Source organism: Acidithiobacillus sp. IBUN Pt1247-S3, assembly GCF_041146875.1.
Lineage (GTDB): Bacteria > Pseudomonadota > Gammaproteobacteria > Acidithiobacillales > Acidithiobacillaceae > Igneacidithiobacillus.
In genome coordinates, this window is sequence record NZ_JBFRXP010000010.1 from 1 (window position 1) to 84476 (window position 84476).

Sequence of the window (84476 nt, forward strand, 5' to 3'; positions counted from 1 at the left end):
ACTTCTTGCATGAGTTTCAGCAACGACCGGGCAAGATCCTCTGTGCCGTTACTCTGCGAAACGGCTGAAATGAGCTGATCCAAGATATCGCTAATGTGCATATAGTTCAAAAATATAGAGATAACGGCATGGTTAGTCAAAAGATGCCAAGCCGGTTATGCGCAGAAATGGGAGCAAAACCAGAAATACATAGAATATAATCTATTGTTTAATTTTAAATAAAATATTATTATCTATTTTTTGTGTCGAGTATCCTCTGCCTGTACCCAAATTGGGGTACAGGCAGGAGATTCCCATGAGCACCAACCTTTTGACGACGATTACTGGCAGCATCCTATGCACGCTGCCGATCTTGTATATCGCCGCCGCCTTACCCAAGGCCCTGCCTGGGGTGGTCTCGGCACAGGGCTACCGCGCGCGCATACAGCTTATATCCATCATTGGCTTTTTGCTCGCGTTGCTCGCGGTCGTGGGCTTTGCCCTGGGAGCGCGTGGTGATTTTGTCTTATACGCCTTGCCCCTGCCAGCAACTTCCGCGCATCTGGATGTATCAGTGCAGTTGAACGCTATGACCATGCTCCTGGCGCCTCTGGTCTCTTTTGTCTTGATGATACTCGCGCGCTACAGCGTCGAGTATCTCGATGGCGATCGGGCACAGGCGCGCTTCTTCCAGCTTCTGGCGCTCACCGGCGGTTTCTTTCTACTGGTGACTATTTCGGGGAACCTTGGACTTTTCACCCTGGCCATAATCGCTACGGGTTTCAGTCTGCATCGCCTGCTTGATTTCTATGACGATCGGCGTAAAGCGATCATGGCAGCGCACAAGAAATCCCTCTTCAGTCGTGCTGCTGACCTTTGTCTTGTCATCACCAGCGGTCTGGTAGCGAGTGGCGCTGGCACCTTGGAGTTCAGCAAGATATCGGTTTTGGCCCAGGCAGGACCTTTTCCCTGGCAGCTACAGCTCGCCGCCTGGTTCCTGGTATTTGCCGTGATTCTCAAAAGTGCGCAGTTTCCCTTTCATGGCTGGCTGATTCAGGTTATGGAGGCACCCACTCCAGTATCGGCACTGATGCACGCCGGTGTGGTATACAGCGGTGCGATCGTTGCGATGCGTATGAGCCCTTTGCTCTTGCGACAAGAGTCTGCACTCCTCTTCCTGGGCGCAGTCGGCTTGATGACCCTGGTGCTTGCTTCCTTGACCATGATCACGCAAACCGCAATCAAGTCGTCTCTGGCCTGGTCAACAGTCGCACAGCTCGGCTTCATGCTGCTGGAATTGGGATTAGGTTTGTTTTACCTCGCTCTTTTGCACTTGCTCGGGCACTCCCTGTACAAGGCACATGCCTTCCTCAGTTCGAGTAGTGGCGTGGACCATCTGCGGCAGTTGAAGCCAACGGCATCGGCGGGCAATTTTGCGAGCTGGTTGTTGGGTACGGTTTTGGGCTTGGCCGCCTCCTTGGGCCTATCCTTCGCCCTTGGGCTGCAACCCCTGAATCAGCCGGTTACCCTTGCGCTGGCGGTGATTGTTGGTATTGCCATGTCGCAAATTTTCATCAAGGGAAGTCTGTTTGCCAGTTGGACCAGTCGCAGCACGGCGGCTGTACTGGCAGTGCTGATGATGGCGGTGTATTACCTACTGCATATTCTGTTTCACGGCGTCTTTGCCGCGGATTTCGCACACGGTGCGAGCACTTCCCCGGCCTATCAGATCTTCGCGGCCTTTGTGATGCTGAGCTTTCTCTTCCTTTCCTGGATTCAGGGGCCCGGAAGAACGCAATTGCCCATTTCCTGGCAACGGTCCATGTATGTAGCCCTGTATAACGGTTTGTACGTAGACCTGTGGATCGAGCGCATTGCCTACCGCTTATGGCCAGAGAAGTTTGCGGTGCAAAAGCAGGGTCCGAGCATGGAATTCGATAGCCTGGATTCTTCGGAAAGTTATGAGACTGTAGCGCGAGGTGGACGATGAGCAAGACAATGCAAATGCAGCAGGAAGAGATAGTTACGCAGGTCTGTGCCAAGATTGCGCCCCTATGGCCCTTGGATTCCTTTGTGGCCGTAAACCCTTACTGGGGCTTCATGGATCAGGATTTTGCGCAGACCGCGGTATACCTGAGCAGCCTCTGCGGCGAAAAGCTCTTTCTCGATCGCTCCTGGTTTCGCCAGCAGTGGGAGGCTGGCAAGATCAGCGTCGAGGACATACAGGCAGCGGCAGCGGATCTCGGCCAATCTCTGCCTGCCAACGAGATGCTCCGCTTCCTGAAAAAGGATCAGGCGCCAGAGCTCAAGCCTTTGCTTCTGCTCAGTAACGTCTTGCACCGGGCAAATGCACCGGCGATCGACGATTTCCTTCTCGATCAGATCGGGCAGTTCCTCGCTGCCTACTATGATCGCGGCCAGGCAAGCTGGATGCGTCCGCAGACCGAGGATGAGCAGGGACTCTTCGACGCCTGGCGACAATATGCCTTGCGCAATCGCAGCGCCAAGGTCATTGGCATTGGCGACATCCGCAAAATTCTCATGCAGGTTCCCCGCAATGCCGTAGCGGCGCAGGAATGGGCTTTAGACATCTTGGATGTCCCTGGGACACTACTGGCAGACTATCTTCTTGCGTTGCTCAAATCGATTGGCGGCTGGGCGAGTTGGTGCCGATATCAGGTTTGGCAGGCAGAGTTGCAGGGTGGCACCAGCAGTGAGCTCCCAGAGCTGCTGACGATTCGTCTGATGTGGGAGGCCATGCTGTACTCTCTTGCCGATATCGAGAAACGCGAGCTTTGGCAAAAGAAGCTGCGCCGCTGGCAGCATGTGGATGCAAAAGATCTCGAGCGGGAGATGCGTGTGCGCGAGGCTTGTGTACGCGCCCTGGAGAAAAATTTTCGCCAGGGCATCACGCGCCAATTCCACCGCAACAGGGAGCAGGCGATGCTCGTTTCCAATGCACGTCCAAGTTTGCAGGCGGCCTTCTGCATCGACGTGCGCTCGGAGGTCTTTCGTCGCCATTTGGAGGCGGTGATGGAAGATGTTCAGACCATTGGTTTCGCAGGCTTTTTTGGCGTTCCTCTGCAATATCGACGCGAGGGGGAGTACAGGAGCCGTGGACATCTCCCGGTTCTTTTGTCGGCAAAATTGACGGCCGAAGAGTCGCTGCCTGCCGCCGTGCAGAAAAAACGTATTGGTCGTTTGCGGCGGCGGGCGGAGTGGAAGCAGTTCAAGACTGCGGCGGCTTCTTGTTTTTCCTTCGTCGAGTCTGCCGGTATGGCTTACGGCGTGCGCATGTTAAGCGAGAGCCTGGGCTGGCAACAGCCTTCGGTCGCTCCCGATCACGCGGCGTTGACCGCGCAGGAATTGCAGCAAGTGCACCCGGTTCTGGCGGACACCGTTTTTGCTGGCGGTACCGAGGCCAAGGTGAGCCTTGCCGAGCGGGTGTTACGTGGTCTTGGTCTGACGGAAAACTTTGCCCCAATCGTGCTCCTGCTCGGCCACGGCAGTACGACTACCAACAATGCCCACCGTGCCGGTTTGGATTGTGGTGCCTGTGCCGGACAGACTGGCGAGGTGAGTGCCCGAGTTACCGCTGATCTCCTCAACGATACGACGCTGCGTGCGGGTTTACGGGAACGGGGCATCGACATACCGGCGGATACCCATTTTCTCGCCGGCATGCACGATACCAGCAACGATCAGGTCACCCTGTATGAGCCAAAGAGTCGATTTGCAAAAAGTAGCGAGTTGCACGAGGTGAAAGAGGCACTACGGCAAGCTGGGGACCTGACCCGACTCGAGCGCATCAGCAAGTTGATGCCTGGTATCAGCGACCCTCAGCAGGCAGAAAAACTCCTGAACTGGCGCGGAAAAGACTGGTCGCAGGTACGGCCGGAATGGGCCCTGGCGGGCAATGCCGCGTTCATCGCGGCGCCGCGCTGGCGTACCGCCGGCGCCAACCTGGCGGGGCGCGCTTTCCTGCACGACTACGAGGCGGCGCAAGACCCGGACTTTTCCGTGTTGACCCTGATCATGACCGCCCCCTTGGTGGTGGCAAGCTGGATCAACCTGCAATATTACGGCTCCACTGTCGATAACCTGCGCCAAGGCAGCGGCAACAAGGTCTTGCACAATGTGGTCGGCGGACTGATTGGCGTGCTGGAGGGCAACGGTGGCGATTTGCGGGTAGGTCTCGCGGTTCAGTCTCTCCTCGATGGCTATGAGCTACGCCACGAGCCATTGCGTTTATCGGTGTTTATTGAGGCGCCACAGCAGGCTATGGATGGCATCATCGCTGCCCATCCTTTGCTCCGCAACATGATCTGCAATCGCTGGATGACACTCTTCCAGATTGCCGAAGATGGAAGCCCGCACGAGCGGCAACCAGACGGGGGATGGCAGTTACGTCCTCTGTAAAACGTCTCGTTTTTCGATTATGTCCCCTCGCCACCCTAGGCGAGGGATTTTTTCATGGCTGGCCAGCCATGCAGTAACTGTTCACTGATTTCATTCTCCTTTTTGCGGGCAAAATCGAGAAATGCTTGGGCTGCCAGGGAAAGCGGTCGTTCTTTGGGATAGACTAGGTACCACTGGCGCAGGATGGGGAAGCCTTCAACATCGAGCACGCGAATGGGGCCATCCGCTCCTTCCAAGGCCAGGGAATGCAGCGACAGGACAGCAATGCCCAGATGTCCAACAATGGCATGCTTGATCGCCTCGTTGCTGCCAAGCTCCATGCGGATATGCGGATGAAAATGCTTCTGCTCAAACACGCGCATGGTGGCCTTGCGCGTACCAGAGCCCGGTTCACGAAACAAAAAGGGCTGCTGCGCCAGATCCGCCAGCGGAATCCTTCCCTTATCCAGTAGCGGGTGATTGGCGGCGACCATGACGACAATGGGGTTCAGGGCAAAAGCCACGGATACGATGGAGAGATCCTCTTGCGGAGGCTCTCCCATGATATAGATGTCATCCTCCGCATTCTGGATACGTTCGAGGATGCGATCGCGATTGTTCACCTGCAAGGAAAGGTCGATTCCCGGATAGCTTTCCCCGAAAGCACCGAGCAGTTCTGGGGCGATGTACTTGGCGGTGGTGACCACGGCAAGGCGCAAGTGCCCCCGCGCCAGACCGTGACGTTCAGATATAGCGGTTTCCAGATCATCCAGACTGCGAAAGATACTCCGACAGCAAGTATACAAGTCTTGGCCAACGGCTGTTGGACGCAGGCTGCGGCCAGCTTTTTCAAAAATCGGCTCGCCCAGGGTTTCGGCCAGGGTTTTCAGCTGGATGGAGATGGTCGGCTGGGAGACGAAAAGCTCTTCCGCGGCCTTGCCCACGCCGCCAAGGCGAACCACTGCCTCAAAGATTTGTAGCTGGCGCAGGCTCAGATTACGGAGCAGATTGATGGACATCAGCAGATATCTCCACGGCGCTTGAAGAGAGGGCGCATCATACCCTGTACCTTGCTAGTCAGGCACGGCTAGCCGCTGCAGGAGCTTTCAGGTGCTCAGCATGGCGGCGAGCCACACCCAGCCCGCGTTTGCCTACATCTTCGTCGCGCGGCGAATCAGGGGAAAATACCAACGGTAGGGTAGGCAGCGCAGAAGGCTGAAGCGGCGCGTGAAAGCGGGCGGAAATTCGATGGCAAAGCGTTTGCTCTGCATGCCGCGCAGCAATGCCTGTGCAGCCTCGCTTGGCTGCAACAGATGCGGCATGGAAAACTCGTTTTGCGCCGTGAGTGGCGTGGCAACGAAGCCGGGATGCACCACCTGCACGTGAAAGCCGCGCGGCTCGAGATCGATGCGCAAAACCTCAGCCAGGTGCGTGAGCGCCGCCTTACTGGGTCCATAGTAGAGCGACTGAGGCAGCCCCCGAAGAGCAGCAATACTGGAAACGAGTACGATCTGCCCGGCACCGCGCTGCTCCCAGCCAGGCAATGCTGTAGCCAGGGCGCGCAGGGCACCGCGGTAATTCACATCGAGGATGTCTTCTGCCGTTTGGAGATTCAAATCCCAGCTACGCGCAGGCGTGTAAGCACCGGCCAAATAGACAAGCAGATCGAGGCCTTGCCATTGCTGCAGGATCTGCGCGTGCGCCTGCATCAGGCTTTCACCATCCTGCACATCGGCAGGGAGCAGCAAAGTGCGCTGGTCTGCGGGCAGGACCGCCGCAAGTTTTTCGCTGTGGCGCGCGCTCAACGCCACCCGTGCACCAGCAGCATGAAGCGCCTGTGCAGTTGCAGCACCAATACCCGAGCTCGCACCAATCAACCAGCAACGTTTGTCACGCCAAAAATCTCTGTTCATTGGTATTCTCCGGGCTGCGGGTAGCTGCGCACCCGCTCCGCCATTTCTGCTGGCAGGCGGTGAATCTCGATGATTGCCTCGCCCACGAAAATCCCCCAAAAATGCATACGGCTGTGGTTGGCGACGTGATTATCGTCCAGAAGAAACATGCGATCGTCAGTACGTAAGTTGTACTGTTTGTCGCCAACCGGCTGGCGTACGGTATACCGCCAGTGCATGGCGTAGCCCTCAGACGCCCCTTCCGCGAGACCAACTAAATCTCCCGCGCTGCCCTTGGCCGTTCCCCGAAAATTCTTGTGGTCCAACATTTCCAGTTTCCAAACACGCTCGGCATGGGTGCAAGTGCCCTGATCATCGAGAAAAGTAAATCGTTCTTCCAAGGTACCCTGATCGCCCTGCCATGCGCCGAACAGATGCATAAAGAAACGATTACGCACCCGCCGATTACGGTCACAAAAGATTCCACTGGCCGCCATGGGTCCGGAGAAGAACTGATCCAAAAGAAATTCGGGGGTGCTCCTGGCGTAGGTTTTGGTACTGGTGATAGTCATGTGTGGCGACCTCCCTTTCTTATTACTACGTAAAAATCTCGTACAACGATGCATAAAAAAAGGGAGCGCGAACGCTCCCCAATAGGCCACCAGAAGTCAATCCTTGCGTACTGGAATTTTGATCGGAATCCGCTCCGCCTGCCGCTGCTCCTTCGGCAGTATGGGACTCACCACATAAGCGATAGCGACTATCGCCAGGATCCCCGCACTCAGGTCCCAGAAAGGCGTGTTGGCGGAACCCTCGGCAGCGAAGAATGCCGCAATCGAGAAAAACACGAGAGCTTTCAGACCGGGATGTAGATCACGAGATTTCATCGCATCCTCCTACGCTCTCATACGTGCAAGCTGATACAGATCCATCACCGCCCGCGATCCCGCTGACTGCCCCTGGGCAATCGAGTCGTCAATGGTTTCTGGCCCCGTTGCGGCGCCACAAACATAAATACCCTTGCGCGTCGTACCCTGACTGTTGGTGTACTGCTCGGCCCTGTCGATAAAACCGTGCTTTTCCAGGCCGATACCAAAGGTCTTGGCAATCTCGGGGTTTAGCGCGTTGGGATCCATGCCAATGGCGTGCACCACCAGGTCCATGGGGATGACGATGGGGCGCTTGACTAGGGTGTCTTCCCCCTTCACCAACAGACGACCATCGGGGGACTTGGTGACCTCGGCAATACGCGCCTTGACGAACTTGGTCTTGTACTCCTCTTGGCTCTTCCAATAGAACTTGTCTTCGTAGAGGCCGAAGGTACGGATGTCCATGACACTTGCTCCTACGTTGATCGCGTAGTAGGAGCTTAGTCTGGCGCAGCCCTATTGTCAATCTTTTGTAGTATACAAAATATGGTCAAACTTTACGCATTGGTTTTTGCCAACTCTGTACGGCTTGCAAGAGATCCCGCAAGCGGCGGAAGCGCGGTTCACTGCCCGCGCCATCAATCTCCTCCGCACCACTACCGCTCAGCCACAGGCTGGTCTGCGCGGGCATTTCGCGGCGCAGCCGGGCGATGGCCTGCTGGTTGGCGGCGGTAATGGAAGCGGCAGAAATGGCAATCTGTAGTACTGGCACGGCGCAGCTCCGCAGACAGGCGAGTACGTCATCCAAGTCCGGTTCATTTCCCAGAAAGAGTACGTCCGCACCACTACTGAGCAACAGCGTGCGGATCATCTGCAACTCGACTGGCCGATTCTCTCCCGCAAGATTGGCGAGCAAAATCTGCAGGCCTTGCGGATCGGGTGTGGGAAGCATGGCGATTGCCAAACCCAACGCTTCAATTAGTTGTTGCTGGGCCAGGCGGATGACGAAACCAGGGAGAAAGTCATCAAGCTCTGCCCGTGCCAGACGCTGTTGCAGAGGGGCGGCGACCTGCGTAATGAACTGACGCGCGCCCTCCGCCGCCAAGTCCTGGCGAAGCAGTCTCCGATACGCAGGAAAATCTTGATCTTGCAGGGAATCCCATAGTGCTTCCAGCTGCACTTCACCTTGATCATCAGCAGTTGGTGCGGCGCTTTCGGGTAACTCCTGCAAAAGCCGCTCGATTTTCTCACCGTCGGCGCCAACCACAAAGCCAGGTCGATAACCAGCGGCGAGGAGTTTGTTGATGTCCTGTAAGCGTTCAATCTGTGTTCGACTGTACAAACGATTGCCGCTCGCGTCACGTTCCGGTATCGGAAAGTCATAACGTCGCTCCCACATCCGCAGCAATTCTTTGGAAATCCCGGTTTCCTGCTCTACAACGCTAATAGGGTATTGGCCATCTTCCGTTTGCATGGTTTTTTATGTACTCTATTTGTATAGGACGTAACGACTACCACTTCAAGCATATGGTAGTGCGATCATGCCACGTTCAAGCCGTATAGTACAAAGCCAGGTCAGCGCAGCGAGGGGAGAGGGTGAAAGAATTTTTTCCACAAGCATGGCGCAACCAGCTTGCGCGAATCGACAAACAGCAGATTGAGCAGTGGGGCTTCGGCGTGATTGCACTCGACACCGCCGCGCGTGTCGTCTTGTTCAACAGTGCCGAAGAACGATTGAGTGGTCTCCCCCGTGCCGAAGTGATCGGCAAGGATTTTTTCGTAGACGTGGCGCCTTGTACCGCCAGTCGCTTGTTCCGAGGACGATACCTGCGTGCGCGCGAGGAGGGGCAGCTTGATGAACACTTCTTCTACACCTTCACCTACCGCATCCGGCCGATTTCAGCGCATGTGCATATGTTGCACGACAGCAAGCAAACAGCGCTGGTCTTTCTTTTCTTGGACCGGGCGGTTCCACTATTCGAGGATTTAGGATGAGTGCGCAACCACAAGCATACTTGGAGGATGCTTTTCTTCTCGCCCTGGATGCGCTGGGGGAGCAACGTTTTTCTACTTCGGGATCGCGCGAAGAACAAGACCTGCTGCTGTATTTCTGTCTGCAAAGTCTGTGGCAGTTATTAAATAACGCCTATCAGGGGGATGGCGATCGCTTTCTGCAGCGAGAGCAAATTCAGCAACTGCAGGATATTGATGAGCGCATCGTGGAGCTCGAAGGCAAATTGCCGTCCGAACTGGTAGCGGACGCACGTCGCTGTATGTTCAGTTATGTGGCGCGGCTGGATGCGGAAGCAGAGTCGAGAGTGTGACTGCGCGGGCCGAGCTTTTGCAGCTGCTACGTGCCGGCCTGGAGTCCGGTTACTGTTTGGACTGGCGGGTAGACGGTATCAGCCACGGCTGGCCCGGCACTGCCCTACTCGCTTGGTCCTTGCGCCTGCGTCAGCGCTGGCGCCAACAACTTCCGGCAAGGGCGCGCATCGCCGTCATCCTCCCCAATAGCCCGGCTTTTCTGGCCCACTGGCTGGCGGCTTGGCAGGGGAACTGGGTATTCTGCCCGCTGCCGGAGCTAACCGCCCCAGAGCAGAACCGACGCTTGCGCCTCTTGGCCCCGCAGCTCCTGGTTTACTGGGAGGACGGGGCCATCCGCGAGCGCTGGTTGAATCCGGGGCGGCCCGTCGTGGCGGATCCCGAGGACCTCGCCAGTATCTACTGGAGTTCGGCTACCGTGGGCCAGGGTAGCGCCTACGGCTTGTCCTACGCGGCCCTGCTCTGGCAGTGGCAGCAGCATGGTCCGGCCTTGGCTTTGTCGCGCGCGAGTCTCGTGCGCAATACCCTGCCCTGGAGCCACGTCTTTGCCGGGGTGCTGGAGCTCTTGCCAGCGGTCATCGCAGGGGCCGAGCTGGTGCTGGCCCCCCTCGCGGAACTGCGCCAGGCGTCCATGACCCACCTTTGCACGGTGCCGCGCATCGCCGCGCTTCTGACCCCCGCGCAGTTAGGGGAGATCCAGGGAGGCATCGTCGGCGGCGCCCCGGTGGATGCCCCGTTGGCTGCGCACTTGGCGGGCAGCCGTCTGCGGGTGGGCTATGGGCAGACGGAGGCCGGCCCTGGGGTAAGCCTGGGCGCGCCGGGGGTGTTCTCCGAGGCGGGGGTGGGCACCCTGCTGCCCGCCCTGGAGGGCGTTGTGGATGGAACCCTGCGCTATCGCGCGTCGGGGCAGTCCCTGGGGCGTTGGACGGGAGAGGCCTGGGAGGCGGTCAGCGATGTCGGCGGCTGGATCGACAGCGGCGACTGCCTCATCCCGCTGCCCACGGGAGATTACCGCTGGCAAGGCCGCCGCGACGCTGCCTTCAAGCTGGCGGATGGTCGGGGCATTCAGCCCGAAGGCGAGGAACTGCGGCTACGGGCGCGTTACCCTGGTTTGGCCCAGTTGCTCCTCGGCGCTCCCGGCGAGCGGCGCTTGAGCGCCCTAGGCGCCGTTACCGATGGGGATTGGGCACAACTGCGGCGCCACTGGCACGAGCCCTATCCCCTCTTTGCCCTGCCGCCTGAGCAGTGGCAGGCCTGGCAAAGCGGCACCGGCAAGGTCCGCCGCCAAGCCCTGTATGCCCAGTGGCAACAGATTCTGGCGCAGGCAACACGCTTATAGGAGATCAGCATGGAGCGATGGATAGTCGTCACGGGTGCTTCGGGGGCTTTGGCCCAAGCACTCTTTGTCGCGTTACGGACGGCAGGCTGGGGCGTGGTGGCGGTCTCGCGCCAGGCCGCGCCAGCAGACACGGATGCCGGGCAGGTATGGATTCAGGGCGATGTGTCTGACCAGAGCGGAGCTGAAGCGGTGTTTGCCGAACTGGCCCAACGCAATATCGTCCCCGAGTTTCTGGCGCACCTTGCCGGTAGCTTTTTGCTGGCGGGGCTCGCCCAGACCTCAGAAGAACAGTATCGCCAATGTTTGGCGGCCAACCTCGACTCTGCCTTTTTCACCCTGCGCGCCTTTGTCTCCGCCCGCAAAAAGGCGGGTGGCGGTGGTGCTGCGGTTTTCGTCTCCTCGGTGGTTGCCGGAACCGGAGTGGCATTTCATGAGGCAGTAGCCGCGGCCAAGGGCGGTCTGGAGGCCCTGGTCCTGGCGGCGGCTGCCACCCACGCCCGCGATCATATCCGCATCAATGCGGTCCGCTCTGGGCTGATGGACAGCCCTGCGGCGAGCCACATGCTGCGTAACGAGCGCTCACGGGAAATGGCGCGCAAACAATATCCCTTGGAAGAGTTGATCTCCCCAAACGATGTGGCAGGGGCCCTTCTGTTTTTGCTCCATGCGGGGCAGGTTACCGGGCAGATATTGGCCGTGGATGGAGGCTTCAGCGCCATCCGCCCCATGGTGACCCAGTAGGGCGGAAAGATTTTCGCCCGCTTGCGGTTGTTTACTGCGCCGCGACGCGAAAGGTCTCGAAGAGGATATCCACGGCGGTATGCTGGGCACCGTGGGCAACGGCATCAAAAATGTCTTGATCGGTCCAGCCCAACTGGTGCAGTGCGGTAATTTCCTGGTCCTCCACCGCGCGTGGATTGCGCACGGCGCGCACCGCATAGTCCAGGAGCTGGTTTTCCGCATCGCTCAAGGGGCCGTGGCGCGGGTCTTTCAAGGCGTTGGCAATGGCGGAATCGCTGATGCCGGCGTTGAGCAAAAGGCCACGATTAAAGCCGATACAAAATTGGCAGTGCCCATCCTCGGACAGAATATAGCGCAGAAGGGCGAGAAAATTCGGCGAGAGGCGTGGATGTTGGCCAAAGTAGCCCAGCAACTGCATCTGAATCTGTAGCAGTTTGGGGCTGACCCCAAAGAGCTGCAGGCCTTCGGGCACGCCACCAAAGGCTTGCTGAATGTTGGCATAGAGCTCCGCTAGCTCACCTTGGGCGTCGGCGGGGGCGGTGAGGTGTAAGGTCGTCATGGCAGTATCCCTTCAGTCACAGTAGAGCAGAAAAGATACCAACTAGGCGGTATGTAATCAAGCGCGAGCCTCTCTTTGATGCTGCGACGCCTTCGGACACCGCCGACCACTAGCCAGCCGCCCCGAAGTTGGAACGATATGTCTGCTGGAAAATGGCCTCCTGGAAAAATACGTCATTTGTACTAACATTGAGGCCATTGTACATCATAGGGTGAGCTTGCCATGACCACTACTACCGCTCGTTCGGCCAGGCTAGGCCTGCGCGCAACACCTGAACAGGAAGCCGTTCTGCGTCGCGCCGCCGAGATCGCACACAAATCTTTAACGGATTTCATTCTCGATGCCGCTTACCAAGCGGCAGAAAAAACCTTGCTCGACCAGCGGTTGTTTATGGTTTCCGGCAGTCAGTACCAGGCGCTCCTGGAAATGCTGGATCGACCGGAGTCTGACAACGCCGGTTTGGCCAATTTATTCTCCCGACGCCCGGTGTGGGCGGAAAAATGAGTCTATCGGTACCACAATCACTGGATGCGAGTCATTGGCTGGAGGATTTTGACTGCGGAAAACCAGCCCTCACCGATTGGCTGCTACGACACGCACGCCAAGCGCAAGGTAGTGGTTTTGCGAAAACGTTCGTCGCCTGCGAAGGCCGTCGCGTTGCCGGGTATTTCAGCTTGACCGTTGGCCAGATTGACACGCTCGACGCTCCCGAGCGGATGCGTCGCGGGACGGGCCAATACCCGATTCCGCTGGTCATTCTGGCGAGGCTTGCGGTCGATCTCGACTACCAAAGACAGGGTCTTGGCTTCAGCCTGCTGCAAGACGCCATTCGCCGAACGGTTGCAATTGCTGAGCACGCAGGCATTCGAGCGCTGCTGACACACCCCATCGACGAAGATGCCGAGGCGTTCTATCGTCGTTTTGGCTTCGAGTCGACACCCGCACACGATCGACAACTGATGCTGCTGCTCAAGGATGCGCGGCGTTTTTGCTGAAACACCGCAATGAAGCCGAACGGGTGCCCGCTTTCGCGCCCGCTGGCCCAGGCTGGCAGCCACGCATGGATGCAGCGCTCCAAGAATGGCTGGCTACGCATCCGTCGTTGTAAAGTGCCCGGGGGGCTCTGCAGTCAGGTTAGTGGTCTGTCATCGCAAGTACAGCAGCTGGCAATCGATCGCCATACGTTGCGATCTGCGCGGCTGCTTGCCCTAGATCTTCAACTTCCGAGGCAGTCAGCGTAATGTCTGTGGCCGTAAGGTTTTCCTTCAGACGGTGCAACTTTGTCGTACCAGGGATGGGGGCAATCCAAGGCTTTTGAGCCAGTAACCAGGCCAGCGCGATCTGTGCCGGTGTTGCTCCGCGTTGCTCGGCGAAGGTTTTAATCTGTTCCACCAAAACGAGATTTGCTTCACGGACTTCGGGCGCAAAGCGCGGGACGGAATTGCGAAAATCCGTGGCGTGGAACTCTGTGTCTGCGCCGATGGCTCCGGTCAAAAACCCCGCACCCAGGGGACTAAAAGGCACGAAACCAACACCGAGTTGCTCCAACGTCGGTAAGAGCTCTGCCTCCGGCCCGCGGTACCACAGCGAATACTCGCTCTGCACGGCGGCAACCGGTTGCACTGCATGGGCGCGGCGGATGGTCTGGGTACCTGCCTCGGAGAGGCCGAAGTGCTTGACCTTTCCTTCCTGAATCAAATCTCGCACAGTGCCGGCTACCTCTTCAATAGGAACGTCGGGGTCAACGCGGTGTTGGTAAAATAAATCAATGCGATCGGTCCCCAACCTTTTAAGACTGGCGTCTGCCACAGCGCGAATATGCTCGGGGCGACTGTTTAGGCGTCCGCTGCGTTTACCGCTGGCCGGGTCGATGTCAAAGCCGAATTTGGTGGCAATTACCACCCTTTCCCGCATTGGCGCAAGTGCTTCTCCCACCAACTCCTCATTCGCGAAGGGCCCATAGGATTCTGCCGTATCAAAGAACGTGATTCCTAGGTCTACCGCCTCACGGATTAAGGTCATCATGTCTTTATGATCGGCCGGTGGTCCATATGCCGCGCTCATGCTCATGCAGCCTAAGCCTATCGCAGATACCTCCAACCCGCTGTTACCCAATAACCTGTACTTCATGGATGCCCTCCCGGTGTTGAAGAATGATACGATGCAGTCCTATTTGGCAAAAAATGTACGGAGACTAGGCTGCCCATGGCAAAAATCGCAATCACCCATGCCATTGGTCGCGGTGTGCCGTCAGCAAATATGCCGACCAGAGCCGAGCCCAAGATGCCACTGCCGTACTGTATCGCTCCCACTAACGCTGAAACTGCCCCTGCGCGTTGCGGCAGTAGGCCAAGTGCCCCAGCGATGGAATTGGCGACGATGAAGCCATTGGCGGAAATGTATAGACAAAGCGGTAGTACCAACCCAGCCAGCCCGCCCCAGCCGCTCAGTGTTGCAATGAGCAGCCAGAGCACTGAAAGCGCTGCGCCGTAGGTACCGAAACGCAGTAAGCGATCGCTGCCCATGCGTCCTACCAAACGGCCGTTGATCTGATTGGTGATCATAACGCCCAGAATTCCGACCGCGAATAGCAGACCGTAGACCTGAGGTGACACATGGTAATAGGAGATGAAAGCGAAAGGCGTTCCTGCGATATAGGCGTAGACGCCACCGTAGAAGAATCCACCAGCCCAGGCGTAAGCTAGCAGGCGACCGTTACGTAGCAGTTCAGCGTACCGGAAAAATGTTTTGTGCAGAGCTTCCCTGCTGCGATGGTGGTGGGGGAGCGTCTCCGGCAGAATGGTCAGCGTTACCAAAGTCAATAGACCAACGATAACCAGGGTCCAGAAAATTGCCCGCCAAGACGCTACATGCAGAATCAAGCCGCCCACGCTGGGCCCGACCAATGGTGCAATAGCCATTACCGTTATGAGGGTTGACAACATCTTGGCAGCACGCACCCCGTCATACAGATCGCGCACCATGGCTCGTGCAAGTACCACGCTCGCACAAGCCCCAACGGCCTGCACCACCCGCCACACAATCATCACGTTGATATTGGCAGCTAAGGCGCAGCCCGCGGAACCGATGATGAACAGCAGCAACCCCAGCGCCACTGGCAATCGCCGCCCATGACGGTCGGCAAATGGTCCCCAGAACAACTGTCCGACACTGAATCCGATGAGATAACCTGAGATCGTCAGTTCGACCGATCCAGGACTGGCGTGTAATGACTGCGCCATAGCAGGGAGGGCTGGTAGGTATAGATCAGTGGAGATGGAAGCGAATGCCATGAGTATGCTGAGGATGGCCAAAACGAGCAGTCCATGGTCCTCGGCAGGGGAGCGTTGGTCTCTGCGATCATCTGGCTCTAGACGGTTCCGCAAAGACCGGCGGACGGCCGTGCCCGATGTGCAGACCGAGCAAACGTTTTGGGTCACAGGGTGGTCCTCCCAATCAACGATCTACGCGCTGCTGAAGGTGCGGTGGATAGCGGTCGCCGACAATGGTAAGCGACCCTAGTGCGGCGTCAATGGTGCGGAGATCAGAGGCCGTCAGTTCGACAGTTGCCGCCCCAATGTTCTCCTCCAGCCGGTGCAGCTTGGTCGTCCCTGGAATCGGCACGATCCAGGGCTTTTGCGCTAGTAGCCAGGCCAGGGCGATCTGCGCCCGAGTCACGCCCTTGTCTGCTGCTAATTGCCCGAGCACTTCCACAAGTCCTGCGTTGGCTTGGCGGTTGGCTTCAGTAAAGCGGGGAACGAGGTGGCGAAAGTCAGACTTGTCGAAGGTCGTGTGGGCGTCGATTGCCCCAGTCAAGAAGCCTCTGCCGAGCGGACTAAAGGGTACAAAGCCTATCCCCAATTCTTCCAATACCGGTAGCGTGTCCTCTGGCTCGCGCCACCACAGCGAATATTCACTTTGCAATGCAGCAACCGGTTGGACTGTATGGGCGCGGCGGATGGTCTGGGTGCCCGCCTCGGAGAGGCCGAAGTGCTTGACCTTTCCTTCTTGAATCAAATCTCGCACCGTGCCGGCGACGTCCTCAATGGGCACCTGGGGGTCCACCCGGTGCTGGTAGAACAGGTCGATGCAATCGGTTTTTAGACGCCTGAGCGACGCATCGGCCACGGCACGAATCTGTTCCGGACGGCTGTCCAGGCCATTGGCGGCCACGCCCTCAGCAAAGCCAAACTTGGTCGCAATGACCACCTTATCGCGAAAGGGTGCTACGGCCTCGCCTACGAGGGATTCGTTCAGGAAAGGGCCATAGACCTCGGCGGTGTCAAAAAAGGTCACCCCGCGTTCAAAAGCGGCACGGATCAAACGAATCGCCTCCGTAGACTCCGTGGCCGGTCCGTAGCCATGACTCAGGCCCATGCAACCCAGACCGAGTGCGGAAACTTCCAGGCCGCCTTGGCCCAATGTGCGTGTGTTCATGGTAGTTCTCCTGAGGAATAGTAAAGGATGGCAAAACTATAGCCCCCCATTGGTTTATTGATAAGATACGGTAATCGTCATGCCCATATGAAGGATTCTCATAAATGATGACGGAGGACTTCAATGATTTGCTGGCTTTTGTGGCCGTTGCCCAGGCGCGGAGCTTCACAGGAGCAGCGCGACAGCTTGGGATCTCGCAGTCGGCGTTGAGCCATCGCATGCGGTCTCTAGAAAATCGTTTGGGGTTACGTTTGTTGGCACGCAGCACGCGCAGCGTTTCGCCGACGGAAGCCGGTGAACGGTTGCTACAGACCCTCGCGCCGCGTTTTGCAGATATTCATGCCGAACTCGCGGCGCTGCGCGATTTGCGGGAGCAACCAGCGGGTATTATCCGCATTACTACCGCTGAACATGCCGCCAATACCGTGCTATGGCCAAAATTGAGCCAGGTGCTACCCAAATATCCAGATCTGCAAGTTGAAATTAACATCGATTATGGCTTGACTGACATTGTCGCACAGCGTTTCGATGCAGGTGTGCGGCTAGGCGAAAACTTGGAGAAGGACATGATTGCAGTGCGCATTAGTCCGGATCAGCGGATGGCAGTGGTGGCGACTGCGGATTACTTTGCCAACCACAGCCCTCCACAAACCCCTCAGGACCTAACGGAGCACGATTGTATCAACCTGCGTCTACCACACGGTGGGATCCTGGCCTGGGAATTTGAGCGCGACGGGCGCTGTATCAATGCTCACGTGCAAGGGCAATGGGTTTTCAACAGTAGTAGTCCTGTCTTGCGCGCGACCCTGGCGGGTGCGGGCCTGGGTTACGTCCCAGAGGACGTCGCCTTGGAGCATATTGCCGTTGGGCGTTTGCAGCGCGTGCTGGACGAGTGGTGCCCAAGTTATGCGGGCTACCATCTATATTACGCGAGCCGGAGACAGTCCTCACGTGCCCTGGCGGTCATCGTAGAGGCGCTTCGCTACCGTCCATGATGGCTGATGCTGATGCTGATGCTGAGCCGACGAGCTGCCCTATTTGCAGCCCTTTGGCGACGTCAATAAACGGACTTTGTGCTTGGCGGCAAACCTGCCCTTGACTCGCGCCAATTTATGCCCGCTGACCTTTCTCGACGTCCCCGAATCCGCCTATAGCCGAGCCATTCTGGGCGTATATGAAACGACGCGGGTTGCCTTATTGTGCGACCTTTACGTCTGGGCCTATGAACGCTCCACCCAGGAATACCTGGCTATCAAGCGCGATTTGAGCTAGCCAGACCCGCTGCGCTTGGCTTGGCGCGAAGTAATCAAGCAGGCTGTCCGTGAAGTTGTCCTGCATCCTGAACGCGCACCCCTAGATGCCATTGCAAAATGCCTGTCTACAGACGACTTGGGCGCCGACAAAGAAAATGTTGAGGCATTGGTCATGGAAGAGCTGCGCCGGCTCCATGAAGGGGTACTGGCCCGTTACGGACTACGGCCCTCGGAGTTTGCGGAATGGCGATCCCGCCAGCGTTAGCACTACGCTTGCCGCATATTCCGTTGTTTCCAAGGCCGATATGACTCTTCTCACTCAGTGCTAGCGTGTCAGTGCTAGCGTTGGTAATACCGCGGTGATACCCTGAAGCAATGAAAGTCGCCATTTCCGTTCCCGATCAAATCTTCAGCGCCGCTGAGCAATTGGCGGAGCAGTTGCACGTGTCCCGCAGTCATCTCTACGCAGAGGCATTGTCTGCGTATCTTGGTACCCGTGGCGATGCCGCTGTCACCGCCAAGCTAGATGTGGTTTACGGGGTGGAGTCTTGCGGCGTCGAGCCGGGTCTCGCTAAGGCACAGTTGCAGTCTATCAGCCATGAGGCGTGGTGAGATCTGGTGGGCATCCCTGCCGGCGCCAGCAGGCTCCGGACCTGGCATGCGCCGCCCTGTCGTGGTAGTTCAATCGAACCCGTTCAATGACAGCCGTATTGCCACGGTGATTGTGGCGGTCATCACGTCGAACCTAGGCTTAGCTGAAGCGCCCGGTAACGTGCGGCTGAGCAAGTCAGCGTCTGGCCTTGCCAAGCCATCCATCATCAACGTATCCCAAGTGCTGACGGTTGATCGTGCACTGCTCACCGAGCGCGTCAGCGCTCTGTCTGGACAAGTCTTGCGCCGTGTCGAAGAGGGCTTGCGACTAGTCCTCGGCCTTTGAGTCCAGCTCAGCGCCGATTCAAGCCCTGTTCTTCCAGAAAGGCGCGCATGTGGGGCCGGGCTTCTCGGCCGACCAAGGCCGCCACCTCCTGACTCCAGGAATTGTTTTTGGCATTGCTGCTGCGCTGGGCGTAGTAGGCGTGCATCGTCGCATCGTAGGCGGCAATGCCCTCGGCGTCGGCGCTTTCGTCGTAGCCCTCACGTTTGAGGACGACGGACAGGGGCAGGCGCGGTTTCACTTCCGGGTCTTGGGCAGGGTGGCCCAGGCAGAGGCCAAAGACGGGGTAGCTCTGGGTGGGTAGATGCAGAAGATCGCTGATTTCGCGAGGGTGATTGCGCACTGCGCCAATGTAGCAGGTGCCCAGTCCGATGGACTCGGCGGCGATGACACAGTTCTGGGCGAAGAGGGCGGCATCGATGCTGGCAATGAGAAAATGCTCGGTCATCCCGGCCACAAAGGGCGTCTCGGCGCGGGTGCAGATGGCCTCGGCGCGGTGCAGATCGGCGCAAAACACCAGGAAGGCAGCGGCGCTACGGACCTGCTCCTGATCGCCAGCGAGCTGGGCGATGGCGTTCCGCTGCGCCCGGTCTTCCACTTGGATTACCGTACATGCCTGAATATTGCTGGACGTGGCCGCGTGCTGACCACAGCGCACAATGTCGGCAAGGGTGGCCGCGTCCACCGGATCCGGGCGGAACTGGCGGATGGAACGATGGTTTTGCAACAGCGTAAACACGTCATTCATTACAGACCTCACAAAGTTTCAGGGCCAGGGTGCATTTTGACAAAATATGCCAGCAAATGTCCCAACTCCATGCCGGATTGGGGCCGCTGGCCCGATGTGCCAGGGGCTTGCCTGGCATGCGCGGTGCGTGTGCGCGCTTGATGGTGGAGTTGCCCGGCAGCCCGCAATGCACGGTAGCAGGTTGCCTCCGCCTGGATAGACTACTAGCACCCCTGCGGGTACCTGGGGGCCTGCGGGTGTTTGTTACCGAGAGAGCAGGTCAACGTAGGCCTGATAGCTGTAACTCCGGTTCTTTTTTCGGCCGGTCATCTCGGTCACGATGCCCAACGCTTCCAGTGCCTTGACCGCTCCCGTTGCCGTGGGGAAACTGTTGTCCAGTTGCTGGCGAACGCGTTCGATGCTGAAGCGCGGCATCATTGGCAGCATCTCAAACAGCCGATAGCTCGCCGGCCCTGCCTTGGCCGATTGCAACAAGCGCGTACGATCGGTGGCCACCAAGCTGGCGACCGCGATGATGTTCTTCTCTGCTTCGCCCGCAGCGGTGGCCACGCCTTCCAAAAAGAAGGTTATCCAAGACTCCCAATCGCCCTCCGTGCGGATGGCTGAGAGGCGACGGTAGTACTCCCCTTGGTGTTGTTTCAAGTAGCCGCTGAGGTATAACAATGGTTCGGACAGCAATCCCCAATGCTCAAACAGGACCGCAATCAGCAGTCGGCCGATGCGTCCGTTGCCGTCCAAAAAAGGGTGGATGGTTTCAAACTGCGCATGGATCAGGGCGACCTTGACCATCGGCGGCAAATCCGTCGCCCTGCCATGAATGAACCGCTCCATATCGGCCAACAGCGCAGGAACGTGCTCCGGCGGCGGAGGGACGAAGATCGCATTGCCGGGCCGCGTGCCGCCAATCCAGTTTTGGGACCGACGTATCTCGCCCGGTTGCTTGCCTGCACCGCGTGCTCCATCCAGCAGCCGTGCATGTGCCTCGCACAGTAGTCGCACGCTGATGGGCAACCCTTTGGGATTGCGCAGTTGCGCCTGCGTCCAGCGAAAAGCACGGAGGTAGTTAGTCACTTCCTCCACGTCATCGGTATTGCTGACCTGAAAGCCCGCTTCTTCATCGAAGAGATCCGTCAGCGTGGCCTGTGTTCCCTCAATCTGCGAGGTGAGTAAGGCTTCCTTACGAATGGCGCTGTAAAGCAACCAATCTACTGACGGCACCAGTCCCGATACCCCCGCCAGGCGCGCAAGGGCTAATTCGGCCCGCCGATTGGGCTCAGTGAATGCCTCGGGCGACAGCGCCGGATCAGCGGGCGGCAAGGCATAGGGCACAAACGCTTGCACCGGCTCGCCTAGTGTTTTGGAAATCGAATAGATCCCAGCGCTGCGTGTCATTGAAAGCTGCCTTTAGTTCAGCCCGATCAAATTAAAGGACTCTTTAATTTTATACGCAAGCATCGGTAAAGGCCAGTGCGGGGTGTCTCTGCGTCTTGTATCAGCACCGCACCATGGCTGGTCAGGAGTGTCCAGGTCTAGACGCTCTGGCGCCTAAGACTCAGGGCAAAATCGACCCTGACCGGCGATTGAGCCACCACACCGACCCGTTGAGATAAAAGGCTACCCCTAGCCAGAGCAGATAGGGGAGCATCAGCACGCCGGCCAGGGGCAGCAGCCGGTAAAAGAGCAAGGTATCCGCCAGTACCAGCAACACCAGGAGACTCAGGTCGGCCCAGGCCCAAAGCATTTGCCGACGACCGAAAAAAATCCACGACCAGGCCGCGTTGGCCACCAACTGCAGGACATAAAGCAGCAGGGCCAGGGACCGGCTGGCGCTATCGGGAAGTAAAAAAATCTGGGCTGCGGCAATGGCCATCAAAAGATACAGCAGGGTCCAGACCACTGGAAAGACCCAGGGCGGCGGCAGCCCCAGGGGTTTGCGCAGGGTTTGGTACCACGGACCTGGGCGAAAGCGCGCGCCGGTGAAGGCCGTAGCGAAACTCAGCCCCAAGCTAATGCCGTAGATGAGGAAAATCATTGAGGTGCTTGTCCCTCTACTCCGGCGCGCTCATTGCCGCCCGATTGGCCGCAGTATCCGGCAGCTTGTGCATCTCTAGCGTGATATCCCCCGCGTGGAGGCCGTACCAAGTCACATCGGTTTTATCTACCACCACGTCGGGGCTGATCATATACATCCAGTCGTCGGCGTGGAGATTGTAGTAGGATTTGCCGACGGGCTGTTTGACGTCATAGCTCCAGTGCAGGGCAAAGCCATAGGCGTCGCCCTGGGCGCTCTTCACGTCCCCCGCCGACCCTACGGCAGAGCCGGAAAAATGATGATCGCCATCGTCCTGCAAATGCCAGACGCGCTGGGCATGGGTGATCTTGCCGTCGTTGGCAATGTAGGTGAAGTACTCGTCCAAAGTGCCGGTGTTGCCCTGCCAAGAGCCCATCATGCGCACGGTAAAGCGATTGACCACCTTGCCCGAACGGTTCTGAAACATGCCCGTAGCGATGAGGGGACCGTTGAAGAATTGGCGTAAAGAAAACTTCGGCTGGGTGTGGGCGTAGTCCGTGGGGACCGTGGCGCAGCCGGCCAGGGCCAGGGTGGCACCCAAAGGGGCGATAAGATAACGCAGTTTCATAGGGATGCTCCTACAGGGGTGGTGCTTAGGGCAGCGGCGCCTTCGACGCGCTGGGGTTGTAAAAGGACAATGGCGGCCAGTTTGAGCGCGGCGGGGACCAGGGCATAGCCCAGCAGCAAGGCCCAGAGGTTCTTGCCGCTGGCGCTGTATCCCAGGCCTTGCAGGAGGGGCAGAATGAGCCCGGCGCCTAGGGCCGTGGCGGCTTTGCCCACCCAGTTGTAGAGGCCAAAATAGGAACCGGCCCGAGCCGCTGCGTCGCTGTCGGTATGGTCGGCCAGGATGCTAGGGGGCAGGGCTTGATCCGCCCCCAGGGATAGCCCGCTGAACAAGCAGACCAGGGCGTAGCCCCACAGCGCCCCTGGCCCCAGCAAAACCGCCCCCAGAAAGGCCAGGGTGGCCAGGGTCATGGCCCAACGCCAGGCCAGGGCCTTGCCCTGGCGCCGCGAGGTCCACAGCCAGAAGGGCATCCCTGCGGCACCAGCGAGGAAGTAGAGGAGCAAAAAGGCCGGCGCCCATTGCGGGGCCTGGAGGATCTGGTCGACGAAAAAGAAAAACAAGGTCGCGGCGACGGTGTTGGCGCTCTGGGACAGGGTGTACACCCCCAGCAGGCGTGCAGTGTGGGGGCGGCGCAGGGGCTCATAAAAGCGCCAGAATGGACCCTTTTCCGTAGTGCGGACGGGGCGGCGCAGACTCTGCCCCCAGAGGGGCAGGGCGGCAACGAGCAAAAGCGCGGCGAAGGTCAGGGCAAAGGCCGGCCAGGCCCACTGAGCACCCAGCTCCCGATGCAGGAGTGTGGGCAGTACGGCGGCGAGGAGGACCCCCAGCAAGGCCCCTGCCTCGCGGGCGGTGGTCAGCCAGGTCCGGCCCTGATAGCTGCTGGAGAGCTCCGCTCCCAGGGCTTGATAGTTGAGGCTGCTGACGCTGTAGGCTAAGTAAAACAAAAGCAGTGCAGGGGCTAGGGTCCACCACACCGAGACATCGGCTATGGGGTTGAAGAGCATATAGAAACTGAACATCAGCAGCGGCAGGCCCCCAACAATCAGGGCTAGGCGTGCGCCGTGTCCGGCAGCCCAGGCATCGCTCCAGCGCCCGATAAGGGGGTCAACTATGGCATCCCCCAAGCGGGCCAGGAGCAGGAACACGCCAATGCCTGCCAGGGACAGCCCATAGCGGGTTGCGTACAGATGGGGCAGGAGCAGATACACCGGCAGGGCACCAAAGGCCAAGGGCAGGCCTAGGGGCGCGTAGCGCAAAAGGAGTCGCGCCGGCGGGTGGTCCTGCTTAGGCATGCGGTCCCAGGAGCTTTTTGCGCAGACCCGGCACTTTCGTTGCGGGGTCCAGCCAGATGCCGAAGAAGGCTGGGCAAAACGCCGGGTTGTGGATCGTACTAAAGAGCTTGCCGTTGAAGTAGAAGGCCGTGTACTGCTGAGGCACGCACAGGCCCACCAGCTCATCCCCCGGTTTCACGTTGGGGAAGGCGGTTTTCAGTTCCTCGGCAAAGGCGGCGTGGAGGCTGCGACTGGGGTGGCTAAGGCGGTCCATCTGCTCTAGGGAGGTGCGCGCCAGCTCCCGGCTACTGAAGTCCCGTTTATATTGAATAGCCAAGGCAAAGGGTGCCGTCTGGGGGGCGTAGGTCTGGCCATCCACATAGAGCGCGGCGTTGTAGACGTGAAAGAGGAACCAGTAGAGTTGTCCGGCGCCCAGCAAATGTAACTTGGGTTGTGCACTGTACACCACTGTCGGTAGGGGCACGTCAACTTTTCCGGCCCAGGCGGTAGGGGCAGCGATGAGGGACAAGGCCGTGAAACCTGCAAGGGTTAGCCTATGCATGGGCAAGTGTCCACTGGCCAACATCAATGCTGGCTTCGCGGAACCCTGCCTCGCAATATGCCAGGTAAAAACGCCACAGGCGCTGAAAGGTCTGATCGTAACCCATCTCACCAAGAGCTTTACTCTGGGCATCGAAACGTTCCCGCCAATAGCGCAGGGTACGGGCGTAATCCTGCCCAAACTGTTTCCGCCCCATGATTTGCAAACGTGCCGCCTGCAACTCCTCTTGCAGCGCCTTGGGTGAGGGCAAGAAGCCGCCTGGGAATACGTGACGCCGAATATAGTCCGATCCGCTGCAATATTGCGCGTAGAGTTCATCCGTAATATGGATACTTTGCACCACCGCGCGACCGCCGCTACGTAGCAGGCTATTAATGCGACGGAAGTAGGTAGGCCACCAGTCACGCCCCACGGCCTCAAACATCTCGATGGAGACAATTCCATCGTATAGCCCCTTAACCTTGCGGTAGTCGCAGTATTCAAGGCTTGCCCGATGCGTCAAACCGGCTTTTTCGAGGCGCTCCCGCCCGTAGCGCAATTGCTCTTGCGAAAGCGTAATGCCATATACTTGGTATCCTTGGCGTGCGGCATATTCGGCAAACGCACCCCAGCCACAGCCAATCTCCAGAATTTTTGCCCCGGGCTGCAGGCGCAGACTCTCCAATGCCATGGCGTATTTGCGCTCCTGTGCCTGCTCCATGCTCTGCTCGGAATTATCCTCAAAGCAAGCACTTGAGTAGCTCATGCTCGGGTCGAGCCAGAGACGATAGAAGTCGTTACCCAAGTCGTAGTGTTCAGCAATATTCTTGCGACTGCCCCTCTCGGTGTTGGCGCGAAACTGGTCTAACAACCAGAACAATCTCCGCCGCCACCAACTGCCCTGTATCCAGGCCTCCAGGGCCGCACGATTGCGCACGGCAAGTGCGATCAGCTGCGCCGGATCAGTGCTATCCCAGAACCCCTCGAAGTACGCCCGCCCCATGCCTACGTCCCCATCACGCACAATGCGATCAATCACCCGCCAGTTGTAGATGCGCCAGTGCGCGCGCGGCCCAGACTCGGCGCTGTGAAAATTCCAAATATCACCCTCGGGGGTGTGTAACTCTAAAGACCCACATTGCAGATGCCGGTCGAGTAGCTGAAAGAGCAGTCGCGCCTTACGGGTGGGCAGTCTTTTCTGCACAGGCAGAGAGGCAACGCGGGGGGTGCTCATAGGCTAATCTCCTCGGAAGGGGGGACAGGTTTGCGCTGCAGGCGAATACCCGCACGCCAGGTCTTCAGGGCTTCCCAGTGGATGCCAACAGTGACCACGAAAGTCATCAGAGGATTACCGAGCACGACACGCCAAGCGCTAGCGATGGTCAAATCTCGCCGCTTGCCAGCAAGCTGAGTCGCCAAACGAAGTCGCCCCTGTGGATCGAGATGGGTAATATCCACCTGCACCTTCGCCGCATCGAAACGAAAGCGGAAACGGTACTGACCATCCACCGCGAAGAACGGCGAGACATAAAATGCCTTCTCTGCAGTAATCCAGTCGTCTGCGGCAATTACACGCCCATCCGGGTGGCGTACCAGGTAGCTGTGGTGCTCACCAAAGGTATTATTTACCTCGGCCAACACCGCACGAATTTCGCCTTTGCCATCCAACGCCATCCAAAAACTTACTGGCTTGAAGGCGTAACCCCAGAGGCGCGGGTAAGTGACCAAGTAAATCTTTTCAGCAACAACTTGATGGGTCGCAAAAATACTACGAATCCAGGTAGCGAGATCTGCTCCACTGCGTTGTCCATGATCGGCGGCGCGAAATGCCAAGGGTGTCCAGCGACGCAGAATGCTCTGCAACTGTGCCAATTCGCCGATCTCGAAACATAGCTGAAAACCCCGGTAATGGAATGCACGGCGTTTGGGCTGCAGGCGTTGATGCATGACCCGCACCGGCAGCAACGCCCCGGCTAGGTTGCGGTCTGCGGCCATAGAATCGGCTCCTCCTGAGTTTGCACGCTGGGTTCTTGCCAGGGCGCACGCACGCCAAAGGCATTGGCGACCGCAACCGCGCTGCGCATTCCGTCCTCATGAAAGCCATGCCCGAGCCAGGCACCAGCAAAGTACAGTCCGCCCTGCCCTTGCAGTGCATGCAGGGATACCTGTGCGTGCAATGCAGCGGTATCGAAAACCGGGTGAGCATAGGAGATTTCTTGCCAGACGAGGTCGGGATCAGGTTCCCGCTCCGGGTTGAGGGTAACCATGACTGGATCGCGGAAGGGAAGCGGCTGCAAATGATTGATCAGATAGCTGACCGCCACCGGAAGGTCTGCACCACTGCTGCCCTCGTGGTGAAAATTCCATGCCGACCAGGCGCTGCGGCGACGCGGCAGAAAACTTCGGTCACGATGAAGAACGGCTCGATTGGGTTGGTAGCGAATCGCTTTTAGTGCCATACGCTGCAGCCCCCAATGGCTGCCCAGCAGCGCCGCTGCTTGGTCGCTGTGTACGGCGCAGATCACCGCGTCGAAGTCTTCTGCACCGAGCTTGCTGTACACGCGGACACTGTTGCCAGTTGGCTCGAGAGCCTGCACTGGATGCTGGCAGCGAGTGTCTGCCAAGTCTGCCAATATACGCTCTACATACGTTTTGCCGCCGCCGCGCACAGTACGCCACTGCGGCCGGCGAAGTACATTCAGCAAGCCATGATTTTCGCAGAACTGTATGATGGAACGGGCAGGGTACTCTTCCATCTGTCGCATCGGACAGGACCAGATGGCGGCGACCATGGGTAAGAGGTAAGCATCGCGCAGCCACGCCCCGTATCCGCCGCGCTCCAGAAAGGCGCCGAGGCTGATGTCCTCTTGACCATGCCGCAGCCACGCCTTTGCATCCCGATTAAAGCGCAGGATGTCCCGCAGCATGACATAAAACGCTGGGCGTGTGAGATTGCGACGCTGGGCGAAAAGGCTATTGAGACTCGTGCCGCCCCACTCCAATCCCAGGGCAGGTAAACGAACACTAAACGACATATTGCTCGCTACTGTTTCCACGCCCAGTTCGGCAAAGAGCCCGAGCAGGTTGGGGTAGGTCCAGTCATTACAGACCAGGAAACCCGTGTCTACCGGAGCCGTGATCCCCTCGTGATGAACGTCGACCGTGTGGGTGTGCCCACCAAAGCGACTATCCGCCTCCAGGAGCGTTACCTGGTGGCGCTTGCGCAGTAACCACGCGCTGGCCAAACCTGATATCCCGCTACCGACTACTGCAATCCGCATTTCTCTTGTCTCCGGTGCTTGGCCTGTCTGTTTATCTACGTTCCACGCGAGAAAGTGGATGCACCATGCATTGCAGTCCCTTTCTTCTGTACATATTATGTATAGTACAAAGTTTATGCAAGGTGCAAGTAAGTGAAAAAATCAGAATTGCCTCAGAAGATCTGCCCCGTCTGCAATCGGCCTTTTTCCTGGAGAACTAGCTGGAAGAAAGACTGGGCAGAAGTGAAATACTGCTCGGCGGCCTGTCGTGCCAAAAAAAAGAGGAAAGACAAAGCATGAACATTTCTCGCCTGATTTTGATCCTCGGCGATCAACTCGAGGCTAGTAGTCCTGTGCTGGACGATCTCGACCCGCAAACAGACCTTTGTGTAATGATCGAAGCGCGCAGCGAAGCGGTGCTCGTCTGGTCACACAAACAGCGCATCGCACTATTCCTCTCTGCCATGCGTCACTTCGCCGCACAACTGCGAGAACGTGGCCTGCCGTTACTTTACCAAGAGCTCACGTCCAGCAATTGCGCCTCGCTCACTGCGCAGCTCGATGGCATTCTCGCAACCTACCGACCCAGCCGACTTGTTTGCGCCCGCCCCGGCACCTGGGCCCTGCGCGAGGAAATCATGGGCCTCTGCCGCAAATACGCCGTGCAGTATCAAGAGCAGGAAGATCACCGCTTTCTCTTCCCTCTGCAGGAGTTTGATACCTGGGCGGGCAAGCGCAAACAGTACCGCATGGAGCACTGGTACCGGCACACACGCAGTCGCACGGGAATCCTCATGCAGGGGTCGCAACCACGGGGCGGAAGATGGAACTACGATGCCGAAAACCGCAAAAGTTTTGGTCGCGAGGGGCCGGGTTGGTTGCCTGAGCCCATGCTGTTTTCGCCTGACGCGATCACGCGCGAGGTGATTGCACTAGTAGAGCAGGAATTTCCTGATCACCCCGGAGAACTCACCTCGTTTGCCTGGCCGGTAAGCACGGAGCAGGCGAAGGCAGCGCTGCAAGACTTTGTGCAGCAGCGCCTACCAAGTTTCGGTACATTTCAGGATGCCACCTGGCCAGGCGAGGTCTGGCTCTATCATTCTCGCATATCCGCAGCAATGAACCTCGGTCTGCTCGATCCACAGCAAGTAATCGATGCGGCACTTGCCGAATATGAGTCTGGGCGGGCACCCTTGGCGGCGGTTGAAGGCTTTGTCCGCCAGATCCTCGGGTGGCGCGAGTATGTGCGCGGCATCTACTGGCGCGAAATGCCAAATTATCTGCAACATAACGCCTTACAAGCGCATCAGCCACTACCGCAATTTTACTGGACCGCTGATACGGAGATGGCCTGCCTGCGCGATGTACTCCGTCGCACCCTGCAGCACGGGTACGCACATCATATCGAGCGCCTTATGGTCACGGGCCTCTTCGCCCTGTTGCTGGGTGTCGAACCGCGAGCCATTCACGAGTGGTATCTAGCGATTTATGTGGATGCGGTAGAGTGGGTAGAATTACCCAATGTCATCGGCATGTCACAGTATGCGGATGGCGGTATGTTGGCATCCAAGCCTTACGTGGCGAGCGGGCAATACCTGCAACGTATGGGTGGCCACTGCTCGCGCTGCCCCTACAACCCTTCGCAAGCCAGCGGCGAAAAGGCCTGCCCTTTCACCACTCTCTACTGGGACTTTCTGCAGCGCCATAATGAGCAATTCTCCAAGCACCCACGTACGGCGTTGCAATGGCGCAATTTGCAGCGCAAATCCGCTGCCGAGCTGCAGGAAATACGCACCCAAGCACAAGCACTTCGTGAGCGCATGCGCACTAAATTCTAGGACCGAGAACGACTGGTTACCCGGCAAGTCCAGCGGGGAATTTTCGCAGAAAATTCATCAGCCGCTCGCCGGCGCCGCAACTCCCCACGCTGCGGCATCGAGCCAAATATCGGCGTTAGCGCCAACGCGGGCAGCGGGGAGATCCTCTCCGGCACGCCAGCGTTGGATAGCAGAAGCTTTGCTTGCGCCAGTAATAACGAAAAACAAGGCACGAGTGTCGCGCAGACGCGCTGCACTCAAGGAAACCCGATCCGCGGGTGGTTTGGGGCTATGATGCACTGCCAAGGCGGCGGCAACGTCGACAGCAAAACCCGCTTCCTGGCCGGGGAAGAGGCTGGCACAGTGGCCATCCTCTCCCATACCCAACAAAACCAAGTCGAAGCGATGCGCTGGCAATTGCGCAACGTAAGCGGCGGCAGCCGTCTCCGCTCCCCGCTCGGCGGCAATGATGTGATGCTGCTGCGCCGGGATTGGACAGCGCCCCAGGGCCGAATCCTGCACCAGGCGGGAATTACGTTCAGCGTCGTCCACGGGCAAGCAGCGCTCGTCACCATAATATAGATGCCAGCGTTCCCAGCTTGCACCAAAGCCCGGCAGAAGCTCATAGACGGCCTTGGGCGTGTGACCACCTGCCAGGACGAGATGGAAGCTATCACGGGCGACTATGGATTCCTGTGCCAGGCGCGCAATGGCGCCTGCCAGGCGCTCAGCGAGCCGACCTGCGTCGGGGTATAGGTGCCAAATGGGAGTGCTCATCCGACGGCCGTACCGAGCAAATGACCGATGACCGTCGTGGCGCCCAACGACAACGCACCCCAGATCAGGACGCGGGCGGCACCGCGCCAGATTGACGCCCCCCCCGCCCAGGCGGCAAGCGCCCCGAGGCTGGCCAGCAGTAGCAGGGTCAGAACGTAGAGCACTGGCAAGAGCATCGCAGCAGGCGCCAACAAGACTGCCAACACCGGAAATATCGCTCCAAGGGAGAAGGCAAGCGCAGAAGCTGCAGCTGCCTGAACCGGGCGAGCGGTGGCCACCTCCGTCAAGCCCAATTCATCGCGGGCATGGGCAGCGAGGGCATCATGTTCCATGAGCTGGACGGCTACCTGCCGTGCCAAGGGCTCATCCAGGCCCCGTTGCATGTAAATGTGCGTGAGTTCGAGAAGCTCCAGCTCGGGATTTCTACGAATGGCATGTGCCTCTGTCTCGAGATCAGCGGCCTGGGTATCTGCTTGGGAGCTGACCGAAACGTACTCACCCGTCGCCATGGAGAAGGCGCCCGCTACCCAAGCGGCGATTCCTGCCAATACCAGGGCGTGCGTTCCCGCTTGCCCGGCCGCCACGCCGGTAAGTAGGGCGGACGTCGAGAGCAGGCCGTCATTAGCGCCGAGGACGCTCGCACGTAGCCAGCCAGTTTGCGTATGGTGATGATGTCCGTTGTGATGTACCGGTTGCACCGCGGCACTGCTCATGGGCGTCCTCCCGTTTCCTCTTTCTTGCCATCATAGTCAGACGCAACGCTTGGGTCTACGTCGACGCGGTGATAGCCTAAGCACACTGAAACCAAGAGGTAGGCAGATGAGTGGCTTGGCAGATTTTGTCGGCAATACCCCGCTGTGCGAGCTGCGGCGGCTCAGTCCCAACCCGCGCGTACGCATACTCGGCAAACTCGAGGGCAACAACCCCGCTGGTTCGGTCAAGGATCGGCCTGCCCTCAACATGATCCGCCGCGCCCTAGAACGCGGTAGCATCCGGCCCGGCGATCGCCTCGTTGAAGCCACTAGCGGCAATACGGGGATTGCCCTCGCCATGGCCGCCTCCGTCGAAGGTCTCAAGATCACCCTGATCATGCCCGAAAATATGAGTATCGAACGGCGGCAAGTAATGCGTGCCTTTGGCGCAGACATTGAACTAAGCCCTGCCGAGGCCAGCATGGAAGGCGCCATCGATCGGGCCCGCGCCATGGTCGCTGCTGGCGAGGCGATCATGTTCGATCAATTTTCCAACCCCGACAACCCCGAGGCACATACCTTAACGACTGGGCCCGAGATCTGGCGCGACAGTCGCGGGCAGATCACCCATTTCGTCTCGGCCATGGGTACTACCGGCACCATCATGGGTACTGGACGCTACCTGCGTCAGGTCAATCCAAACATCCAGATCGTTGGTGTGCAGCCCGCCGCCGGCGCCAAAATCCCTGGCATCCGCCGCTGGCCAAAGGAATATCTTCCCAAAATCTATCAACCGGAGATGGTCGATCAAGTCGTCGACATCGGAACCGAAGAGGCAGAGGAAATGACCCGCCGGCTGGCCCGCGAGGAGGGAATTCTCGCCGGCATTTCCTCCGGTGGCGCCGTTGCCGCCGCACTACGAGTAGCCGAAACCCTGGAGCAGGGTTTTCTTGTCGCCATTATCTGCGACCGCGGCGATCGCTACCTCTCTACCGGGGTTTTCCCCGCCTAAGGATGATCGACACTCCACCGGCAACGGTCCTGGAGATCCGCGCTGCCAGCATTCGCGGGCCGCAACTGCGTTTGCGTGACCTACGGATCCAAGCGCAGGGGCCGAGTCCGCGCAATTTGCGTTGGCAACTGCAAAGCGGCGCGGCGCAGAGCACCGGGGCCATGCATTGGCAACAATTCCATGCGCAGGGACAGCTGCAGACACATTCTGGTGCTGCCGAGCTACGGGCCGATGCGACAGTCCGCGGTAGCGTCCTGGGAAACCTCTATCTCCGCGGGCAGGGGAAAATTAGCAGTCGTGCGGGACAGCTGCACTTACGACTCACGGGCAAGCAGATCGGCTCTTGGCAAGGCGAATGGCACAGCGCGGGACATAGTGCCTGGGCGGCCCATATCAATGGCGCAGGTACTGCGGCAATCCTGCTGCAGCAGTGGTTCCCTGCAACCTGGCAGCCGCAGGGAACGCTGCAGGCATCCATCAGCGCTCGCGGCGCAAGCTGGCAGAATTTGCAGGAAGCACATCTGCACGCCACCCTCAGCAAATTGCAATTCAGTAGCCCGGACGGGCTGCAGGCATTGCAGGATGGGGCGTTGCACCTCGATACACAGCTGACGCAAACCAACAACATTTGGTGGGGAAACACAAAACTGCAATGGCTGCGTGGCGCAGCCCTTTGGAGCCCCTGGTACACCAGCGCTCCCCCACAGGGGATCACCCTGAACGGGCACTGGAACTACAGAGCCCATCACTGGCAAGTAACAGAGGCCGATCTGCGCTGGCCCGGCATGGGGCAGGCCCGCTTTTCTGCGGCTTCGCGGCCCGGCGCCACAACACCCACGATAGACTTGCAGCAAGCCTCGTTACATCTTCAGCCGCTGTGGCAGACCTGGTTGCGTCCTCTACTGCCGAGCAGTGGTCTCGCCCATCGACTCGAGGCACGCGGGCAATTGCAAATTTCCGGGCGCTACACCGCTGGCGGCCTCAGCGCCCTGCGCTGGCAGCTACAGGATGCGAGCCTACACGACCCGCAGGGCCAGTTCGAGCTACAAGACATCACCAGCCAAGGGGCCTGGCAACAGCACGAAACCAGCTCCCATGCCGAGCTACGGTGGCTCTACGGCGGCTTTTATGGCATCCCTTTTGGCCCCCTGGATGCGCAGTTTCTTCTACGCGGACACGCTGCCGAGCTGCAAGCGCCGGCCGTGGTGTCGGTGTTGGGCGGCCGTCTTCATGTCAATCACTTGCAAGCGAACTGGCAGAGTGCCTCGCCAAGTGTTGTACTGAGCGGTGGCGTCGATCATATTCAGCTCGGGTCCCTCACCCGCACCTTCGGCTGGCCGCACTTCAGCGGCACCCTTGCAGCACAAATTCCACAACTGCGCTATCACCAGGGTAATCTCAGTACCAGCAGCATCATGCGCGCCCATGCCTTTGGCGGCGAAATCCGCATCGATGGGCTCTCGTTGCAGGGCCTGTTCACGCCTACGCCGCTGTTACAGACCAACATTCAGCTACAAAATTTGCAGCTCAAACCACTGACGGATGTCTTTCCGATTGGCTATATCAGCGGGGTGCTCAATGGCAAGGTCAACAAACTCTCTTTGCTGAACTGGCAACCTGTCTCTTTTGACGCGAAAATCGCCACTCATCGCGATCCCGCCGTTCCCCAGGAAATCAGTGCCGCCGCCATCGAAAAGCTGACCAAGCTCGGCGGTGGGGGCGTCAGTAGCGTTTTCCAAAACCTCTTTCTGCAGTTTTTTCGCAAGTTTTCTTATGCCAAACTGGGCATAGGTGTAGATTTACGGGATGGTGTTGCGAATTTATCTGGGGTGGCCAATGCCCAAAATGGAGGCTTCTATCTCCTCAAGGGACAGGGACTGCCGCAAGTGAACATCATCGGCTACAATCGGCGCAGTAATTGGCAGGAGCTACTGAGCCGCCTGCGCGCCGTTATGGAAGGCAAGACGCAGGTTGCCACAGGAGACTAACACGTGAACGCTACCCAAATACGACATGGCCTTCGGGCCCTGGCAGTCCTCGCACTCTCATTGACCCTGGCGGCCTGCGTGACCGTCAACATCTATTTCCCCGCAGCTGCAGCGCAGAAGCTTGCAGACCAAATGGTCGACCAGGTCTATCATGCTGCGCACCAGGGACACGTAGATATCCAGACCGTCCCGGAGGCCAAAACGACTGCGCCTGCTGCCTCGGCGGCGCCCAGTGCCTGGCGACAGGAGCAGGAGATACACCCCGAACAGGTACTGGGCTATTTAACGGATGTCGTGTTCCGCTCCGTGAGTGGTACGGCGCAGGCCGCTGCCGACCTCAATGCCTCCAGCCCTGCGGCACAAGCTGCCAAGGCAAATGTCGAGGCACAAGCCCGAGAGCTTAGCCCCTACTTTGCCAACGGCGCCATCGGCTACACCAACAATGGTCTGGTGGCCCTGCATGATGCCGCTGCCGTGCCACTGGCGCAGCGTGCGGCGCTACCCGGTCTGGTCAGCAGTTACAACTCGGCTTTGCAAAATCTGTACACGCAGATTGCCGATGCCAATGGTCACCCAGAGTGGGCCAGCCAAATTCAGGAGAGCTTTGCCCGCGCCTGGATTGCCAAGGCACCGGCAGGCTACTGGCACCAAGGCCCTAGCGGGCAGTGGCAGCGCAAGTAAGCATCTTTCCTTCCTATGACTCGTTCTAAGCCCATACGCGGGCTAGCGCCCTGTACCCTGAACATCGCCTCCCTGGATGGGGATGGTGTGGGTGTCGGGCGCATTGACGGCAAAGTCACCTTTGTTGCCGGTGCTCTCCCCGGCGAGCGCGTTACGGCACAAGTCTATGAAGGCACAGCACGTTATGATCGCGCGCGCTTGCTGGAGGTACAACACGCCTCAGCGCAGCGCGTGACCCCGCGCTGCCCGCACGCCGGGGTCTGCGGTGGCTGTAGCCTGCAACACCTGGAGGCATCGGCGCAGTTGGCGGTCAAGCAACGCCATTTGGAAGAACAACTCTGGCAGATCGGCAAGGTGCGTCCGGAGCGCATACTGCCCCCCATTGCCGGCCCGAGCTATGGCTACCGGCGCAAGGCACGACTCTCGGTGCGGGTGCCCGCTACCCGTGGCGTGCTGGTGGGCTTTCGCGAGCACCACTCCAGCTATGTCGCGGAAATGGAAAGCTGTGCCGTGCTCGACCCAAGGGTGGGGGAACATATCCTTGACCTGCGCGCCCTGATCGCGCGCTTGCACAATCCGCGCTGCATTCCCCAAATCGAAGTGGCCTGTAGTGACGATGTCGCGGCGCTGGTCATTCGTCATCTGGAAGCACTGACACCTGCAGACGAGGAATTGCTAGCGCTCTTCGGGCGCACGCATGGCCTGCAGATTTGGTTGCAAAGCGCCGGGCCAGATAGTCTGCGCTGCATTTCCGAAAGCGATCCCGCGCCCCTGCACTATGAGCTGCCGGAATATGGCCTGCGTCTCGCCTTTACGCCATTGGTCTTTACCCAGGTCAACGCCAGCATCAATCCGGTACTCATCCGTCGCGCCATCGCCCTTCTCGACCCGCAACCGGGCGAACATATCGCCGATCTCTTTTGTGGACTGGGCAACTTCACCCTGCCAATCGCCCGGGCGGGAGCCAAGGTTTTGGGCATTGAGGGCGAGCGTCGACTAACGGCTCTCGCCAGCGCAAATGCAACAGCCAATGGGCTGGCAGCGCACACGGAGTTCCGTTGTGCCGATCTCACGCAAGAGAGCCTGGACGAGGTGCTTGCCGGTCATCCCGTACGCAAGTTGCTCATCGACCCACCGCGCAGCGGTGCCCTGGAGATTCTCAAGGGCATCGGCCCGAATATCCAGCGTTTGGTCTATGTCTCCTGTAATCCCGACACCCTCGCCCGCGATGCTAACTTCCTCGTGCAGCAACTCGGTTTTCGCCTGCGTAGCGCCGGCATCGTCAATATGTTTCCCCATACCGCCCATGTGGAATCCGTTGCCCTCTTCGAACGCTGAAACACCCGCACATTGGCTGTGGGTGCAACCTGCCCGGCAACGCTTGCTGGAGATGGATGGCGGGGCAGCTACGGCAAATTGGCCTGTATCTACCGGCCGCGCCGGGCTTGGGGAAGCACTGGGGAGCGGCAAGACACCGCGCGGCTGGCACTATGTGCGCGCTCGCATCGGTACTGGGTTGCCGGCAGATGCTGTACTACGCGGCCGGCGTTGGCGTGACGAAGAACGCTGGGAGCCAAGCTCACGCTTACAAGATCCGATCCTCGCCCGCATCCTCTGGCTATGCGGATTGGAGCCAGGGCGCAACCGTGGTGGCCAGGTCGATACCTTTCGTCGCTATATCTACTTGCATGGCACCGCCGACATAGCGCATTTAGGCCAAGCTGTTTCTGCTGGCTGCGTACGGCTTGCGCCAGACGCCATCATTGATCTCTTTCCTCGTTCTACTGCGGGCTTGCCCGTACTCATCGCTGATACCTACGCGTCTTTTCCCTGGCCGAACAGGAGAACCTGAGTGGCACGTTTTCGCTTTCCCCGCTTCAATCGCGCGGTCAACGTCTTCAATCCGCACCTCTTCGAGAATCTCTCGCTGGCAGCGTTTCTTGCGTGGGTCGGTTTAGGTTCCGATGCCCTTTCCTCCTCTGCCTATGGTCCACCAGAAATTTACTATGCCCTCAAAGGACACGAATACCTGTCGGTGTTCTTGGCAATTGGCATCCCCCTCACGGTATTCATCATCGCCGCCGGCTACAAGCAGGTAATCGCCCTCTTCCCGGAGGGCGGTGGTGGGTACCACACCGCGACCACCCTGCTCGGCCCCTTGGCCGGACTGGTCAGCGGCTCTGCCCTCATTGTTGACTACGTGCTCACCGCCGCCATCTCCGTCGCCTCCGGTACCGAGGCCGTGCTCAGCATCCTGCCGGCAAGCTGGTATCAGGAACGTATTCTGCTCGATTTGGTCATTTTGCTCTTCCTGATTTTCCTCAATTTGCGTGGCATGAAGGAGTCGATCAAGATCCTCTTGCCTATTTTTATCGGATTTCTGATCACCAACGGGGTCATTCTCGGCTGGGGTCTTCTCAGCCATGCGGGCGAATTCCCCCATGTGGCGATGGCAACCATCCACGGGGCACAACACGACAGCATGGAGTATGGCTGGATCTTCATTATCGCCCTGGTACTGCGCGCCTTCAGTCTGGGCGGTGGTACCTACACCGGTTTGGAGGCCGTCGCCAACGGCGTACACATCATGCGTGAACCGCGAGTGCAGACCGGACAGCGGACCATGACCTTGCTCGCCACTTCGCTCTCTCTGGTAGCTGGCAGCCTGATCTTTCTGTATTTGCTCTACCATGCCCAAGCACAGGCCGGCGAGACCCTAAATGCGGCACTGTTCCATAGCATTACCGCAAACTGGCAAGTTTTCGGGATCAACTGGGGAAACTGGGCAACCCTCCTCGCCCTGATCACCGAAGGGCTGCTCCTCTACATCGCCGCCAATACCGGTATCATCACCGCGCCGATCGTCATGGCCAACATGGCCGTCGATCGCTGGCTGCCAGAACGTTTTTCCTATCTCTCAGACCACTTCGTCTCGCGCAACGGTATCTTGCTCGTTGGCTTTTCCTCGATCGCGATCCTATTGGCTACTCAGGGCCATGTAAGCGTCCTGGTGGTGCTCTATAGTATCAATGTGTTTATCACCTTTACCCTGACCATGGCGGGTCTGACCCGGCACTGGTTCAGTCAACGCAAAGGCGACAAACCCTGGCTCGGCAAGCTGATCATCAGCATACTCGGCCTGATTGTTACTGGCTTCATTCTGATCATTACGATTTTCGAAAAATTCGATGCTGGTGGCTGGTTTACCCTGCTCATTACCAGTATTGTGATTATGCTCGGCTACTTCATCTACCGTCATTATCGCTCGGTCAGCAAGCGCACCCGCGAACTCGACGAAACCATGCTCGACGTAGTCCCAGAAAATCTGGAGCCGGGGCCGGCACTTCCCCTCGACCCACGCGGGAGCACGGCAGTGTTTTTCGTGAATCGTTTCGATGGCGTGGGTCTCCATACCCTGCTCACCGCCCATCGTATGGTGAAGGGCTTCGTCAAAAACTACGTGTTCTTGTTAGCGGGCATCGTCGGGCAAGGCGAGTTCAAGGGCATTGAGGCTGTAGAAGAACTCAAGGTCTATACCGAGGCTGAAGCCAACCAGTATGTTGCCTACTGCCGCGCCCAAGGCATGGCAGCGACCTGGTTTGCCACCTATGGTACGGATCGTATCCAAGCCATGGAGGACCTCGCCAGTGCCGCTATCCGGTATTTCCCCAACAGCATCTTCTTTGCGGGCCGGGTCATAGATTCGAGTCAAAACAGTACGTTGTGGAGCATCCTCCATGATGAGGTTTCCTTCATCATCCAGGACCGTCTGCAGAAGGACGGTTTCAGCATGATGATCGTGCCGGTGCATGTACGCGGCATGCCCAACAATCTTCCGGCAATTTCGTTGCCCATCGATATGCCCCCGGATCTGGAGCTGGTACAGCCGGAGAAAAAGGAAAAGAGCGAAGAGAATGCCAAATCCAATTGAATTAGCCCTTGGTCCGCTGATGGTCGACATCCCCGGACCAATCCTGCGGGCTGTGGATCGGGAGCGATTACAGCACCCGGCAGTTGGCGGCATTATCCTCTTTTCCCGCAACTGCGTGGATGCCGTGCAAGTGCGTGAGCTCTGTAGCGAAATTCACGCCTTGCGCCAGCCACAACTGATCATTGGCATTGATCAGGAAGGGGGGCGGGTGCAACGCCTGCGCGAGGGCGTCACCCGGTTCCCGCCGCAGGCCAGTCTCGGTTGGGCAGCGGAAAGTGACGGCCTGGACCGCGCCCGCGATTTGGCGGAAATTTGGGGAGAATTACTTGGCTACGAGTTACGGCAGTTGGGTATCGATCTCGATTTCACCCCTTGCATCGACCTCGACAGTGGTGTTTCTTCGGTGATCGGCGATCGTGCACTGCACAGCGATCCGTACATCGTTGGCGAATTGGCCAGTCACCTGTGGCAGGGGATGGATCGTCAGGGACTAAATGGAGTGGCCAAACATTTCCCCGGCCACGGTAATATCGCTGGCGATTCGCATCTGGAATTACCGATTGATCTACGCCCACTCGACGAGCTGGAGGAAGATCTGCGCCCCTTCCATCGCTTGGTAGCTGCGGGCATCCCCGCCATCATGCCGGCCCATGTGCAGTACTCCGCGCTAGATGAATTACCCGCCGGCTATTCGTCATACTGGTTACAGAAGGTCTTGCGTGCGGATCTGGGCTTTACTGGCATCATTGTCAGCGACGACCTGAGCATGGCCGGTGCCGTGGGTGCGGGCAGGATCGAGCAGCGTGTCGATGCCGCACTCGCCGCTGGCTGTGAGCTGCTCCTCATCTGTAACGACGAGGCTGCTGCCGATCAGGCCATGCAGCATTGCCTGACGCGCAAGCTTTGCGCACCGCGCCTGACCCTTCTGCGCGGGCAAGACAGTCCAATCGACCCCACCCGCCTCAGCAGCTACCGCGCCGCAATCGAGGAGCTACGGGAGCGCTTCGCCAAGCGCTTCGCCAAGCCCTTGTAATTCCTCTGTCAGCGCGTAGAATACGCGTTCCCCCTTTGTGGTGGTTATCTCCTTGTTCGGGCGATGGGCGTCCGGGCTCTATGATCCGTAAGGAGCATGCATTGCGGCATTATGAAATTGTGTTTCTGGTCCACCCTGACCAGAGTGAGCTGGTACCCCAAATGATCGAGCGCTATCGCGGCATGATCGAAGGCGATGGCGGCAAGATTCACCGCTTGGAAGATTGGGGCCGTCGGCAACTCGCTTACCCTATCAAGAAGGCCCATAAGGCCCACTACGTCCTCATGAATGTGGAATGTACGGCACCCGCCTTGGCCGAATTGGAAGATGCCTTCCGCTTCAGTGATGCCGTATTGCGCCATCTGACCCTGGCGCGCGACGAAGCTGTCACCGAAGGCTCACCGCTGGCGCGCGACGAAAGCGATCGTCACGAGCGTAGTGAGGAAGAGCAAACAGAAAGCATCTCAGAAAGCGTAGAGTAAGGAGCAGACAATGGCATTCCATAAAGATAGAGACAGAGATAGAGATGGTGACGGCGATCGTCGCGGCGGAGGCGGTGGCTTTTCCCGGCGGCGCAAAACCTGCCGTTTCAAGGCCGAAGGCGTCAAAGAGATCGACTACAAAGATCTGAAGACCTTACAGGCCTTTGTTGGTGAAACCGGCAAAATCGTACCCAGCCGTATCACCGGTACCAGCGCCTTGTATCAGCGGCAACTGGCTACGGCCATCAAGCGCGCGCGCTTCCTGGCATTGCTGCCCTACGTGATCCGCTAATACGCTGGCGCTAAGGACAAGACCATGAAAGTGATTCTATTGGAACGTATCAACAAACTCGGGCGCCTTGGCGATGTAGTCGAGGTTCGTCCCGGCTACGGTCGCAACTTCCTGGTTCCCCAGGGCAAGGCCGTTGTCGCTACGGAAAACAATCTGACGGATTTTGCCGAGCGTAAGGCAGAGCTGGAAGCCGTCGAGGCCGAGCGTCTACAAGCGGCGCGGGCGCGGGCCGAGGCGCTGGCCGAGGTCATTCTGCGCATCGCCCTACAGGCCGGTGAAGATGGACGCCTCTTCGGCTCTGTTGGCCACCACGACGTGGCACGGATGCTGGAAGACATGGGTCACAGCGTCAGCCACGGTGAGGTACGCATGCAGGATGGTCCGATCAAGCGTACCGGCGAATATCCCGTACGCCTGCATCTGCACCCCGAAGTCGAACTCGACATTCAGGTCGTCGTCGAGCGCGCCTGATTTCGCGCGTCCAGAGGCACAAAGATGGCCGCTCATCTGGACGACGAAGTCAAAACAACCCCCTACTCCCGGGAGGCCGAGCAGTCGGTCCTCGGGGGTTTGCTGATCGACCCGGAAACCTGGGAAGCGGTTAGTGAGATTCTGGTGGTCAGCGACTTTTACGAGCGCCGCCATCAAACCATTTTTGCTGCGGCTGCCGAGATCTGTAATGCCGGCACCGAGCTCGATGCCATCACCCTTGCCGAGCATCTCGAGGCCCGCGATCTCATTGAAGAAGTGGGCGGCCTTACCTACCTGATTGAACTCGCCAACCTGACACCCAGTGCGGGAAATGTGCAGGCCTATGCCCGTATCGTGCGCGAACGCTCGGTCCTGCGCTCCCTGTTACGTGCCGGCCGCGAGATTGCCGAACTGGCCTACCGCCCCGAGGGGCGCGAGGCGCGCCTCCTGTTGGATGAAGCGGAGCGCAAGATCTTTGAGTTGGCCCAAGGCGAGGATCGTAGTGGCGCGCATTTTCAGCAAATCAAAGAAGTGTTGCCCGGAGTTATCGACCGCATCGAGCAAATTGCCAAGGAGCGCAAGCAGATTACCGGCCTGCCCACCGGTTTTGTCGACCTCGATGAAAAGACCTCGGGGCTGCACCCAGGGCAGTTAGTGATTGTTGCCGGGCGCCCCAGCATGGGCAAAACCGCCTTTGCCATGAACATTGCTGAGCACGTCGCCTGTGTCGAAAAACGCGCGGTAGCGGTGTTCAGCATGGAAATGCCAACCGAAGAAATCGTGCTGCGCGCCCTCTCCTCCCGTGGACGGGTTGATCAACATCGTCTGCGTAACGGCAGCCTCAATCGCGACGACTGGCCACGCATCGCGCAAGCCGTTGGCGAACTGAACGTCGCGCCCCTCTTTGCCGACGACTCTGCCGCCCTCTCGCCAACAGAGCTGCGCTCACGCGCGCGGCGTCTGAAGCGCGAGCACGACATCGGGCTCATCGTTGTCGACTACCTACAGTTAATGCAGGTACCCGGCCGGGGTGACAACCGCGTCGCGGAAATTTCCGAAATTAGCCGTTCGCTCAAGGCGCTGGCGAAGGAATTGAGCTTACCCATTATTGCCCTCTCGCAGCTCAATCGCAGCCTGGAAAGCCGCACCGAAAAACGCCCGCAAATGTCGGATCTACGCGAGTCCGGTGCTATCGAACAAGATGCCGACTTGATCCTCTTCCTCTATCGCGATGAGGTCTATCACAAGGACAAGGAAGAAGTGAAGGGCATGGCCGAGGTCATCATCGGCAAGCAGCGTAATGGCCCCATCGGCACTGTGCGCATGAGTTTTTTTGGCGAGTACACCCGCTTCGAGAATTATGCCCAGATGGACGGCGAATCTTGACCCAACAGATCCATTGATCGTTTGCTATACTGACAGCAACTGATCAAAAAAGTGAGTAAGTCGATGAGTACGGTGCTCATGGGCGGCGCCGACGTAGATCCACACGCAGAACATGGCTACCTTTGCTGTCCCGATTGCGGTCTGCTGCAAAAACTCCCGAGAGTCGGCATCCGTGGTCTGAATACCTACTGTGTGCGCTGTGGCGCTACCCTGGAGCGCACCCGTGGGCGCAGCATCAATGCTGCCTTGGCCATGTGCCTGAGTACCCTCTTTCTACTCATACCGATGAATCTCTTTCCCTTTTTATCGGTAGATATCTTCGGCGTGCATCATACGAGCATTGTCTATTCGGGTATTGCTGGAATTGCCGCGCAAGGCTGGCCTTTGGTGGCAATCATCCTCGCCCTGGAACTCATCGTCCTGCCGTTTTTTCGCTTTGGCTTTCTCGCCGTTGTTTTGCTCGGAGTCTATCACGACTACCACCATCCTCATTTAGGGAGATTGTTTCGCTGGTCAGAACGCCTAGATCAATGGTCGATGCCGGATGTGTTCCTGATTGGCTGCGTAATTGGTTATGGCCGGGTGGCGCCGTTTCTGCCCATCAGTATTGGTATTGGTGGTTACTGCGTACTCGCCGTGTCTTTTCTGACTCTGTTGACCCGCGCCAGCCTCGACCGGCGCGAAATCTGGCGGCGCATCGGCCCCTGCTGTCAGCATATTGAAGAGGGTGTGGAATATGTCGGTTGCCCATTTTGCGGCCTGCCCCATAGTAAAGAGGAGGCGCAAGGACAGCACTGTCGGCGCTGTGGGGAGCGGGTCTGGCGTTATCGGCCCAACACTGGAATGCGCGTACTGGCACTGACCCTGGCGGGATTCTTTTGCTATCCCTTCGCCTACCTCTACCCGATGGAAACAAATTATCAGCTGGGCAGCTTGCAGGGCTACACCATCATGACCGGGGTAGACAAGCTCATTCAGGCCAATTTTTACGTCTTTGCCGCCATCATCTTTCTGGCCAGTGTGGTAACCCCCTTCCTCAAACTCTTTGGCCTGAGTTGGTTCCTTATCTCTATACACGGCCAATCGCAGCGCAAGTTACGTACCAAGACCACACTCTTTCGCGTCATTCGCCAAATCGGTCGCTGGTCCCATATCGATGTTTTTACTGTCGCCGTATTTCTGCCGCTCATGCATCTTTCGGGCTTACTGGCGGTGTACGTGGGAAAGGCGTTACCCTTCTTCCTTGCCGTCGTCATCCTTACCATGATTGCCACGGAAATCTTCGACCCACGCCTGCTGTGGCAGAAAGTGGATGAACAGGAACAAGATGAGTCAGTCTTCGCTAACACCGCAAGCGCACAATCGTAAACCCCGCTGGCCGGGGCTGATTTGGGCAGTGCCGGTCGCCGCGCTGGCAATTGTCAGCTGGCTCGCGCTACGCAGTTACCTCGATCAAGGCCCCACGGTCACGGTGGAGTTTCCCACTACCGGAGGGATCAAAGCCGATCATACCGCGGTGAAGTACCGCGGGGTGACGGTTGGCCAAGTTACCGGTACGCGGCTGGCCAAATCACTGGATCAGATGGCCGTAACCTTGCGCTTCGACCCATACATGGCCGGGCATCTGGGCAAAGGAACGCGTTATTGGATTGCCGGCAAAGAGGTGAATTTTGCCGACCTGAGTTCCCTCAAGTCGATCATTGCCGGCCCCTATATCGGTATCGATCCCCATCCTGGCGCCACCATACATAAAGTGACGGGTCTGAGCCAAGAACCGGTACTTAAGAGCGAACCAAAAGGTCTGACACTCATCCTCCGCAGTGAGAAATTTGACGCCGTGCAACGGGCTGCGCCCATATTTTATCAGGGCATGCAGATCGGAGAAGTCCGCGGTAAGGCGCAGGCGCCAAATGGAAACGGCTTCCGCATTTATGCCTTCATTTCCCAGAAATATCTGCACCTGATCAATGCGCGCAGCCGCTTCTGGAACTCCGGTAAGGTTCGCTTTGCGCTTTTGGGCAAGGACTCTGGCTTACACATCCCCCCAGCCGATGCCCTTTTCTCCGGGGCGATTTCGGTAACAACGCCAGAGAAGGGTCCGCCGGCCACGGACAATCTGCAGTTTCCCCTTTATCCCAGTGCCGGGGCAGCGCAGTGGGCACCGCGCAGCAATGCCGTCCTCTACCAAGTCCAGATGCCTGGTGGCCCGCAAGGCCTCAGTACCGGGGCAGCAGTACGCCTCGAGGGCAGCCGGGTAGGTACGGTAACCGCCGTGAATATGAGCTATAGCCCACAACACCTGGCATTGCAAACCCAAGTGCAACTAGCAATCGAACCGCAGAGCATCCCCTTGACCGATGCCCAGTGGAAGGAAGCAGACCCCCGCCCGCAGATGGATACCATGCTTCGCGCGCTCATTGCGCAGGGACTGCGGGCGGAGCTGGAACAGAATCCGCCCCTGCTTGGCAGCCCGGAGATCGCTCTGGTGATTTTGCAGCACCCCAAGGCAGCGCGTCTGGGCGCTGGTAACCCACCCCAGATTCCTTTTGCCCAAGGAGGTAGTCTAGCCAGCACCCTTGCTCAAGTGGATGGCATATTGCGTGAAATTCATGCACTACCCCTGGCGGAGATTGCCAAAAACCTGCAGGTCACAACGCGGCAGATAGCTGCTCTGAGCCAGTCGGGAAAAACCCGGGAAACGCTCAATCACCTCGCGCAGGCGACGCAGCACTTGAATGCCATTCTTGCTGCTGGCCAGAAACAGCTGCCGACCACCTTGCAGCACCTACGCGCGGCCAGTGAAGAGGCAGAACAAGCCTTACGAGCAGCACACGGCCTGTTAGCGGAGAATGGCAGCGCTGGCAACGCGCCAGAATCCAGCACCCTGCCACGTACTCTGTATGAACTTGGTCGTGCTGCCGCTTCGCTGCGCTCGCTGACCAACTATCTCAATAGCCACCCCAACGCCTTACTCATCGGGAAATGACCATGGCCTGGATTCGCATCTTTCTCCTTTTCGGCCTCACCCTCCTCCTCAACGCCTGCGCCAGCATGCCCACGCAGTACCTAAGCCTGAGCGCGCAAGGCCAGCCCTTGCCAAGCCAGTCCCTGCAAAAAACCCAGAGCGTGTTAGTCGTCGATCACGTGCAAATGCCCGCCAGCATCGACCGGCTCTACCTCACCCGCGGCGAGGGCGACAGTGGCATGCAGGTGTCTGGACATGTACGCTGGATTGCGCCCTTGGGGGGCATGGCACAACGGGTCTTGGCAGAGGACCTGCGCCGGCACCTGCCACATCTAAACGTGCTGATTGCCGGATCACCGCTACCAGCGCACACGCAGCCACTCCATCTCCGCGTACAGGTGCAGGAATTCCTGCCAACAAGCAGCGGCAAAGTTATCCTTGACGTCGATTACTTCCTGCTCAATGCCGGGCAACATTTGCAATACGCAGGACACTTTCGCCACAGCGTCGCCACCAACCCTTCTGCACAGGCACAAGCGCAGGCCATGAGTGAGAGCATTGCGGCATTGGCGCAGGACATCGCGCAGCACCTTCCGGGAAAATAGCCGCCGCACCTGGTAAATTGCCCAAGACGTCCCCGGCCGCCCTTGCTATCATTGCTGCATGAGTCGCCCCAACCAAGTGGAAATCTCTGCCTCAGCCCTTGCCCACAATCTTGCCGTGGCGCGCCAGGCTGCACCCAAAGCCCGCGTGATGGGTGCCATCAAGGCTAATGCCTATGGTCATGGAGCGCCATTGGTGGCGACGACCCTTGCAGCGGCGGGTATTGATGCCTTTGCCGTAGCCAGTGTCGAAGAGGCCGAAGAACTCCGCGGCCTACAGCTCGAACCACGGTATACCGCCCTGGCGGGCCCCTTCTCCGCAGCGGAGATCCCCCTGGCAGCAGCGCACGGCCACCGTCTGGTGCTACAAAATTTCGCGCAATTGCAGTGGCTGCAGAAAAGTCATTGGCAGGAGACGCTGGAGGTTTTTGTAAAATTTGACAGTGGCATGCACCGTCTGGGTTTTGCCCATAACGAGCTGGCACAGGTCTTTTCACAGTTGCGCAGCAAGCTGGGGGGGCCGTTGCGCGTGCTCGGCCTGCTGAGCCACCTGGCGCGCGCCGACACCCCGGAAGACCCGTACAATGCCGAACAAATCGACGCCTTCCAGAAAGCTTGTGGCACGTTCGGGATACATACCGCGGGCGAGCACTCCCTGCCCAATTCCGCGGCCATCCTTGCCCTACCACAGGCAGTCACGCCCTGGATACGCCCCGGCCTGCTCCTCTATGGGCTCGCTCCGCTGCAGGGGCGCAGCGCCGCAGAACTTGATCTGCAATCCGTACTGCGCTGGCGGACGGAAATCGTCGCCATCCGCACCCTACGGGCTGGTGATTGGCTCGGCTATGGGGCCAGCTGGCAAAGCGACCGGGACTGCCGCGTAGGCGTCATCGCCTGTGGCTACGGCGACGGACTCGATCGCCGCCTGGGCCTACAACAGGCACCGGTTTTGGTGCGCGGGCAGCCAAGTCATTTGCTTGGTCGGGTGAGTATGGATCTCGCCTTTGTGGCCCTGGATGGCATTTCCGCCGAGCCTGGCGACCCGGTGCAGATCTTGGGCGGGCCCGAGCTGCCGCTGGAAGACTGCGCCCAACGTCTGGACACTATTGCGTATGAAATTGGCACCCGCATCGCGCAGCGGGTTCCCAGGATCCGCGTACCGTGAGTCGCGAGCGCAGTCTCTATGTATGCCAAGCCTGTGGCGCCAGCAGCCCCAAATGGATGGGGCGCTGTGCCGAATGTGGGGCATGGAATAGCTTGGTGGAAGAACGCGCCGCTCCTGCGCCAGGAAAAGGCACGCGCGGTAGCAGCGCCTTTGCCATAGCCAGCCCGCCACAGCGCCTCGCTGCCGTGCCCATCGCCGAGATTCGCCGCCAGAGTACGGGCTTACAGGAACTCGACCGCGTCTTGGGTGGTGGAATTGTGCCGGGTGCAGCAATTCTTTTGGGTGGTGAGCCGGGCATTGGCAAATCGACCCTGTTACTGCAAAGCGCGGCCGGCATGGCCTATAACGATTCCGTACTCTATGTGACGGGTGAAGAATCCGCAGCGCAATTGGCATTGCGCGCCCAGCGCCTGGGGATTGGCGACCTGGCTATCGAAGTCCTGGCCGAGAACCACCTGGAGAGTATCGAGGCGCAGATAGCCCAGCAACGACCGCAGGTATTGCTCATCGACTCCATCCAGACCTTGTTCACCGAAAATTTGCAGTCAGCACCGGGCTCTGTCGCCCAAGTACGGGAATGCGCCGCACGTCTGGTGCGGCTCGCCAAAACGCAGGACATCAGCCTGTGGATGGTGGGGCATGTAACCAAGGAAGGGGCCATTGCCGGGCCGCGGGTGCTGGAACACATGGTCGACACGGTGCTCTATTTTGAGGGTGAGGCCGGCAGCCCGTACCGCATTGTGCGCGCTATCAAGAACCGCTTTGGTGCCGCCAATGAGCTCGGCGTCTTTGAGATGCAGGAAAAAGGCCTGGAGGAAATCAGCAACCCATCCCGCCTCTTTCTTAGCCAGCACCAAAAACCGGTTTCCGGCAGTGTCGTGCTGGCTACCCAGGAAGGCAGCCGCAGCCTGTTGGTCGAGGTGCAGGCCCTGGTCACCCCCAGTCCTCTCACCAATCCGCGCCGCGTTGCCCTGGGCCTCGATCCCAATCGGCTATCTTTGCTGCTCGCGATCCTGCATCGCCATGGTGGGAGCTTTCTCTTTGATCAGGATGTCTTCGTCAATATTGCAGGTGGGGTACGGGTGATGGAACCAGCTGCCGACCTCGCGGTTGCACTGGCGGTGCTCAGCGCCTTTCGTAATGAGCCAGTAGAGGAAGGCCTGGTGGCCTTTGGCGAGCTGGGATTGGCAGGTGAATTACGCCCGGTGGCCCACGCCGAAAGTCGCCTGCGGGAAAGCGAGAAGCTCGGTTTTCGCAGCGCTATCCTGCCCCAAGGGAAAACAACGGCCGGTGCTATCCAGCTGCGCCCGGCACGGTCTCTTGCTGAGGCGGTCCAGTCTGCTTTCGGGCATTAGGAGATCAGGTCTCTTGGAGTCGTCTTACATCTAACTGAAAAGCATCCAATAACGCCGTAGAAAAGCGTCGATGGCAATCCTCCAGAACAGCCCAGTCTGAATCCTGTATTTTTCCATCTTCCATGCCCAGACTCGCAATCAACGCGTGATATTCTCGATGTAAGACCATCAAAATATCATCCCAAGCCAGGCCTAGCTTTTCCAATCGATGGTGCTCTGGACAGGCACGCGCCTTCGCCATTCCGCGAAAGTCGACAATTTCTGGGTGTTGTTTCAGCGCTTTTTCCAGAATATCGAAATGGCTAATATGCTGCGCATAACACCCCAAGTAGCTCCCCGGCGTTTCATCACTGCCCTGCAAATGCTGCGCTAAAAAGCTGTGCAGGACTTCCATAGGCATTGGGCGCGCGATCGCATAGCCCTGGAAATATCGCACCCCCATTACCGTCAAGGCATCGCGGATCGCATCACTTTCCACGCCCTCGGCGACGAGATCGACATGTAGGCCCCTGGTCAGGTCGAGAACCGATTGCACAAAACGTAGATCCTGAGGACGCTCCTCCAGACAACGTACAAAGCCCTGATCCAGTTTTGCTTTGTCCACTGGCAACTCTTTCAGACGCAGGAGAGAAGAGTACCCGCTACCAATGTCATCCAGCGCAATGCGAAACCCCATCGCCTTTAAATCGAGAAGATGGTCAATCGCAATCTGTCGATCAACGAAGTCATGACTTTCCAGTATTTCAAGAGTAATCCGTCCGGGATCAACCCGTGATTCATCGACGATCTTCTGTATACACCGCACGCAGGCTGTCCCCATCAACTGCGGATCAACATTGATGGATATCCAGTAGTTTTGTCCAATTCGGTCAAAGGTCTGCAGGTCAGAAATTCCCTGTCGCAACATCTGTTCCGTCAGATGAAAAATGTCTTTTTCCGTAAGTTGTTTTAGGAAGTCTCCCGGCCCCCAAATTCGGCCTTCTTCATCTACAAGACGTGCCAACGCCTCAAGTCCCACCACTCTTTTTTGCCGTTGATCCCAAATCGGCTGGTACCAGCTTTGCAACCCACCGGCACGAAAGAGCCTGCGCAATGGGTACAAACTCTGCGCACTCTCATCACCGCTCCAAAAAGACCAGGGGTGATTACGAGTCTCCTTTTTGCGCTTGGATGCAAACATCGCCTGATCCGCCTCACGCAACAACAATTCAAGGTTGCTGTTGGCAGAGAGAGGATAAATGCTCGCCCCCATACTTACCTGTAGATGGATCTGCTCCCCTGACTCCATAACCAGCGGCTTTTCGACAGCAAGGTTGACTTTTCTCAGCACGCTCTCTAGCTGGGCAATGTCGCGCAGCCCTTCAAGCAGCAAGATGAACTCGTCCCCACCAATGCGCGCGACGCTGTCCGTGTGGCGTAGCGAATCCTGCAGACGCTGCGCGAGCAGTTGCAAAATCGCGTCACCAAGATCATGTCCGACACGGTCGTTGATCTGCTTGAAGTCATCCAGATCCAATACCACCAGAGCCAACAGACGTTCGCTGCGGTCCGCTCGGGCACGCGCACGGGGAAGCTCTTCCTCCAACGCACGCCGATTCAACAGATCCGTCAATGGATCGTGCAACGCCATCCGCTCTAATTTTGCCTCGCGCGCCTTTTGGTGCGTCAGATCATGAAAATAACCGATATAGTTAGTTATCTTTCCAGAATTGTCGCGTACCGCGCGGATATTGAGAAATTCAGGAAATAATTCGCCATTCTTACGCCGGTTCCAGATTTCTCCCTGCCATTCTCCGTCACGGCGCAATTTTTCCCACATGGAGTCATAAAAACCTGCGTTCTGTATCCCAGAATGCAGGATATGTGGTGTTAGCCCCAGAACTTCGCTTTCCGCATAACCGGTCAACTGGCCAAAAGCCTGGTTGACGCGCACGATGCGCTGCTCAGCATCAGTGATCATAATGCCCTCCTGGGCCTCGAACACCTGAGCAGACAAGCGCAGTGCCTCGCGTTGAACTCGCGATTCGCTAATATCCCGCTGAACGCTGACAAACTGGGTAATTTGTCCCTGATGATCACGTACCGGGCTAATGGATAGTTGATTCCAAAAAGAACTACCATCTTTGCGATAATTGAGAACTTCTCCGCCAAACGACTGCCCAGCATCAAGGTGTTGCCGTATACATGCAACTACCTCAGCAGAGGTTTCCGGTCCCTGCAATATACGACAATTTTCACCAATCAGCTCGGGCAAACTATAGCCGGTCATCTCCGCAAAGGCATTATTGAAATAGAGGATATTTTGCTTGGCATCGGTCAGCAGTACACCTTCGCTGATCGAGCGCAATGCTGCCGCAAAGCTACGATCACGCCCGTCCACCGGGGTTTGGAAGAGGATTTGCGCCAGCACTGCGACAATCCCCTCCAATAGCTGTACCTGCTCGTCGCTGGGCGCTGCCTCGCGAAAACTGGTGAGAGCGAAGGTGCCCACGACCTGGCCAAACGGATCCCGAATGGGAGCCGACCAACAGGCGCGAATCTGTAGGGCTTTCGCAAGGTCGTGCAACCGTCGCCAACGGTCATCCTCGGTGGCGTTGCGCACCAAAACGGTCTGTCCGTACAATACTGCGCTGGCGCAGGAGCCATTCCCATCAACCACGCGCAACCCATCGAATTGTTTGCGCACTTCCTCGGGGAGGCTTGGCCCGGCATAAAAGCGGAGCTCGTTCTCGGGTCCGAGAAGCATTACCGTCGCTAGCGCCCCGGGCACAATACGTTCGGCAACCAGACTCAAAGATTCTACTAGGCTACGGGCGGACTCCGTTGCCTCTGGGGCTACTGCATTACACGAAACGCCGTGCATTTTTTGTTTACTCCTACTCCCACTACATACCCTTTCATGTAAGGGCCCACATTTTTTGCCACGCTCCAGACACAAAAAGCTCTGCCGCCCCACTTGGGAAGAGCAGCGAGCCTTCTTTGGGACAGATATAGATTACCTCTAAGTTGTCAGATCCGCAAGTTTACAAAAAACTAGGCACTCGCTAAAACGGTATATCGTCGTCTTCGAACTGCTCCACTGGCGCACGCGGCGCACTCTTGGCGGTCCGACTAGACGGTTCACCATGGCTCTCCTGCTGGCCATCATCAAAATTGGCAGTGCCACCGCCGCGGCCACCCACCAGTTGCAGGCGGTCGGCGACGATTTCGGTCGTGTAGCGCTCTTGGCCTTCTTTGTCGGTCCACTTGCGCGTCTGTAGACGCCCTTCGATATAGGCCATGCTGCCCTTTTTCAGATATTCCCCAGCAATCTCCGCCGTGCGCCCAAACAACACCACACGGTGCCATTCGGTACGCTCTTGGCGATTGCCATCACGATCCTTGAAACTTTCCGATGTTGCCAAATTCAGATTGGCGATAGCCGCCCCGCTGGGTTGATAACGCATCTCAGGCTCTCGGCCCAAGTGCCCAAGTAGTATGACTTTATTCACTCCCGCCATGGTTTCTCTCCTGATGACCAGGGACGCGCGTCCCGTTAGCCCCTATACTATCCCATTCTCACCGGCTATGAAGCAAACGGCATGGATCATATCGAAATTCGCGGTGCCCGCACGCACAATCTCAAAAACATCAGCTTGCGTTTACCACGCGACCAACTGATCGTGATTACCGGCCTCTCCGGCTCAGGCAAGTCCTCACTTGCCTTCGATACCCTCTATGCCGAGGGGCAACGCCGGTATGTCGAGAGTCTTTCCGCCTATGCGCGGCAATTTCTCTCCCTGATGGGCAAACCCGATGTGGATGCCATTGAGGGGCTTTCTCCGGCCATCGCCATCGAGCAGAAATCGACTTCACACAATCCCCGTTCTACCGTCGGTACCGTCACCGAGATCCATGATTATCTTCGTCTGCTCTATGCGCGCGTCGGAACCCCTTGGTGCTGTGGCGAACCGATCCAAAGCCAAAGCATTGCCCAGATGCTCGACCAGATTCTTAGCTGGGAGAGCGGCACGCGCTTGCTCGTGCTGGCCCCGGTGTTACGCGACCGCAAAGGTAGCCACGAGGAGATTTTTCAGGGCTTGCGTGCCCGTGGTTTGGTGCGCGCCCGGGTAGATGGCCAACTCTGCGAGCTCGAAGAGGTACCGGTGCTAGACCCCAAGCGCAAGCATCGGATTGAGGCGGTGGTAGACCGTGTGGTGTTGCGTGATGACGTACGTGGACGCCTAGCCGAATCCCTGGAGAGCGCTATGGCCATGGGCGACGAGGAGGCCATTGTCGTCAAACCAGACGCAGAAGCGGAGCATTTTTTTTCCGCCCGTCACGCCTGCCATCATTGCGGCCGCTCCTTTCCCGCCCTGGAACCCCGCCTCTTTTCCTTCAACAATCCCGCAGGTGCCTGTCCGCGCTGCGATGGGCTCGGCGAAATCAATATCTTTGATCCCCAGTTGCTCATCCCCAACCCCGCCCTCAGCATTGCCGATGGTGCGATTGCGCCTTGGCGTCAACGACAAAATGACGTCCTTCCCGCGCTACTGCATGCCTTGGCCAAGCGGCTGGACTTTTCGCTAGATACCCCCTGGGAGGAATTGCCCGGCAAGGTACAAGACACCCTACTGCATGGCTATCCGGAACCTTTAGCGATTCGCAGCCGGGCTGGAAAGACGGAAACGCAGCGCTATCCCGGCGTCATCCCGAACCTGGAAAAACGCCTACGCGAGACCCAGTCTCAGCTACTGCGCGAGGAGATTCTCCGCTATATGGGGCGTTTACCCTGCCCGGACTGCGGCGGGAGTCGGCTGCGCAGCGAGGCACGCATGGTGCGCGTCGGTGCATTGGCTGTGCATGAATTCTCCGCCCTGTCGATTGGCACTGCCCTGGACAGTATCAAAGACCTGCAACTGGGTGGCAAGGAAGCCGTCATTGCCGAGCGTATCCTCAAAGAGATCAACGACCGACTGCAGTTTCTCATGGATGTCGGCCTCGACTATCTAACCCTGGACCGCGCCGCCGAGACCCTCTCTGGTGGCGAGGCACAGCGGATTCGCCTGGCCTCGCAAATTGGCGCGGGCCTCGTGGGAGTAATGTATGTGCTCGACGAACCGTCGATCGGGCTGCACCAACGCGACAATGATCGCCTACTCCACACCCTCAAGCGGCTCCGCGACTTGGGCAACACCGTCATTGTCGTCGAGCATGACGAGGATGCAATTCGTGCTGCCGATTACCTCGTCGACATGGGCCCCGCTGCTGGCGTGCACGGTGGCGAAGTGGTCGCGCATGGGCATCCGGCAATGGTGGTCAGCAGCGCCGATTCCCTCACTGGCAAATATCTGCGCGGAGAACTCTGTATCGCTACCCCCGAACGTCGCCGCCCGCTGGAGGAAAACCGGCTCTTACGTCTATGCGGTGCGCGTGGGCACAACCTGCGTACAGTAACGCTCGAGATTCCCCTCGGCCTCTTCACCTGTATTACCGGGGTTAGCGGTTCGGGAAAATCCACCCTAATCAACGACACGCTCTACCCGGCCTGTTCGCGTAAGCTCATGAATAGCCATCTTACGCCCGCCCCCTACGAGGAACTCATTGGTCTAGAGCATCTGGACAAGGTCATTGCCATTGACCAAAGCCCGATCGGGCGCACTCCGCGTAGCAATCCCGCCACCTATAGCGGGCTATTTACCGCGGTGCGCGAACTGTTTGCCGGTACCGGCGAGGCGCGCGCGCGCGGCTACGGCCCGGGGCGTTTCAGCTTCAACGTCAAGGGTGGGCGTTGTGAGGCCTGCGAGGGAGAGGGAGTGCTTCGCGTTGAAATGCATTTTCTGCCAGACGTGTATGTTGAGTGCGACGTCTGCCAAGGGCGCCGCTACAAGCGCGAGACCCTGGAGATTCTCTACAAGGGCAAGTCCATCCACGATGTTTTACAGATGACGGTAGAAGAAGCAGCCACCTTTTTCGCTGCGGTACCCAGTATCGCGCGCAAACTGGGAACGCTACTCGACGTTGGGCTCGGCTACATACAGCTCGGACAATCGGCGACTACGCTCTCCGGAGGCGAAGCGCAGCGGGTCAAACTCGCGCGCGAACTATCCCGCCGGGACACCGGCCGCACGCTGTATATACTCGATGAACCTACTACGGGCCTGCACTTTCACGACATTGCCTTGCTACTGAGTGTCTTACAAAAGCTGGTAGACGCAGGCAACACCGTTATCGTCATCGAACATAACCTCGATGTGATCAAAAGCGCTGACTGGCTAGTTGATCTGGGGCCCGAGGGCGGTAGCGGTGGCGGCCAGATCATCGCCCAGGGTACTCCGGAAGAATTAATGCGGGCGCAGCATTCCCATACCGGTTATTACCTCGCGCGGCACCTGACCGTAAAAGCGGAAAAGGGCTGAGAGCCCCTCTGGCCCTCAGCCCTTCCGATAGCAGCGAAGCTGCAGCCTAAGAAGCGCTTACCTCCCGATCAACCAGTTCGACAATCGCCAATGGCGCATTGTCACCGGCGCGAAAGCCATATTTGACGATGCGCAGATATCCGCCCGGCCGCGCCTTATAATGCGGACCAAGCTCGTCGAATAGCTTTACAACCGCGTCGCGATCGCGCAAGCGCGAGAACGCAAGACGCCGCCGCGCCACCGTCGGCTCTTTCGCCAAAGTGATCATCGGTTCGGCAAAGCGCCGCAGTTCCTTAGCCTTGGGTAAGGTAGTAACAATACGCTCGTGCGCAAAGAGAGACACCATCATGTTGGCAAACATCGCCCGACGATGACTACTGTTACGATTCAATTTTTTTCCACTATTACCATGACGCATGACGTCACACTCCCCAAATAAAGGTTAACGACTCAGTCTGCCTCGACGATATTTTTGTTACCGAGCGGTGGCAGATTCTCGGGTGGCCAATTCTGCAAACGCATCCCCAAAGAAAGGCTTTTAGCGGCCAAGATTTCTTTGATTTCGGTCAACGACTTGCGCCCTAAATTAGGAGCCTTCAGCAGCTCATTTTCCGATTTCTGCACCAAGTCACCGATGTAGAAAATATCTTCTGCCTTGAGACAGTTCAGCGAGCGCACCGTCAATTCGAGATCATCCACCGGACGTTCGAGCAACGGCATCAGGTCTTCCACGATGGCCACATTGCGCGCCTCTTCGACTATCGGCGCTTCTCCAGTGACGAAGACATCCAGCTGCTGCCGCAATATACGAGCCGCTTCCTGCACCGCCGCCAAGGGCTCAATGGTGCCGTTAGTCTCAACATCGAGCACCAACCGATCGAGATCCGTGCGCTGTTCAACACGGGCGCTCTCCACCTGAAAGCTGACCCGCAGCACGGGGCTGAAGCTCGCATCGAGCGCAAGCACCCCAATACGTTTTTCATGATCGCGTTGCCGCGTTGCCGCAGCTTGGTAACCGCGTCCGAAATCAAGGCGCAGGTGCATGACCATTTCCACATCACGGGTAATGGTCGCAATAACCTGTGCTGCATTAGCAACTTCCACGCCATGCTCGGCCACGATGTCGGCACCGGTCACCGGCCCTGGGCCACGCTTACGCACGGTGATGGTCTGCGATTCGAGCCGATGGCTGCGGATCGCGAGCTGTTTCAGGTTCAGAAGAATGTCGACGACGTCCTCTTGCACACCCTCTAGGCTAGAGTATTCGTGCAACACGCCCTCGATTTCGACCTCGGTAACTGCAACACCTTTCAGCGACGAAAGAAGAATTCGCCGCAGCGCATTACCGAGGGTGTGTCCAAAACCGCGCTCCAGAGGACCCAAGCTAACCCGTGCAGAATGTGCACCGGTCCTTTCGATTTCGTAATTCTGCGGACACAAAAGCTCGCCAACTTCAGCCATAAATAATCCTCGTTGCTCCGGTTTACTTGGAGTAGAGTTCCACTACCATCTGCTCGTTCAGGTCCTGCGGCATCTCGTCGCGCACGGGGACGGCTTTGACAGTGGCACTGAGTGCCTTGGTATCCACGCTGAGCCATTCGGGGTAGCCGCGCACTTCTGCTGCCTCAACGGCCGCAAGTATACGCGCATGCTCCTTGGCAGATGCAGTCACGGCGACCACATCACCAGCCCGCACCTGGTAGGACGGAATGTCAACGCGTCGACCGTTAACGGTGATATGTCCATGCCGAACCACCTGCCGCGCCTCCGCTCGGGAAGCGCCAAACCCCAGGCGATACGCCACGTTATCGAGACGCAACTCAAGGAAGCGCAACAGCAATTCGCCAGTAACACCCTTTTTCTGCGAAGCAGCGGCAAAATAACGGCGAAACTGACCTTCCAAGATGCCATAAACGCGCCGCACCTTTTGCTTTTCGCGCAGCTGGGTACCATATTCGCTGACGCGCGCCCGGCGTTGACCGTGCTGACCCGGTGCGTAGGCCCGAACCACGACCGGGCACTTATCGGAGAAACATTTTTCTCCCTTGAGAAAGAGCTTGCCACCTTCGCGCCGGCACTGACGGCAACTGGGGCCGGTATATTTAGCCACTACCTACCTCCGAAAAAATTAAACGCGCCGCTTTTTGGGCGGACGGCAGCCATTGTGAGGGATTGGCGTCACGTCGCGAATGCTAGTGATGCGAAAACCGACAGAATGTAACGCGCGAACGGTACTCTCTCGACCCGGTCCGGGGCCACTGACCTCAACGTCCAGATTCTTCACGCCGTACTCTTGCGCCCGGCGACCCGCGTTTTCCGCAGCCACCTGCGCGGCGAACGGGGTACTTTTCCGCGAGCCACGGAAGCCAGAACCACCGGAACTGGCCCACGCCAAGGCATTGCCCTGCCGGTCGCTGATCGTGATGATGGTGTTATTGAATGAAGCATAGATGTGCGCGACGCCGTCGACGACGTTCTTTTTTACCTTTTTGCGCACTCGTACATTACTCTGCGTTTTTGCCATAGTATCGATCCTTCAAGCTCAGCGGGCGATGGGCTTCGCCGGGCCCTTGCGGGTGCGCGCGTTGGTTTTCGTCCGTTGGCCATGAACGGGAAGACCGCGGCGATGACGAATGCCACGATAGCAGCCCAAATCCATGAGTCGTTTGATACTCATGGTGACTTCACGGCGCAGGTCACCTTCAACCACATATTTACCGACCTCGGTCCGGATACGCTCGAGCTCACCTTCGCTGATGTCCTTGACACGTACAACGGTGTCGACCTCAGCAGCCGCAAGAATGTCTCGCGACCGGGTCGCCCCGATTCCGTAGATATAGGTCAACGCGACGCCGATCTGCTTGTTATTCGGAATATTGACACCAGCAATGCGGGCCATTCCCTACTCCTTCCCATTCATCATAATCAACCCCGTTACCACTCTCATCCCTGCCGCTGCTTATGCCGTGGTTCGACGCAAATCACGCGTACGACGCCGTTGCGACGTATGATCTTACAGTTACGGCAAAGCTTTTTTACCGATGCACGAACTTTCATGGACCGCCTCCTTACTTGGCGCGATAGGTGATGCGCCCCTTGCTCAGGTCGTAAGGCGTCATCTCCACAGTGACCTTATCTCCGGGCAGAATACGTATGTAGTGCATACGCATTTTTCCGGAGATGTGTGCATTGACCACGAACCCGTTCTCCAAGCGCACTTTAAATGTCGCACTAGGCAGGTTCTCTATGACTTCTCCCTGCATTTCGAGAGTGTCTTCCTTGGCCATCCGTTACCCCAAAAAACCACGAATTCTGTCAGTAACCGCAGCGCTAGTCCCGTTACCGTCCACTTCTGCGTACCCACTCCTGCCGCGATAGAATGAAACAAGCGGGGCAGTTTCAGCCATGTACACCGCGAGACGATGGCGAATCACAGCCGGCTGATCGTCGTCGCGCTGAAAGAGCTCGCCACCACAGCGATCACAACAACCATCCACTTTTGGCGGCTGGAAGCGCATGTGGTAGATCGCGCCACAATCGCGACACACGCGCCGCCCAGACAAACGATCGACGATTTCCTCGTCCTCCAACACAATGTGCAAAATGTGTCCGATCGACACGCCGGCGATATCCGAGAGAAGCCGGTCGAGACCCTCTGCCTGCACTACCGTGCGCGGAAAACCATCGAATACGACACCATTCCTCGCGTCATCTTCGCGCAAGCGTTCCGAAACGATACCGAGAATGATCTCGTCATTTACCAGAGCACCAGACTCCATTACCGCCTTCGCGCGCTTACCCATTTCGCTACCGGTTGTAACAGAGGCGCGGAGCATATCACCTGTAGAAACGTGAGGCAAGCCCAAATCAGCTGAGATCACCTTGGCTTGCGTGCCCTTACCGACCCCTGGCGCACCCAGGAGAATAATATGCCCGGCGCCTTTCATGATTACCGCTTACCTTGCTGACCGCTTTTGCGCAGCAAGCCCTCATAGCGATGCGTCAGCAAGTGACTCTGCAGTTGGGCCATAAGGTCCATCATCACGACAACGACAATCAGTAAACTAGTACCGCCAAAGTAAAACGGCACGTTATATTCGGTAATTAGGAACTCGGGCAACAAACATACCAAGGTGAGATAAATCGCGCCCCAAAGCGTTAGTCTGCTGAGGACTCGATCCATATATTTGGCAGTCTGTTCGCCAGGCCGCAGGCCAGGCACAAACGCACCGGATTTTTTCAGATTGTCTGCTGTCTCGCGGGGGTTAAATACCATCGCTGTATAAAAAAACGCGAAGAACACAATGGCGGTAGTAAACACTATGACGTAAAGCGTGCTACCCGGACTCAAAGCCTGTCCAATCCGTGACAACCATTCCATTCCGGGAACATTAGCGAACCAACCGGCAAGGGTAGCGGGCAGCAAAAGTATGCTGGTAGCGAAGATCGGCGGAATGACACCAGACATGTTCACCTTGAGTGGCATGTGTGTACTTTGCCCACCATAAATCTTCCGTCCAACCTGCCGCTTGGCGTACTGGATCGGAATCCGACGCTGCGCACTCTCCATAAATACCACAAACGCCAACACGAGCAATGCCAAGACGAATATCGCCAAAGCGAAAAGCGGCTGAAATTGTCCTGTGCGCACCAACTCCAACATGGTGGCGAGGGCCTGCGGTAGCCCAGCAACAATCCCGGCGAAGATGATCAACGAAATACCGTTACCAATCCCACGCTCGGTAATCTGCTCGCCGAGCCACATGAGAAAAACCGTTCCCGCAGAGAGCGTGATGGTGGTGGTAAACAGAAATAGCGGGCCAGGATCGATAACCACCGGGACGGATCCGCCATGCATCTTTTCTATTGCAACGGCAATGCCCAAACCCTGCAAGAGGGACAATACGACCGTGGCGTAGCGGGTGTATTCGGTAATCTTTCGCCGCCCAGCTTCGCCTTCTTTCTTTAGTTCTTCCAGTTGGGGAACCACAGAGCCGGCCAACTGAAAAATAATTGAGGCGCTAATATATGGCATAATGCCCAACGCGAATACCGTGAGCCGTGACAACGCGCCCCCGGAAAACATGTTGAACATACCCAGAATCGTGCCTTGTTCCTGATGAAAGAATGAGGCCATAGCTGCGGGGTCAATACCGGGGACGGGGATATGCGCCCCAATCCGAAACACCAGCAACGCTCCGAGCAAGAACAATATACGTTTACGTAGCTCGGCGATGTTGCCCGCACCCTGTGCGGCATTGCCCAATGCGCCGAGGGTGTTGGCCATCTTATTCCTCTACCTGGCCGCCAGCAGCCTCAATGGCCTGCCGTGCACCGGCGCTAACGCGCAGGCCCTTGACCGAAACTGCTGCTTCCAGCTTGCCCGTGCGGATCACTTTGACTTGGTCAACGTCGCCGCGGACGAAGCGTCGCAACCGCAAGGCTTCAAGATCAACAACCCCACTAATCGCGGCACTTTCCAGCATGTCCAGCGTGACTTCGACTACCACCTGAGCCCCGTTGTTGCGGAACCCACGCTTGGGGATACGGCGTTGCAACGGCATCTGGCCGCCTTCAAAACCGACCTTATGATAACCACCAGAGCGTGCGTGCTGACCTTTGTGCCCGCGGCCGGCGGTCTTACCAAAACCGCTACCGATGCCGCGTCCAACCCGCACGCGCTCTTTCTTAGCACCCGGCGCGGGAGCAATGGTATTCAATTTCATGACTGTTCTTCCCAACGCAAAAGATACGGGACTTTCTTGATCATACCGCGAACCTCTGGGGTATCACTCAGCTCAACGGTATGTCCGGTGTGACGCAACCCTAAGCCACGCACGGTTGCGCGATGCTTCTCGGTGATCCCAATGAGGCTACGTACCAGCGTAACCCGTAAGATCTTACTCATGCCCAGCCCCTCCGTGCCCACGGATCTCTTGTAACGTTTTACCACGCTTCATGGCGATCGACTGCGGACTAGCCAACTTGGAGAACGCGTCGAAGGTGGCGCGAACGACATTGATCGGGTTGTTGGAGCCCAAGGACTTGGCTACCACATTACGCAACCCGACCGCCTCGCAGACCGCGCGCATCGCGCCACCCGCGATCACACCACTTCCTTCTGGCGCAGGGCGCAGAATAACGCGCGCTGCCCCATGCCGTCCCTCAACCGGAAACGGGATGGTGCCGCGCATCAATGGCACTTGGGTAAGGTAGCGACGCGCCTGATCCGTGGCTTTTTGGATGCCAGCGGGGACCTCTTTCGCCTTGCCGCGCCCGAAGCCCACCTTACCATCTCCGTCACCAACCACCATCAGCGCAGCAAACCCGAACTGCCGGCCACCCTTTACAACTTTTGACACGCGGTTGATATGGATAAGCTTTTCCAACATTCCGTCGCTCGGCTGTTGGCTCTCGCGATTCTCTCTTGCCATTGTCAATACTCCGTCAGAAGGACAGGCCGCTTTCGCGTGCTGCTTCGGCTAGGGCCTTTACCCGACCATGATAGCGATAGCCGCTACGGTCGAAGGCCACTTGGGTGATACCGAGGCCTTTGGCCTTTTCTGCCACGCGCTTACCGATAATTGCTGCACTCTCAGCGCTGCTTCCATTCTTGACCGTAGCGCGGACATCTTTCTCCACCGAGGAGGCCTGGGTAAGCACCCGCCCTTGGCTGTCGTCGATGATTTGTGCATAGATATGTTTGCCGGAGCGATAGACCGCCAAACGGAGTTTGCCTTGGCCGGCGATGCGCGCACGCGTCTTTCTGGCTCGCCGCAAGCGACTGATGTTCTTGTCCATTGCTGATCCCCTCACTTCTTCTTGGCTTCTTTACGCCGGACCTGCTCGCCAGCATAGCGAACACCCTTGCCCTTATAAGGCTCCGGTGGCCGATACGCGCGGATATCAGCGGCGACCTGACCGACCATCTGCTTATCCGCTCCACGGATAACGATTTCGGTCTGCGTTGGCGTTTCAACGGTGATGGCCTCAGGCACCGGGTATTCAACCGGATGTGAAAAACCCAAGCTCAAACCCAATGTCTTTCCTTTGGCCTGGGCACGATAACCAACGCCGATAATTTCCAGCTTGCGCTCAAATCCTTGGGAAACGCCTTGCACCATATTGGAAAGCAGTGCGCGGGTCGTGCCCGCATGATGTACAACCTCGGCTTGCCAATTCACATTCGCGCTGTCGCCATCAACATGGATTTCGACACCGGCCTGCAACGGCATCGTAAGCTGACCCTTGGGGCCTTTGACTACGACCTGTCCCGCGTCCACTCTTACTTCGACACCCTTGGGCAGGATTACTGCTTGTTTTGCTATGCGTGACATGGTTCCCCCTTAGGCTACGACGCAGAGCACTTCGCCGCCGATACCTTCGGCGCGCGCCGCGCGATCGGTCATGATGCCCCGGGACGTCGACACAATAGCGATGCCATAGCCGTCGCGCACCCGCGGCAGCTCCTGTGCGCCACGATAAATACGTACTCCGGGCCGACTGATACGGCGAATTTCGGAGATGACACCCTCACCAGCGTAATACTTCAGGGTAATACGCAGGCTCGGATGGCCGGCCAAGGTATCGTCTGCAATCTCAGCAATATAGCCCTCTTCCAAAAGGACGCGCGCGATCGCTCGTTTCAGCGTGGAAGCTGGAACCTGTACGAAATTTTTGCCTACTGCCTGCGCATTGCGAATGCGCGTCAGCATATCTGCGATAGGATCTGTAATGCTCATCTTTCCCTCACCAACTGCTCTTCACGACGCCGGGGATATTGCCGGCAGAGGCATGCTTACGCAGGCAAAGACGACAAAGTCCAAACTTGCGATAGTAGCCATGGGCACGCCCGCACAACTGGCAACGATGATAGGCGCGAACCTGAAATTTGGGTGTCCGTGCCGCCTTGGCGATCATTGATTTTTTGGCCATACCTTAACTCTCCTCAGGCGCGGAACGGCATTTTGAAGGCTTTGAGCAAACCCAGAGCCTCAGCGTCGTTCTTGGCGGTGGTAGTAAAGGTCACATCCATCCCGCGGAGCCGATCGATCTTGTCGTATTCGATCTCGGGGAAGATGATCTGTTCCTTTACGCCCATAGAATAGTTACCACGTCCGTCAAAGGACTTTGGCGACAAACCACGAAAATCGCGAATCCGCGGAATGGCAATGCTCACCAGACGATCGAGAAATTCGTACATACGTTCACCACGCAGGGTGACCATACAGCCGATCGGATACCCGTCGCGGATCTTAAACGCAGCAACCGATTTGCGCGCCTTGGTAACGATGGGCTTCTGGCCGGCAATCTTGGTCATATCACCAACTGCGGCTTCCAGGACTTTCTTGTCGCCCACCGCTTCGCCAACCCCCATGTTGATGGTAATTTTCTGCAAGCGCGGGACTTCCATCACGCTCTTGTAGCCGAATTCCTGAATCAGGCGCGGGACGATCTGATCCTTATAAATTTTTTGCAAACGTGCTTCCATCTCTACCTGCTCCCTCAGTGCTTAGCCAGCTGTTCGCCGTTGCTTTTGAACACACGAACTTTGCTGCCATCAGCGAGGAATTTGAAACCCACGCGATCTGCCTTGCCCGTCGCCGGGTTATACACCGCGAGTTTGCACAATTGCACCGGGGCTTCCTTTTCCACGATGCCGCCGCCATTACCCATGCGGTCAGGCCGTTGATGCCGCTTGATCATGTTTACCTTTTCCACGATGGCACGGTTTTCCTCGGGTAGCACGCGCAGTACTTTGCCACGTTTACCCTTGTCCTTACCGCTGAGCACCACCACTTCGTCGTCTTTACGAATCTTGCTCATGCGCAGCTCCTACAACACTTCAGGCGCGAGCGAAATGATCTTCATAAAATTGGCGCCACGCAGCTCGCGGGTGACCGGGCCAAAAATACGCGTACCGATAGGCTGCAACTGATTGTTCAGCAGAACCGCAGCGTTGTTATCGAAGCGGATGACGGATCCATCCTCACGCCGCACACCCTTACGGGTACGCACGATCAGGGCATTGTAAACGTCGCCTTTCTTGACCTTGCCGCGCGGCGCAGCATCTTTGATGCTCACCTTGATCACATCACCGATATCTGCATAACGCCGATGCGAACCACCCAGCACTTTGATACACATTACCTCACGCGCTCCACTGTTATCCGCCACAGCGAGCCGGCTTTGCATTTGAATCATGATGCGACTCCTTCAGCAATAGCATGGCCAACCACAGAGACTAGGCGCCACGTTTTGGTCTTGGACAGCGGCCGACACTCTTCAATGCGGACGGTGTCACCAATTTGGCAGCTATTTTCCTGATCATGGGCGTGGAATTTTTTCGAGCGTCGTATGTACTTTTTGTAGAGCGGATGCTGAATACGCCGCTCAACGAGAACCACGATAGTCTTATCCATACGGTTACTGACCACGGTGCCCACCAGACTACGGGGATTCTGTTCTGTGCTCATTGGCTCACCTTCGCCTTTTTGCTGATCTCGGTACGCACACGCGCGATATCACGGCGAACGCCACGCAGGCGTGCGGTCTTCGCCAGTTGCCCGGTGCCATGCTGCATGCGCAGCTTGAACTGCTCTTCGAGGAGCGCAAGCAACTGCGTCTGACACTCGGACGCGGATAGTTTGCTCAAATCTTGTCCTTTCATCCCATCACCCGCCGTTCTACCACGATGGTCTGTACCGGTAATTTGGCGGCGCCAAGCCGCAGGGCTTCACGCGCAACTTCTTCCGTTACACCTTCCATCTCATACAAAACCTTACCAGGCTGAATTTGCGCTACCCAGTATTCGGGATTGCCCTTGCCCTTACCCATACGTACCTCAGCTGGTTTCTTGCTGATGGGTTTATCAGGGAAAATGCGCACCCAAATACGTCCGCCACGGCGCACGTGACGGTTGATCGCGCGCCGTGCGGCCTCGATCTGCCGTGCGGTAACGCGCCCACGGGTAATGGCCTTGAGGCCATACTCACCAAAGCTAACTTTGTTGCCGCGCGTCGCCAGGCCGCGATTGCGCCCCTTGTGCTGTTTGCGAAACTTGGTCCGTTTAGGTTGCAACATCACCGCTCTCCTTACTTCTGCGCGGCAGCAACGCTAGCGGCGCTGCTCCATTCCAGAATTTCGCCCTTGAAGATCCAGACCTTGATACCGATAATTCCGTAGGTCGTTTTTGCTTCGGCGAAACCATAATCAATATCGGCGCGCAGGGTGTGCAGCGGCACGCGCCCCTCACGATACCATTCGGTGCGCGCGATTTCCGCACCACCAAGGCGCCCGGCGCAGTTGATGCGCATCCCTTGTGCACCAAAACGCATGGCGTTAGTGACGGCGCGTTTCATTGCGCGTCGAAACATGACTCGGCGCTCCAGTTGCTGGGCAACATTTTCGGCAACCAGTTGCGCGTCTAATTCCGGTTTGCGGATCTCTTCGACATTCACATGCACCGGAATCCCCATACGCTTTTGTACTTCAGCGCGCAGATTCTCGATGTCCTCGCCTTTCTTGCCGATTACCACGCCAGGACGCGCAGTATGCAGCGTGATCCGCGCGCTACGCGCTGGACGCTCCACAGTAATGTCGGAGATAGCAGCGCCACTCAGACGCTTGCGGATGAAATCGCGGATGCGAATATCTTCCAGGAGTTTGTCTTTGAAATCAGCCTTACCGTACCAGCGCGAGTTCCAATTCTTAATGATTCCCAGACGCAGTCCGATTGGATTGGTTTTCTGACCCATATTTTCCTCGCTTACTGTTCGGATACGACGATGGTGATGTGGCTGGTGCGCTTGAGGATTCTCGTGCCGCGCCCTTTGGCGCGTGCAGCAAAACGCTTCAGTACGGCGCCACCATCGATCATGATGGTCTCAACCACCAATGCGTCGACGTCTGCACCTTCGTTATTCTCAGCGTTGGCAATCGCAGACTCCAAACACTTCCGAATGGGCAAGGCTGCTTTTTTCTGCGTAAAGCGAAGAATGTCGAGCGCCTTGTCGACCGGCTGCCCACGCACAAGGTCGGCAACCAGCCGCGCCTTTTGCGGCGACATTTGCAATCCTTTGAGTACTGCCGTTGATCTCATCTCAATTTCCTCAACGCTTGGCTTTCTTGTCGGCAACGTGGCCCTTGAAGGTCCGGGTCAACGCAAACTCGCCGAGTTTATGGCCCACCATATTCTCATTCACGACCACTGGAATATGTTGTTTGCCGTTATGCACTGCGAACGTAAGGCCGATAAAATCCGGGGTAATGGTAGAACGGCGCGACCAGGTCTTGATCGGCTTGCGACTATTGCTCGCCTGGGCATCCTGGACCTTTTTGTCGAGATGTTGGTCCACAAATGGACCTTTCTTGATGGAACGTGGCACGACGAATTCCTCTTCCCTGATCAAGCCTTCCGGCGGCGAACGATCATGCCGCTGGTACGTTTGTTACGACGGGTACGATACCCCTTGGTCGGCTGCCCCCAGGGAGAAACCGGGTGACGCCCACCTGAGGTGCGCCCTTCACCACCACCATGTGGATGATCGACGGGGTTCATGGCCACGCCGCGAACCGTAGGACGAACACCCCGCCAGCGGGTGGCACCCGCCTTACCCAACTGCCGCGTTCCGTGTTCATCATTACCGACAACACCCAATGTGGCGCGGCAGGATACATGAATTTTGCGCACTTCACCAGAGCGCAGGCGGACTTGGGCATAATCACCCTCGCGCGCCATCAACTGGGCAGAGGCACCGGCGGAGCGCGCAATCTGCCCGCCCTTGCCTGGGCGCAGCTCAATATTGTGTACCACGCTGCCTACCGGGATCTTACGCAGCGGCATGCAATTACCAGCCCGCACCGGAGTATCTTCGCCAGACATGAGCGTGTCACCGGCCTGCACACCTTTGGGCGCAAGGATATAACGGCGCTCACCGTCGGCATAACAGAGGAGAGCTAGATGGGCGCTGCGGTTGGGGTCGTATTCGATACGCTCCACCTTGGCCGGGATGTCATTCTTGTTCCGGCGAAAATCGACCATACGATAATGCTGCCGATGTCCACCACCGGCATGCCGGCGGGTAACGCGACCGTGGTGATTGCGTCCACCAGTATGCGACTGACTGCTGGTCAGGCCTTTGACCGGAGCTCCCTTGTGGAGCTCAGGATTAACGACCTTGATGACGAAACGTCGCCCTGCAGAGGTCGGTTTGGTACGTACGAGAGCCATGATTATCCCCTATTTCTCTCAGGCAATGCCAAAGTCGATGCTGTTGCCTTGGGCGAGGCGCACATAGGCCTTCTTCCAAGCGGAGCGACGCCCTTGTTGGCGCCCCATACGCTTCGGCTTACCGTCATAGTTCAGCGTCTGGACGGAAAGAACGTTGACCTGAAACAACTTTTCTACTGCCGATTTGATCTCGGCCTTAGTCGCGTCGCGGGCAACGCGAAAAGCATACTGATTCGCTGCCTGGGTCTGCATCGTGCTTTTTTCGCTCACCACGGGCGCTAGCAGCACGAGATATTGACGTTCGTTGTTCATCCGTACACCTCCGCAAATTTATTCGCCGCGTCAGCGTCCATCAGTACCCGTCCATAGCGCAGCAGGTCGGCGGGACCAACGTCCTGCCATTCCGCAAGTCCGACGTGCGGAAAATTCCGCAAGGACAAAAAGAAGTTGACCGGCGCTTCCGCCATAACAACCAGCACGTCGTCACCACCAGCGGCCTGCAACCAGGTACGCCCCAGCTTTGCCTTCGGCTCCGCAAAGTCTTCGGCGGTGATGATCTGTAGCCGGTCCTGCCGCAAGAGTTCAGCTAACGCACTACGCATCGCGCCGGCCCACATTTTCTTGTTGACCTTTTGTTTGTAGCTCTGGGTAACGCCGGGAAATGCGCGACCGCCGCCGCGCCAGATGGGGCTGCGAATACTGCCCGCACGCGCACGCCCGCCGCCCTTCTGCTTCCATGGCTTACGCCCGCCACCACGAACTGCCGCGCGGTTTTTTTGCACCGCAGTACCGCTGCGTAGGCCAGCCAACTGCGCAACCACTACCTGATGTAGCAACGCCTCGTTATAGGGTGCGGCGAAAACGGAATCCGCCAGTTCGATTTTTCCACCCTTGCCGCTACTAATGTGAATGCTATTTACTTCCATTGTCCTGCCCCCAATTACCCACGTACCGTCGGGCGCAAGAGTACGTCGCCCTCATTGGCACCGGGAACGCTACCCTTGATCATCACCAGACGCCGCTCAACGTCAACGCGCACTACCTCAAGGTTGAGAGTGGTGACCTGTTCGTTGCCCAATTGTCCGGCCATTTTCTTGCCCTTAAATACCCGGCCAGGGGTCTGGCGACAGCCAATGGAACCCGGCGCACGATGGGACAAGGAGTTACCATGGCTGGCACGGTTGCTGCGGAAGTTATGCCGCTTTATGGCACCCGCGAATCCTTTACCCTTACTGATACCGGTCACATCAATCCGCTGTCCGACGGTGAACATGTCTATGGACAACTCCTGCCCAGCCTGATAAGAACCAGACTCATTCAGGCGAAACTCACGCAAAAAACGGCGGGGTTCTACGGCGGCCTTACGGAAATGGCCGGCCATTGCCGAGCTTAGGCGTTGTGGTCGAACACTGCCGACGCCAACCTGAACCGCGTCGTAACCGTCATCTGCCTGGCTTTTTACCTGGGTGACGAGGTTTTCCGCTAGATGAATTACGGTTACCGGGACAACCGTGCCGCCTTCTCCCGCCACCCGCGTCATACCGACTTTGCGACCTATCATGCCGATCGTCATTTCCTTCTCCTTACAGCTTGATCTCTACATCGACACCAGCGGCAAGGTCGAGCTTGATGAGCGCATCGACGGTTTTGTCGTTGGGGTCAAGAATGTCCATAAGCCGCTTGTGAGTACGTTGTTCGAACTGATCACGGGCATTTTTGTCCACGTGCGGCGAGCGCAGAACCGTGAAGCGTTCGATCTTGGTTGGCAAGGGGATAGGGCCGCAGACCCGCGCACCCGTGCGCCGCGCCGTTTCAACGATCTCCGCTGCGGAGATGTCGAGCATACGGTAGTCGTAAGACTTCAGACGAATACGAATCTTGGAACCTTCCATCACTCCACCACCTTCGACACGACGCCGGCGCCGACGGTACGGCCACCTTCTCGTACCGCAAAACGCAAACCGTCTTCCATCGCGATCGGCGCAATCAAGGTCACCTTGAACTGCACATTGTCGCCCGGCATTACCATCTCCACACCTTCCGGCAGATCCACCGCACCGGTCACGTCCGTCGTGCGGAAGTAAAACTGCGGACGGTAGCCGTTGAAAAACGGCGTGTGACGACCGCCCTCTTCCTTCGACAACACGTACACTTCAGCCTCAAACTTGGTGTGCGGCTTGATCGTGCCCGGCTTCGCCAAGACCTGACCACGCTCCACATCGTCTTTCTTCGTACCACGCAACAAGACGCCAACGTTGTCCCCCGCTTGACCCTGGTCGAGAATCTTGCGGAACATCTCTACACCCGTCACCGTCGTCTTACTCGTCGGACGAATACCAACAATCTCAACTTCCTCACCCACCTTGACTAATCCGCGCTCAATACGCCCAGTCACTACCGTGCCACGACCAGAAATACTGAATACGTCTTCAATCGGCATCAAGAAGGCCTTGTCTACTGGACGCTCCGGCATCGGAATGTAGCTGTCCATCGCCTCCGCCAGCTTGAAGATCGCCGGCTCGCCGATGTCACTTTGATCCCCTTCCAGAGCTTTCAGCGCCGAGCCAATCACCACCGGGATGTCATCACCGGGGAACTCGTACTTGGATAGCAGCTCGCGCACTTCCATTTCGACCAGCTCCAACAGTTCGGCGTCATCCACCATGTCGGCCTTGTTCAGGAACACAACAATGAACGGTACACCAACCTGACGCGCCAACAGGATGTGCTCGCGCGTTTGCGGCATCGGACCATCAGCCGCCGAACACACCAAAATCGCGCCGTCCATCTGCGCCGCTCCGGTGATCATGTTCTTCACGTAGTCAGCATGCCCAGGGCAATCGACGTGCGCATAGTGACGATTCGCCGTCTCATACTCCACGTGCGAGGTCGCAATCGTGATGCCACGCGCACGCTCTTCCGGCGCGTTGTCAATCTGATCATAGGCCCGAATCTCGCCACCAAACTTCGCCGACAATACCTTCGTCAGCGCCGCCGTCAGCGTGGTCTTCCCGTGATCCACGTGACCAATCGTTCCCACGTTTACGTGCGGCTTCGTCCGCTCAAACTTTCCCTTGGACATGAAATACTTCTCCCGTTACGACTTAGCGCTGACTCTTCTTGACGATGGCCTCGGCGACGTGCCCAGGCACTTCCATATACTTCTCGAACTGCATGCTGTAGGTGGCACGCCCCTGCGACAGCGAACGCACAGTAGTGGCATAACCGAACATCTCTGCCAACGGCACTTCGGCCTTGATGACCTTGGCACCTGCTTCATCGTCCATACCCTGCATCACCCCGCGACGACTGTTGATGTCGCCGATGATGTCGCCCATGTATTCTTCGGGCGTGACCACCTCGACCGCAAAAATCGGCTCCAAAAGGACCGGGTTCGCTTTCGCCGCACCAGCCTTGAAGCCCATGGACCCGGCAATCTTGAACGCCGCTTCGGAAGAATCGACGTCATGGTAAGAACCATCGAAGATGGTAACCTTGACATCCACCACCGGAAAGCCGGCGACTATACCACCTTCGAGGGCCTCGTGCACGCCCTTTTCCGTCGGCCCAATGTATTCCTTGGGCACCACGCCGCCGACGACGGCATTCTCGAATATGAACCCTGCACCCGGCTCCAACGGCTCCAAGCGCAGCCAGACATGGCCATACTGCCCCCGACCACCGGACTGACGTACAAACTTACCCTCGGACTCGACGGACTTGCGAATCGTTTCTCGGTATGCCACTTGCGGCGCGCCCACCGTGGCCTCGACGTTAAACTCACGTTTCATACGATCGACGATGATCTCAAGATGCAACTCACCCATACCAGAGATGATGGTTTGCCCGGACTCCTGGTCGGTACGCACACGGAAAGAGGGATCCTCCTGAGCGAGCTTGCCCAAAGCAATACCCATCTTTTCTTGGTCGCTTTTGGTTTTTGGTTCCACCGCCACATGAATCACCGGCTCCGGAAACTCCATTTGTTCCAGAACGATTTCTTTGTCGAGATCACAAAGGGTATCACCCGTATAGGCGGTCTTCAGGCCCACCGCCGCAGCGATGTCACCGGCCAGCACTTCCTTGATTTCTTGCCGCTCATTGGCGTGCATCTGCAGGATACGACCGATACGCTCCCGCTGCCCGCGCCCCGGATTATACACCGTAGACCCTGCATTCAGGACGCCGGAGTAGACCCGGAAAAAGGTAAGCTGGCCAACAAACGGATCTGTCATGATCTTAAACGCCAACGCCGAGAACGGCTCGCTGTCGCTAGCATCGCGATTCATATCGGCACCGCTGTCTGGATCGCTCCCCTTCACTGCGGGAATGTCGGTGGGAGAGGGCATATAATCCAGAACGGCGTCCAGCATTGCCTGCACGCCCTTGTTCTTGAAGGCACTGCCACAGAGCACTGGAACAATCTCACTAGCAATTGTTGCCTTGCGCAGGGCAACCTTGAGTTCGTCGATAGAAATCTCCTCTCCTTCGAGGTATTTCATCATCAACTCTTCATCAGTGTCACAGATCGCCTCCACCATAGTGTGGTGAGCAGCCTCTGCGGCTTCCTTCAGATCAGCCGGGATCTCTTCTTCCACAAAAGTGGTTCCCTGGTTCGCGTCATCCCAGTTGATCGCCTTCATCTTCATGATGTCGATCACCCCCCGGAAGCGCTCCTCCTCACCGATCGGCAACTGAATGGCGATGGCGTTACCCTTGAGCTTACCGCGGATCTGCTCGACTACGCGCAGAAAGTTTGCACCCTGGCGATCCATCTTGTTAACGAAGGCCATGCGGGGCACACCGTACTTGTTTGCCTGCCGCCACACCGTTTCCGACTGCGGCTGCACACCGCCGACGGCACAAAAGACCGCCACGGCACCATCGAGCACGCGCAGGGACCGCTCGACTTCAATGGTGAAGTCTACGTGTCCGGGGGTATCGATGATATTGATGCGATGCTCGGCGCGTTTGGCATCCATACCCTTCCAGAAACAGGTGGTAGCCGCCGAGGTGATGGTGATGCCGCGCTCCTGTTCCTGCGCCATCCAGTCCATGACCGCCGTGCCTTCGTGCACCTCACCGATTTTGTGGGAAACACCGGTATAAAACAGGATGCGCTCGGTTGTAGTGGTCTTACCGGCATCAATGTGTGCCATAATGCCGATGTTACGATAACGATCGATGGGAGTTGTGCGCGCCACGAATGAGTCCTTGCGTTTGCAGAGCGAAAAGGGTTACCAGCGGAAGTGCGAGAAGGCCTTGTTGGCCTCGGCCATACGGTGCGTCTCTTCCCGCTTGCGCACTGCATTACCGCGATTCTCGGCAGCCTCAAGAATTTCCGCCGCCAAGCGGTTGCCCATGGATTTCTCGTTACGCTTGCGCGCCGAGTCACGCAGCCAACGCATGGCAAGCGCCATGCGACGGTCAGAGCGAATTTCCACCGGCACTTGATACGTCGCACCACCAACACGGCGGCTTTTGACTTCCACGACCGGCCGGACGTTATCCAAGGCCTTGCGGAAGATCTCCATCGCGTCGGACTTGCTCTTCTCGGCAACAATATCGAGGGCACCATAGACAATCTTTTCAGCAACACTCTTCTTGCCGTCACGCATCAGGACGTTGGCAAATTTTGCAAGGACTTCTTCCTTGTATTTAGGATCCGGCAGAACGATCCGCTTGGGCACTTCTCTACGTCTTGGCATCTCTCAAACTCCTTAGATTCCGGAACCCTTACTTGGGCCGCTTGGCGCCGTACTTCGAACGCCGCTGCTTGCGATTCTTGACGCCAGCGGTATCGAGCGTGCCACGAATGATGTGGTAGCGCACACCGGGAAGATCCTTCACACGGCCGCCGCGAATCAAGACGACGGAGTGCTCCTGCAGGTTATGCCCCTCACCGGGAATATAGCTACTAACCTCGTAGCCATTGGTCAAACGCACACGCGCCACTTTGCGCAAAGCGGAGTTTGGTTTTTTGGGCGTCGTCGTATACACGCGGGTACAGACGCCCCGCTTCTGCGGATTGGCCTCAAGGGCCGGTACCTTGCTTTTGGCAACCGGAGCCTTGCGCGGCTTACGGACCAACTGGTTCAGTGTGGGCATAACTTCTCCAAAAAACGAAGGGCGGCATGCCATTTGCCGCCAATGAGAGCGCGCATTTTATGGACGCGCGCTCGAACTGTCAAGAAAGATCAGAGGACTGCAATCTTGCGATCACTCAGCCGTTACCGCCTCGGCTTCGCCCTCGCTGCCACTATCGACCAGGCTCTCACCGCGATTACGCCGGCGACGATGCTCATGATAGGCGAGACCAGTACCGGCGGGTACCAGACGGCCAACGATAACGTTCTCCTTCAAACCGCGCAGATCGTCGACACGGCCGGAGACGGCGGCTTCAGTAAGCACGCGAGTAGTCTCCTGAAAACTGGCAGCGGAGATGAAAGATTCGGTGGACAAACTCGCCTTGGTAATACCGAGCAGCATCGGGGTAAACCGGGCTGGTTCTTTGCCCGCCGCTTCGAGAACGGTGTTCTCCTCTTCCACACGAGCGCGATCGACCTGATCACCAGTGATGAAGCTGCTATCACCTGCATGGTTGATCTCTACCTTGCGCAGCATCTGCCGCAAGATCACCTCGATGTGCTTGTCATTGATACGGACACCCTGCAATCGGTAGACGTCCTGCACTTCATCCACAATGTAATTGGCCAGCGCCTGCACACCGAGGACGCGGAGGATGTCGTGTGGTACCGGTTGTCCTTCCACCAATGGTTCGCCAGGGCTGACGCGCTCGCCTTCATAGACGGTAACGTGACGCCCTTTGGGAATCAGATACTCGTGAGCATCACCATTCTCATCCGTAACCAACAAGCGCTGCTTACCCTTGGTATCCTTGCCAAAACCGACGATGCCGTGGTGCTCAGCGATAATGGCATAGTCCTTTGGACGCCGCGCTTCGAAGAGCTCGGCTACACGCGGAAGACCACCGGTGATATCGCGGGTTTTGCTGGTACCCACCGGCAAACGCGCCAAGGTATCACCAGGCTGCACCTGCGTCCCATCTTGCACCGCAATGATTGCGCGTGGGGGGAGGTAGTAACGTGCGGGCAAATCCGTACCCGGCAACTTGAGATCCTTGCCCTTAGCATCCTGCAATAGGACAACGGGACGCAGATCACGTCCACTGGCTGGACGCTGTTTGGGGTCGATCACCGCTTGCGTGCTAAGGCCGGTAATGTCATCGCTCTGCGAGATGACACTCTGTCCTTCGATAGCATCCTGCAATGCTGCGGTACCGGCGATCTCGCTGACAATGGGGCGCGTATGTGGGTCCCACTCAGCAATACGTTTGCCGGGAGTTACCGCCTCGCCATCCTGTACCAGGATGGTGGCGCCATAGGGTACTTTGTAGCGCTCCTTTTCCCGTCCTTGCTCGTCCGTCACCGCGATTTCGCCATTACGACCGACGACGACGTGACGCCCGCTTGGATGCTCTACCGAACGCAGGTTACTGTGGAAGCGAATCAGCCCCCCCTGCTTGATGTCGATGCTGCTCTGCGCCGCAGCTCGACTCGCCGCACCACCGATATGGAAAGTGCGCATGGTCAGCTGTGTACCCGGCTCACCAATCGACTGCGCGGCGATCACACCAACCGCTTCTCCGGCATTGACCAGATGTCCACGCGCCAGATCGCGTCCATAGCAAAGGGCACATACTCCATGCCGCGACTTGCAGGTGAGCGGCGAGCGCACCTTGAGGGCATCGACACCCAGTTCATCAAGCTGTCCGAGCAACTGTTCGGTAAGCAGGGTGTTGCGTGGGATCGCGACCTCACCGGTATTCGGATGCAAGACGTCTTCCGCCGTTACTCGCCCCAGCACTCGCTCGCGCAGGGCCTCCACGACCTCACCACCTTCGACCAGGGCCATCATCGGTAGGCCATCCTCGGTGCCACAATCGTGCTCGACGACCACCAAATCTTGGGTCACATCGACCAAACGACGGGTCAGGTAGCCAGAATTAGCTGTCTTCAACGCCGTATCAGCAAGACCTTTGCGGGCGCCGTGGGTGGAGATGAAGTACTGCAATACGTTCAAGCCCTCACGGAAATTCGCGGTGATGGGAGTTTCGATGATGGAGCCATCGGGCTTGGCCATCAGCCCGCGCATACCAGCAAGTTGGCGCAACTGTGCGGCGGAACCACGCGCCCCGGAGTCGGCCATCATATAGATGGAGTTGAAGGAAACCTGCTCGGTCTCCTGGCCATCGGGCAGGGTGACCTTTTCCTTGCTCACCCGGTCCATCATTGCTTTGGCCACCTCGTCGGTCGCACGCGACCAGATGTCGACGACCTTGTTGTAGCGTTCGCCTTCAGTGACCAAGCCCGAAGTATACTGGTCCTGAATGGTCTTCACCTCGTCTTCCGAGCGCGCCAGAATGACGTCCTTTTCCGGCGGCGTAACCATGTCGCCTGCACCAAAGGAGATACCAGCACGGGTCGCCATGCGGTAGCCGGTATACATCAACTGATCAGCGAAAACCACAGTATCCTTGACGCCCAAGGTGCGGTAGCAGGTGTTGATCAATTCGGCGATGGCCTTCTTTTTCAGCACCCGATCAATGACGGAGAAGGATAACCCCTCGGGCAGGATATCGCTGAGCATGGCGCGGCCAACCGTAGTCTCAAAGCGCTCGCCGCGGAAACGCATGGTGATACGCGCATGCATACCGACTTCACCGTTTTCGTAGGCGCGCCGCACCTCCGCGCTATCCGCAAAGCGCATACCCTGACCCTTGGCGTCGAGACGCTCCTGGGTCATGTAGTAGAGGCCTAGCACAATGTCCTGCGACGGCACGATGATCGGGTCACCATTGGCCGGGCTGAGGATGTTGTTGGTGGACATCATCAGGGTACGCGCCTCAAGCTGTGCCTCGAGAGACAGCGGCACATGTACCGCCATCTGGTCACCGTCGAAGTCGGCGTTGTACGCAGCACAGACCAGCGGATGCAGCTGGATCGCCTTGCCCTCAATGAGCACTGGCTCAAAAGCCTGAATGCCAAGCCGGTGCAAGGTAGGCGCACGGTTGAGCATGACCGGATGTTCCCGGATCACCTCTTCGAGAATATCCCAAACCTCCGGTTTTTCCGACTCGACCAAGCGTTTTGCCGCCTTGATGGTAGTCGCCAGACCACGCTCTTCCAGCTTGTTAAAGATGTACGGTTTGAACAGCTCCAGTGCCATTTTTTTTGGCAGACCGCACTGATGCAGCCGGAGCTCTGGCCCGACGACAATCACCGAGCGGCCAGAGTAGTCGACGCGCTTGCCGAGCAAGTTCTGACGGAAGCGCCCTTGCTTGCCCTTGATCATGTCGGCGAGGGATTTGAGCGGACGCTTATTGGGACCGGCAATGGCACGTCCACGGCGGCCATTATCGAGCAGCGCGTCTACCGCTTCTTGCAGCATACGTTTTTCGTTGCGCACGATAATGTCGGGTGCCTTCAACTCAAGAAGCCGCTTGAGACGGTTGTTACGGTTGATGACACGACGATAGAGGTCATTGAGGTCGGAAGTCGCGAAGCGTCCACCATCCAACGGCACCAACGGCCGCAGATCCGGCGGCAAAACCGGCAACACCTCGAGAATCATCCACTCGGGACGGTTACCAGAGGTAACGAACGACTCGAGGATCTTCAGTCGTTTGGCCAGCTTCTTGGTCTTGGTGTCAGAGTTACTGGCAAGCAGCTCTTCGCGAATCTGCTCAATCTCGCTCTCCAGCGGTATGCCTTTGAGTAGTTCGCGGATACCCTCCGCCCCCATCATCGCCTGGAATTGATCGCCATAGGCCTCGAGGGCATCGAGGTACTGGTCTTCACTAAGGATCTGGCCGCGCTGCAGATCACTGACGCCAAGATCAACATCAATCACCACATAGGCTTCAAAATAGAGCACACGCTCGATGTCGCGCAGGGGCATATCGAGGATCATGCCCATGCGACTGGGCAGGGACTTGAGGAACCAGATGTGTGCTACCGGGCTGGCCAATTCAATGTGCCCCATGCGCTCTCGCCGCACGCGCGCCTGGGTGACTTCCACGCCGCACTTCTCGCAGACAACGCCGCGGTGCTTGAGACGCTTGTACTTGCCACAAAGACATTCGTAATCTTTGATCGGCCCAAAGATCTTGGCGCAAAACAAGCCTTCACGTTCCGGCTTGAAGGTGCGATAGTTGATGGTTTCCGGCTTTTTTACCTCACCGTAGGACCAGGAGCGGATCTTATCTGGCGAAGCGATGCCAATACGGATGGCATCAAATTCTTCCTGCCGATCGTTTTGCTTGAAAAGCTTGAGGAGGTTATTCAAGTGACTCTTCCTTATCCGAAGCCTGCGGATACCTTAGACCGATTGTTCCAGTTCGATGTCGATGGACAGCGACCGCAGTTCCTTCAACAAGACGTTGAAAGACTCCGGCATTCCCGCGTCCATGCGGAAATCACCCTTGACGATGGATTCATACATTTTACTGCGCCCGGAGACGTCATCGGACTTGACCGTGAGCATCTCTTGCAGGGTATAGGCGGCACCATAGGCCTCCAAGGCCCAGACCTCCATTTCTCCGAAACGCTGACCACCAAACTGCGCTTTACCGCCCAACGGCTGCTGCGTAACCAAGCTGTAGGGTCCAGTGGAACGGGCGTGCATTTTGTCGTCGACCAAGTGGTGCAGTTTGAGCATATATAAGTAGCCCACCGTTACCGGACGATCGAAGGCCTCTCCACTACGCCCGTCGTAGAGGGTTACTTGACCACTACGGGGTAGCCCGGCCAGCTCCAGCATATCGCGAATATCTTCTTCGGCAGCGCCATCGAATACCGGCGTCGCCATAGGCACACCATTACGCAGGTTCTCCGCCAATGCCAGGACTTCGTCATCGCTCAGACTATCGATGTTCTCTATCTTGCCGGTGCGATTGTAGATCTCCGTCAGGAAGGCGCGCAGTTCCACCATCGCCCGCTGTTGCTCAAGCATCTCGCCAATGCGCCGCCCCAAACCCTTCGCCGCCCAACCCAAGTGGGTTTCGAGAATCTGCCCGACGTTCATACGCGAAGGTACGCCGAGCGGATTGAGCACGATGTCGACGGAGGTACCGTCGGCCAGGTAGGGCATGTCTTCCACTGGTACGATCTTGGAGACCACACCCTTGTTACCGTGACGACCGGCCATCTTGTCGCCGGGTTGTAACTGCCGCTTCACCGCCACGTGCACCTTGACCATTTTCAGCACACCCGGGCTGAGATCGTCACCCTGGGTAAGCTTCCGCCGCTTTTCCTCGAGCACCGCATCCAAACGCTCGCGCTGCTGCTCAAGCTGAGCGCGGATCTGCTCCAACGCTTCGTTGCTTTCCTCACTACGCAAACGGATGTCGAACCAGCGGTCCCGCGCCAATTCCTTGAGGTAGGTCTTGGTGATCTTGGCGCCCGCGGCCAGTCCTGCTGGACCGCCTTCTGCAACCTTGCCCATGAGCAGGCGTTCGATACGCTGATAGGTATCCGACTCGAAAATGCGGTACTCATCCTGCACGTCCTTGCGGATTTTCTTGAGCTGCTCTTCCTCGATCGCCTTGGCACGGGCGTCTTTCTCAATGCCGTCGCGGGTGAAGACCTGCACGTCGATCACCGTGCCATACATACCCGCTGGCATACGCAGGGAATTGTCCTTCACGTCGGAGGCCTTCTCGCCGAAGATGGCACGCAGCAATTTCTCCTCCGGGGTGAGCTGCGTTTCGCCCTTGGGCGTGACCTTGCCCACGAGAATATCGCCGGGCGCCAGTTCCGCACCGATCACGACAATACCGGACTCATCCAGATGCCGCAGGGCACCCTCAGAGACGTTGGGGATATCGCGAGTAATCTCTTCCGGCCCCAGCTTGGTATCCCGGGCATAGACCGGGAATTCCTCGATATGAATGGTGGTGTAACGATCTTCTGCCACCACGCGCTCGGAAATGAGGATGGAGTCCTCGAAGTTGTACCCGTTCCACGGCGTGAAGGCGACCAGGATATTCTGCCCCAGCGCCAATTCGCCCAATTCTGTGCTCGGGCCGTCGGCAAGGACGTCGCCACGCGCCACTTCATTGCCAACAGCCACAATCGGCTTCTGGTTAAGCGTAGTGTTCTGGTTGGAACGTGAGTACTTCACCAAATTGTAGATATCTACACCCGGTTCGCCTGGTTGTGTCTCGTCGTCATTGACGCGCACGACAATACGAGCGCCATCGACACTGTCAACTACACCACCACGGCGGGCAGTAATGGCCGCACCGGAGTCGATAGCCACGACTCTCTCCATCCCGGTGCCCACCATCGGCGCATCGGAGCGCACCGTCGGCACCGCCTGACGCTGCATGTTCGAGCCCATGAGGGCGCGGTTGGCATCGTCATGCTCGAGGAAGGGGATGAGGCTCGCAGCAACGGAAACGATCTGCCGCGGCGAGATATCCATGAGCTGCACCTGATCTGGCGCCACCAGCAAGGTTTCACCCTTGTGCCGACAGGAGACGAGCTCATCCAGCAGGTGATTGTCCGGCCCCAGAGGCGAGTTCGCCTGGGCAATCACATAATGCCCCTCGTCGATCGCGGAAAGATAGATCACCTCATCGGTGGCTTGGCTAGCGACCACCTTACGATAAGGGGTTTCCAGGAAACCATAGCCGTTGGTACGGGCAAAGCAGGCCAGGCTGTTGATCAAACCAATGTTTGGCCCTTCCGGCGTCTCAATCGGGCAGATACGTCCATAGTGGGTGGGATGAACGTCGCGCACCTCGAAACCGGCACGCTCACGCGTCAAACCACCGGGACCCAAGGCCGACACACGGCGCTTGTGCGTCACTTCGGACAAGGGATTGGTCTGGTCCATGAACTGCGAGAGCTGACTTGAGCCAAAAAACTCATTCACGACCGCGGCAATCGGCTTGGCATTAATGAGATCCTGCGGTGTTAGCCCCTCACTCTCGGCCAGGGCCAAGCGATCCTTGACCGCCCGTTCGACACGTACCAACCCCAAGCGGAACTGGTTTTCCATCAGTTCACCAACGGAACGCACGCGACGATTTCCCAGGTGATCAATGTCGTCAATCTCACCAATACCATTGCGCAGGTCCACCAGGACCTTCATCACCGCGATGATGTCCTCGTTGCTGAGTACGCCGGAACCAGTAATCTCTTCGCGACCCACACGGCGATTGAACTTCATCCGACCCACTTGCGACAGATCATAGCGATCAGCGCTGAAGAACAAGCCCTGGAACAGTGTCTGCGCCGAGTCCTTGGACGGTGGTTCGCCGGGGCGCATCAAACGATAGATCTCGATCTGCGCCTCGTGCGCATCACGCGCGGTGTCGATACGCAAAGTCTCGGAAATATAAGGCCCGCGGTCGACTTCGTTGATGAACAGGGTCTCAATGCGCAACGGCGCCAATTGCCGCAGTTTCTTCACCACCTCATCATCAATCAAGTCGTTAGCTTGCAAGATCAATTCGCCCGTGGCTTCATCCACCAGATCGCGGGCCAAGACCTTACCCAGCAAAAACGCCTCGGGAATTTCCACCTCAATCGACTCGCCGATTTCCTGCAGTTGGCGCACGTGCCGAGCGGTAATGCGCTTACCTTTGGCAACAATAATTTCGCCACTCTGCGGATGAGCGATGTCGAATACCGCGATATCACCCTGCACCCGACTGGGACGCAGTTGATAGAAGAGCTGCACGCCATCGACGCGAAATTCCTCAGTGTCGAAGAACATCCCGAGGATGTCCTCAGTTCCGTACCCCAGCGCCCGTAGCAGCGTCGTCGCCGGCAACTTGCGCCGCCGGTCGATACGCGCGTAGAGGTGATCCTTAGGATCGAATTCAAAGTCCAACCAGGAACCGCGGTAAGGAATGATGCGAGCATTAAAAAGCAACTTACCCGAGGAGTGCGTCTTGCCGGCATCATGGGCAAAGAACACGCCCGGGGAACGGTGCAACTGCGAGACAATCACACGCTCGGTGCCATTGATGATGAAGGAGCCATGCTCAGTCATCAGCGGCAGTTCGCCCATGTAGACGTCCTGCTCTTTTACGTCTTTGATCCGCTTAGCGCCGGTACTATCATCCTTTTCGTAGAGTGCGAGACGCAAACGCACACGCAGCCCCGCACAATAGGTGGCACCGCGCTGGTGACATTCCATCACATCAAAGACTGGGCGCTCCAATCGGTAGCTCACATAGTCCAGACGTGCGTTACCGGAATAGCTCTCCATTGGGAAGAGCGAGCGGAATACCGCCTCAAGGCCCGTATCGCTGCGCGCCGCAGCGGGAGTTTCAGCCTGGAGAAACTCGCGATAAGAATCCATCTGGGTTGCCAATAGGTAAGGCACCGGAAGGATACTTTGGCTATTACCAAAGTCTTTACGAATCCGTTTCTTTTCCGTAAAAGAGTAGGCCATGAGTGCTCCGCGCGATAATCGCTAGATTACGAACCAAAAAGACGGCATGCCGCCAATAATGAGGGGCTGGCGACCAATGGTCGCCAGCCATCTTGGGTATGAAGGGGAGATCTTACTTGATCTCGGCCTCGGCACCCGCTTCCACCAACTGCTTTTTGATGTCTTCCGCCTCGGCCTTGGCAATACCTTCCTTGACCGGTTTCGGCGCACCGTCCACCAGATCCTTGGCCTCTTTCAGGCCGAGACCGGTAATGGCACGCACCACCTTGATGGTGTTGACCTTGTTGGCCCCAGCGGAGGTCAGGATGACATCAAACTCCGTCTGCTCCTCGGCAGCGGCAGCACCCTCACCAGCGCCGCCAGCCGCCGCGCCAGGGGCAGCCACAGCAACCGCCGCAGCGGATACACCAAACTTCTCCTCCATATCCTTGATCAGCTCGGAGAGCTCGAGGACGGTCATGCCAGCAATGGCATCCAGGATTTCTGCTTTCGATAAAGCCATGATCTTGTTGCTCCTAAAAACGAATTAAGCTGCTTGATCGCGCACTGCAGCGAGGGTGCGGACGAAACGTCCGGGAACCTCGTTGAGGGTACGCACAAAGGTAGAGATGGGCGCCTGCATGGTTCCCATGAGCTTGGCCAGCAACTCCTCGCGCGAGGGCATCTTGCTGAGCTGCTGGAGCGCTTTCGCGTCCATGAGCTTGGCTCCCAGGGCACCGCCGGTGATGACAAGCTTGTCATTGCCTTTGGCAAAGTCACTCAGGACTTTGGCCACTGCCACCGGGTCTTCGCTGGCAGCGAAGACCAACGGCCCAGTCAACAACGGCTCCATCACCGCAAAGTCAGTCCCAGTCAGCACACGCTTGAGCAAGGTGTTTTTCACCACCTGCACATGCACCGACTGCTTGCGAGCCGCAACCCGTAGCGCCGTCATCTGAGCGACGCTCAGACCCCGGTATTCCGCTACGGCCATGGCTTGGGCATTGATCAACTTTGCTTGCAGGGCAGCAACTACCTGTTCTTTATCAGCGAGTTTCAGACCCACGTATTGCTACCTCCAGTTGGACAGAGGCGGCCAGAAAATCCTGGCGCGCCGTCGCCTACGCAGGGTGTGATTTTAAGGCCGAAGCCCCCTACGGTCTTTGAACGCCGGCTTGCGCCGACACACCCCACCGCGATGGTGGAATTCCTTACAGCCCGGCCGGATCCACGGCAACACCAGGACCCATGGTCGGATTGACACTGATCTTACGAATGTAAATACCCTTGCTCGTGGCTGGCTTAGCCTTCTTCACACTGTCGAGGAGCGCAAGAAAGTTGGCGTGCAGGTCTTCGACCGCAAAGGACGCCTTGCCAATGCTGCTGTGCACAATGCCACCCTTGTCAGCGCGATAGCGCACCTGACCACCCTTGGCATTTTGCACCGCAGTGCGCACATCTGCAGTCACCGTACCTACTTTCGGGTTGGGCATCAGACCACGCGGGCCCAACACCGGACCCAAGGCGCCAACTACGCGCATGGCGTCAGGTGTGGCGATGACCACGTCAAAATCCATCTGGCCGGCTTTTACTCGCTCGGCCAGATCTTCCATTCCGACGATGTCGGCACCGGCCTCTTTTGCCTCATTTGCCTTGTCACCAGTGGCAAACACGGCGACGCGCATGGTTTTACCGGTACCCTTGGGCAGAACCACCGCACCGCGAACCACCTGGTCTGACTTACGCGGATCAATACCGAGGCCGATAGCTACGTCCACGGACTCTGGGAATTTCGCCGTTGCCGTTTGTTTTACTAAGGCCAACGCCTCATCGAGGGCATAACGCTGATTCCGATCAATCAGGGCAAGCGCCGCAACCACACGCTTCGATTTCTGTGCCATGTCTTAGCCCTCCACCGTCAGACCCATACTACGGGCAGTACCACGAATGCTGCGCTTGGCAGATTCCATATCTTCCGTGTTCAGGTCGGGCAATTTGGTCTTGGCGATTTCTTCTACCTGCGCCTCGGTAACCTTGCCCACCTTGTTGGTATTTGGGCGCCCGCTGCCGGATTTCAGCCCCGCCGCCTTCAGCAGAAGAACCGGCGCAGGTGGCGTTTTGACGATAAAGCTGAAGCTCTTATCGGCAAAAACGGTAATGACTACCGGTAGCGGCAGGCCGGGCTCGATCCCTTGCGTTTGGGCGTTGAAGGCCTTGCAGAATTCCATGATGTTCAAACCACGCTGACCCAGTGCCGGACCAATTGGCGGGCTCGGGTTGGCTTGCGTCGCCTTCACTTGGAGCTTGATATAGCCCGTAATTTTCTTTGCCATTGAGACTCCTCGAGGTGCAAACGCCGTCAGGCTCCCTCAAATGATAAAATCAGATCTTTTCGACCTGACCAAAATCCAGCTCCACTGGAGTGGAACGTCCAAAAATAGTCACCGAGACGCGCAATTTGCTCTTCTCGAAATTGACTTCTTCGACCACACCATTGAAGTCCTTGAAAGGTCCTTCAACCACGCGGACTTGCTCGCCCGCCTCAAAGGTAAACTTGGGACGAGGCTTCTCCACACCTTCTTTGATGCGTTCAAGAATTGCATCGGCCTCTGCCTCAGTGAGTGGGTGCGGCTTACCGACACTGCCGCCCACAAACCCCGTCACCCGCGGCGTATTTTTGACCAGATGCCAGGTCTGATCGTTCATTTCCATTTGCACGAGCACATACCCCGGATAAAACATCCGTTGCGAAGTTGCTCGCTGGCCATTGCGCATTTCCACGACTTCTTCCACCGGGACGAGGATCTCACCAAAGAGATCCGCCAAACCCTCGCGCCGGGCGCGCTCGCGGATCTCTGCTTGCACCCGCTTTTCAAAACTGGAAAAGGCATGAACCACATACCAACGCATTGCCATGACTAGGCGCCTCCCAAGGCAAAACGGACGATGGCCAGCAAGGCTAGATCAACCAACCACAGAAACAAGGCGATGACGATGATCAGCGCAAGTATCACTGCAGTGCTGCGCAGTAGTTCTGGGCGGCTCGGCCACACCACCTTGCGCAGTTCCACATAGGACTCGCGAAAGAACTGCAACAGCGTCGACGCGCCCTCACTCCAGGCGAAGAAAGCCAAGGCAAGCAAGACGCCAACGATCAAAGCGATGCTGGGCACGTACGTGCCAAAACGAAGCGGGATCAGAAAATAGGCGAGCACCCCCAAGGCAGCAAAAAATGCCGCAACATAGAGTTTCACTTTTTCTGACATGAATGCCGCTTCCTAAAATATGGCAGGGCAGGAGGGGCTCGAACCCCCAACCTGCGGTTTTGGAGACCGCTGCTCTACCAGTTGAGCTACTGCCCTGCGGAAACATAGGGCGGCCACCGCGGCCGCCATCGCGAAGGTCTACCGGTAAGCAGACCCTGACTCTCGATAATTACTCGACGATCTTCGACACGACGCCGGCGCCGACGGTACGGCCACCTTCTCGTACCGCAAAACGCAAACCGTCTTCCATCGCGATCGGCGCAATCAAGGTCACCTTGAACTG

97 protein-coding genes, 1 tRNA gene and 1 pseudogene are annotated in these 84476 nt (G+C 57.8%); 32 read left to right on the top strand and 67 right to left on the bottom strand.

From position 1 onward, the window contains the following. The first annotated feature begins 295 nt into the window (after nt 1–295). Together AB4090_RS08445 and AB4090_RS08450 are read left to right on the top strand one after the other, a co-directional pair. Nucleotides 296–1969, top strand: a complete 1674-nt coding sequence (locus tag AB4090_RS08445; RefSeq protein WP_369573433.1) for a proton-conducting transporter membrane subunit — start codon at nt 296–298, stop codon at nt 1967–1969. Continuing rightward, on the top strand, nt 1966–4398 hold the full coding sequence (locus tag AB4090_RS08450) for a YbcC family protein (protein WP_369573434.1): 2433 nt from the start codon (nt 1966–1968) through the stop codon (nt 4396–4398). Before AB4090_RS08445 ends, AB4090_RS08450 begins: the two co-directional genes overlap by 4 nt. A 35-nt stretch (nt 4399–4433) precedes the next feature. Here the strand turns inward: AB4090_RS08450 and AB4090_RS08455 are convergent, their stop codons facing one another. The 6 genes and pseudogenes from AB4090_RS08455 to AB4090_RS08480 form a co-directional block, all read right to left on the bottom strand. After that, the gene (locus tag AB4090_RS08455) at nt 4434–5396 is read right to left on the bottom strand and encodes a LysR family transcriptional regulator (protein WP_369573435.1); all 963 of its coding nucleotides are present in this window, start codon (nt 5394–5396) and stop codon (nt 4434–4436) included. A gap of 132 nt (nt 5397–5528) precedes the next feature. Next, nucleotides 5529–6290, bottom strand: a complete 762-nt coding sequence (locus AB4090_RS08460) for an SDR family NAD(P)-dependent oxidoreductase (RefSeq protein ID WP_369573436.1) — start codon at nt 6288–6290, stop codon at nt 5529–5531. Continuing rightward, complete coding sequence (locus AB4090_RS08465; RefSeq protein WP_369573437.1) at nt 6287–6841, bottom strand: DUF3833 family protein; 555 nt, start codon at nt 6839–6841, stop codon at nt 6287–6289. The genes AB4090_RS08460 and AB4090_RS08465 overlap by 4 nt, the downstream gene beginning before the upstream one ends. 96 nt (nt 6842–6937) lie before the next feature. Next, on the bottom strand, nt 6938–7156 hold the full coding sequence (locus AB4090_RS08470; protein WP_369573438.1) for a hypothetical protein: 219 nt from the start codon (nt 7154–7156) through the stop codon (nt 6938–6940). A 9-nt stretch (nt 7157–7165) separates the two neighbouring features. Further along, a pseudogene (locus AB4090_RS08475) lies at nt 7166–7603 on the bottom strand (FAD-dependent oxidoreductase); the annotation flags it as partial. Between the two features lie 85 nt (nt 7604–7688). Continuing rightward, nucleotides 7689–8612 (bottom strand): MerR family transcriptional regulator, encoded by a 924-nt coding sequence (locus tag AB4090_RS08480; protein WP_369573439.1) that lies wholly within the window; start codon nt 8610–8612, stop codon nt 7689–7691. A gap of 122 nt (nt 8613–8734) precedes the next feature. Here AB4090_RS08480 and AB4090_RS08485 point away from each other — a divergent pair, with 122 nt between their 5' ends. Genes AB4090_RS08485 through AB4090_RS08500 form a run of 4 tightly spaced genes read left to right on the top strand, consistent with a single transcriptional unit; the run spans nt 8735 to nt 11540 of the window. Beyond that, on the top strand, nt 8735–9133 hold the full coding sequence (locus AB4090_RS08485; RefSeq protein ID WP_369573440.1) for a PAS domain-containing protein: 399 nt from the start codon (nt 8735–8737) through the stop codon (nt 9131–9133). Further along, nucleotides 9130–9462 carry a hypothetical protein gene (locus AB4090_RS08490; protein ID WP_369573441.1) on the top strand — a complete coding sequence of 111 codons (333 nt, stop codon included), beginning with the start codon at nt 9130–9132 and terminating at the stop codon, nt 9460–9462. Before AB4090_RS08485 ends, AB4090_RS08490 begins: the two co-directional genes overlap by 4 nt. Next, on the top strand, nt 9459–10799 hold the full coding sequence (locus AB4090_RS08495) for an AMP-binding protein (protein WP_369573442.1): 1341 nt from the start codon (nt 9459–9461) through the stop codon (nt 10797–10799). The genes AB4090_RS08490 and AB4090_RS08495 overlap by 4 nt, the downstream gene beginning before the upstream one ends. A 9-nt stretch (nt 10800–10808) precedes the next feature. Further along, nucleotides 10809–11540 carry an SDR family NAD(P)-dependent oxidoreductase gene (locus AB4090_RS08500; RefSeq protein ID WP_369573443.1) on the top strand — a complete coding sequence of 244 codons (732 nt, stop codon included), beginning with the start codon at nt 10809–10811 and terminating at the stop codon, nt 11538–11540. Nucleotides 11541–11571: 31 nt separating this feature from the next. Here AB4090_RS08500 and AB4090_RS08505 read toward each other — a convergent pair whose 3' ends face one another. Further along, nucleotides 11572–12099 (bottom strand): carboxymuconolactone decarboxylase family protein, encoded by a 528-nt coding sequence (locus tag AB4090_RS08505; RefSeq protein WP_369573444.1) that lies wholly within the window; start codon nt 12097–12099, stop codon nt 11572–11574. Nucleotides 12100–12321: 222 nt separating this feature from the next. On the opposite strand from AB4090_RS08505, the gene AB4090_RS08510 reads away from it, so the two are divergent. Together AB4090_RS08510 and AB4090_RS08515 are read left to right on the top strand one after the other, a co-directional pair. Continuing rightward, entirely contained in the window at nt 12322–12603 is a 282-nt protein-coding gene (locus AB4090_RS08510) for a DUF1778 domain-containing protein (RefSeq protein ID WP_369573445.1), read from the top strand. Further along, entirely contained in the window at nt 12600–13094 is a 495-nt protein-coding gene (locus AB4090_RS08515) for a GNAT family N-acetyltransferase (RefSeq protein WP_369573446.1), read from the top strand. The genes AB4090_RS08510 and AB4090_RS08515 overlap by 4 nt, the downstream gene beginning before the upstream one ends. Nucleotides 13095–13233: 139 nt before the next feature. Here the strand turns inward: AB4090_RS08515 and AB4090_RS08520 are convergent, their stop codons facing one another. Genes AB4090_RS08520 through AB4090_RS08530 form a run of 3 tightly spaced genes read right to left on the bottom strand, consistent with a single transcriptional unit; the run spans nt 13234 to nt 16536 of the window. Then, a complete protein-coding gene (locus tag AB4090_RS08520; RefSeq protein WP_369573447.1) occupies nt 13234–14229 on the bottom strand; it encodes an aldo/keto reductase in 996 nt (331 codons plus the stop codon). After that, a complete protein-coding gene (locus AB4090_RS08525; protein WP_369573448.1) occupies nt 14226–15539 on the bottom strand; it encodes a multidrug effflux MFS transporter in 1314 nt (437 codons plus the stop codon). The genes AB4090_RS08520 and AB4090_RS08525 overlap by 4 nt, the downstream gene beginning before the upstream one ends. A 16-nt stretch (nt 15540–15555) precedes the next feature. After that, nucleotides 15556–16536, bottom strand: coding sequence for an aldo/keto reductase (locus AB4090_RS08530; protein ID WP_369573449.1), 981 nt, complete (start codon nt 16534–16536; stop codon nt 15556–15558). A gap of 104 nt (nt 16537–16640) precedes the next feature. Here AB4090_RS08530 and AB4090_RS08535 point away from each other — a divergent pair, with 104 nt between their 5' ends. The 5 genes from AB4090_RS08535 to AB4090_RS08555 all read left to right on the top strand — a co-directional run bounded on the left by AB4090_RS08535 (nt 16641) and on the right by AB4090_RS08555 (nt 18726). Next, nucleotides 16641–17531, top strand: coding sequence for a LysR family transcriptional regulator (locus AB4090_RS08535; RefSeq protein WP_369573450.1), 891 nt, complete (start codon nt 16641–16643; stop codon nt 17529–17531). A gap of 82 nt (nt 17532–17613) precedes the next feature. After that, nucleotides 17614–17808 carry a hypothetical protein gene (locus AB4090_RS08540; RefSeq protein WP_369573451.1) on the top strand — a complete coding sequence of 65 codons (195 nt, stop codon included), beginning with the start codon at nt 17614–17616 and terminating at the stop codon, nt 17806–17808. A gap of 15 nt (nt 17809–17823) precedes the next feature. Beyond that, nucleotides 17824–18054 (top strand): hypothetical protein, encoded by a 231-nt coding sequence (locus tag AB4090_RS08545; protein ID WP_369573452.1) that lies wholly within the window; start codon nt 17824–17826, stop codon nt 18052–18054. Nucleotides 18055–18164: 110 nt separating this feature from the next. Continuing rightward, nucleotides 18165–18401, top strand: a complete 237-nt coding sequence (locus tag AB4090_RS08550) for a hypothetical protein (RefSeq protein ID WP_369573453.1) — start codon at nt 18165–18167, stop codon at nt 18399–18401. Nucleotides 18402–18447: 46 nt separating this feature from the next. After that, complete coding sequence (locus AB4090_RS08555; protein WP_369573544.1) at nt 18448–18726, top strand: type II toxin-antitoxin system PemK/MazF family toxin; 279 nt, start codon at nt 18448–18450, stop codon at nt 18724–18726. Nucleotides 18727–18733: 7 nt separating this feature from the next. Here the strand turns inward: AB4090_RS08555 and nfsA are convergent, their stop codons facing one another. The 9 genes from nfsA to AB4090_RS08600 form a co-directional block, all read right to left on the bottom strand. Then, complete coding sequence (nfsA, locus tag AB4090_RS08560) at nt 18734–19471, bottom strand: oxygen-insensitive NADPH nitroreductase (RefSeq protein ID WP_369573454.1); 738 nt, start codon at nt 19469–19471, stop codon at nt 18734–18736. Nucleotides 19472–19714: 243 nt separating this feature from the next. Further along, the gene (locus AB4090_RS08565) at nt 19715–20863 is read right to left on the bottom strand and encodes a Fic family protein (RefSeq protein WP_369573455.1); all 1149 of its coding nucleotides are present in this window, start codon (nt 20861–20863) and stop codon (nt 19715–19717) included. Between the two features lie 160 nt (nt 20864–21023). Then, a complete protein-coding gene (locus tag AB4090_RS08570) occupies nt 21024–21503 on the bottom strand; it encodes a TspO/MBR family protein (protein WP_369573456.1) in 480 nt (159 codons plus the stop codon). A 16-nt stretch (nt 21504–21519) separates the two neighbouring features. Beyond that, nucleotides 21520–22110: a DUF3833 domain-containing protein gene (locus AB4090_RS08575; protein ID WP_369573457.1), complete on the bottom strand. Its 591-nt coding sequence runs from the start codon at nt 22108–22110 to the stop codon at nt 21520–21522. After that, a complete protein-coding gene (locus tag AB4090_RS08580; RefSeq protein WP_369573458.1) occupies nt 22107–23399 on the bottom strand; it encodes an MFS transporter in 1293 nt (430 codons plus the stop codon). Before AB4090_RS08580 ends, AB4090_RS08575 begins: the two co-directional genes overlap by 4 nt. After that, nucleotides 23392–23940, bottom strand: coding sequence for a chalcone isomerase family protein (locus AB4090_RS08585; RefSeq protein WP_369573459.1), 549 nt, complete (start codon nt 23938–23940; stop codon nt 23392–23394). The genes AB4090_RS08580 and AB4090_RS08585 overlap by 8 nt, the downstream gene beginning before the upstream one ends. Continuing rightward, nucleotides 23933–25153, bottom strand: coding sequence for a class I SAM-dependent methyltransferase (locus AB4090_RS08590; RefSeq protein WP_369573460.1), 1221 nt, complete (start codon nt 25151–25153; stop codon nt 23933–23935). The genes AB4090_RS08585 and AB4090_RS08590 overlap by 8 nt, the downstream gene beginning before the upstream one ends. Next, a complete protein-coding gene (locus AB4090_RS08595) occupies nt 25150–25914 on the bottom strand; it encodes a DUF1365 domain-containing protein (RefSeq protein ID WP_369573461.1) in 765 nt (254 codons plus the stop codon). The genes AB4090_RS08590 and AB4090_RS08595 overlap by 4 nt, the downstream gene beginning before the upstream one ends. Continuing rightward, on the bottom strand, nt 25893–27200 hold the full coding sequence (locus AB4090_RS08600) for an NAD(P)/FAD-dependent oxidoreductase (protein ID WP_369573462.1): 1308 nt from the start codon (nt 27198–27200) through the stop codon (nt 25893–25895). The genes AB4090_RS08595 and AB4090_RS08600 overlap by 22 nt, the downstream gene beginning before the upstream one ends. A 132-nt stretch (nt 27201–27332) precedes the next feature. Between AB4090_RS08600 and AB4090_RS08605 the strand changes: the two genes are divergently transcribed. Together AB4090_RS08605 and AB4090_RS08610 are read left to right on the top strand one after the other, a co-directional pair. Then, nucleotides 27333–27479 (top strand): DUF2256 domain-containing protein, encoded by a 147-nt coding sequence (locus AB4090_RS08605; RefSeq protein WP_369573463.1) that lies wholly within the window; start codon nt 27333–27335, stop codon nt 27477–27479. Then, on the top strand, nt 27476–29017 hold the full coding sequence (locus AB4090_RS08610; RefSeq protein ID WP_369573464.1) for a cryptochrome/photolyase family protein: 1542 nt from the start codon (nt 27476–27478) through the stop codon (nt 29015–29017). Before AB4090_RS08605 ends, AB4090_RS08610 begins: the two co-directional genes overlap by 4 nt. A gap of 57 nt (nt 29018–29074) precedes the next feature. Here AB4090_RS08610 and pgl read toward each other — a convergent pair whose 3' ends face one another. Together pgl and AB4090_RS08620 are read right to left on the bottom strand one after the other, a co-directional pair. Continuing rightward, on the bottom strand, nt 29075–29773 hold the full coding sequence (gene pgl / locus AB4090_RS08615; RefSeq protein WP_369573465.1) for a 6-phosphogluconolactonase: 699 nt from the start codon (nt 29771–29773) through the stop codon (nt 29075–29077). Next, nucleotides 29770–30486 carry a VIT family protein gene (locus AB4090_RS08620; RefSeq protein WP_369573466.1) on the bottom strand — a complete coding sequence of 239 codons (717 nt, stop codon included), beginning with the start codon at nt 30484–30486 and terminating at the stop codon, nt 29770–29772. Before AB4090_RS08620 ends, pgl begins: the two co-directional genes overlap by 4 nt. Nucleotides 30487–30592: 106 nt before the next feature. On the opposite strand from AB4090_RS08620, the gene cysM reads away from it, so the two are divergent. The 16 genes from cysM (at nt 30593) to radA (ending at nt 47828) form a co-directional block, all read left to right on the top strand. Beyond that, nucleotides 30593–31477: a cysteine synthase CysM gene (cysM, locus tag AB4090_RS08625; protein WP_369573467.1), complete on the top strand. Its 885-nt coding sequence runs from the start codon at nt 30593–30595 to the stop codon at nt 31475–31477. A 2-nt stretch (nt 31478–31479) separates the two neighbouring features. After that, a complete protein-coding gene (locus tag AB4090_RS08630) occupies nt 31480–33465 on the top strand; it encodes a hypothetical protein (RefSeq protein ID WP_369573468.1) in 1986 nt (661 codons plus the stop codon). Between the two features lie 3 nt (nt 33466–33468). Beyond that, nucleotides 33469–34146 (top strand): DUF1318 domain-containing protein, encoded by a 678-nt coding sequence (locus AB4090_RS08635; RefSeq protein WP_369573469.1) that lies wholly within the window; start codon nt 33469–33471, stop codon nt 34144–34146. A 15-nt stretch (nt 34147–34161) separates the two neighbouring features. Then, on the top strand, nt 34162–35484 hold the full coding sequence (gene rlmD / locus AB4090_RS08640; protein ID WP_369573470.1) for a 23S rRNA (uracil(1939)-C(5))-methyltransferase RlmD: 1323 nt from the start codon (nt 34162–34164) through the stop codon (nt 35482–35484). A 22-nt stretch (nt 35485–35506) separates the two neighbouring features. Next, the gene (locus AB4090_RS08645; protein ID WP_369573471.1) at nt 35507–35998 is read left to right on the top strand and encodes a L,D-transpeptidase; all 492 of its coding nucleotides are present in this window, start codon (nt 35507–35509) and stop codon (nt 35996–35998) included. Continuing rightward, nucleotides 35999–38077, top strand: coding sequence for an APC family permease (locus AB4090_RS08650; protein WP_369573472.1), 2079 nt, complete (start codon nt 35999–36001; stop codon nt 38075–38077). Further along, nucleotides 38061–39110, top strand: a complete 1050-nt coding sequence (nagZ, locus tag AB4090_RS08655; RefSeq protein ID WP_369573473.1) for a beta-N-acetylhexosaminidase — start codon at nt 38061–38063, stop codon at nt 39108–39110. Before AB4090_RS08650 ends, nagZ begins: the two co-directional genes overlap by 17 nt. Nucleotides 39111–39211: 101 nt before the next feature. Next, the gene (gene rpsF / locus AB4090_RS08660; protein ID WP_369573474.1) at nt 39212–39592 is read left to right on the top strand and encodes a 30S ribosomal protein S6; all 381 of its coding nucleotides are present in this window, start codon (nt 39212–39214) and stop codon (nt 39590–39592) included. Between the two features lie 10 nt (nt 39593–39602). After that, a complete protein-coding gene (gene rpsR, locus AB4090_RS08665; RefSeq protein WP_369573475.1) occupies nt 39603–39884 on the top strand; it encodes a 30S ribosomal protein S18 in 282 nt (93 codons plus the stop codon). 24 nt (nt 39885–39908) lie between these two features. Beyond that, entirely contained in the window at nt 39909–40355 is a 447-nt protein-coding gene (rplI, locus tag AB4090_RS08670; RefSeq protein ID WP_369573476.1) for a 50S ribosomal protein L9, read from the top strand. Between the two features lie 24 nt (nt 40356–40379). Continuing rightward, on the top strand, nt 40380–41741 hold the full coding sequence (gene dnaB, locus AB4090_RS08675) for a replicative DNA helicase (RefSeq protein ID WP_369573477.1): 1362 nt from the start codon (nt 40380–40382) through the stop codon (nt 41739–41741). Nucleotides 41742–41792: 51 nt separating this feature from the next. Continuing rightward, nucleotides 41793–43109: a paraquat-inducible protein A gene (locus AB4090_RS08680; RefSeq protein WP_369573478.1), complete on the top strand. Its 1317-nt coding sequence runs from the start codon at nt 41793–41795 to the stop codon at nt 43107–43109. After that, nucleotides 43069–44727 carry an intermembrane transport protein PqiB gene (locus tag AB4090_RS08685; RefSeq protein ID WP_369573479.1) on the top strand — a complete coding sequence of 553 codons (1659 nt, stop codon included), beginning with the start codon at nt 43069–43071 and terminating at the stop codon, nt 44725–44727. Before AB4090_RS08680 ends, AB4090_RS08685 begins: the two co-directional genes overlap by 41 nt. 2 nt (nt 44728–44729) lie before the next feature. Then, on the top strand, nt 44730–45311 hold the full coding sequence (locus AB4090_RS08690) for a membrane integrity-associated transporter subunit PqiC (protein ID WP_369573480.1): 582 nt from the start codon (nt 44730–44732) through the stop codon (nt 45309–45311). 58 nt (nt 45312–45369) lie between these two features. Continuing rightward, nucleotides 45370–46473 carry an alanine racemase gene (gene alr, locus AB4090_RS08695; protein WP_369573481.1) on the top strand — a complete coding sequence of 368 codons (1104 nt, stop codon included), beginning with the start codon at nt 45370–45372 and terminating at the stop codon, nt 46471–46473. Then, nucleotides 46470–47828 (top strand): DNA repair protein RadA, encoded by a 1359-nt coding sequence (gene radA / locus AB4090_RS08700; RefSeq protein WP_369573482.1) that lies wholly within the window; start codon nt 46470–46472, stop codon nt 47826–47828. Before alr ends, radA begins: the two co-directional genes overlap by 4 nt. A 4-nt stretch (nt 47829–47832) precedes the next feature. Here the strand turns inward: radA and AB4090_RS08705 are convergent, their stop codons facing one another. Beyond that, nucleotides 47833–50691 carry an EAL domain-containing protein gene (locus tag AB4090_RS08705; RefSeq protein ID WP_369573483.1) on the bottom strand — a complete coding sequence of 953 codons (2859 nt, stop codon included), beginning with the start codon at nt 50689–50691 and terminating at the stop codon, nt 47833–47835. Between the two features lie 181 nt (nt 50692–50872). Then, nucleotides 50873–51328 carry a single-stranded DNA-binding protein gene (locus AB4090_RS08710; RefSeq protein ID WP_369573484.1) on the bottom strand — a complete coding sequence of 152 codons (456 nt, stop codon included), beginning with the start codon at nt 51326–51328 and terminating at the stop codon, nt 50873–50875. Nucleotides 51329–51409: 81 nt separating this feature from the next. On the opposite strand from AB4090_RS08710, the gene uvrA reads away from it, so the two are divergent. Then, entirely contained in the window at nt 51410–54226 is a 2817-nt protein-coding gene (gene uvrA, locus AB4090_RS08715; protein WP_369573485.1) for an excinuclease ABC subunit UvrA, read from the top strand. Nucleotides 54227–54272: 46 nt separating this feature from the next. Here the strand turns inward: uvrA and rplQ are convergent, their stop codons facing one another. The 44 genes from rplQ to AB4090_RS08935 form a co-directional block, all read right to left on the bottom strand. Beyond that, a complete protein-coding gene (rplQ, locus tag AB4090_RS08720) occupies nt 54273–54644 on the bottom strand; it encodes a 50S ribosomal protein L17 (RefSeq protein WP_369573486.1) in 372 nt (123 codons plus the stop codon). A gap of 32 nt (nt 54645–54676) precedes the next feature. Beyond that, nucleotides 54677–55687, bottom strand: coding sequence for a DNA-directed RNA polymerase subunit alpha (rpoA, locus tag AB4090_RS08725; protein ID WP_369573487.1), 1011 nt, complete (start codon nt 55685–55687; stop codon nt 54677–54679). A 22-nt stretch (nt 55688–55709) separates the two neighbouring features. Continuing rightward, the gene (gene rpsD / locus AB4090_RS08730) at nt 55710–56336 is read right to left on the bottom strand and encodes a 30S ribosomal protein S4 (protein WP_369573488.1); all 627 of its coding nucleotides are present in this window, start codon (nt 56334–56336) and stop codon (nt 55710–55712) included. Between the two features lie 18 nt (nt 56337–56354). Beyond that, the gene (gene rpsK / locus AB4090_RS08735; RefSeq protein WP_369573489.1) at nt 56355–56750 is read right to left on the bottom strand and encodes a 30S ribosomal protein S11; all 396 of its coding nucleotides are present in this window, start codon (nt 56748–56750) and stop codon (nt 56355–56357) included. Nucleotides 56751–56768: 18 nt separating this feature from the next. Continuing rightward, nucleotides 56769–57125: a 30S ribosomal protein S13 gene (rpsM, locus tag AB4090_RS08740; RefSeq protein ID WP_369573490.1), complete on the bottom strand. Its 357-nt coding sequence runs from the start codon at nt 57123–57125 to the stop codon at nt 56769–56771. 44 nt (nt 57126–57169) lie between these two features. Further along, complete coding sequence (gene rpmJ / locus AB4090_RS08745; protein WP_004870771.1) at nt 57170–57283, bottom strand: 50S ribosomal protein L36; 114 nt, start codon at nt 57281–57283, stop codon at nt 57170–57172. Between the two features lie 11 nt (nt 57284–57294). Next, nucleotides 57295–57513, bottom strand: a complete 219-nt coding sequence (infA, locus tag AB4090_RS08750) for a translation initiation factor IF-1 (protein ID WP_215871573.1) — start codon at nt 57511–57513, stop codon at nt 57295–57297. Between the two features lie 3 nt (nt 57514–57516). Further along, nucleotides 57517–58173, bottom strand: a complete 657-nt coding sequence (locus AB4090_RS08755) for an adenylate kinase (RefSeq protein WP_369573491.1) — start codon at nt 58171–58173, stop codon at nt 57517–57519. A gap of 2 nt (nt 58174–58175) precedes the next feature. Further along, a complete protein-coding gene (secY, locus tag AB4090_RS08760; RefSeq protein ID WP_369573492.1) occupies nt 58176–59513 on the bottom strand; it encodes a preprotein translocase subunit SecY in 1338 nt (445 codons plus the stop codon). Nucleotide 59514: 1 nt separating this feature from the next. Then, the gene (gene rplO, locus AB4090_RS08765) at nt 59515–59952 is read right to left on the bottom strand and encodes a 50S ribosomal protein L15 (protein WP_369573493.1); all 438 of its coding nucleotides are present in this window, start codon (nt 59950–59952) and stop codon (nt 59515–59517) included. Continuing rightward, a complete protein-coding gene (gene rpmD / locus AB4090_RS08770) occupies nt 59949–60134 on the bottom strand; it encodes a 50S ribosomal protein L30 (protein WP_369573494.1) in 186 nt (61 codons plus the stop codon). The genes rplO and rpmD overlap by 4 nt, the downstream gene beginning before the upstream one ends. Next, nucleotides 60127–60660, bottom strand: coding sequence for a 30S ribosomal protein S5 (gene rpsE / locus AB4090_RS08775; RefSeq protein ID WP_369573495.1), 534 nt, complete (start codon nt 60658–60660; stop codon nt 60127–60129). The genes rpmD and rpsE overlap by 8 nt, the downstream gene beginning before the upstream one ends. Before the next feature lie 13 nt (nt 60661–60673). Further along, nucleotides 60674–61027 carry a 50S ribosomal protein L18 gene (rplR, locus tag AB4090_RS08780; protein ID WP_369573496.1) on the bottom strand — a complete coding sequence of 118 codons (354 nt, stop codon included), beginning with the start codon at nt 61025–61027 and terminating at the stop codon, nt 60674–60676. Between the two features lie 11 nt (nt 61028–61038). Beyond that, entirely contained in the window at nt 61039–61563 is a 525-nt protein-coding gene (gene rplF, locus AB4090_RS08785; RefSeq protein ID WP_369573497.1) for a 50S ribosomal protein L6, read from the bottom strand. Between the two features lie 9 nt (nt 61564–61572). Next, complete coding sequence (rpsH, locus tag AB4090_RS08790; RefSeq protein WP_369573498.1) at nt 61573–61968, bottom strand: 30S ribosomal protein S8; 396 nt, start codon at nt 61966–61968, stop codon at nt 61573–61575. A gap of 7 nt (nt 61969–61975) precedes the next feature. Next, nucleotides 61976–62161 (bottom strand): type Z 30S ribosomal protein S14, encoded by a 186-nt coding sequence (locus AB4090_RS08795; RefSeq protein WP_369573499.1) that lies wholly within the window; start codon nt 62159–62161, stop codon nt 61976–61978. A 13-nt stretch (nt 62162–62174) separates the two neighbouring features. Further along, on the bottom strand, nt 62175–62717 hold the full coding sequence (rplE, locus tag AB4090_RS08800; RefSeq protein WP_369573500.1) for a 50S ribosomal protein L5: 543 nt from the start codon (nt 62715–62717) through the stop codon (nt 62175–62177). Nucleotides 62718–62731: 14 nt separating this feature from the next. Next, the gene (rplX, locus tag AB4090_RS08805; RefSeq protein ID WP_369573501.1) at nt 62732–63052 is read right to left on the bottom strand and encodes a 50S ribosomal protein L24; all 321 of its coding nucleotides are present in this window, start codon (nt 63050–63052) and stop codon (nt 62732–62734) included. 9 nt (nt 63053–63061) lie between these two features. Continuing rightward, on the bottom strand, nt 63062–63430 hold the full coding sequence (rplN, locus tag AB4090_RS08810) for a 50S ribosomal protein L14 (protein WP_215871585.1): 369 nt from the start codon (nt 63428–63430) through the stop codon (nt 63062–63064). Further along, entirely contained in the window at nt 63427–63702 is a 276-nt protein-coding gene (gene rpsQ / locus AB4090_RS08815) for a 30S ribosomal protein S17 (RefSeq protein ID WP_369573502.1), read from the bottom strand. The genes rplN and rpsQ overlap by 4 nt, the downstream gene beginning before the upstream one ends. Continuing rightward, nucleotides 63699–63896, bottom strand: coding sequence for a 50S ribosomal protein L29 (gene rpmC, locus AB4090_RS08820; RefSeq protein ID WP_369573503.1), 198 nt, complete (start codon nt 63894–63896; stop codon nt 63699–63701). Before rpmC ends, rpsQ begins: the two co-directional genes overlap by 4 nt. Then, nucleotides 63893–64309, bottom strand: coding sequence for a 50S ribosomal protein L16 (gene rplP, locus AB4090_RS08825; protein ID WP_369573504.1), 417 nt, complete (start codon nt 64307–64309; stop codon nt 63893–63895). Before rplP ends, rpmC begins: the two co-directional genes overlap by 4 nt. Nucleotides 64310–64320: 11 nt before the next feature. Continuing rightward, nucleotides 64321–64983 (bottom strand): 30S ribosomal protein S3, encoded by a 663-nt coding sequence (rpsC, locus tag AB4090_RS08830; RefSeq protein WP_369573505.1) that lies wholly within the window; start codon nt 64981–64983, stop codon nt 64321–64323. An 11-nt stretch (nt 64984–64994) separates the two neighbouring features. Beyond that, on the bottom strand, nt 64995–65327 hold the full coding sequence (gene rplV, locus AB4090_RS08835; protein ID WP_369573506.1) for a 50S ribosomal protein L22: 333 nt from the start codon (nt 65325–65327) through the stop codon (nt 64995–64997). A 10-nt stretch (nt 65328–65337) separates the two neighbouring features. Beyond that, a complete protein-coding gene (gene rpsS / locus AB4090_RS08840; RefSeq protein ID WP_369573507.1) occupies nt 65338–65613 on the bottom strand; it encodes a 30S ribosomal protein S19 in 276 nt (91 codons plus the stop codon). Between the two features lie 20 nt (nt 65614–65633). Continuing rightward, on the bottom strand, nt 65634–66458 hold the full coding sequence (rplB, locus tag AB4090_RS08845) for a 50S ribosomal protein L2 (RefSeq protein WP_369573508.1): 825 nt from the start codon (nt 66456–66458) through the stop codon (nt 65634–65636). An 18-nt stretch (nt 66459–66476) separates the two neighbouring features. Next, nucleotides 66477–66770 carry a 50S ribosomal protein L23 gene (gene rplW, locus AB4090_RS08850; protein ID WP_369573509.1) on the bottom strand — a complete coding sequence of 98 codons (294 nt, stop codon included), beginning with the start codon at nt 66768–66770 and terminating at the stop codon, nt 66477–66479. After that, nucleotides 66767–67384, bottom strand: coding sequence for a 50S ribosomal protein L4 (gene rplD, locus AB4090_RS08855; RefSeq protein WP_369573510.1), 618 nt, complete (start codon nt 67382–67384; stop codon nt 66767–66769). The genes rplW and rplD overlap by 4 nt, the downstream gene beginning before the upstream one ends. A 14-nt stretch (nt 67385–67398) precedes the next feature. After that, nucleotides 67399–68031 (bottom strand): 50S ribosomal protein L3, encoded by a 633-nt coding sequence (gene rplC, locus AB4090_RS08860; protein WP_369573511.1) that lies wholly within the window; start codon nt 68029–68031, stop codon nt 67399–67401. A gap of 10 nt (nt 68032–68041) precedes the next feature. Then, on the bottom strand, nt 68042–68350 hold the full coding sequence (rpsJ, locus tag AB4090_RS08865; RefSeq protein WP_215871596.1) for a 30S ribosomal protein S10: 309 nt from the start codon (nt 68348–68350) through the stop codon (nt 68042–68044). Next, nucleotides 68350–69540 (bottom strand): elongation factor Tu, encoded by a 1191-nt coding sequence (tuf, locus tag AB4090_RS08870; RefSeq protein WP_369573512.1) that lies wholly within the window; start codon nt 69538–69540, stop codon nt 68350–68352. The genes rpsJ and tuf overlap by 1 nt, the downstream gene beginning before the upstream one ends. Nucleotides 69541–69562: 22 nt before the next feature. Further along, the gene (gene fusA, locus AB4090_RS08875) at nt 69563–71662 is read right to left on the bottom strand and encodes an elongation factor G (protein ID WP_369573513.1); all 2100 of its coding nucleotides are present in this window, start codon (nt 71660–71662) and stop codon (nt 69563–69565) included. Between the two features lie 33 nt (nt 71663–71695). Further along, nucleotides 71696–72166, bottom strand: a complete 471-nt coding sequence (gene rpsG / locus AB4090_RS08880; protein WP_369573514.1) for a 30S ribosomal protein S7 — start codon at nt 72164–72166, stop codon at nt 71696–71698. Between the two features lie 28 nt (nt 72167–72194). Beyond that, nucleotides 72195–72566: a 30S ribosomal protein S12 gene (rpsL, locus tag AB4090_RS08885; protein ID WP_215871765.1), complete on the bottom strand. Its 372-nt coding sequence runs from the start codon at nt 72564–72566 to the stop codon at nt 72195–72197. A 111-nt stretch (nt 72567–72677) separates the two neighbouring features. Beyond that, a complete protein-coding gene (rpoC, locus tag AB4090_RS08890) occupies nt 72678–76826 on the bottom strand; it encodes a DNA-directed RNA polymerase subunit beta' (RefSeq protein WP_369573515.1) in 4149 nt (1382 codons plus the stop codon). 33 nt (nt 76827–76859) lie between these two features. Next, a complete protein-coding gene (gene rpoB, locus AB4090_RS08895; protein ID WP_369573516.1) occupies nt 76860–80948 on the bottom strand; it encodes a DNA-directed RNA polymerase subunit beta in 4089 nt (1362 codons plus the stop codon). 112 nt (nt 80949–81060) lie between these two features. Next, on the bottom strand, nt 81061–81450 hold the full coding sequence (rplL, locus tag AB4090_RS08900) for a 50S ribosomal protein L7/L12 (RefSeq protein ID WP_369573517.1): 390 nt from the start codon (nt 81448–81450) through the stop codon (nt 81061–81063). 24 nt (nt 81451–81474) lie between these two features. After that, a complete protein-coding gene (rplJ, locus tag AB4090_RS08905) occupies nt 81475–81993 on the bottom strand; it encodes a 50S ribosomal protein L10 (RefSeq protein ID WP_369573518.1) in 519 nt (172 codons plus the stop codon). A 145-nt stretch (nt 81994–82138) separates the two neighbouring features. Then, entirely contained in the window at nt 82139–82828 is a 690-nt protein-coding gene (rplA, locus tag AB4090_RS08910; protein ID WP_369573519.1) for a 50S ribosomal protein L1, read from the bottom strand. 3 nt (nt 82829–82831) lie between these two features. Next, entirely contained in the window at nt 82832–83260 is a 429-nt protein-coding gene (rplK, locus tag AB4090_RS08915) for a 50S ribosomal protein L11 (RefSeq protein ID WP_369573520.1), read from the bottom strand. Between the two features lie 49 nt (nt 83261–83309). Further along, nucleotides 83310–83843 carry a transcription termination/antitermination protein NusG gene (nusG, locus tag AB4090_RS08920; protein WP_369573521.1) on the bottom strand — a complete coding sequence of 178 codons (534 nt, stop codon included), beginning with the start codon at nt 83841–83843 and terminating at the stop codon, nt 83310–83312. Between the two features lie 2 nt (nt 83844–83845). Further along, nucleotides 83846–84193 (bottom strand): preprotein translocase subunit SecE, encoded by a 348-nt coding sequence (gene secE / locus AB4090_RS08925; protein WP_369573522.1) that lies wholly within the window; start codon nt 84191–84193, stop codon nt 83846–83848. Nucleotides 84194–84213: 20 nt separating this feature from the next. Next, nucleotides 84214–84289: transfer RNA gene (locus AB4090_RS08930), tRNA-Trp, on the bottom strand. 73 nt (nt 84290–84362) lie between these two features. Next, on the bottom strand, nt 84363–84476 hold a 114-nt coding region (locus tag AB4090_RS08935; protein ID WP_369573545.1), incomplete at its 5' end, for a hypothetical protein.

Bases quoted from the DNA above. Each gene is read 5' to 3' on its own strand.
- rplL (WP_369573517.1), bottom strand. From the start codon at position 81,450: ATGGCTTTATCGAAAGCAGAAATCCTGGATGCCATTGCTGGCATGACC.
- AB4090_RS08470 (WP_369573438.1), bottom strand. From the start codon at position 7,156: ATGAAATCTCGTGATCTACATCCCGGTCTGAAAGCTCTCGTGTTTTTC.
- rplW (WP_369573509.1), bottom strand. From the start codon at position 66,770: ATGAACAACGAACGTCAATATCTCGTGCTGCTAGCGCCCGTGGTGAGC.
- rpsH (WP_369573498.1), bottom strand. From the start codon at position 61,968: ATGAGCATTACAGATCCTATCGCAGATATGCTGACGCGCATTCGCAAT.
- AB4090_RS08565 (WP_369573455.1), bottom strand. From the start codon at position 20,863: ATGACACGCAGCGCTGGGATCTATTCGATTTCCAAAACACTAGGCGAG.
- nfsA (WP_369573454.1), bottom strand. From the start codon at position 19,471: ATGAATGACGTGTTTACGCTGTTGCAAAACCATCGTTCCATCCGCCAG.
- AB4090_RS08535 (WP_369573450.1), top strand. From the start codon at position 16,641: ATGATGACGGAGGACTTCAATGATTTGCTGGCTTTTGTGGCCGTTGCC.
- AB4090_RS08620 (WP_369573466.1), bottom strand. From the start codon at position 30,486: ATGAGCAGTGCCGCGGTGCAACCGGTACATCACAACGGACATCATCAC.
- rpsR (WP_369573475.1), top strand. From the start codon at position 39,603: ATGGCATTCCATAAAGATAGAGACAGAGATAGAGATGGTGACGGCGAT.
- AB4090_RS08530 (WP_369573449.1), bottom strand. From the start codon at position 16,536: ATGAACACACGCACATTGGGCCAAGGCGGCCTGGAAGTTTCCGCACTC.
- rplN (WP_215871585.1), bottom strand. From the start codon at position 63,430: ATGATTCAAATGCAAAGCCGGCTCGCTGTGGCGGATAACAGTGGAGCG.
- AB4090_RS08550 (WP_369573453.1), top strand. From the start codon at position 18,165: ATGAAAGTCGCCATTTCCGTTCCCGATCAAATCTTCAGCGCCGCTGAG.
- alr (WP_369573481.1), top strand. From the start codon at position 45,370: ATGAGTCGCCCCAACCAAGTGGAAATCTCTGCCTCAGCCCTTGCCCAC.
- AB4090_RS08685 (WP_369573479.1), top strand. From the start codon at position 43,069: ATGAGTCAGTCTTCGCTAACACCGCAAGCGCACAATCGTAAACCCCGC.
- nagZ (WP_369573473.1), top strand. From the start codon at position 38,061: ATGCCAAATCCAATTGAATTAGCCCTTGGTCCGCTGATGGTCGACATC.
- tuf (WP_369573512.1), bottom strand. From the start codon at position 69,540: ATGTCCAAGGGAAAGTTTGAGCGGACGAAGCCGCACGTAAACGTGGGA.
- rplI (WP_369573476.1), top strand. From the start codon at position 39,909: ATGAAAGTGATTCTATTGGAACGTATCAACAAACTCGGGCGCCTTGGC.
- AB4090_RS08710 (WP_369573484.1), bottom strand. From the start codon at position 51,328: ATGGCGGGAGTGAATAAAGTCATACTACTTGGGCACTTGGGCCGAGAG.
- AB4090_RS08520 (WP_369573447.1), bottom strand. From the start codon at position 14,229: ATGAAGTACAGGTTATTGGGTAACAGCGGGTTGGAGGTATCTGCGATA.
- AB4090_RS08705 (WP_369573483.1), bottom strand. From the start codon at position 50,691: ATGCACGGCGTTTCGTGTAATGCAGTAGCCCCAGAGGCAACGGAGTCC.
- AB4090_RS08795 (WP_369573499.1), bottom strand. From the start codon at position 62,161: ATGGCCAAAAAATCAATGATCGCCAAGGCGGCACGGACACCCAAATTT.
- AB4090_RS08500 (WP_369573443.1), top strand. From the start codon at position 10,809: ATGGAGCGATGGATAGTCGTCACGGGTGCTTCGGGGGCTTTGGCCCAA.
- rplC (WP_369573511.1), bottom strand. From the start codon at position 68,031: ATGACGATCGGCATGATAGGTCGCAAAGTCGGTATGACGCGGGTGGCG.
- rplA (WP_369573519.1), bottom strand. From the start codon at position 82,828: ATGGCACAGAAATCGAAGCGTGTGGTTGCGGCGCTTGCCCTGATTGAT.
- AB4090_RS08450 (WP_369573434.1), top strand. From the start codon at position 1,966: ATGAGCAAGACAATGCAAATGCAGCAGGAAGAGATAGTTACGCAGGTC.
- AB4090_RS08455 (WP_369573435.1), bottom strand. From the start codon at position 5,396: ATGTCCATCAATCTGCTCCGTAATCTGAGCCTGCGCCAGCTACAAATC.
- rpmJ (WP_004870771.1), bottom strand. From the start codon at position 57,283: ATGAAAGTTCGTGCATCGGTAAAAAAGCTTTGCCGTAACTGTAAGATC.
- AB4090_RS08585 (WP_369573459.1), bottom strand. From the start codon at position 23,940: ATGCATAGGCTAACCCTTGCAGGTTTCACGGCCTTGTCCCTCATCGCT.
- rpoB (WP_369573516.1), bottom strand. From the start codon at position 80,948: ATGGCCTACTCTTTTACGGAAAAGAAACGGATTCGTAAAGACTTTGGT.
- AB4090_RS08510 (WP_369573445.1), top strand. From the start codon at position 12,322: ATGACCACTACTACCGCTCGTTCGGCCAGGCTAGGCCTGCGCGCAACA.
- AB4090_RS08595 (WP_369573461.1), bottom strand. From the start codon at position 25,914: ATGGCCGCAGACCGCAACCTAGCCGGGGCGTTGCTGCCGGTGCGGGTC.
- infA (WP_215871573.1), bottom strand. From the start codon at position 57,513: ATGGCCAAGGAAGACACTCTCGAAATGCAGGGAGAAGTCATAGAGAAC.
- nusG (WP_369573521.1), bottom strand. From the start codon at position 83,843: ATGGCAATGCGTTGGTATGTGGTTCATGCCTTTTCCAGTTTTGAAAAG.
- rplP (WP_369573504.1), bottom strand. From the start codon at position 64,309: ATGTTGCAACCTAAACGGACCAAGTTTCGCAAACAGCACAAGGGGCGC.
- rplD (WP_369573510.1), bottom strand. From the start codon at position 67,384: ATGGAAGTAAATAGCATTCACATTAGTAGCGGCAAGGGTGGAAAAATC.
- secY (WP_369573492.1), bottom strand. From the start codon at position 59,513: ATGGCCAACACCCTCGGCGCATTGGGCAATGCCGCACAGGGTGCGGGC.
- rpsC (WP_369573505.1), bottom strand. From the start codon at position 64,983: ATGGGTCAGAAAACCAATCCAATCGGACTGCGTCTGGGAATCATTAAG.
- rpsG (WP_369573514.1), bottom strand. From the start codon at position 72,166: ATGCCAAGACGTAGAGAAGTGCCCAAGCGGATCGTTCTGCCGGATCCT.
- rplB (WP_369573508.1), bottom strand. From the start codon at position 66,458: ATGGCTCTCGTACGTACCAAACCGACCTCTGCAGGGCGACGTTTCGTC.
- AB4090_RS08590 (WP_369573460.1), bottom strand. From the start codon at position 25,153: ATGAGCACCCCCCGCGTTGCCTCTCTGCCTGTGCAGAAAAGACTGCCC.
- dnaB (WP_369573477.1), top strand. From the start codon at position 40,380: ATGGCCGCTCATCTGGACGACGAAGTCAAAACAACCCCCTACTCCCGG.
- rpsQ (WP_369573502.1), bottom strand. From the start codon at position 63,702: ATGAGCACAGAACAGAATCCCCGTAGTCTGGTGGGCACCGTGGTCAGT.
- AB4090_RS08570 (WP_369573456.1), bottom strand. From the start codon at position 21,503: ATGATTTTCCTCATCTACGGCATTAGCTTGGGGCTGAGTTTCGCTACG.
- AB4090_RS08465 (WP_369573437.1), bottom strand. From the start codon at position 6,841: ATGACTATCACCAGTACCAAAACCTACGCCAGGAGCACCCCCGAATTT.
- AB4090_RS08610 (WP_369573464.1), top strand. From the start codon at position 27,476: ATGAACATTTCTCGCCTGATTTTGATCCTCGGCGATCAACTCGAGGCT.
- AB4090_RS08755 (WP_369573491.1), bottom strand. From the start codon at position 58,173: ATGAAAGGCGCCGGGCATATTATTCTCCTGGGTGCGCCAGGGGTCGGT.
- rpmC (WP_369573503.1), bottom strand. From the start codon at position 63,896: ATGAAAGGACAAGATTTGAGCAAACTATCCGCGTCCGAGTGTCAGACG.
- rpsE (WP_369573495.1), bottom strand. From the start codon at position 60,660: ATGGCAAGAGAGAATCGCGAGAGCCAACAGCCGAGCGACGGAATGTTG.
- AB4090_RS08445 (WP_369573433.1), top strand. From the start codon at position 296: ATGAGCACCAACCTTTTGACGACGATTACTGGCAGCATCCTATGCACG.
- pgl (WP_369573465.1), bottom strand. From the start codon at position 29,773: ATGAGCACTCCCATTTGGCACCTATACCCCGACGCAGGTCGGCTCGCT.
- rplV (WP_369573506.1), bottom strand. From the start codon at position 65,327: ATGAGATCAACGGCAGTACTCAAAGGATTGCAAATGTCGCCGCAAAAG.
- uvrA (WP_369573485.1), top strand. From the start codon at position 51,410: ATGGATCATATCGAAATTCGCGGTGCCCGCACGCACAATCTCAAAAAC.
- AB4090_RS08490 (WP_369573441.1), top strand. From the start codon at position 9,130: ATGAGTGCGCAACCACAAGCATACTTGGAGGATGCTTTTCTTCTCGCC.
- AB4090_RS08480 (WP_369573439.1), bottom strand. From the start codon at position 8,612: ATGCAAACGGAAGATGGCCAATACCCTATTAGCGTTGTAGAGCAGGAA.
- rpoA (WP_369573487.1), bottom strand. From the start codon at position 55,687: ATGGCTGAAGTTGGCGAGCTTTTGTGTCCGCAGAATTACGAAATCGAA.
- rplO (WP_369573493.1), bottom strand. From the start codon at position 59,952: ATGAAATTGAATACCATTGCTCCCGCGCCGGGTGCTAAGAAAGAGCGC.
- AB4090_RS08600 (WP_369573462.1), bottom strand. From the start codon at position 27,200: ATGCGGATTGCAGTAGTCGGTAGCGGGATATCAGGTTTGGCCAGCGCG.
- AB4090_RS08555 (WP_369573544.1), top strand. From the start codon at position 18,448: ATGCGCCGCCCTGTCGTGGTAGTTCAATCGAACCCGTTCAATGACAGC.
- AB4090_RS08630 (WP_369573468.1), top strand. From the start codon at position 31,480: ATGATCGACACTCCACCGGCAACGGTCCTGGAGATCCGCGCTGCCAGC.
- rplX (WP_369573501.1), bottom strand. From the start codon at position 63,052: ATGAGCAAGATTCGTAAAGACGACGAAGTGGTGGTGCTCAGCGGTAAG.
- AB4090_RS08575 (WP_369573457.1), bottom strand. From the start codon at position 22,110: ATGAAACTGCGTTATCTTATCGCCCCTTTGGGTGCCACCCTGGCCCTG.
- AB4090_RS08505 (WP_369573444.1), bottom strand. From the start codon at position 12,099: ATGACGACCTTACACCTCACCGCCCCCGCCGACGCCCAAGGTGAGCTA.
- rplK (WP_369573520.1), bottom strand. From the start codon at position 83,260: ATGGCAAAGAAAATTACGGGCTATATCAAGCTCCAAGTGAAGGCGACG.
- rplQ (WP_369573486.1), bottom strand. From the start codon at position 54,644: ATGCGTCATGGTAATAGTGGAAAAAAATTGAATCGTAACAGTAGTCAT.
- rpsM (WP_369573490.1), bottom strand. From the start codon at position 57,125: ATGGCCCGCATTGCTGGTGTCAATATTCCGAATAACAAGCAGATCGGC.
- rpsL (WP_215871765.1), bottom strand. From the start codon at position 72,566: ATGCCCACACTGAACCAGTTGGTCCGTAAGCCGCGCAAGGCTCCGGTT.
- rpsK (WP_369573489.1), bottom strand. From the start codon at position 56,750: ATGGCAAAAACGCAGAGTAATGTACGAGTGCGCAAAAAGGTAAAAAAG.
- rpsJ (WP_215871596.1), bottom strand. From the start codon at position 68,350: ATGGAAGGTTCCAAGATTCGTATTCGTCTGAAGTCTTACGACTACCGT.
- rpmD (WP_369573494.1), bottom strand. From the start codon at position 60,134: ATGAGTAAGATCTTACGGGTTACGCTGGTACGTAGCCTCATTGGGATC.
- AB4090_RS08460 (WP_369573436.1), bottom strand. From the start codon at position 6,290: ATGAACAGAGATTTTTGGCGTGACAAACGTTGCTGGTTGATTGGTGCG.
- rplF (WP_369573497.1), bottom strand. From the start codon at position 61,563: ATGTCACGCATAGCAAAACAAGCAGTAATCCTGCCCAAGGGTGTCGAA.
- rlmD (WP_369573470.1), top strand. From the start codon at position 34,162: ATGACTCGTTCTAAGCCCATACGCGGGCTAGCGCCCTGTACCCTGAAC.
- secE (WP_369573522.1), bottom strand. From the start codon at position 84,193: ATGTCAGAAAAAGTGAAACTCTATGTTGCGGCATTTTTTGCTGCCTTG.
- AB4090_RS08515 (WP_369573446.1), top strand. From the start codon at position 12,600: ATGAGTCTATCGGTACCACAATCACTGGATGCGAGTCATTGGCTGGAG.
- AB4090_RS08580 (WP_369573458.1), bottom strand. From the start codon at position 23,399: ATGCCTAAGCAGGACCACCCGCCGGCGCGACTCCTTTTGCGCTACGCG.
- AB4090_RS08690 (WP_369573480.1), top strand. From the start codon at position 44,730: ATGGCCTGGATTCGCATCTTTCTCCTTTTCGGCCTCACCCTCCTCCTC.
- cysM (WP_369573467.1), top strand. From the start codon at position 30,593: ATGAGTGGCTTGGCAGATTTTGTCGGCAATACCCCGCTGTGCGAGCTG.
- rplR (WP_369573496.1), bottom strand. From the start codon at position 61,027: ATGGACAAGAACATCAGTCGCTTGCGGCGAGCCAGAAAGACGCGTGCG.
- rplE (WP_369573500.1), bottom strand. From the start codon at position 62,717: ATGGAAGCACGTTTGCAAAAAATTTATAAGGATCAGATCGTCCCGCGC.